Source organism: Chryseobacterium sp. R2A-55, from assembly GCF_021401085.1.
GTDB lineage: Bacteria > Bacteroidota > Bacteroidia > Flavobacteriales > Weeksellaceae > Kaistella.
In genome coordinates this window covers 1-115,343 of the sequence record NZ_JACBFP010000005.1, presented here as the reverse complement: position 1 = coordinate 115,343, position 115,343 = coordinate 1, and the positions used below count along the sequence as shown (strand labels likewise).

The 115,343-nt window shown below is 39.3% G+C and carries 93 protein-coding genes, 2 tRNA genes, 1 pseudogene and 1 CRISPR repeat array (1 of these 97 running past the window's edge); of the genes and pseudogenes, 41 read left to right on the top strand and 55 right to left on the bottom strand.

Annotated elements, in window-relative coordinates; genetic code table 11:
* The 3 genes in view from L0951_RS07605 to gpmI are tightly spaced (at most 54 nt apart) and all read right to left on the bottom strand, a layout consistent with a single transcriptional unit that may run on beyond the window.
* On the bottom strand, positions 1-441 hold the 5' end (the start) of the coding sequence (locus tag L0951_RS07605) for an acyl-ACP desaturase (RefSeq protein ID WP_234110630.1). The gene continues 537 nt to the left of window position 1, outside the view; only the first 441 of its 978 coding nucleotides appear in the window; its start codon is at positions 439-441; its stop codon lies beyond the left edge, outside the window.
* A gap of 54 nt (positions 442-495) precedes the next feature.
* Entirely contained in the window at positions 496-663 is a 168-nt protein-coding gene (locus tag L0951_RS07600) for a hypothetical protein (protein ID WP_234110629.1), read from the bottom strand.
* A gap of 4 nt (positions 664-667) precedes the next feature.
* Positions 668-2,203 (bottom strand): 2,3-bisphosphoglycerate-independent phosphoglycerate mutase, encoded by a 1,536-nt coding sequence (gpmI, locus tag L0951_RS07595; RefSeq protein WP_234110628.1) that lies wholly within the window; start codon positions 2,201-2,203, stop codon positions 668-670.
* 160 nt (positions 2,204-2,363) lie between these two features.
* Here gpmI and L0951_RS07590 point away from each other — a divergent pair, with 160 nt between their 5' ends.
* Positions 2,364-2,660 (top strand): hypothetical protein, encoded by a 297-nt coding sequence (locus L0951_RS07590; protein ID WP_234110627.1) that lies wholly within the window; start codon positions 2,364-2,366, stop codon positions 2,658-2,660.
* A gap of 26 nt (positions 2,661-2,686) precedes the next feature.
* The gene (locus L0951_RS07585) at positions 2,687-3,376 is read left to right on the top strand and encodes an SIR2 family NAD-dependent protein deacylase (RefSeq protein WP_234110626.1); all 690 of its coding nucleotides are present in this window, start codon (positions 2,687-2,689) and stop codon (positions 3,374-3,376) included.
* Between the two features lie 273 nt (positions 3,377-3,649).
* Here L0951_RS07585 and L0951_RS07580 read toward each other — a convergent pair whose 3' ends face one another.
* From L0951_RS07580 to L0951_RS07565, 4 genes are all read right to left on the bottom strand, one after another.
* Positions 3,650-4,288 (bottom strand): response regulator transcription factor, encoded by a 639-nt coding sequence (locus tag L0951_RS07580; RefSeq protein WP_234110625.1) that lies wholly within the window; start codon positions 4,286-4,288, stop codon positions 3,650-3,652.
* 9 nt (positions 4,289-4,297) lie between these two features.
* The gene (locus tag L0951_RS07575; protein ID WP_234110624.1) at positions 4,298-5,068 is read right to left on the bottom strand and encodes a sensor histidine kinase; all 771 of its coding nucleotides are present in this window, start codon (positions 5,066-5,068) and stop codon (positions 4,298-4,300) included.
* Positions 5,065-5,616: a hypothetical protein gene (locus L0951_RS07570; protein WP_234110623.1), complete on the bottom strand. Its 552-nt coding sequence runs from the start codon at positions 5,614-5,616 to the stop codon at positions 5,065-5,067. The genes L0951_RS07575 and L0951_RS07570 overlap by 4 nt, the downstream gene beginning before the upstream one ends.
* A gap of 130 nt (positions 5,617-5,746) precedes the next feature.
* The gene (locus tag L0951_RS07565) at positions 5,747-6,178 is read right to left on the bottom strand and encodes a hypothetical protein (protein ID WP_234110622.1); all 432 of its coding nucleotides are present in this window, start codon (positions 6,176-6,178) and stop codon (positions 5,747-5,749) included.
* A 182-nt stretch (positions 6,179-6,360) separates the two neighbouring features.
* Between L0951_RS07565 and L0951_RS07560 the strand changes: the two genes are divergently transcribed.
* The 3 genes from L0951_RS07560 (at position 6,361) to L0951_RS07550 (ending at position 9,737) form a co-directional block, all read left to right on the top strand.
* On the top strand, positions 6,361-7,032 hold the full coding sequence (locus L0951_RS07560) for a YggS family pyridoxal phosphate-dependent enzyme (protein WP_234110621.1): 672 nt from the start codon (positions 6,361-6,363) through the stop codon (positions 7,030-7,032).
* Between the two features lie 78 nt (positions 7,033-7,110).
* Positions 7,111-8,295 (top strand): sigma-54-dependent transcriptional regulator, encoded by a 1,185-nt coding sequence (locus L0951_RS07555; RefSeq protein WP_234110620.1) that lies wholly within the window; start codon positions 7,111-7,113, stop codon positions 8,293-8,295.
* A gap of 68 nt (positions 8,296-8,363) precedes the next feature.
* Positions 8,364-9,737 carry an MATE family efflux transporter gene (locus L0951_RS07550; RefSeq protein ID WP_234110619.1) on the top strand — a complete coding sequence of 458 codons (1,374 nt, stop codon included), beginning with the start codon at positions 8,364-8,366 and terminating at the stop codon, positions 9,735-9,737.
* 229 nt (positions 9,738-9,966) lie between these two features.
* On the opposite strand, the gene L0951_RS07545 is transcribed toward L0951_RS07550, so the two are convergent.
* From L0951_RS07545 to L0951_RS07525, 5 genes are all read right to left on the bottom strand, one after another.
* Positions 9,967-13,521, bottom strand: coding sequence for an efflux RND transporter permease subunit (locus tag L0951_RS07545; protein ID WP_234110618.1), 3,555 nt, complete (start codon positions 13,519-13,521; stop codon positions 9,967-9,969).
* Between the two features lie 33 nt (positions 13,522-13,554).
* Positions 13,555-14,808, bottom strand: a complete 1,254-nt coding sequence (locus L0951_RS07540) for an efflux RND transporter periplasmic adaptor subunit (protein WP_234110617.1) — start codon at positions 14,806-14,808, stop codon at positions 13,555-13,557.
* A 29-nt stretch (positions 14,809-14,837) separates the two neighbouring features.
* Positions 14,838-16,175, bottom strand: a complete 1,338-nt coding sequence (locus L0951_RS07535; protein ID WP_234110616.1) for a TolC family protein — start codon at positions 16,173-16,175, stop codon at positions 14,838-14,840.
* Between the two features lie 2 nt (positions 16,176-16,177).
* Entirely contained in the window at positions 16,178-16,774 is a 597-nt protein-coding gene (locus L0951_RS07530; RefSeq protein ID WP_234110615.1) for a TetR/AcrR family transcriptional regulator, read from the bottom strand.
* A gap of 157 nt (positions 16,775-16,931) precedes the next feature.
* Positions 16,932-18,038 carry a serine hydrolase domain-containing protein gene (locus tag L0951_RS07525; RefSeq protein ID WP_234110614.1) on the bottom strand — a complete coding sequence of 369 codons (1,107 nt, stop codon included), beginning with the start codon at positions 18,036-18,038 and terminating at the stop codon, positions 16,932-16,934.
* 231 nt (positions 18,039-18,269) lie between these two features.
* Here L0951_RS07525 and L0951_RS07520 point away from each other — a divergent pair, with 231 nt between their 5' ends.
* Positions 18,270-19,487, top strand: a complete 1,218-nt coding sequence (locus L0951_RS07520) for a serine hydrolase domain-containing protein (RefSeq protein ID WP_234110613.1) — start codon at positions 18,270-18,272, stop codon at positions 19,485-19,487.
* A 53-nt stretch (positions 19,488-19,540) separates the two neighbouring features.
* Here the strand turns inward: L0951_RS07520 and L0951_RS07515 are convergent, their stop codons facing one another.
* The 6 genes from L0951_RS07515 to cphA all read right to left on the bottom strand — a co-directional run bounded on the left by L0951_RS07515 (position 19,541) and on the right by cphA (position 26,722).
* On the bottom strand, positions 19,541-19,960 hold the full coding sequence (locus L0951_RS07515; protein WP_234110612.1) for a nucleoside-diphosphate kinase: 420 nt from the start codon (positions 19,958-19,960) through the stop codon (positions 19,541-19,543).
* A 174-nt stretch (positions 19,961-20,134) separates the two neighbouring features.
* Complete coding sequence (gene rsgA / locus L0951_RS07510) at positions 20,135-21,061, bottom strand: ribosome small subunit-dependent GTPase A (RefSeq protein WP_234110611.1); 927 nt, start codon at positions 21,059-21,061, stop codon at positions 20,135-20,137.
* A 49-nt stretch (positions 21,062-21,110) separates the two neighbouring features.
* Positions 21,111-22,178: a chorismate mutase gene (locus L0951_RS07505; RefSeq protein ID WP_234110610.1), complete on the bottom strand. Its 1,068-nt coding sequence runs from the start codon at positions 22,176-22,178 to the stop codon at positions 21,111-21,113.
* A 37-nt stretch (positions 22,179-22,215) separates the two neighbouring features.
* Positions 22,216-22,815: a hypothetical protein gene (locus tag L0951_RS07500; RefSeq protein WP_234110609.1), complete on the bottom strand. Its 600-nt coding sequence runs from the start codon at positions 22,813-22,815 to the stop codon at positions 22,216-22,218.
* Positions 22,812-23,897, bottom strand: coding sequence for a DNA polymerase III subunit gamma/tau (dnaX, locus tag L0951_RS07495; protein WP_234110608.1), 1,086 nt, complete (start codon positions 23,895-23,897; stop codon positions 22,812-22,814). The genes L0951_RS07500 and dnaX overlap by 4 nt, the downstream gene beginning before the upstream one ends.
* Before the next feature lie 197 nt (positions 23,898-24,094).
* Positions 24,095-26,722 carry a cyanophycin synthetase gene (cphA, locus tag L0951_RS07490; protein WP_234110607.1) on the bottom strand — a complete coding sequence of 876 codons (2,628 nt, stop codon included), beginning with the start codon at positions 26,720-26,722 and terminating at the stop codon, positions 24,095-24,097.
* 201 nt (positions 26,723-26,923) lie between these two features.
* Between cphA and L0951_RS07485 the strand changes: the two genes are divergently transcribed.
* Together L0951_RS07485 and L0951_RS07480 are read left to right on the top strand one after the other, a co-directional pair.
* Positions 26,924-27,802, top strand: a complete 879-nt coding sequence (locus L0951_RS07485; RefSeq protein ID WP_234110606.1) for a cyanophycinase — start codon at positions 26,924-26,926, stop codon at positions 27,800-27,802.
* Between the two features lie 132 nt (positions 27,803-27,934).
* Positions 27,935-28,780 carry an isoaspartyl peptidase/L-asparaginase gene (locus L0951_RS07480; RefSeq protein WP_234110605.1) on the top strand — a complete coding sequence of 282 codons (846 nt, stop codon included), beginning with the start codon at positions 27,935-27,937 and terminating at the stop codon, positions 28,778-28,780.
* 327 nt (positions 28,781-29,107) lie between these two features.
* Here the strand turns inward: L0951_RS07480 and ppdK are convergent, their stop codons facing one another.
* Positions 29,108-31,882 (bottom strand): pyruvate, phosphate dikinase, encoded by a 2,775-nt coding sequence (gene ppdK / locus L0951_RS07475; protein WP_234110698.1) that lies wholly within the window; start codon positions 31,880-31,882, stop codon positions 29,108-29,110.
* A gap of 685 nt (positions 31,883-32,567) precedes the next feature.
* Between ppdK and L0951_RS07470 the strand changes: the two genes are divergently transcribed.
* Both L0951_RS07470 and L0951_RS07465 read left to right on the top strand, forming a co-directional pair.
* Complete coding sequence (locus tag L0951_RS07470; protein ID WP_234110604.1) at positions 32,568-33,134, top strand: dihydrofolate reductase family protein; 567 nt, start codon at positions 32,568-32,570, stop codon at positions 33,132-33,134.
* A 233-nt stretch (positions 33,135-33,367) separates the two neighbouring features.
* The gene (locus tag L0951_RS07465; RefSeq protein ID WP_234110603.1) at positions 33,368-34,633 is read left to right on the top strand and encodes a M20 family metallopeptidase; all 1,266 of its coding nucleotides are present in this window, start codon (positions 33,368-33,370) and stop codon (positions 34,631-34,633) included.
* An 824-nt stretch (positions 34,634-35,457) separates the two neighbouring features.
* Here L0951_RS07465 and L0951_RS07460 read toward each other — a convergent pair.
* On the bottom strand, positions 35,458-36,480 hold the full coding sequence (locus L0951_RS07460; RefSeq protein WP_234110697.1) for a 3-oxoacyl-ACP synthase III family protein: 1,023 nt from the start codon (positions 36,478-36,480) through the stop codon (positions 35,458-35,460).
* 91 nt (positions 36,481-36,571) lie between these two features.
* Here L0951_RS07460 and L0951_RS07455 point away from each other — a divergent pair, with 91 nt between their 5' ends.
* Positions 36,572-37,474 carry a CorA family divalent cation transporter gene (locus L0951_RS07455; RefSeq protein WP_234110602.1) on the top strand — a complete coding sequence of 301 codons (903 nt, stop codon included), beginning with the start codon at positions 36,572-36,574 and terminating at the stop codon, positions 37,472-37,474.
* 67 nt (positions 37,475-37,541) lie between these two features.
* Here the strand turns inward: L0951_RS07455 and L0951_RS07450 are convergent, their stop codons facing one another.
* The 4 genes from L0951_RS07450 to L0951_RS07435 form a co-directional block, all read right to left on the bottom strand.
* Entirely contained in the window at positions 37,542-39,134 is a 1,593-nt protein-coding gene (locus tag L0951_RS07450) for a DHA2 family efflux MFS transporter permease subunit (RefSeq protein WP_234110601.1), read from the bottom strand.
* A 194-nt stretch (positions 39,135-39,328) separates the two neighbouring features.
* Positions 39,329-40,432 carry an HlyD family secretion protein gene (locus tag L0951_RS07445; protein ID WP_234110600.1) on the bottom strand — a complete coding sequence of 368 codons (1,104 nt, stop codon included), beginning with the start codon at positions 40,430-40,432 and terminating at the stop codon, positions 39,329-39,331.
* 82 nt (positions 40,433-40,514) lie between these two features.
* Positions 40,515-41,810 (bottom strand): TolC family protein, encoded by a 1,296-nt coding sequence (locus L0951_RS07440; protein WP_234110599.1) that lies wholly within the window; start codon positions 41,808-41,810, stop codon positions 40,515-40,517.
* Positions 41,797-42,420, bottom strand: a complete 624-nt coding sequence (locus L0951_RS07435; RefSeq protein WP_234110598.1) for a TetR/AcrR family transcriptional regulator — start codon at positions 42,418-42,420, stop codon at positions 41,797-41,799. Before L0951_RS07435 ends, L0951_RS07440 begins: the two co-directional genes overlap by 14 nt.
* 163 nt (positions 42,421-42,583) lie before the next feature.
* Between L0951_RS07435 and L0951_RS07430 the strand changes: the two genes are divergently transcribed.
* Complete coding sequence (locus L0951_RS07430; protein ID WP_234110597.1) at positions 42,584-42,820, top strand: hypothetical protein; 237 nt, start codon at positions 42,584-42,586, stop codon at positions 42,818-42,820.
* 293 nt (positions 42,821-43,113) lie between these two features.
* Here L0951_RS07430 and L0951_RS07425 read toward each other — a convergent pair whose 3' ends face one another.
* Complete coding sequence (locus tag L0951_RS07425; RefSeq protein WP_234110596.1) at positions 43,114-43,434, bottom strand: hypothetical protein; 321 nt, start codon at positions 43,432-43,434, stop codon at positions 43,114-43,116.
* Between the two features lie 154 nt (positions 43,435-43,588).
* Between L0951_RS07425 and L0951_RS07420 the strand changes: the two genes are divergently transcribed.
* On the top strand, positions 43,589-43,945 hold the full coding sequence (locus tag L0951_RS07420; protein WP_234110595.1) for a hypothetical protein: 357 nt from the start codon (positions 43,589-43,591) through the stop codon (positions 43,943-43,945).
* Positions 43,946-44,119: 174 nt separating this feature from the next.
* On the opposite strand, the gene L0951_RS07415 is transcribed toward L0951_RS07420, so the two are convergent.
* Positions 44,120-45,259, bottom strand: a complete 1,140-nt coding sequence (locus L0951_RS07415) for an ATP-binding protein (protein WP_234110594.1) — start codon at positions 45,257-45,259, stop codon at positions 44,120-44,122.
* 204 nt (positions 45,260-45,463) lie between these two features.
* Here L0951_RS07415 and L0951_RS07410 point away from each other — a divergent pair, with 204 nt between their 5' ends.
* The 4 genes from L0951_RS07410 (at position 45,464) to L0951_RS07395 (ending at position 50,132) form a co-directional block, all read left to right on the top strand.
* Positions 45,464-46,735 (top strand): hypothetical protein, encoded by a 1,272-nt coding sequence (locus tag L0951_RS07410; protein ID WP_234110593.1) that lies wholly within the window; start codon positions 45,464-45,466, stop codon positions 46,733-46,735.
* Positions 46,736-46,796: 61 nt separating this feature from the next.
* Positions 46,797-47,387, top strand: coding sequence for an LPS export ABC transporter periplasmic protein LptC (gene lptC, locus L0951_RS07405; RefSeq protein ID WP_234110592.1), 591 nt, complete (start codon positions 46,797-46,799; stop codon positions 47,385-47,387).
* 133 nt (positions 47,388-47,520) lie between these two features.
* Entirely contained in the window at positions 47,521-48,570 is a 1,050-nt protein-coding gene (locus L0951_RS07400) for an anhydro-N-acetylmuramic acid kinase (RefSeq protein ID WP_234110591.1), read from the top strand.
* Positions 48,571-48,617: 47 nt separating this feature from the next.
* Complete coding sequence (locus L0951_RS07395) at positions 48,618-50,132, top strand: carbon-nitrogen hydrolase family protein (RefSeq protein ID WP_234110590.1); 1,515 nt, start codon at positions 48,618-48,620, stop codon at positions 50,130-50,132.
* A 91-nt stretch (positions 50,133-50,223) separates the two neighbouring features.
* Here L0951_RS07395 and L0951_RS07390 read toward each other — a convergent pair whose 3' ends face one another.
* The 4 genes from L0951_RS07390 to L0951_RS07375 form a co-directional block, all read right to left on the bottom strand.
* Positions 50,224-52,386 carry a TonB-dependent receptor plug domain-containing protein gene (locus tag L0951_RS07390; protein WP_234110696.1) on the bottom strand — a complete coding sequence of 721 codons (2,163 nt, stop codon included), beginning with the start codon at positions 52,384-52,386 and terminating at the stop codon, positions 50,224-50,226.
* A gap of 301 nt (positions 52,387-52,687) precedes the next feature.
* Positions 52,688-53,497: a 3-deoxy-8-phosphooctulonate synthase gene (kdsA, locus tag L0951_RS07385; protein WP_234110589.1), complete on the bottom strand. Its 810-nt coding sequence runs from the start codon at positions 53,495-53,497 to the stop codon at positions 52,688-52,690.
* A gap of 50 nt (positions 53,498-53,547) precedes the next feature.
* Positions 53,548-54,078, bottom strand: a complete 531-nt coding sequence (locus tag L0951_RS07380; RefSeq protein WP_234110588.1) for a DUF1697 domain-containing protein — start codon at positions 54,076-54,078, stop codon at positions 53,548-53,550.
* Between the two features lie 46 nt (positions 54,079-54,124).
* Complete coding sequence (locus tag L0951_RS07375) at positions 54,125-57,610, bottom strand: DUF2723 domain-containing protein (protein WP_234110587.1); 3,486 nt, start codon at positions 57,608-57,610, stop codon at positions 54,125-54,127.
* Between the two features lie 220 nt (positions 57,611-57,830).
* Between L0951_RS07375 and L0951_RS07370 the strand changes: the two genes are divergently transcribed.
* From L0951_RS07370 to rnk, 3 genes are all read left to right on the top strand, one after another.
* Positions 57,831-58,868 (top strand): PLP-dependent cysteine synthase family protein, encoded by a 1,038-nt coding sequence (locus L0951_RS07370; protein WP_234110586.1) that lies wholly within the window; start codon positions 57,831-57,833, stop codon positions 58,866-58,868.
* Positions 58,869-58,982: 114 nt separating this feature from the next.
* On the top strand, positions 58,983-60,254 hold the full coding sequence (locus L0951_RS07365) for an aminotransferase class I/II-fold pyridoxal phosphate-dependent enzyme (protein ID WP_234110695.1): 1,272 nt from the start codon (positions 58,983-58,985) through the stop codon (positions 60,252-60,254).
* Positions 60,255-60,370: 116 nt separating this feature from the next.
* Positions 60,371-60,781 carry a nucleoside diphosphate kinase regulator gene (rnk, locus tag L0951_RS07360; RefSeq protein ID WP_234110585.1) on the top strand — a complete coding sequence of 137 codons (411 nt, stop codon included), beginning with the start codon at positions 60,371-60,373 and terminating at the stop codon, positions 60,779-60,781.
* A 30-nt stretch (positions 60,782-60,811) separates the two neighbouring features.
* On the opposite strand, the gene L0951_RS07355 is transcribed toward rnk, so the two are convergent.
* From L0951_RS07355 to atpD, 4 genes are all read right to left on the bottom strand, one after another.
* Positions 60,812-63,478: an MGH1-like glycoside hydrolase domain-containing protein gene (locus L0951_RS07355; RefSeq protein ID WP_234110584.1), complete on the bottom strand. Its 2,667-nt coding sequence runs from the start codon at positions 63,476-63,478 to the stop codon at positions 60,812-60,814.
* Positions 63,479-63,531: 53 nt separating this feature from the next.
* Positions 63,532-64,341 carry a glucose 1-dehydrogenase gene (locus L0951_RS07350; RefSeq protein ID WP_234110583.1) on the bottom strand — a complete coding sequence of 270 codons (810 nt, stop codon included), beginning with the start codon at positions 64,339-64,341 and terminating at the stop codon, positions 63,532-63,534.
* A gap of 205 nt (positions 64,342-64,546) precedes the next feature.
* Positions 64,547-64,828, bottom strand: a complete 282-nt coding sequence (locus tag L0951_RS07345) for a FoF1 ATP synthase subunit delta/epsilon (RefSeq protein ID WP_234110582.1) — start codon at positions 64,826-64,828, stop codon at positions 64,547-64,549.
* 76 nt (positions 64,829-64,904) lie between these two features.
* Positions 64,905-66,413 (bottom strand): F0F1 ATP synthase subunit beta, encoded by a 1,509-nt coding sequence (gene atpD / locus L0951_RS07340; RefSeq protein WP_234110581.1) that lies wholly within the window; start codon positions 66,411-66,413, stop codon positions 64,905-64,907.
* Positions 66,414-66,606: 193 nt separating this feature from the next.
* Between atpD and L0951_RS07335 the strand changes: the two genes are divergently transcribed.
* Together L0951_RS07335 and L0951_RS07330 are read left to right on the top strand one after the other, a co-directional pair.
* Entirely contained in the window at positions 66,607-66,966 is a 360-nt protein-coding gene (locus tag L0951_RS07335; RefSeq protein WP_234110580.1) for an ORF6N domain-containing protein, read from the top strand.
* A gap of 171 nt (positions 66,967-67,137) precedes the next feature.
* Positions 67,138-68,058 (top strand): bifunctional riboflavin kinase/FAD synthetase, encoded by a 921-nt coding sequence (locus L0951_RS07330; protein ID WP_234110579.1) that lies wholly within the window; start codon positions 67,138-67,140, stop codon positions 68,056-68,058.
* Here L0951_RS07330 and L0951_RS07325 read toward each other — a convergent pair.
* Positions 68,055-68,408, bottom strand: a complete 354-nt coding sequence (locus L0951_RS07325) for an MmcQ/YjbR family DNA-binding protein (RefSeq protein ID WP_234110578.1) — start codon at positions 68,406-68,408, stop codon at positions 68,055-68,057. The two genes, L0951_RS07330 and L0951_RS07325, sit on opposite strands and share 4 nt — an antisense overlap.
* A gap of 2 nt (positions 68,409-68,410) precedes the next feature.
* On the bottom strand, positions 68,411-72,166 hold the full coding sequence (locus L0951_RS07320) for a transglutaminase domain-containing protein (RefSeq protein ID WP_234110577.1): 3,756 nt from the start codon (positions 72,164-72,166) through the stop codon (positions 68,411-68,413).
* Between the two features lie 173 nt (positions 72,167-72,339).
* On the opposite strand from L0951_RS07320, the gene L0951_RS07315 reads away from it, so the two are divergent.
* A complete protein-coding gene (locus L0951_RS07315) occupies positions 72,340-72,996 on the top strand; it encodes an NAD(P)H-binding protein (RefSeq protein WP_234110576.1) in 657 nt (218 codons plus the stop codon).
* A gap of 247 nt (positions 72,997-73,243) precedes the next feature.
* A complete protein-coding gene (locus tag L0951_RS07310; RefSeq protein WP_234110575.1) occupies positions 73,244-73,987 on the top strand; it encodes a T9SS type A sorting domain-containing protein in 744 nt (247 codons plus the stop codon).
* A gap of 174 nt (positions 73,988-74,161) precedes the next feature.
* Here L0951_RS07310 and L0951_RS07305 read toward each other — a convergent pair whose 3' ends face one another.
* On the bottom strand, positions 74,162-74,941 hold the full coding sequence (locus L0951_RS07305) for a zinc ribbon domain-containing protein (protein ID WP_234110574.1): 780 nt from the start codon (positions 74,939-74,941) through the stop codon (positions 74,162-74,164).
* 2 nt (positions 74,942-74,943) lie between these two features.
* Positions 74,944-76,041: a Nif3-like dinuclear metal center hexameric protein gene (locus L0951_RS07300; protein ID WP_234110573.1), complete on the bottom strand. Its 1,098-nt coding sequence runs from the start codon at positions 76,039-76,041 to the stop codon at positions 74,944-74,946.
* A gap of 74 nt (positions 76,042-76,115) precedes the next feature.
* Between L0951_RS07300 and L0951_RS07295 the strand changes: the two genes are divergently transcribed.
* On the top strand, positions 76,116-76,976 hold the full coding sequence (locus L0951_RS07295; RefSeq protein ID WP_234110572.1) for an ion transporter: 861 nt from the start codon (positions 76,116-76,118) through the stop codon (positions 76,974-76,976).
* Here L0951_RS07295 and rpe read toward each other — a convergent pair.
* The gene (gene rpe / locus L0951_RS07290; protein WP_234110571.1) at positions 76,973-77,623 is read right to left on the bottom strand and encodes a ribulose-phosphate 3-epimerase; all 651 of its coding nucleotides are present in this window, start codon (positions 77,621-77,623) and stop codon (positions 76,973-76,975) included. The genes L0951_RS07295 and rpe overlap by 4 nt on opposite strands.
* A 106-nt stretch (positions 77,624-77,729) precedes the next feature.
* Positions 77,730-78,806, bottom strand: a complete 1,077-nt coding sequence (locus L0951_RS07285) for a M42 family metallopeptidase (protein WP_234110570.1) — start codon at positions 78,804-78,806, stop codon at positions 77,730-77,732.
* A 54-nt stretch (positions 78,807-78,860) separates the two neighbouring features.
* Between L0951_RS07285 and L0951_RS07280 the strand changes: the two genes are divergently transcribed.
* Together L0951_RS07280 and L0951_RS07275 are read left to right on the top strand one after the other, a co-directional pair.
* Complete coding sequence (locus tag L0951_RS07280) at positions 78,861-79,562, top strand: DUF4294 domain-containing protein (protein WP_234110569.1); 702 nt, start codon at positions 78,861-78,863, stop codon at positions 79,560-79,562.
* A 4-nt stretch (positions 79,563-79,566) separates the two neighbouring features.
* Positions 79,567-80,358: a S1/P1 nuclease gene (locus L0951_RS07275; RefSeq protein WP_234110568.1), complete on the top strand. Its 792-nt coding sequence runs from the start codon at positions 79,567-79,569 to the stop codon at positions 80,356-80,358.
* Here L0951_RS07275 and L0951_RS07270 read toward each other — a convergent pair.
* Entirely contained in the window at positions 80,353-80,769 is a 417-nt protein-coding gene (locus L0951_RS07270; RefSeq protein ID WP_234110567.1) for an NUDIX domain-containing protein, read from the bottom strand. The genes L0951_RS07275 and L0951_RS07270 overlap by 6 nt on opposite strands.
* Positions 80,770-80,859: 90 nt before the next feature.
* Positions 80,860-81,537 (bottom strand): tRNA (5-methylaminomethyl-2-thiouridine)(34)-methyltransferase MnmD, encoded by a 678-nt coding sequence (gene mnmD, locus L0951_RS07265; protein WP_234110566.1) that lies wholly within the window; start codon positions 81,535-81,537, stop codon positions 80,860-80,862.
* An 84-nt stretch (positions 81,538-81,621) separates the two neighbouring features.
* Here mnmD and L0951_RS07260 point away from each other — a divergent pair, with 84 nt between their 5' ends.
* The 6 genes and pseudogenes from L0951_RS07260 to L0951_RS07235 form a co-directional block, all read left to right on the top strand.
* Entirely contained in the window at positions 81,622-82,695 is a 1,074-nt protein-coding gene (locus tag L0951_RS07260; protein ID WP_234110565.1) for a branched-chain amino acid aminotransferase, read from the top strand.
* Positions 82,696-82,789: 94 nt separating this feature from the next.
* Positions 82,790-83,299, top strand: a complete 510-nt coding sequence (locus L0951_RS07255) for an FKBP-type peptidyl-prolyl cis-trans isomerase (protein ID WP_234110564.1) — start codon at positions 82,790-82,792, stop codon at positions 83,297-83,299.
* An 83-nt stretch (positions 83,300-83,382) separates the two neighbouring features.
* The gene (locus L0951_RS07250) at positions 83,383-84,435 is read left to right on the top strand and encodes a peptidylprolyl isomerase (protein ID WP_234110563.1); all 1,053 of its coding nucleotides are present in this window, start codon (positions 83,383-83,385) and stop codon (positions 84,433-84,435) included.
* Between the two features lie 158 nt (positions 84,436-84,593).
* Positions 84,594-84,675: transfer RNA gene (locus L0951_RS07245), tRNA-Leu, on the top strand.
* Between the two features lie 384 nt (positions 84,676-85,059).
* Positions 85,060-85,623 carry a hypothetical protein gene (locus L0951_RS07240; protein WP_234110562.1) on the top strand — a complete coding sequence of 188 codons (564 nt, stop codon included), beginning with the start codon at positions 85,060-85,062 and terminating at the stop codon, positions 85,621-85,623.
* A 639-nt stretch (positions 85,624-86,262) separates the two neighbouring features.
* Positions 86,263-86,307 (top strand): annotated as a pseudogene (locus L0951_RS07235) (hypothetical protein); the annotation flags it as partial.
* 44 nt (positions 86,308-86,351) lie between these two features.
* A CRISPR array of direct repeats spans positions 86,352-88,633; the repeat unit is 47 nt; unit sequence GTTGTGAATTGCTTTCAAAATTTATTAACTTCGTGACACGACACAAC.
* Positions 88,634-88,791: 158 nt separating this feature from the next.
* Here the strand turns inward: L0951_RS07235 and cas2 are convergent.
* The 7 genes from cas2 to dinB all read right to left on the bottom strand — a co-directional run bounded on the left by cas2 (position 88,792) and on the right by dinB (position 99,480).
* Positions 88,792-89,130, bottom strand: a complete 339-nt coding sequence (gene cas2 / locus L0951_RS07230) for a CRISPR-associated endonuclease Cas2 (RefSeq protein WP_234110561.1) — start codon at positions 89,128-89,130, stop codon at positions 88,792-88,794.
* 35 nt (positions 89,131-89,165) lie between these two features.
* Positions 89,166-90,059: a type II CRISPR-associated endonuclease Cas1 gene (cas1, locus tag L0951_RS07225; protein ID WP_234110560.1), complete on the bottom strand. Its 894-nt coding sequence runs from the start codon at positions 90,057-90,059 to the stop codon at positions 89,166-89,168.
* Entirely contained in the window at positions 90,059-94,480 is a 4,422-nt protein-coding gene (gene cas9 / locus L0951_RS07220) for a type II CRISPR RNA-guided endonuclease Cas9 (RefSeq protein ID WP_234110559.1), read from the bottom strand. The genes cas1 and cas9 overlap by 1 nt, the downstream gene beginning before the upstream one ends.
* A gap of 182 nt (positions 94,481-94,662) precedes the next feature.
* A tRNA-Ile gene (locus L0951_RS07215) sits at positions 94,663-94,734 on the bottom strand.
* Positions 94,735-94,942: 208 nt separating this feature from the next.
* Positions 94,943-97,993 (bottom strand): DNA polymerase III subunit alpha, encoded by a 3,051-nt coding sequence (locus L0951_RS07210; RefSeq protein WP_234110558.1) that lies wholly within the window; start codon positions 97,991-97,993, stop codon positions 94,943-94,945.
* Between the two features lie 100 nt (positions 97,994-98,093).
* The gene (locus tag L0951_RS07205; protein WP_234110557.1) at positions 98,094-98,372 is read right to left on the bottom strand and encodes a hypothetical protein; all 279 of its coding nucleotides are present in this window, start codon (positions 98,370-98,372) and stop codon (positions 98,094-98,096) included.
* On the bottom strand, positions 98,344-99,480 hold the full coding sequence (gene dinB / locus L0951_RS07200) for a DNA polymerase IV (protein ID WP_234110694.1): 1,137 nt from the start codon (positions 99,478-99,480) through the stop codon (positions 98,344-98,346). Before dinB ends, L0951_RS07205 begins: the two co-directional genes overlap by 29 nt.
* Positions 99,481-99,750: 270 nt before the next feature.
* Between dinB and L0951_RS07195 the strand changes: the two genes are divergently transcribed.
* The 7 genes from L0951_RS07195 to L0951_RS07165 all read left to right on the top strand — a co-directional run bounded on the left by L0951_RS07195 (position 99,751) and on the right by L0951_RS07165 (position 106,275).
* Positions 99,751-100,512, top strand: a complete 762-nt coding sequence (locus tag L0951_RS07195; RefSeq protein WP_234110556.1) for an XRE family transcriptional regulator — start codon at positions 99,751-99,753, stop codon at positions 100,510-100,512.
* Between the two features lie 432 nt (positions 100,513-100,944).
* Positions 100,945-101,145, top strand: a complete 201-nt coding sequence (locus L0951_RS07190) for a hypothetical protein (protein WP_234110555.1) — start codon at positions 100,945-100,947, stop codon at positions 101,143-101,145.
* 117 nt (positions 101,146-101,262) lie between these two features.
* Positions 101,263-102,915, top strand: coding sequence for an ATP-binding protein (locus tag L0951_RS07185; protein WP_234110554.1), 1,653 nt, complete (start codon positions 101,263-101,265; stop codon positions 102,913-102,915).
* A 10-nt stretch (positions 102,916-102,925) separates the two neighbouring features.
* A complete protein-coding gene (locus L0951_RS07180; RefSeq protein WP_234110553.1) occupies positions 102,926-103,459 on the top strand; it encodes a hypothetical protein in 534 nt (177 codons plus the stop codon).
* Positions 103,459-103,986: a hypothetical protein gene (locus tag L0951_RS07175; RefSeq protein ID WP_234110552.1), complete on the top strand. Its 528-nt coding sequence runs from the start codon at positions 103,459-103,461 to the stop codon at positions 103,984-103,986. Before L0951_RS07180 ends, L0951_RS07175 begins: the two co-directional genes overlap by 1 nt.
* Positions 103,987-104,381: 395 nt before the next feature.
* On the top strand, positions 104,382-105,299 hold the full coding sequence (locus L0951_RS07170; RefSeq protein ID WP_234110551.1) for a helix-turn-helix transcriptional regulator: 918 nt from the start codon (positions 104,382-104,384) through the stop codon (positions 105,297-105,299).
* A 97-nt stretch (positions 105,300-105,396) separates the two neighbouring features.
* The gene (locus tag L0951_RS07165; protein WP_234110550.1) at positions 105,397-106,275 is read left to right on the top strand and encodes an IS982 family transposase; all 879 of its coding nucleotides are present in this window, start codon (positions 105,397-105,399) and stop codon (positions 106,273-106,275) included.
* A 48-nt stretch (positions 106,276-106,323) separates the two neighbouring features.
* Here L0951_RS07165 and L0951_RS07160 read toward each other — a convergent pair whose 3' ends face one another.
* The 4 genes from L0951_RS07160 to L0951_RS07145 all read right to left on the bottom strand — a co-directional run bounded on the left by L0951_RS07160 (position 106,324) and on the right by L0951_RS07145 (position 112,158).
* Positions 106,324-107,586 (bottom strand): type II toxin-antitoxin system HipA family toxin, encoded by a 1,263-nt coding sequence (locus L0951_RS07160; RefSeq protein ID WP_234110549.1) that lies wholly within the window; start codon positions 107,584-107,586, stop codon positions 106,324-106,326.
* A 2-nt stretch (positions 107,587-107,588) separates the two neighbouring features.
* Entirely contained in the window at positions 107,589-107,855 is a 267-nt protein-coding gene (locus L0951_RS07155) for a helix-turn-helix domain-containing protein (RefSeq protein ID WP_234110548.1), read from the bottom strand.
* A 1,352-nt stretch (positions 107,856-109,207) separates the two neighbouring features.
* Positions 109,208-110,881, bottom strand: coding sequence for an ATP-binding protein (locus L0951_RS07150; RefSeq protein WP_234110547.1), 1,674 nt, complete (start codon positions 110,879-110,881; stop codon positions 109,208-109,210).
* Positions 110,881-112,158: a DUF4297 family anti-phage-associated protein gene (locus L0951_RS07145; RefSeq protein ID WP_234110546.1), complete on the bottom strand. Its 1,278-nt coding sequence runs from the start codon at positions 112,156-112,158 to the stop codon at positions 110,881-110,883. The genes L0951_RS07150 and L0951_RS07145 overlap by 1 nt, the downstream gene beginning before the upstream one ends.
* 229 nt (positions 112,159-112,387) lie before the next feature.
* Here L0951_RS07145 and L0951_RS07140 point away from each other — a divergent pair, with 229 nt between their 5' ends.
* Entirely contained in the window at positions 112,388-114,691 is a 2,304-nt protein-coding gene (locus L0951_RS07140) for a restriction endonuclease (protein WP_234110545.1), read from the top strand.
* Between the two features lie 31 nt (positions 114,692-114,722).
* Here the strand turns inward: L0951_RS07140 and L0951_RS07135 are convergent, their stop codons facing one another.
* Together L0951_RS07135 and L0951_RS07130 are read right to left on the bottom strand one after the other, a co-directional pair.
* Complete coding sequence (locus tag L0951_RS07135) at positions 114,723-114,968, bottom strand: hypothetical protein (RefSeq protein ID WP_234110544.1); 246 nt, start codon at positions 114,966-114,968, stop codon at positions 114,723-114,725.
* Between the two features lie 187 nt (positions 114,969-115,155).
* Positions 115,156-115,343, bottom strand: a 188-nt coding sequence (locus tag L0951_RS07130; protein WP_234110543.1) for a hypothetical protein, incomplete at its 5' end; no start/stop codon positions are given.

Genomic DNA, 115,343 nt, shown 5'->3' with positions numbered 1-115,343 from the left:
CAAATCAAATCCATCTTGAATCAGATATTGAGTGGTAATCTCGATTTCACGCATATTCACTCTTCCACAAAGGTAGAGGTATTTGTTAAGCAGATCTCCGTGTCTGTTTTCTTCGGCGGTCCAACTTCTCACCCATTGTGACCAACCGCTTCTGTTTTCCTGGTCTATGCCGTCGATTCCCATGATCCAGGATTCGTAACTTGGCAATGCCTCTTCAGTGATACAGTCCCCAATTAAGGTAACAAATAAGTCATACCCCATTTCCTGAGCATAGCTTTGGAGTTCCTCCACTTCATATTTAAAATTTTCGCCAGATGGATCCGGCAGGAAATCTGTAGGTTGCCATATTTTTTCCACTGGGGTCAAGTATGAGGAAATGAATTTGCCCACTTCTTTACCCAGATTCCGCATGACCTCAGTCCTCACTAATTTGTTGTACATTCTGCTTTTACGTTTTCGGCAAAGATAATTTAAAAAATATTATTTGTACCATAATTAAATTAAAATAATAAATAACCAATGCTTACCGCTGGATTTCGATCTTTGGGGGACAATTTGGTCATTTTCGATTTCGATTCGCCGATCTGTTTTAGACTCGCCTGTTTTTTTTGACCGTTTAGTAGTGCTGCGAATTTCTTTGCCTTCAATTTTATTTATTCCCATTCTTTTAACTCACCAAAACCTCTCCAGTCATTAATTCCGGAATATCAATACCCATTACTTTTAAAATAGAAGGTGCGACATCTCCCAATTTTCCCGGTTTCAGATTCCATGTTCGGTCTTTATCCATCACAATCAGTGGAACAAGATTGGTAGAGTGTTGCGTGTTTGGACTTCCGTCCGGATTGATCATTACATCAGAGTTTCCGTGGTCTGCAAGTATGAAGACGGCATATCCGTGTTCATAAGCAGCAGTGGCGACTTTTTGGATGCATTCATCAACGGTTTCAGCGGCTTTTACCGCTGCGGAAAAAACTCCGGTATGACCTACCATGTCGGTGTTTGCAAAGTTTAAACAAATAAAATCTGCGGTTTCATTTTTGATTTCGGGAAGAATTTTTTCAGTGATGTCGTAAGCAGACATTTCCGGTTTAAAATCGTAGGTCGGAACATCTTTCGGACTTGGACAAAGGATTCTTTTCTCGCCATGATAAGGTTGTTCTCTCCCACCTGAAAAGAAAAAGGTGACGTGTGGATATTTTTCGGTTTCGGCAACACGGATTTGGGTTTTTCCGTTTTTCTCTAAAATTTCGCCCATGGTTTCCCGCAAAACTTCCTCGTCAAAAACTACTTTTACATTTTTGAAATCCTTGTCATAATTGGTCAATGTAACATAATAAAGATTTAAATGTTTCATTCCATAATCCTGAAAATCCTGCTGAGAGAGAACCTGCGTGATTTCCCGGCCTCTGTCTGTCCTGAAATTAAAGCAAAAAACAACGTCGCCCTCTGCAATCTGGGCCACAGGAAGTTTGTTGGTGTTGGTGCCGGTGCAGACAATCGGTTTTAAGAATTCATCGGTAATTCCTTCATCATAAGATTTTTGGATGGCGTGAACAGGCTCCATCGTTTCCTGGCCGATTCCGTGCACCATCGCATCATAAGCCAATTTCACCCTTTCCCATCTTTTGTCCCGATCCATCGCATAATATCTTCCGACAACAGTGGCCAATTTTCCGGTGCTGGATTTCATGTGATGCATTATATCTTCTATAAACCCTTTACCCGAATGGGGATCACAATCGCGCCCATCTGTAAATGCATGCACAAAAACGTTTTTGTTTAAACCATATTCATGCGCTGCAGTCAAAAGTCCTTTCAAATGGTTAATATGGGAATGAACACCACCATCTGAAACCAAACCAATGAAGTGAACTTTCTTTTTGTTTTCCTGGGCATACTGGAATGCTTCCGTGATGACATTTTCCTTCCCTAAAGTTGCGTTTTCAACGGCCATGTTGAGTTTCACCAAATTTTGGTAAACCACTCTTCCAGCCCCCAAATTCATGTGCCCCACTTCGGAATTTCCCATTTGTCCAGCCGGCAATCCAACCGCAATTCCACTCGCTTCGAGGGTGGTGTGTGGAAATTTCTGATAACACGAATCGATAAATGGTGTATTAGCTTGTGCGATGGCTGAAACTTTTGGGTCTTTTCCCAATCCCCATCCGTCGAGTATGGCTAAAATGGCTTTTTTTGACATTTTTGATTTTTTTAGTAAACAACAAATTTAGTGATTTACGCTGATTTTCTACGCTAAATTTGGGTTAATGATTTTTTAAGGACTGCTAAAGTTTTTTAAATTTCTATCCAGTAGATGATTTCAGCGTTATTTTTGACTCGAAAAAAAATATATCCGAAAAATGGAAAAGAAATCACCACATGTGCTGAATGCTTCCTCTAATTTGCTGGGGTTTTGTTTACTGATCATCACCTCTTTGAAAATATCAAAAATCAGTGGCGCCACATATGTGGATGACATTGCGGCCATTGCGAGCCTCTCGCTAGTTGTAAGTTGCATCCTCTCCTTCCTGGCCATCAGGACAGAAAGTGACGTTTTAGAAAAAAGGTATGAAAAATTTGGTGATTACCTGTTTTTGTTTGCGCTAATCTGCATTTCTTGTACAGTCATTTTCGTAAGTTTGAATATGATCAAATAGATTCGTATTTTTAGGAAAAAATTAAGATGAAGAAAAAGCTGGTGGTTTTATCCGGAGCCGGAATTTCGGCGGAAAGCGGTGTAAAAACTTTTCGTGATGCCGATGGACTATGGGAAAATCACAGGATCGAAGATGTAGCGAGTCCGGAAGGTTTTGAGCGCAATCCACAATTGGTTTTCGATTTTTATAATGAAAGACGAAGACAACTCAAAAGTGTTTTCCCCAACAAGGCACATGAAATCTTGGCGGAATTGGAACGGTATTTTGATGTGGAAATCATTACCCAAAATGTGGATGATCTGCATGAGAGAGCCGGCTCCACAAAAGTGACGCATTTACATGGTGAACTGAAAAAAGCTCGCCCCGTTAACTCAGGCAAAAATGAAATTCCCTGGGAAGGGGACTTGAATTTGGGTGATCTGAATCATGAAGGGATCCAGCTTCGACCTCATATTGTTTGGTTTGGCGAGATGGTTCCGAACATGAATAAGGCCGCATCCATTGCTGAAAAGGCGGATCTTCTTTTGGTAATAGGTACTTCGCTGCAGGTTTATCCAGCGGCAAGTTTGATTCATTACATCCCAAATGGCTGTGAAGTTTTCGCGATTGATCCCCATCTGGAAAATAGTTTCGTGAAGAACGAAAACTTCCTCAAAACTTCTGCCACTCAAGGAATGACTAGATTAAAGGAAATTCTTATGGATAGATACCGCTGAATGAATTTTTCGAAGAACAGCGAGAATTTGGACTTAAAAATTCAGTTTTCGAATAATAAAAAAAGAAGCCGTCTCTCCAATAGTGAAAGACGGCTTTTTTGTGATGTTCCTCGATCCCTAATTAGGGTGAGTGTTTTGCTTAGAAGACTCTCCACCTAAATCATAATGTTTTGAGTCTTCTTCCTAAAATCTTCATCATTTGTGTTTTTCTTTTTTCATGCTACAAAGGTAGAAAACATAAGAACATAATAAAAGGGTGAAATCACCCATTTTTCAAAGCAAATTGTGCTTGATGGCATACAGCACAATTCCCACCCTACTTTTGACGTGTAACTTCGCAAACACTGAATCGCGATATCCATCTATGGTTCTGGGACTTACACACATTTGATCCGCAATTTCTTTATAAGTAAGTTCTGAGCATGCGAGCTTAATAAATTCCAATTCCTTGTCCCTTACTTCTTTTAAAAGATCTGTGATTTCTTGGTCTTCAATTCTGATTTTCAGTAAGGATTCTGAGATGATATCAGTATAGAACACCCCTTTTTCGTGCACGATATCGATTGCATTGAACAGGATTTCCGGTGACATGTCTTTTAGAAGATATCCTTTTGCTCCAGCCTTCAGCATTTTGATGATGGTGCTTTCATTGTCCTCCATGGTAAGTGCGATGACCTTGATGTGTGGGAATTCTTCCGAGAGAATTTCGGTGGTCTCAATACCGTTCTTAATCGGCATATTTACGTCCATCAATGCTACATCAGGCAGATCATTACTTGACCTTAAATACTGTAGGAACTCTTCGCCATTAAAACTTGTATTAATTACTGTAAAATTGGAATTAAAGGAAATCATGTTTTCCAGTGCTTTGGATACCAACTTATGATCATCTACAATAGCGAGTTTTATCATATTCATCAATTATTTATTATAGACCAAGGTCACTTTTGTCCCCACATTTTCCAAAGAATTTATTTTCAACCCTGCACCAATTAATTTGGCTCGATTCTCCATATTAATTAAACCTGTTCCACGCTTAATTTCCTTCATAATCATTCCTATGCCTTTATCCTCCACAATAATCCTGATAAGATCAGGCTCATTTTCAAGGGTGATTCTCAGCACATTTGATTTCGAGTGCTTGATTACATTGGTGATGCATTCCTGCACAATCCTAAACAGAATTAATGAATGATCAGAATCCAATTCAAAGTTACCATTATTTATTTGATAATCAACTTCTAGGAGGTCCAATCTTTTTATTCGTCGAACTTCCCTTTCTATAGAATCAACCAGGCCAAATTGTTCAATCTGGCCGGTAATAAAAACCTTTGAAAGATTCCTGATATCCTGTATACATTCACCAACAAGCATATTGAGTTCCTTGGCAATTTGCACGTTTTCTGCACAACCTGTCAAAGTGATCTTGTTGGTCATCAATCTTGCCACGGATAATTTTTGGCCCAAATCGTCATGGAGCTCCTGCCCAATATAATTTAAAGTTTGTTCCTTAATTTCGATTTGAGAAATGGCCAGCTCCTGTTCGAACAGTGCGTCTTTTTTCTGATGTTCCATGAGTAATTTGGACTTCTTTTTGATAAAGATTCCATAAATCATCACCATCATTAAAACGACAACCAGAATAATAAAGGTAGTTGCAACAATCAAAAAATCGTTTGCAGAAAGATTCATTTTTTATGCCCAAGTTTAGCGTCAGCGAACAGGATTCCTGTAATCAGTATGGAATAGCCAATAACATTCACCAAAAAAAGGATGCCAAAAAACACATTCATATTAAACAATTTTTGTGAGGTATTGCTCATGATCAGTAAAGGCATGATTCCTAAATAAATCACCATCAATCCCGAGCAAATCCAAATTGGATAATATCCACGCAAATTCAGAATAATATCCGAGTTAAAGGCCTGTGAAATCACCAGATAAATACTTCCGCTGAGCAAGACCACTTGTATGAAGTAGCTAAAAAATGGAAAGTGAGTGAAAAAATTCTCTATAAAAATCGCAGACAAACCATATTCCAAAAGAAATAACCCGATAATAACCGAACTTATGGCCTTGAGCGTTCTCACTTCCAGGAGATTGTGGAAATATATAAAAAACAACAGGAAGACGAAAAGATTGGTTCCGACTACATACAATTTAATCGAATTCTCAATATGAAAAACCCACCTTGAGATACTGATGAAAATTTCGATAAAAGTACCGATCCCTATTGCCATTATGAAATAAATGATTTTTTTGCCTAATTTCCTCCGGAAAATCACTAACAAAATGAATGTCAAGAGCATTAAGGATGTAATCACTAAAGATGTAATATCTCGATTCCAACTCATACTAAATATCTTTAAATTAACAGAATGGCGGACAAATCTGACCATAGTCCATATTGGGAATATCACCGAGAACGCCAGAAACAGATGAATCCACCCCACTCTCCTCTGAAATCGCACGCTCTGAAGAAACGCTATCCAAATCTACGGCCGAAAAAAAGACCGTTTGGTAACCACGGTATTTAGGGTCAAAGTTTGGCGAAGCATAATCATCCGGATATTTTCCCATGGAGACTCTGATCCCCTTATTTTTCACTCCCCGCTTTTCCATTTCCCCTTCGATCATCATGATGTATTCCTTGAGGACCTCTAATTGGTAAGTATATTCCTTTGAGTCTGGCTTTCCAGCAGGTCGGCTGCCATTAATTTCAGCGTAGTTGCTATTTTCATACTGTTTCGCCAAAACTTTGCATGATTCGGCACTGATCAGATGCTTTTCTAAATTGCCCATAATTTGATTTTTTTTCTTAAACAAATATAATTTTTATAATAATACCAACATCAGGGTGAAAACACCCAAAAGTGATATCTTTGCAGAAATAAGCAATTTGCTGAACGATTTCTTTTAATTTTGTTTCTGCAAGAACATCAAGTTTTCGTTCGACCTTAGAAAAAACCACATCAATCCTTAAGATGGAAGACCCGAAAAAAATAGAGCAAAATTATCGTCAGATTATTGAATTATTACCAGAAAATGTAGAACTGGTGGCGGTTTCCAAAACACATCCTGTGGAAGTCATCCGCACGGTTTACGATTTGGGACAAAAAGTTTTTGGCGAAAACAAGGTGCAGGAACTTGCCGAAAAATATCCGCTACTTCCAAAGGACATCAGCTGGCATCTCATCGGCCACCTCCAAAGAAACAAGGTAAAATACATCATTGAATTTATTGACACCATCCAAAGTGTGGATTCCGAAAAACTTCTGCTGGAAATAGACAGGCAGGCAAAAAATTGCAACAGACAGGTGAAAGTACTGCTTCAGGTTAAAATTGCGGAGGAAGAATCCAAATTCGGACTCGAACTTCATGAGGCAAAAGAAATTTTCACAGACTGGCTCAATGGAAAATACCCAAATATAGAGATTACCGGATTGATGGGAATGGCAACATTTACAGAAAACGAAAACCAGATTAAAAAAGAATTCAACTTCCTCAAGCAGCTCTATGACCAGCTTTCACTAAAGAAAAACCTCAAAACTTTATCCATGGGAATGAGCGGCGATTATCAACTGGCAATCGCATGTGGCGCAAATTCCGTAAGGATTGGGTCGGCAATTTTTGGCAACAGAGATTATATATTATAATTGGCTTTAGGTATGATTATTGCTACATGCTTTGCGATATTAGATGCAACCATTTACTAATTCTTTAAATTTGATTTAATGCAAAAAATTTTGATTGTCGAGGACGAAAAAGCCATTTCAGGTGTTTTAGTCAGTATTCTTTCCGACGAACTTTCAGACTACGAATTCATTGTCGCCGAAGACGGTTTGGAAGCATACAAACGCTTAGAAAAAGAAGATTTCGCATTGGTCATTTCAGATATCAAAATGCCAAAACTTTCTGGTTCTGATCTCTTGAAACAAGCACTGCAGCTAAAACCAGATACCACTTTCGTCATGATTTCCGGACACGCAGACATCGATACTGCGGTAGATTGCCTTAAGAATGGTGCCTACGACTTTATCTCGAAACCAATCGACATCAACCGGCTGATTACCAGTGTAAAAAACGCTTTGGACAAAGGAAATCTTCAGAAAACCAATCAGAATCTGAAAAGCGAGAATACGACTTTAAAAAAGAAAGTCAACAAAAAATACCAAATGATCGGCGCATCGGCAGCTTTGAAAAAAATTCAGAATATGATCGAAAAGGTAGCGCCATCTGATGCCCGAGTCTTGATTACCGGTCCAAACGGCGCCGGGAAAGAATTGGTGGCACACGCCATTCACGCACAAAGCGACCGCAGCAAAGGTCCTATGATTGAAGTAAATTGTGCCGCTATTCCATCGGAACTCATTGAATCCGAATTATTTGGACACGTAAAAGGAAGTTTTACCGGTGCCATCAAAGACAAACAGGGAAAATTTGAGCTCGCCAATAACGGTACCATTTTCCTGGATGAAATCGGAGACATGTCACTCATTGCACAAGCAAAAGTTCTACGCGCACTTCAGGAAAACAAGGTTTCGCCTGTTGGAAGCGACAAGGAAATCAAAGTCGATGTAAGGGTTTTGGCCGCGACAAATAAGAATATGGCGAAAGAAATCGAGGCAGGAAAATTCCGAGAAGACCTTTACCACAGGCTTTCTGTTATTGAAATTTACGTTCCACCATTGGATGAGCGAAAAGAAGACATTAAAATGCTCATCGAACATTTCGCGAAAACCATTGCCGATGAACATGGAACGGCACCAAAGCAGTTTGATGACAAAGCGGTTAAGGCACTTGAAGATTTTTCCTGGACAGGAAATATCCGCGAACTGAGAAACGTGGTCGAAAGATTGATCATCTTAGGAGCAAATCCAGTGACCGCGGAAGATGTTGCAAGTTTCGTGAGAAAATAATTAACATTAAAATCAATAAACTAGGAAAAGTTTGCAGTATTTTTGCTGCAAATTTTTTTTCTGAATTCATGGCATTTCTCAATCCTCAATACACCAGATCCTGTCTAAAATTAGCGCTTCCCGTAATGCTGACTCAGGTCGGGCAAGTCTCCGTGAATCTGTTCGATAACATCATCGTGGGAAAATTGCTTGGTGCGCAGGCTTTAGCTTCCGTTTCATTGGGAAACGCTGTTTTTTTTTCGATTTTCGTTTTTGCACTGGGTTTTTCATTTGCCATTCCACCTTTGGTTTCGGAGGCACATTCCCAGCAAAAACATGAAACCATCAATTCCGTATTCCGCCACGGTTTTGTCATCAATATTGGAATTGGGCTCTTGCTCATGGTGATTCTTTATCTCGCTCTGCCCCTGCTTTATCACATGGATCAGCCAAAAGAAATCATACCCGATACGATTGGCTTTTTGGGAATCATGACTTTGAGTATGCTTCCTTTTATGGTGTTCCAGACTTTTCGTGAAGTATCAGAAGGGCTTTCATATACCATCGGTGTCACAAAGGCCACCATCATCGCTAATGTAATCAATATTGCTTTAAATTACGTGTTCATTAAAGGAATGTTTGGCCTTGATCCCATGGGAGTCCGCGGCTCCGCTTTGGCAAGTTTAATCGCCAGAATTTTCATGGCCGTTTTCCTGTATTTCGTCTTGCTGAAGGAGGAAAAGACGAGGAGATACATTAAAGATTTTTCGCTGAAAATTTCTGAATTCTCCAAATCAATGTTTGACAAAATGTTAAAAATCGGTTTTCCCACGGCACTGCAGATGTTTTTTGAAGTCACTGCTTTTGCTGGAGCTGCATTTATTTGCGGACTGGTTTCAGCGAGAGACATCGCCTCTCATCAGATTGCACTTTCCATGGCGTCTTTCACTTTTAACCTCTGTATCGGTTTCAGCGTGGCATCCACCGTGATGATTGGCCGAAAACTCGGTGAGCAAAACTACACAGAATTAAAGCAAGTGGGAATCAACAATCTAAAAATCGTGCTGATTTTCATGTTGTTATGTGGTGCTCTGTTCATTTTCGGGCGACACATTTTACCCACTTTCTTCACCAAAAAAGAAGATGTAGATGTGATTGTCTTGGCATCGAAATTACTGATTATCGCGGCGCTTTTTCAACTTTCGGATGGAATCCAGGTCGTTGCTTTAGGGAGCCTACGAGGAATCCAGGACGTGAAAATCCCGTCGATGATTACCTTTGTCGCATATTGGTTGATATCTATCCCTTTAGGTTACTTCTTGACTGTGCCTTTAAAAATGGGGGCATTCGGTATGTGGATAGCGCTTGGACTGGGATTGACAATTTCTGCAGTATTACTCGTTTACCGTTTCCTAAAGCTCTCTCAAAGGAAAATTGATCAAGCAAATCGGCTGTATTTTTGAAAATTTCGCGGAGCATCTTTTTTTGAATAAATTATTTAAGCCTGGCTAAAAGAAAAAAGCCGTAATTCTTTCTTTTTGCTGAAATCTGTTTAGACTAAAGCCCCTGAAAAATCCAGTTCTTGAAAATGATTGAATTAAAAGGAAAATGAGTACTTGACTCATGCTGCCAGTCAAAATAAAATCCCCGAAAGAAATCTTTCAGGGATTTTTTAGATAAAATATTTCGGGTTTAAGCTTCCGGTGTCGGATGATCCAAATGAAACTGCTCTGGATATAGCGTTTTCAATCTTTCAATCTCTGCTGCTTCATCTTCGGCATCATGCTCATGTCGTTTCATATATTTTCTTCTCGCGTTGATTTTTCGTTTCGAAACAATGTAGAACATCACCGGAACGATAATCAAAGTGAGGAAAGTAGCGAATGAAAGACCGAAAATAATGGTCCATGCCAATGGTCCCCAAAACGCAACATTATCACCACCCAACGAGAAATGCGGATTAAGCTCGGTCAAGAACGAAGCCACATCGAAATTCAGTCCGATTGCCAGTGGAATCAGCCCCAAGATCGCAGTGGTTGCAGTGAGCAGAACGGGTCTCAAACGTTCTTTTCCGGATTGTACAATGATTGCCTTCACTTCTTCAAGTTCCAGGTCATCATGGGTTTCCACCCCTTTTTCGTGAACCTTTTCATCGAGTTTCAAGACAAAAAAGTCCATCAGTACTATACCGTTTTTTACTACAACTCCCGCAAGCGAGATAATTCCCATCATGGTCATCAAGATTACGAAATCCATTCCGAAAATCGACAATCCCAGGAAAACTCCCGCAAAACTCAGCAATATGGTGGTCATGATGATCAGCGTTTTTGAAAGTGAGTTGAACTGGAATACGATAATTGAAGTCACCATTGCCATTGCCAAGAAAAGGGCAAACAACAGGAAGTTCATGTTTTTTCCCTGCTCTTCCTGCTCCCCACCAAAACGGTAGGTAATTCCCTCTGGAGCCTGGTAATTCTTTAGCGCAGCCTGAATTTTCTGTACAATCTCATTAGCATTATAGCCTTTCAGAACACCGGAATAAATCATGATGGTTCTGGTGTTGTCTTTTCTTTTAATCTTATTAAAGGTACTTTCTTCTTTGGTTTTTGCAAAAGTAGAAATTGGTACCTGCACCACTCCTTGCGGACCCTGCAACACGATCGGCTGACTGAACAGCAGATTGAGATTTCTTCTCTGGTCCTGCTGCATCCTCACTGCAATGTCGTAATCTTCCTTCAGGTCTTTAAAGGTGGAGATATTTTGTCCGAACAGGGCTCTCCTGATTGAAATTCCAGTGTAGGCAGTGGAAATACCGAGGTTTCCAGCAGTTTCCCGATCAATATCGATAATCAGTTCAGGACTTTCTTTATTGATATCAGATTGCAGCTTTTCAATTCCGGAAATCCCCTGCTCATTGATGAACTTGATCATTTTTTTGGATTCACCGAGAAGCTGGTCGTAATCGTCACCTTTCAATTCAATAGAAATCGGAAATCCAACAGGTGGACCGTTCGCATCTTTTTCCACCGTGTAGATAAATCCCGGAATATTTGGAATTGCTTTTCGAATTTGTTCCATGACCTCTGCCGTATTTACTCCTCTTCTTTTTGCAAATTCTACATAAGTCACCACAATTTTAGATTTAAATGGCGTGTCTGCTTGGGAACCGGCATCCACTTGCGGATTGATCGCTCCTTTTCCCACCGTGGTCACCATAGATTCCACCAGGTAATTTTTGCCGGTATTCTCGTCTTTATACTGATTTAAGACATTCAGAATCTTTCCTTCCACTTGTTTGGTCGCATGATTGGTTTTCCCGATATCTGTTCCCTGCGGATATTCCATATACACTATAGTTTGTCTGGGGATATTTTCCGGAAAGAAAAGTACTTTAGACCGTCCGATTCCCATCATTGCGCCATACAAAATAAATGAAAATACTAAAATCCCAACAACCAGGAAAAATGCATTACGGGGTTTTTTGCCCACCAAAAGTTTCTCAATGAATTTCTGATATCTTTCTGCCAATCTTGGGAAAAAAGTGAACTGGAAGTGTTCGATTTTATCATGGAAAAATCCTTTGTAGAGCCAAATTGCGAGAATCCCCAACACCGAAACAGTCACCACTCCTAAGAAGTATTTTACGCCGGTCACAATTCTGAGTATTCCAAAAACAACGATCAGAATTCCAAAGATCATCGTATATTTTTTCGCTTGTTTACTGGTAATATTCCTGTTTTCCAAACTCATGGATCCAGCCGTCATGGAAGCGTTGATGACCAATGCCACGAAAAGTGAAGCCATCAAAGTCACTGAAATGGTAATCGGGAAATATTTCATAAACTGGCCCATAATTCCCGGCCATAAAAGCATTGGAAGGAATGCAAAAACCGTTGTCAAAGTGGAAGTAATAACCGGGAAAGCAATCTCGCCAATCCCGAATTTGGAAGCCAATCGCCTCGGAAGTCCTTTCTCCATATTGGCGTAAACATTGTCCACCACTACGATTCCGTCATCCACCAACATTCCGAGTCCCATTACCATTGCGAAAAGCACCATGGTATTTAAAGTAATTCCCGCATTTTGAAGAATGGCAAACGCAATCAACATCGACAATGGAATTGCGGTTCCTACAAAAAGGGCATTTTTCATTCCCATTGAAAAGCTCAAAACTCCCATTACCAAAAGAATCCCGATCAAAATATGGTTTGCCAGTTCATTCACCTGGTGTTCCACGGCCGAAGACTGATCGGAGGTAAGCGAGATTTCTACATCTTTTGGAATGTAGGTCTCTTTTGCTTTTTCAATTTTCTCTTTCGCCTGGTCAATCGCAGAAATCATGTTGGTTCCTGCCCGTTTTTTAAGGTTGATCATCACCACGTCTTTTCCGGATTCCCGTGCATAGGTGGTTTTTTCTTTTTCCTGGAAACTTACGTTGGCAATATCCCGGATCCTCACTCCAGGTTTCACCATAAACGACTCAATATCCGATGGTTTTGAAATCTGTCCTTTGATACGGACATTCTCCCGGTTTCCAATGGTAATCAGATTTCCTCCCGAAATGGTGATGTTTTCATTTTTGATGGCGTTAATGACCTGGTCAAAACTCACTCCTGCTGCATTCATCTTGAAGATATCTATCGCCACTTCCACTTCGTTATTATCAACACCCAAAATAGTGGCTTCTTTCACTTCGGGAATATTCTCCAGATCATCCTTAATCAATCTTGCGTATTGCCTTAAATTGAATTTCGGGTAATCACCTTTCACATTGATGTTCAGAATCGGGAACTCCTCGGAAATATTCAGGTCGAAGACGTTGGGTTCCACTTTGGATCCGGTATCCAGATTCGGCCATTCCTGATCGCCTTTCGCTTCGTCGGTCTTATCCTTGATTCTTTGTTTAGCTTCTGCAATCTTTACTTTTGGATCAAATTCCACGGTGATCAAACTGTAATCCTGAAAAGAGTTGGAAGTCACTTTCGTAATCCCGGAAACGTTTTTGTATTTGTCTTCCAGTTTCTTGGTGATCATTTTCTCCACATCTTCTGCCGAGTTTCCTGGATAGATGGAGGAAATATAGATATTATTCTGAACCACCTCCGGAAAACTTTCACGCGGCATGGAAAAAAATGAATAGATTCCAAGGATTACGATGATAAAAGTCAACACGTAAACCGTGGTTCTGTTATCTACCGCCCAACTCGAAATAAACGATTCCTTATGATGGTGTGTATTTTCGCTCATAATTTTGCTTTAATTCAAATTAATGTTCAATGATTATTGGGCAAGTTTTACTTTTTGTCCGTTAGTCAGGTTTTTGGAACCGTCTGTGATGAGCTGGTCTCCCACACTTAATCCGCTGGTTACTTCCACCATGTTTGAGGATTTTTCGCCCAAATTCACATAGACTTTTTTCGCCACTGCCTCATTTCCGTTCATCTTGGTCGCCACGAAAACATAACTTTTGTAGGCAGCATCATCATAAACATAATTTTGAGGAATCTGAATCGCGCTGGGATTAACATAAGATTCGATACTTACTTGTGCCAAAAGATTTGGCTTCACAATTCCACCATAACTTGAAACCGGAATCTCGATCTTAAAAGTTCTGTTTGCCGGATCGATATAGTTTCCAACCAATCTGATGCGGGAACTGATATTTTGATTAATGGCAGGCAGGAAGACCTTCACCGGAGTTCCTACTCTGATTTTTGCCAGATAATTTTCCGGAACATTTGCCTGAATCCTCATCAGATCCAGTGAAATCAATTTCACGATGTTTGATCCCGGCGAAACAACCTGCCCGTTTTGGGTCACCACTTCGTCAATCACTCCGCTGAAAGGTGCTACAATGGCAGTTTTTGCCAGATTTGCCTTAATAGCATCCGCTGCTTTTTGGGTAGCAGAAACCTGATTCTGTGCGGCTGTAATTTGGCTCTGAATAGCTTCATAATTGGTCTTTGCCTGCAAATACTGGAACTCAGAACCAATTTTCTGCTTCCAGAGTGCAGCTTGTTTTTCGTAGGCAATTTTTGCCAAATTTGCATTGGCCTTGATTTGTTGCAGCTGTGCATTGGCAGCCGAAACTTGGATTAAAGCCTGCTTGTGCTGATCATTCAAACCTCCGTCTGCTACTCTACCAATCACTTGACCTTTACTTACATTTTGACCTTTTTTTACGTAAAGACTTAGCAATCCCGAAAAATTTGGTTGCACCATCACATCCTGATCAGTGGTCACATTTCCTTGGATATCGAAATGCTGTACGAAATTCGTCAGTTCCAATTTCTGAATGGACACCACTCCGCTCGCGGTTGGCGTTGCACCGAGAGAAGTAAGTTTGGTGTCTATGCTTGTCATCACCTGGTTGATGCTGTCTAGCTTGAATTTTTGTCTTTCCTTGTATTTCTGAAGTCCTGCCACATCTTTGTTTTTGATCAAAGTTTCGAGTTGTGCGTCTTTTGTGATGGTTTCCTTTTTACAGGCGGTAGAAGCCGAAAGGACTATGATAGGGATCAAGAATTTTTTCATAATGTTTATTTTTTCGTATCAGTTTTTGATTATAATTTTCCGAGGGCTTCGTCAAGTTTTGTTTTGGCCTGAATTAGATTTAAGGCAGATTGGTAATATTGTGCCTGCGAATTATACAGTTGCGTTTCTGCCTGTTGCAGATCGAAACTCGAACCCATTCCTTCCTTGAATTTAATTTGCTGCTTATTGTAGATACTTGAAGAAAGCTTAATTAACTCCAGTGCATTTTTGTAAGAATTATAAGCATTGTCATAATCTACCGACGCAGAATAGGCATTGTTTTTCAAAGTCTTTTCCATATCTTGCAAATCAAGTTGTGATTTTTTCAAGTCTAGTTTGGCTTGCTCAGTTTGCCAATGGCGCTGAAATCCACTAAAAATAGGGACATCCAGCTGCAGTCCCAAAATAGTGGAATTGAACCATCTGTTGTTGGTGTCAAAAATCTTGAATTGGTTATTCCCGGTATTATAGGCAGTATTCGCAAAACCGGAAAGACTAGGCAAAGCGTAGGATTTCTGTAATCTGAGTTTCAGTTCATTGAGCTTCAGCTGGTTCTGTTTTAAGCGATAGTCAATATGATTATTCAAATCCAATTGATTTTCAAGATCAACCAATCCTTCATTTTTCTGAATTAATTCATCCAAGGACGAGCTCAGCGAAATAGGCTGATCAAGCGGATATCCCATCAGATATTTCAGGGTCATCATCAGTTTCTTTCGGTCTCTCGTCAAATTTTGCTGATTGGCTAAAAGACTTTTGTAGCTATACTCCTGTTGTTCCACATTTTGAAACTCGATAAGGCCTAATTGGTAGGTTTCCCGGGTATCATTCAGTGCTTTTTCCGCTACTTTTCTGTTTTCTTCAAGTGTCTTGATGTTTTCATCCACGACCAAAACAGCGGTATAAGACATCAAAATTCCTTCTTTTATTGAAATCTGCGTCTTTTCCTCCGCCAAAGCCATCGTTTCTTTAAAAGCCTTTGAAGATTGCAATCCCACCAAATAGGAACCATTGAAAATCAATTGTGTCAAAGTCAAACCCGCATTGGCATTGTGTTTCAATCCCATGGGAAACTCTGTTACCGTTCCGGGAGGAGCGTCACTACCCGGAAACTGACTCGCATCGATAAGTGTCACCGGAATTTTGAGGTAATAATTGTATTTCGCCTGACCGCTGATTTGTGGCAAACCAATTCCAATAGTTTCCTTTACCTTTTGGTCCGCAATCGTTCGGTCAATTTTTGCCTTTTGCACCGCTACATTATGGTCAATTGCATATTGCCAGGATTCGTCGATGGTAAAAGACTGCTGCCCGAAAGCCAGCGACGAAATTGCCGTGACTGCGAAGAATTGAATAACTTTCTTCATTGTTAACTGTTTATTTTTTTTAATATTTCTTTTCCTTTTTCGGTGGTGATGGCATGCATATACATCATCAAAGCTTCATCATGAAATTCTTCATAATCTACCTCCTCTTCAGCAAAAAAAGGAGTGCTGTCATAGGACAGCATGATTTGAAAAATAAATTTGGCATAGAGTTCTGCATTGAAACCATCTCGATAATATCCCTGTTTTCTTCCTTTTTCGATGTTTCCTATCAAAACGTCGGAAAACTTGGATGAAAAATTCACCATATGTTTATTGAAAATCGCAGGATAATATTTACGCAATTGCCTGATGAATACTGAGTTATTGGAATTGATTGCGCTTTCAACCTCTGTATCCTTGCAAAACATACGCTCTACCGCATTGTCGAATTCCTGGTCCAGCTCCTTCATTCTTTTGATAATATCCTGAAGTTTATAAGCCAGTACATCTTCAATCAATTCCTCTTTATTTCTGTACATTTGGTACAAAGTCTTCTTGGAAATACCGAATTCTTTCGCAACATCATCCATGGTAAGGGTTTTCGCACCATTTTTCAAAAACAATTTGGTAGCCTTCTGTAAAAAAACTTGATCTGCCATGACAAAAATTTCGGTTGCAAAGATACGAAGGGAAACTAAAAAACCAAAAAAGTTTCCAAGTTTTTTAGTTAAGTTTTGTTCAACTTAAAATTAAATAACGTGCAAATGCAGCTTTTACTTTAAATAAATACTTTAAATGATCGCTGAATCTATTGCTCTATTTCAAAATCCTGACAATTTTTCGGTAAAAATCATCCGGAAGATTTTGCGGATTTTGATAGTTGTAAGCAATGACGATGGTTGCACCCGTTTCCCGATGGTGCATCATTATTGTGCTGTAACCAAAGAGCTCCCCGGTATGTCCCCAATAACCGTCGCCGAATGTCAACAATCCTAAACCATAAGTGGCGGCATGTTTGTCCGGAATCGGCAAACCCATGAATATCTGGCTGTGCAATTCTGCGCTGATCATTTTGCCTTCCACCAAACTTTCAACCCATGTTTTTAAGTTTCCTGCATTGGAAATCATCGCGCCTGCTGCGCCCGCATAAGACGGATCAAAATATTCCGAAACCTCGAAATCATAAACTCCCGGCGTGAGATCTGTTTCATACCCTTTCATATAATTAAAAGGCATAAAATTATTATTTGGAAAGACGGTTCGGGTCAGTTTTAAGGGATTCAGAATTCGGGAATTGTAATTTTCAGCCAAGGTTTTTCCAGTGATCTTGGTGATGATCATTCCAAGCAAAACCGTGTTGCTGTTGCTGTAATTTCCCTTTGTTCCGGGGTTAAACAGCAACGGCCTGTCTTTCACCAGACCAATCAATTCTTCCGGATGCCACTGATGAAGTGGATCGCTGGTCAGAATACTGCCAAACTCCGGCGTAGCGGTATATTCGGGAATTCCACTCGTCATATTGGCGAGATTTCTGACCGATATCATTGCACCATTAGGAAAATCCGGGAAAAATTTCGAAATTTTATCTTCCAGCAATAATTTTTTTTCATCAACCAGCTGTAAAAGAAGGGAAACGGTAAAAGTTTTCGTCAAACTTCCGGCACGAAAGTTAAAATCTGATTGCACAGGATTTTGGGCAATAATATCGGCAACCCCTTTTCCTTCTATATATTCAAATTTTTTCTGAGGCGCCCAAACTCCTATCACCATTCCCGGTAATCCGGTTTTTTGCAGGATAGAATCCGCTATAAAATCAAGTTTTTGACGAATTTGAGAATTCTCATCCACAGAATCAGTCCTTGAACAAGACAAAAAAAATACGGATGCCGCCGCTGCAGTCATTGCACAAAAAAGCATTTTCATATACTGGTCATTTTTCTAATCATGAACAATTTGATCGTCCTTCCTACTTAATTTTCCTCGTTAAAGATGCGAATTTTTTTTTAACTAAAATTGATTTTCAGCCGAATCGCTCATTATTCTTAAATAAAATTCAAAAAGACCATTCAAAAAATGAGAATTTAAAATAAAAATTAAAGATTAAATATGTTTTCTCGAAAAACATTAACTTTGACGAAACCAATTTTCCCCCGCATGAAATCGTTAAAACCGTTAATCCTGTCTGTAATTTTCGCATGTACTGCAACTTCCTGTGCCACCCAAAAATCCGTGACCGACCAAAAAAATTTCGAGAATGCGGTAACCCAAATGCACTCCAGGTTGGAAGATTTGGTAAAAAAAGACGTTCCTTCCTTTAATGTGCTGATGAAAACGCCAAAAGGAGAATTTTTCTACAGTGCAGTAGGGAAAAACGGGAAACCCGTCACTAAAAATGACTGGTTCAGAATTGCGAGTAACACCAAAAACCTCACCGCCACCGCGATTCTAAAAATGATGCAGGATGGCTGGCTCAACATCGACGATAAAATTACGCAGAATATACCGGGAACGAATATTTCTTACACTTCTGATGAACCTGAACTGCAGTTCCCGCACCGTGATCTGATTACCATCAAGGAGCTGCTGCAACATAATGCGGGTGTTTATGACCTTTCAAATGACACCTCGCAATTGAATATAGGCGGCAAAACTTATACCGACTTTATTCTGGAAAAAGATCCGCTTCACAAGATTACTACCGAGGAATGTCTTAGAATTTTGAAGGAAAAAAATCTAACTTATGGTGTTCCAAACACGGTTTACCATTATTCTAATGTAGGTTACTATATTCTGGGAGACATCATTTCAAAAGTCTATTCCGCGAAGTCCGCTGCCAAGAAATCCTACGCAGACTATCTTCATGATTATGTGACGGGTCCTGCTGCGAAAGTCCCATTGCAGGTGAGATTCGTGGATTCGCCATATGACCAAGAACTTCCCAGTCCACTCGTCATCGGAAGCATCTATTTCGATGGTGAATTATATGCGGTAGAGAAAGAAAATATTGCAGGAAATGTAGCGGGAGGAAACGGAATTGGCACCATGGAAGATCTTTCCAAATATATCAGCACCCTATTTTCTGGAAAAAATGTGCTGAACCGAAAATCCATCGAACTGATGACCAAAAGTTACGGCGTGAAGCAGGACAGAGAAAAATACGCGTTAGGGACGGTGACTTTTCCCGGACTCGGTTATGGTCATCATGGAACACTTGCCGGCTGTATGTCTGAAATGATGTATGATCCAGAAACCGGTGTTTCCGTGGTGATTTTAATCCCATTTTATGATTTCAGCAATATGGATATTTTGATTCAAAGTCACGACATGATGAAAACGGCGGCTATGGAGGCAAGAAGATCAGTGGGATACTAAAAAAAATAAAGTCTGGAAAAAATCCAGACTTCAAATACTGTAAAGAAAATTTCTTAGAAAATTTCTCTTCCCGAAAAATGAAACTGTGCTTCAATCAACGCGTTTTCATCAGAATCTGATCCGTGAACCGCATTTTCTCCTACGCTTCTTGCAAACATCTTTCTGATGGTTCCTTCCGCAGCATCAGCTGGATTGGTAGCCCCGATCAAAGTTCTGAAATCTTCCACCGCATTATCTTTTTCAAGAACCGCAGCAACAATTGGTCCTGAACTCATGAACTCCACCAATTCCCCATAAAAAGGTCTTGCTGCGTGAACTTTGTAGAATTTTTTCGCATCCGCTTCAGTAAGTTGAGTAAGCTTTAATGCTTTGAATTTGAAACCTGCCTCTGCAATTTTCCCCAAAATAGCACCAATATGACCATCTGCAACCGCATCCGGTTTGATCATGGTGAACGTAATTTTACCTGACATATATCTTGTTTTATTTGCTTGCAAAATTAAGAAAAAGATTCCTATATTTGCAGAGGAAATTCTATTCAAGAGAGCCATTTTTTTTGGCACGGAAATTGTAATTTAATTTTCGATTCTCATGTTTAATTTGAGTTTTCATGGTTATTAGTTTTTACCCAGCTTCGGCTGGGTTTTTTATTTGCCGGAATTTTCTTCCGCCTCTTCCATGAGCTTTAGATAGGTAAAGTAACGCGAATCCTCTATTTCACCGGATTCCACGCTTTGCAAAACCGCACATTTCGGCTCGTTGATGTGCAGACAATTATGGAATTTACAGTTTCTGCCGATCTCGAAAATTTCTGGAAAATAATGTTGGATCTCCTCTTTTTCCACATCAATCATTGCAAATTCACGAACACCGGGTGTATCGATGACACTTCCCCCGAAATGCCAAAAATGCATCTGGGCAAAAGTGGTCGTATGTTTTCCTTTAAGGTGGGTTTCCGAAATTTCAGAAGTCTTCAGATTCAGTTCCGGTTCTAAAGCATTGACCAAAGTAGATTTGCCACTTCCGGAATGTCCGAAAAATACCGACACCTTGTCTTTCAATGTATTTTGCACTACATCCAGATTCAGCTTTGAATAAGACGAAATCTCCAAAGTTTCATAGCCAATTTCCCGGTAAAGAGATTCTATATTTTCAACTTTTTCGTTTTCATCGGAATTGAGAACATCCATCTTATTGAACAAAATGAGAGGTTTGATGCTGTAAGCTTCGCAGCAAGCCAGAAAGCGGTCCAAAAACCCAAGCGAGGTTTCCGGATGTTTCAGGGTGAACAGAAAACAGGCAACATCAATATTGGAGGCAATGATGTGCGATTCCTTGGAAAGATTCACGGATTTGCGAATCAGGTAATTTTTCCGGGGTTCGATCTTGGTAATCCACGCCACATCGTCCTGTTCTAAAGAAAACTCCACCCAATCGCCCACCGCGAGCGGATTAGTGAGCCGGGTTTTAATCAGTTTGAATTTCCCGCGGATTCTGGCCTCGAAAAACCTTCCTGTTTCGGTTTCCAAAACCTGGTACCAACTGCCGGTGGATTTTGTGATAAGACCTTTCAAATATTTCCGGTATTAATTAATGATGAAAATGGATTACTTCTAATACGTTTTAAACCTTGTTCTGAATCTCGACGGATTCTTCATGAATCGCCTTGAAAACTTTCTCGATAAATTCTGCCGACATTCCGATCTCTCCGGCTTTCTGCACCGCGTACTCCGTGATGATTTTCCATCTTTCCGGTTGAAAAATCGCGATGTTGTTGGCTTTTTTCAAGGTGCCAATCTTTTCGGAAATCTTCATTCGTTGCGCCAAAATCTCAATCAGCTGCGAATCCAGTTCCGAAATCAGGGTTCGGTGTCTTCCCATTTCTTCATCAAAACCGGAAATATCAAGGTTTCTAAGCTTCAGATTTTTGATCAGTTCTGCCAGAACTTCTGGCGTGATTTGTTGCGATGCGTCACTCCAAGCTTCATTCGGATTGCAGTGGGTTTCAATCATCGCGCCATCATATCCCAAATTCAGCGCTTCCTGAGCGATATCAGCTAATCCCGTTCTGTTTCCACAAATATGAGATGGATCCACAATCATCGGGATATTTGGAAATTGGTTTCTAAAATCCAGCGCAATCTGCCAGTTCGGAACATTCCGGTATTTTGTTTTTTGATACGTCGAAAAACCGCGGTGAATTACCCCGATATTCTTCACATTTTGTACCAATAATCTTTCCAAAGCACCGATCCATAAAGCCAGATCGGGATTCACCGGATTCTTCACCAGGACTGTTTTCTCAGTTCCTTTTAGCGCTTCGGCAATTTCCTGAACGGTAAATGGATTTACGGTCGACCGTGCACCAATCCACAAAATATCAACATCGGCTTCCAAGGCGGCTTCCACGTGATGCGCATTCGCAATTTCGGTAGTAATTTTAAACCCATATTCTTCTCTGACCTTCTTCAGCCAGTTCAAACCAATGATTCCAACACCTTCAAAACCGTTGGGCTTGGTTCTGGGCTTCCAGATTCCTGCACGGAAAATCGGCACATCGGCTCCGCTTTTTTTTATTCTTTCAGCCGTTTCCAACATCTGTATTTCACTTTCTGCACTGCATGGTCCGGCTATGATCAGAGGTTTCTGAAATTCTTTGATCCAGTTATTTTCTAATTCTTGTAAGGTCATTTATCTTCAAGTCAAAAAATTCGCTTTTGACTGCATTTTAATTAAGGTCAAATTTTAAAAGGTCATCCAACTCGCGTAATACGGGATTGATCGCAGCAAATTTATCAAAAATCATTCTCTTGGTTACAATTTCCCTTTTCATCGAAACATCTTTTCTGTACTCCAGCTGAATATTGAAATGATTCACCTTCCGCATAAATCTGCCAAAAAACTCCTCTCTGATTTTTTCGAATTCACTTTTTGCCGATGATGATGGATAAATGATTTCCACAGTATTTTCATCCTGTTTTTTCAATTGAAAAGAATGGATCGCATTGTAGATAATCACGTCTTTTTCCTTCAGTTCTTCCAGATAATTTTGCCAGGAATCATGCAAATCAGTTTCCGTAAAATGGTTGCTTGGCAATTCCACTTTTTCGGTAGTTTCTTCGTTTTCGTCTTTAGAATCTGAACGCTGCAAAGTAGCCTCAATGCTGAATCTTGAACGAGATTTTTCTTTCGCGATAGGTTGGGAAACAGTTTGCGGCTTGGTTGGATCAGGCTGCTTTGCAGAAGCAATTTCCGGACGGGCATCTTCTGAAACAACTGTTTTTTGAACAGTTGCGGAAGCGGTGCTAAGAAGCGGTGCTATAATCATGAATTTTTTTTTTTAGAATCTGCCCCATTCGCCTTCAGTGAAGAAAGTTGCATCAATCCAATTTCCACCGTCAATCGAGGATTTTTGGAGTTTTTATAGTTAATGTCTGCGTGATTGCAAATCTCAATTGCGTCGATCAATTGCTGCGGATTCCACTTCTTTGCTTGCTCTGCGTATTTTGCCTTAGTCTTTTCACCTACTTCTATTAAACTCAAAGTGTTTGAATTTTGCGCCATCATCAAATCGCGGAAGTGGCTTCCCAAACCGGCGATAAACTGGTGCGGATCGAAACCTTTTTTCACGATTTCATTAAAAGCGAAAAGTGTGTCTGAAATTTTGTTATCATGAGCCAAGTCCACGATATTCAGATATTGGTCATAATCCAAAATATTCAGCACTTCAGCAGCTTTTGCAAGTGTAATATTTTTCTGGGTAAATGTTGAAAGCCGGTCAAAAATCGATAGTGCATCACGAAGCGCACCATCAGCTTTTTGGGCGATCAGGTACAGTGCGTCGTCTTCATATTTAACGCCTTCTTTCTCGGCAATTTTTTTCAGATGCTCCTGAATGTCTTCAATGGTGATCCTTTTGAAATCATAAATCTGACAACGCGACAAAATCGTCGGGATAATCTTGTGTTTTTCAGTGGTCGCCAAAATAAAAATGGCGTGGGAAGGCGGCTCCTCCAAAGTTTTCAAAAACGCGTTAAACGCCGCTGAAGAGAGCATGTGAACCTCATCAATAATATAGATTTTGAACTTTCCGACTTGTGGAGCGAAACGAACCTGGTCGGTCAGTTCGCGGATGTCTTCCACCGAATTGTTGGAAGCGGCATCGAGTTCAAAAATATTATAGGCGAACCCATCTTCGGAAGTGGATCCGTCTCTCTCATTGATTTTTCTGGCGAGAATTCTGGCACAGGTGGTTTTCCCGACTCCTCTCGGACCGCAGAAAAGCAGTGCCTGAGCGAGCTGGTTTTCCTCAATGGCGTGTTCCAGCGTGTCTGTAATGTGCGACTGACCGACAACAGTCTCAAACTCTTGCGGGCGGTATTTTCTTGCTGAAACCACAAAATTTTCCATCGGTCAAAAATAGGGAAATATTTGGGAAAATGAAAGGGGCAGTATATTGGATTTTTGTTTATTCTGCAACAAGCTGCACCTTCAGTACGTTACAATTTCTGTTTAGATTATTTTTTTGAGAAATCACAACCATTTTCTACCCTCAAAAACTTGAGGCAGGGGTGAAATCTATTTTTCGGCAGATGGGCACTCCAACATCAAAACTTCCCCTCCTCCAAAATCTCCTTATTCTGGTATTCCTGCACCAAATCAATTGCATTGGAAACCACGTCTGAAAGTGCGGTGATAAAAGTGCCTTCTTCCGCCATACTGATGGCGTGTTTCAGCGCCTCAATTTCTTTAGGTATGATTTCGTAATTCACCGGACTGCCCGATTCCTGAAGCCCTGAAATAAGGAGACTGTTGATCTCCTCTTCGGTTCTGCCGCGAAGATGTTTTTCGTTTCTGATGATAATATGGTCAAACATTCTTCCGGCGATTTTTCCACATTCGAAAATATCCTCGTCGCGTCGGTCACCAACTCCTGCGATGATACCGATTTTCTTGGTGGCATCCACGTTTTTCAGAAAATCTTCAATTGCCTCATAACCTGCAGGATTGTGCGCGAAATCAATCAGGACCTTGTAATTCTTAAACTTAAATATATTCAGCCTTCCCGGAGTCAGCTGCGCACTGGGAATGAAGGTTCGAAGAGAGTTTGCGATGTCCTCAATTTCAAAACCGTGGAGATAAGTCGCCAAGCTTGCCGCCAAAACATTGGCAATCATAAACTTTGCTTTTCCGTCCATGGTAATCGGAATACTCGTTGCTTTCGCGATTCGGATCTTCCAGTCGCCTTTCTTGATGGTGATAAATCCTTCTTCGTAAACGCAGGAGATTTTTCCTTCCTTCGCAAATTTCCGGATGTACGGATTGTTTTCGTCTAAACTAAAGAGAGCCACTTTTGAATCGATATCCGGCATTAGCCGCATTGAATATTCATCATCTGCATTCATCACGCTCCACCCGTCTTTTTTCACCGAATCCAGCACAACCCTTTTTACCCGGGTCAAATCTTTCAGATTATGGATATCGCTCAATCCCAAATGATCTTCCTTAATATTGGTCAAAACACCGATGTCGCAATAGGAAAAACCTAATCCTGATCTGAGTATTCCGCCCCGCGCCGTTTCCAGAACTGCAAATTCCACTGTAGGATCTTTTAGGATAAATTCCGCGGAAATGGGTCCGGTGGTGTCACCTTTCGTCAACATGGTATTTTGGATATAGATCCCATCAGAAGTCGTGAAGCCAACTCTATAACCGTTATTTTTCACGATATGCGCGATCAATCTGGTCGTGGTGGTCTTTCCATTTGTTCCTGTGACTGCAATTATTGGAATTCTCACCGGTTTTCCCGGCGGATAAAGCATGTCCACAACTGGAGCCGCAACATTTCGCGGCAATCCTTCACTTGGGGCAAGATGCATCCGAAATCCCGGAGCGGCATTTACTTCCAAAATAGCACCTCCACTTTCTTTTAATGGCTGGGTGAGGTTTTCTGCCATGATATCGACTCCGCAAACATCCAAACCGATAATTTTTGAAATCCTCTCACACATCGTCACTATTTCTGGGTGAACCATATCCGTGACATCAATTGAAGTTCCGCCTGTAGAAAGGTTTGCTGTAGATTTTAGGTAGATAATTTCTCCTTTTTGCGGAATGGTTTCCAGCGAATAGCCTAATTTTTCTAAAAGTTCGTTCGTGTCTTTATCGACCAGGATTTCCGTCAATACATTTTCGTGGCCATATCCCCTCCTCGGATCAAGATTTTCCTGGTCAATGAGTTGCCGGATGTTTTTTTCGCCATCGCCCACCACGTTGGCCGGAACTCTCCTTGCTGCTGCTACCATTTTGTGGTTAATGACAAGAACCCGGAAATCGTAACCGGTGATATATCTTTCCACAATCACTTTCCTGGAAACGGTTTGCGCATGTTGAAGACCGATTCTTGCCGTATCCCAATCATTCACATTGATGGTTTGTCCACGACCGTGATTTCCGTCCAAAGGTTTCAGAACAATTGGATAGCCTATTCTACGGATCACTCGTTCCAAATCTTCCTCGTCCACCACCAAGTCTCCGATGGGGACAGGAATTGCGGCATCGTCCAGCATTTTTTTGGTGAGTTCTTTGTTACAGGCAATGTCCACTGCTATTGAACTCGTATTTCCGGTAATAGTAGCTTGAAATCGCTGTTGATTCTTGCCATAACCTAATTGAACCAATGAGTTTTTCCCCAAACGAATCCACGGAATATTTCTAGCCACCGCTTCCTCCACAATACTTCCGGTGGATGGACCCAATCTGACCTGTTCTCTGATTTCCCTTAATTTCTGAATACAGCTTTCCAGGTCATATTTCTTATTTTCAACCAGACAAAGGGCTATTTCTACCGATTGCTCTGCGGTGTAAATTCCGCAATTTTCTTCGATATAGGAAAACACAACATTGTAAATCCCAGGTGATTTCGTTTCACGAGTTCTTCCAAAACCGGTGTCCATTCCGGCCAAAGTCTGAATTTCGAGCGCGATGTGCTCGATCACATGTCCCATCCAGGTCCCCATTTCCACCCGGTGAAAGAAGCCGCCCTCCACTCCTTCCGAACAACGATGGCTGTATAAAGACGGAATCAACGCTTCCAGTCTTTCCCTAAAACCCGGGATCTTATTGGTTGGTAATTCTTCCAGTTCTTCTAAATCCAGACGCATTTGGATTAATTTTTTTCTTCTGATGCTCCAGATATTTGGACCTCTCAACACTTGTATTTTTTCGATTTTCATAGGGAAAAAGTCTTTGTTTAAGGGTTTGATTTTTCAAACATAATTTCAAAGATAATGGAAAAGCTTAAAAATTAGAAATAAATAATCAAAAAAAATCATCATTAATGCAATCGAATAGAAAATCAGATGAATTTTTACTAAACTCAACATATTCATGAATCCGGTGATGCTGAGTGGATAATTTTTTTAAATTTGCAAGATATGACACCTTCAGGAAAATTAGTAATCATCGGTGGTGCCGTGAACAAAGGCAGCTTCACGGAAACTGATTACGATAAAAACGTAGAAAAGAACCTTAATTTTTTTGAGAAGGGAATCCTCAGAAAAATCATCAACGAGTCCAGGCACCAAGAGGATTCCGTTTTCGAAATTATCACCACAGCGTCTCAGATTCCGCAAATCGTAGGTCCGGAATACAAAAAGGCGTTCGAGTTTCTGGGGGCAAAAAATGTGAACATCCTAGATATTCAAAACCGTGAACAGGCGAATTCCGACCCCATCGTGGCCAGAGCAATTGCTGCTGATGTGGTACTTCTAACGGGAGGTGACCAACTTCGGCTCACTTCCATTTTAGGCGGAACCCGTTTCCATGACGCCATATTGCTGAAATATCAAGAGCAGGATTTTATCTATGCAGGAACTTCAGCAGGAGCTGCAGCCGCTTCAGAAAACATGATCTATCAAGGTTCAAGCAGCGAAGCACTTTTAAAGGGAGAAATCAAAACCACTCAAGGTTTGGGTTTCATTGAAAACGTGATTGTGGATACGCATTTCGTTCAACGAGGAAGAATTGGAAGGTTGTTTCAAGCAGTGGTCAATAATCCCAGAACTCTGGGAATCGGTTTGGGAGAAGACACCGGACTTTTCATTAAGGATCATAGCATGACCGCAATTGGTTCAGGATTGGTCATTTTGGTGGACGGAAGATTTATTAAAGACACCAATCTCACCAATATTGAATTAGGACAACCCATTTCAATCGATAATTTAATTGTTCATGTAATGTCCCAAAATGATGAATTTAACCTTAGGACTAAGGAACTGAAAATCATGAATTCCCAGTATCAACCGACGACTTAATGAAGTCAATTTTTTAGGGTGAATTCGATTCGCAAATCAATTTATGAGAAAATGACTTGACATCCAAAAATCTCGAACCTGTCTGCAGACAGGCCTCAAACAAATTCAAATAACACCAAACCTTAAAATAAAATGAGCTGTCTCCTCATCCACGGCGGATTTTTCTCTGAAAGCGACCAAAGTCACGAAACGAAAATGGCCAAACAAGAATCACTGAAAGAAATCACCAAAAAGTCTTTTGAATTTTTGAAAAGCCATTCTGCCGAAGAAACCGTGGTATTCGCCGTTTCCCTTTTGGAAGACGACGAACTTTTCAATGCAGGAACCGGTTCACAAATCCAGAGCGACGGAAAAATCAGGATGAGCGCCTCTTTGATGAATGGCGAAACCCAGAAATTTTCGGGCGTCATCAATATTGAAAATGTGCAACACCCGATTGAAGTCGCAAAAATTTTAATGAAAGAAGATGACCGGGTTTTAGGCGGAAACGGCGCCAAGAAATATGCCTCAGAAAACGGTGTTGAGGATTTTTCCACGGAAATCCCACAACGAAGAAAGGAATACGAAGAAAAACTGAAAAATGGAGGAAAAGGAACGGTAGGTTGTGTTGCGTTGGACCATGAAGGAAAATTGGCGGCAGCCACTTCCACCGGCGGTAAAGGTTTTGAACTGGTGGGAAGGATTTCGGATTCCGCAACCGTTGCCGGGAACTATGCCAATTCTTTCTGTGCGGTAAGTTGCACCGGAGTTGGCGAAGATATCGTAAGTAACGCCACTGCCGCAAAAATCGTCACGCGAGTTACGGACGGAATGAGCATCGCAAATGCATTTGAAAAAACTTTTTCTGAACTAAAAGAAATCGACGGATTTGCTGGAGCGATCGGAGTTGACAGAGAGGGAAACATGTTTCATCAGAATTCTTACCCGAAAATGGTTTTTGCGAGTTTCGATGGGGAAAGGATGACCGTGTTTGATTAAAATTTTCAATTCTTCTGAAAGTGAGGTCATCAATATGTTCAGAAACTATTTTGGCGTGTTGAATCGTTATACTGAATTGTCTTGGGAAGGAATTTTTCTATTTTGATCTTGAAGACTTGATCATTTCAATTTGATGCGGTATTTTTCCATGATCTTTTAAAAACCTTTCATAATGAAGGAGAAAAAGGAAATAAGTGATTGGCGACCCTGCCTCTAGGCAAAAAGGAGCGAGCCAAATTTCTTGTGGTCTAGAAGGATTTTGCAGATTTCGACTCCAAAAAACAGCCGCTCCAAAGGAAGCGGCCGTTTCATAATGACTGCGAAAACTTATTTTTCTTCAATTGCGGCCTGTGCTGCAGCTAATCTGGCAATCGGAACCCGGAATGGAGAGCAGCTCACGTAATTCAGTCCGAGTTTGTGACAGAATTTTACGGATTCAGGGTCGCCGCCGTGTTCACCACAGATTCCCACTTTCAGTTTTGGTTTTACGGAACGTCCTTTTTCCACGCCGATTCTCACGAGTTCTCCAACTCCGGTTTGGTCGATGGACACGAATGGATCTTCAGGCAACAGTTTCAAATCCAAATATTTTGGAAGGAAACCGCCGATATCGTCTCTTGAGAAACCAAACGACATCTGAGTCAGGTCATTGGTTCCGAAGCTGAAGAAATCCGCAACCTGTGCCATGGAATCGCCTTTCAGCGCGGCTCTTGGAGTTTCGATCATTGTTCCATAGAGGTAAGGAATATTTTTCACACCCAGTTTTTCAATGACTTCGCCATAAACTCGGTCCACGATATCTTTCTGGTGAGTCAACTCGTGGCGTCCCATGACCACTGGAATCATGATTTCCGGATAGGCTTTTTTGCCTTCTTTTTGAAGTTCACCTGCCGCTTCCAGAATGGCCCGAACCTGCATTTCGGTAATCTCCGGATAGGAAACTCCCAGACGAACACCACGGTGTCCCAACATTGGGTTGTTTTCGTGCAGCGCAAGAATTCTTCGGTTCAGGACGCTCATTCTTACACCCAATTCTTTCGCCAACTCCTGCAATTTTTCTTTGTCATGAGGTACAAATTCGTGTAAAGGCGGATCAAGCAAACGGATAGTGACCGGATTTCCGTCCATCACTTCCAATGTGGCTTTAATGTCTTTTTTCACAAATTTGAACAACTCATTCAATGCTTCTTTTCTCTCCTTCACCGTGGTACTCATGATCATCTTTCTGAGCAGGAATAATGGTTTTTCGCTTCCTTCACCATAGAACATGTGTTCCGTTCTGAATAATCCTATTCCTTCTGCACCGAAATAAGTTGCCTGTTTTGCATCTTTTGGAGTGTCAGCGTTGGTTCTTACGCCTAATTTTTTTGCTTTATCAACGAGTTTCATTAAAGTCTTGTAGGACTCGTTCTTATTCAAATCAGAATTGGTGAGTTGCAAAACGCCTTCGTAAACCACACCCTTCGTTCCGTTCATGGTCAGCCATTCTCCTTCATGGATTTTTTGGCCGGAATTGGTCACGAAAAATTTTTCTTTTTCGTGGATTTCAATATCGGAGCAACCTACGATACAGCATTTTCCCCAACCTCTCGCTACGAGCGCTGCGTGAGAAGTCATTCCGCCTTTCGTGGTGAGGATTGCCTGAGATTTATGCATTCCGTCCACATCTTCCGGCGAAGTTTCTTCACGCACCAAAATCACTTTTTCGCCTTTTAATCCCCATTCCACGGCATCTTCAGAAGTGAAAACCACTCTGCCAACTGCTCCGCCGGGACCAGCAGGAAGACCTTTGGCAACCGGTTTGTATTTCTTTTCTTCTTCAGGATCAATCATTGGCAATAGCAGTTCCACCAATTGGTTGGGCGCAACCCTCATCACTGCAGTATCGGCATCGATGAGTTTTTCTCTGAACATGTCGGTTGCCATTTTCACAGCGGCAACACCATTTCGTTTTCCTACTCTGCATTGCAGCATAAAGAGTTTTCCTTTCTCAATAGTGAACTCGATGTCCTGCATATCTTTATAGTGCGCTTCCAAGCGTTTTTGGTATTCATCCAATTCTTTGAATTGTTTCGGCATGAATTTTTCCAGAGTCAGCAAATCTTTTGAATGGTCGTTTTTGGAAGTTTCGTTAATTGGAGCCGGAGTTCTGATCCCCGCTACCACGTCTTCTCCCTGTGCATTGATCAGATACTCGCCATAGAAATGGTGGTCTCCGTTTCCGGGGTTTCTGGTGAAAGCAACTCCGGTGCAGGAATCTTCACCCATATTTCCAAAAACCATTGCCTGAACGTTTACTGCAGTTCCCCACTCGTCTGGGATTCTTTCAATTCTTCGGTATTCGATCGCGCGTTTTCCGTTCCATGAAGCGAACACGGCACCAATTCCGCCCATCAGCTGATCCCAAGGATTTTCAGGAAATTCAACTTTCAAATGCTTTTTGGTTAAAGTCTTAAATTCTTTTACCAATTTTTTCAGATCGTCTGCAGAAAGTTCGGTATCCAGATGGACTCCTTTCGCTTTTTTCACTTCTTCTAGGCGTTCATCCATAATTTTACGGATTCCTTTTCCTTTTGCCGGTTCCATACCTCCTGCTTTTTCAATCACCACATCGGCATACATCATCACCAATCTTCGGTAGGCATCGTAAGCAAATCTTTCGTCTCCGGAGATTTCGATGAGCCCTTTCACTGTTTCATCGTTCAGTCCAATGTTCAAAACCGTATCCATCATTCCCGGCATGGATCTTCTCGCGCCGGAACGCACAGACATCAGCAGCGGATCTTTTACATCGCCAAATTTCTTGCCCATCAGTTTTTCCACTTCGGCAAGAGCGGATTTTATTTGTTTTTCTAAATCTTTCGGATAAGTTTTCTGGTGACCGTAGAAATAGGTACAGACCTCTGTGGTTACTGTGAATCCCGGAGGAACAGGAAGTTTCAGGTCTTTATGTCCCGCCATTTCGGCTAGGTTTGCTCCTTTTCCTCCGAGCAGGTTCTTCATCGATTCATTACCATCCGCTTTACCTCCTCCGAAGGAATAGACATACTTTTCTGATTTTTTTGCCGCCGCTCTTGCTGCAGCAGGTTTCGCTTTTAACATGGTAGTCATTATAGATAATTTTAATTATTTCGTATCAAATCACATGTAAAATTACGGTGATTTGAATGAAATACCGCTTTCTTTGAAAATGACAATTGTCAATATTGAGAAAAGTCAGTTTTGTGAATCGATACGCTGGATTCGGAAAATCAGATTTGGATATTCATCCACACCACGTCTTTTCCCTGGCGAAAAAAGAAATTTAAGTAATTGCTGCATCAAAAAATGGGTAATCGCTGCAAAATATTGGTTGTCCGGTAATCGTTCTTAAATGTCTATAAAACCTTAATTCTTCGGTTTCGATTAGAAAGTAGATTTAAAGAGGTTTTTGATTTTACAGGTAAAAGTTGCTCCGGTTTTCGGACGGCTGAATGGAAGCTGTTGGCGGCGCGTGAATGCAGCCATTAAAACTAATTTATTCACCGGATCGATTCAATAATATTTTGCCTTTTATCAAGATTGAAAACAATTGCCTATATTTGGTTGTGCAACAGACACTTTGTATTTCTGTCAGGGGGTTCAAGTTTATGTCATCAAGACTTTTTCCAATTGTTCTTTTTGTCATATTGACCATGATCTGTTCTCAAAAGCTGCCGCCAATTGTAATCCCAAACCTTTTATTAGTGGTCATTGCAACGGAAGACCCAATCTGACTTTTGACCACCAGAAATCCAGAACTAAAATGATGAGAAAAACTATTGCAGCAATTAATATGACGCTTGACGGAATTTGCGACCATCATGTTGGAATTGTTGATCAGGCACTCCATCAACATTATTCCGAACTATTAAACAATGCGGGACTTATCCTCTATGGTCGGAAAACCTTCCAACTCATGCAATTTTGGCAAACATTACTGACAAATCCTTCAGACGAAAAAACCATGAATGACTTTGCCAATTCAATAAACAAAATTGAAAAGATTGTTTTTTCAAACACGTTAAAAAATACGGGATGGGACACCGCAAAAATTGCAGACAAACCTCCTGAAAACATTATCCTGGACCTAAAAAAACAATCAGGACAGGATATTTTAATAGGCAGCCGTAGTTTGATTATTCAACTTTTAAACAGCAACCTCATTGACGAATTTCAAATTTGTATTCATCCTATGGTTGAAGGAAAAGGGTTGCGACTGTTTGACCAAATCAAAGACAGAATTTCCTTCAAACTCAACAGGACAAAATCCTTTGATTCAGGGGTGATTATATTATATTACGAACCGACAAAAGTGAAATTGGCAAACCGCTAAAAATCGGCAACTGCTGCACAAACCCGGTTTCCCGGTAATCGTTCTGAGACTTGGATATAACTTTTCCTCCTTTATTTTTCGTTTTGGCTTTGAAAACCAGTTGTAAAATAGGATTTTATTTTCTGCAATTGACCTTAAAATCCGGGTCAATTAACTCACCTTATTTCAAGAAAAGCCGTAACTTAGTTTAGTGAAAATGACCTAAGGAATGTTAATCAATTAATTAAAAAATTATGGATACCAATCAAATCAAGTCGTTTAACAGAAACGCAGAAACCTATATAGATGCCATGCTGCCCGAGTTGGAGACCATTTACAAAGACATCCATCAAAATCCCGAACTCTCCATGCAGGAAGTTCGCACCGCCAAAATAGCCGCAGATTATCTGGAAAAATATCACTTTGAAGTAACCGCCAATGTCGGAGCACACGGTGTGGTTGGTCTCATGAAAAATGGCGAGGGTCCCGTGGTAATGTGTCGCGCTGATATGGATGCGCTTCCCGTGACCGAAAATACGGGACTGCCCTATGCAAGCACCAAAGTGGGAAGAGACCAAGACGGTGTGGAAGTGGGCATCTCGCATGTTTGTGGACACGATATGCATGTCACCTGGCTCATGGGTCTTTCCAGGCTGTTTTCAGAATTCAGGGATCAATGGAAAGGAACTTTGATGGTGGTTTTCCAGCCGGGAGAAGAAGTCGGAAAAGGTGCGCAGAGCATGATTGATGGTGGAATGATGGAGAAATTTCCGAAACCCGAAATTATTCTTGGACAACATGTGATGGTGGGTGAAGCAGGTACCGTGGGCTACAGAAGCGGCGCAATCCTTTCTGCGGGGAACAGCATTAAGGTAAAACTCTTCGGCAAAGGTGCTCACGGATCTTCTCCGCAAACCTCCATTGATCCGGTAATTATGGCCGCTTCAACAGCGATTCGGCTTCAAACTATTGTTTCCAGGGAAATTGCGCCAAGCGAAAATGCGGTTTTAACGATAGGCGCATTGCAAGCCGGAACAAAGGAAAACATTATCCCGGATGATGCCACCCTCAAACTGAACATCCGCACATTCAATGACGGCGTAAAAGACCATATTCTTTCTGCAGTGAAACGGATCTGCTGCGCAGAATGCAGCGCTTCAAACGCTTCACAAGAACCGGAGTTCACTGAACTGGACAGCTATCCTTTAACCGAAAATGATGCCGCCGCCACGGAAAGAATTGCGGAAGCGTTCCATGCGCAATTCGGAGATCATGCCTATGAAACAATGCCGGCATCGGCAAGCGAGGATTTTAGCGTATTTGGCAGAAACTGGAAGGTACCCTATGTATTCTGGTTTGTGGGCGGCACCGATCCGGAAACCTACCGCGCTGCCGTGGAAAAAAATCAGCTGAATTCCATTCCGAGTAATCACTCCCCGAAATTTGCCCCTGGTATTCATCCCACGCTAAAAACAGGATTACAGGCAATGGCGACGGCAGCTTTGGCATGGCTTGACTGAATGAATGTCGAGAAATCGAAAAACTTCCTGTAAATCAGATATCTTCGGTGAAATGCCGGAATTTCCGAACGCCGGAATCGAGTATCCCGAACTTTTTAGCAGCAAAAAATTTATAAAAACTTTGTCTGTCCCCGCAGTTTTTTCCACGCAGGGACAGACAAAGTCATTTCTTAAACTCATCCTTCCAATTCTTAAGATCTACCAAATCGCTTTCGCTAATCACCGATATACAGAGATTAATAAGTTTAAGCGATAGGAATGTTCTCTAAATGCACAACAGTTAAACTATTTCTTAAAAGTTCGGCAGACCGACATTCAGCTGAATACTGGCAATGATTTATCCGTAACAAAAGATATAAAAGCCTGTGAATCCACAGACCCGGATCTGAACAGCAGTTCAGGACCTATTGATTTCAGTCTTAGGCTATATTTTATATGTTTAAAGCTGTAATTTATATGGCTAAAGCAAAAAAAAATATAGTTAAAGTATAAAAAAATATAGTTAAAGCATAAAAAATGACATTTAAACCATCAAAAAATGACGTTTAAACCATAAAAAATGACATTTAAACCATAAAAAATTACGTTTAAAGCATAAAAAAATAGTGTTAAAGTATAAAAACATATAGCTAAAGTATAAAAAATGATGATTTAAACATAAATGATTCAGGATAAGACAAATATGCAGTAACTTCAGGCATAATCAATTATTGAATATGTTTTCAAATCCCCGCTGTCACATGAATCTTTAATGTGGGTTTAAAAAACATTCTTAACTGAAAAATGCACCCAAAAGGTGCATTTTCAATATCCGTCAATCCGAATCAGTATTCAAACAAAACACTTCCCCAAGTAAATCCACTGCCAAAAGCAGAAAGCAAGACCAAATCTCCGCGTTTTACTCTATTCTGCTGAATCGCCTCACTCAAAGCAATTGGGATCGATGCAGCGGTTGTATTTCCGTATTTTTGGATGTTGTTGAACACCTTCTCATCCGGAAGTCCGAAACGTTGCTGCACGAATTGCGCAATCCTTAAATTCGCCTGATGCGGAATAAAGAGGTCTAAATCTTCGGCGGTTTTTCCGGCAGATTTTAAGGCTTCCATCATGGTTTCCGGGAATCTGGTGACTGCGTGTTTGAAAACGAAATTTCCGTTCATGATGGGGTACACTTCAGCATCGGTGACGTTTTCCGGTTCCAGGCGCATTCTGTCACTCCATCCGAATTTAGAACCCGGGAATTTCGTGCAGAGTTCCTCGGCATACTTGCCTTCCGAGTGCATATTTACAGCGAGGATATCACCTGCTTTTTCATCTTCAGTCGCAGAAAGAACAACCGCTCCAGCTCCATCACCGAAAATGACGGAAACTCCTCTTCCAGCATCAGAAAAATCTAAACCGAAAGAATGAACTTCCGCACCGATCACCAGAATATTTTTGTACGTTTTAGATTTAATGAAAGCATTTGCCACACTCATCGCATAAACGAATCCCGAACATTGGTTTCTCACATCCAGTGCACCGATCGTGTCACAACCGAGCATTTCCTGAACCAATACGCCGCATCCCGGAAAGAAATAATCCGGAGAAAGGGTGGCAAATACGATATAGTCAATATCTTTGGCAGTCATTCCCGCATTTTTGAGGGCGATTTCTGCCGCCTTAAAGCCAAGGTAAGCCGTGGTTTCCTCAGAATCGTTTCTGTTTTTCCGGTGGTGACGTTCCTTAATTCCTGTCCGTTCGGTAATCCATTCGTCACTGGTGGTCATCAGCTTTGATAAATCGTCATTAGTCACCACGTTTTCAGGCACATAATGTCCGATCCCCTTTATAATGCTTTTAGTCATCATGCTTTAAAAATTTACGCAAAGATACTTCATATTTGAAACATGGAAAAAATAGCGGATTTCGGAGGAAAATATTATTTAAATTTGCTGTATGGCGATAGAAATTATTTTCCGGAATTCACACTGCGAATGGATAGACGTGGAAGCTCCAACTGAAGAGGATCTGAATTTCCTCCATGAAAGATATGAAATCAACCAATTGATTTTGGAAGACACCATCGATCCAAACCACCTCCCGAAATTTGAAGAAGACGGAAACGTGAAGTTTTTCCTGATGCGCGAAAACACTGAGCTGGAAAGGCAAAATCTGAATACGATCAGCGATATCAGTACGAAACTGGGCATTTTCCTGGTCAACGGACTGATCATCACCACGCACCGGATGAAGAACCGCAGTATTTATGAAATGAAAAAGGAAATTCTTCTTCCCGAAAACAAGGATTCCACTCCGCATCAAATCGCCCTGAAATTGGCATTAAAGGTGATGAAATCTTTTGACGACGAGTCCCAAAATCTTCTGGAAACCATGGATCATATGGAAAATGAAATCTTCCTGAAAAACACCAACGATTCCGTGCAGATCCGCAGACTTTACAAATTAAAACGAAAATCCGGACTCAATACCCGAATTCTGAATATTTCTTCAGTTTGGGTGGATAAATTCCGGGTCCTTAATCTGAAGGAAGCTGAAATAACGGACCTGATCGACAAGCACAAAGACGTGATCGCCGATTTCGAACACCTCAATGCACAGATTACCAACTTGATTTCCATGTTTCTCGCCATGAGTGACCAACGTGCAAACCAAGTGATGAAGGTACTTTCCATTTATGCAATGTATTTTTTCCCATTAACTTTCATTGCGGGAATCTATGGGATGAATTTTGACAATATGCCCGAACTCCATCATCCACTCGCCTATTTCATGATTCTGGGAGTCATGGCGCTGATCGCCATTCTGACTTTCTTTTATGTAAGGCGGAAAAAATGGTGATCTTAAAATAAAAGCGGCTTCAAGAATTTTCCTGAAACCGCTTTTTAAAACTAACCTTAAAATTTCGTTAATGAACTGCGTCACCTATGTCGATGACTTCTCGTCCCTTTTTTTCCTTCACGAACAAAACAAAAGGAATACAGATGAGAAACAATATCCCCAAATAAAGGAAAACATCCATATAGGAAAGCACAGTGGCCTGTTTGAGTACAGACAAGTCCATGATCTTGTAGGCAGATTGCAAAGCGGCATCCGGAGTCAGTCCTTTGGCCTGGAAACTTGCTTTCAACCCTGCAATTCTTTGCTGAACATTAAAATCGTTCATATCGAGGTGAGCGTCCAAATTCGCACGATGCAGCACCGTTTGATTCGCAATGAAAGTGGTGATTGCCGCAATTCCGAACGAACCTCCCAATTGTCTCATCATTCCGGTAAACGCAGCACCTTGTCCGATTTCTTGACCTTTCAATGTTGATAATGCCAATGAGGTAATGGGGATAAAAAGCAGTCCCAATCCGGCTCCACGAACGATCAGCATCCAAAAGAAATCAGATTTCCCGGTATCAGGCGTGAGAATTTTGTATCCCCAAAAACTGTAGATAAAGAAAATCAAAAGTCCGAGCGAAACCAGAATCTGCTGTTTTGCCCCGCGCGTGAGTAATCTTCCGATAATAGGCATCATAAATGCAGTGGTTAAAGCCGCCGGAATCATCAATGCACCTGATTGCAAGGCGGTCCAACCCATGATACTTTGCGTATAAAGCGGGATGATGAAAGTGGAACCATACAGTCCGAATCCAAGAATGAAGGACATCACCGTTCCGATTCGGAGGTTTCCGTTTTTTAAAACCCTTAATTCCACTATCGGATACCTGAACGTGAGCTCTCGCCAAAGGAAAAGAATGAATCCGATGACTGCAGTGGCGGTAAGGAAAATAATCACCTTGCTGTCAAACCAGTCTTCTTCATGGCCTTTTTCAAGGATATATTGCAATGAGCCCACAAAAATCGCCAGTAAACCGATTCCGAGCCAATCCACGTCTTTCACTTTCCGTTTTTCGGAAAATTTTGGACTTCTTACAAATTGCAGTGTCATCAAAGTCGCCGCAATTCCGATCGGAATATTGATGTAGAAAATATAAGGCCAGGAATAATTATCCACAATATAACCTCCTAAAGGCGGACCTAAAGTGGGACCAATGATCACGCCGAGTCCGTAAATCGCTTGCGCCATACTTCGCTTCTCAATGGGATAAGATTCGGTGATAATGGTTTGCGAAGTCACCAAAAGTGCTCCACCGCCAATTCCCTGCATCAGTCTGAAGAAAACCAGCTCCCAGATATTGGTCGCGTTCCCGCAGAGAAAAGAGAAAATCGTAAAAATAATAATCGACGCGGCGAAATAATTCCTTCTTCCAAACTGCTGGGAAAGCCAGCTCGTCATCGGAACGATGATCACGTTTCCAATGGCATAAGCGGTGATTACCCAACCCACTTCTGAAAGGGTGGCACCTAGATTACCCTTCATTTCATTGAGCGCCACATTGACAATCGTGGAATCCACAATTTCCAACAACGCGCAAAGAATAGCGGTAATGGTGATGATGACGCGCCTTGCGCCGTATTCAACTAAAGAATCCTGCATGAATTGTTTGAGCATTAATAATGAATAAATAAAGGTGAATTGCTTCCTTGTGAAATTGCAGATTCTACCTTGTCAAATTGCTGTCAAGTCCATTTCTTAAAGTGAATTCCTCCTACTGAATTTTCGAAAGAAAACCAAAAACTGAAAGTTGTTCGAGCTGATCCCGGCTGTCTCCCGAAATCTTTCATCGCTCTTCTTTCAACTTCCCTCTACTTCAAATCCACTGTAGTCTGCACATTCATTCCCGCCCGGAGTCTTTTTGAAATTTCCGGATTCAGCTTCACGAAGTCAATTCTTACCGGAAGTCTTTGAACTACTTTCACAAAGTTTCCACTTGCATTGTCTGGCGGCAAAATGGAAAAGGTAGAACCTGTAGCCGGTGAAAAGGAAGTCACCACGCCTTCGAAAGTCTGATCTGGAAAAGCGTCAATTTTGATTTCTACTTTTTGTCCTTCCACCATTTTTGAAAGTTGGGTTTCCTTGAAATTGGCGATGATCCATTTGTCGTTATCGCGAACCAGGCTGAACAATTGTGAACCGGCCTGCAAAAACTGTCCTTTCTGGATCGGAACTTTTGAAACAAAACCATCTTGCGGAGCGAGAATCACCGTATAAGATAAGTTCAGTTTTGCGTTTTCCACATCCACTTCTCTTTGTTTCACCACAGAATTTGCCACGCCGATTTGTTCGGAACTTGCCGCGGTTTGAGACTGCACGATACCCGTTTGCTGGGAAACTTGATTTCTTTGGTCAATCAAAACCTGCAATTGTCGGTCTGCAGATTGTTTCGCAGCCAAAGCCGTTTCGTATTGCTGTTGGGTAATCGTGTGGTCTTTCACCAAGTTGGCATACCTGTTCAAATCCTGGGTCGTTCTCCAAACGTTTACTTTTGCGGCTTCAATTTGTGCGTTGGCTGTCGCAATCGCCGCATTGGTGGTGTTGATATTTTGCGCGGCCGCATTTGTTGATGCAGTTGCAGTTCTCACGTTGCTTCTTGCGGTTCCTAAGGCGGCAATTGCGGATTCCAAAGACATTTTCTGGTCGCGATTGTCCAGTACGATTAAGGTGTCGCCTTTCTTCACGAATTGGTTGTCTTTCACTTTCACTTCACTCACATACCCTGAAATCTTGGAAATTACGGGAGACATGTTGGACGCAATTTGCGCATCATCGGTTTCCTCATGAGTTAACCCGTAGGAATAAGTTCGGTACCCAAAAAATCCACCAATCAGCAAAACTGCTGCAAGCACAATGGGAAAAACCGGTGATTTTTTCTTTTTAATTTCTGGAAAAAGTTCTGGTTCAGTATTCATTTTCTGTTTGTTTATATATTAATTCTGTTTCAGGACAGGCTTTCGGAAGACAGGTTTCAAAAGCGCTCCCTCGCTCCATCTCCTAAATTCCCGCCGTTTGCAATAATTTTCTATAAGCTAACGCAGCATCAGCTTTTGCATTGATCACATTCACGTTGGCCGAAATCTGTGCGGTATCTGCATCCAAAAGTTCGGTGATGGTCGCCAAACCGTTCTCAAATTTATTTTTGGTTACCCTGTAATTTTCGTTGGCTTGAGCCGCAGCTTTTTCATATACTGCAATTTTCTTTTTTGCAAAATCCGAATTTTGGTAATCGCGGTTGATGTCGAGCTTAATCTGGTCGTTCAACAAATCGTTCATTGCTTCCAATTGTTTTTCCCTGGATTGAGCCTGCATCAAAGCAGAATTTTTTTTCCAAAGATTGTCGATGTTGTATTGAACTCCCAAACCGATATTTGCCGCATTGGTTATTGTCAAAATTTTAGGAACTTCAGCCGCGATATAGCCTCCAGTTAGAGCGATCGTAGGCAAACTTTCTGCCTTCGCCGCCTTCGTTCCCAATGCTGCAGCTTTTCTTTGGTAAACCAAAGCCTGCAAATCTTTTCTGTTGGAAATCGCCTGATTCATGTAATAGGAAACGGACTGATTTTCTGTGAGTTCCGAAATGTAATTGGAGTCGATTTCAATTTCAGTGGTTTCGGGAAGTCCCAAAAGCAAATCCATGTTAATGTTCGCAATGTTGTAATTATTATGCGCCTCAAGCAATTGCAATTCGATATTGGAGGTTTGAAGATTGGCTTTCAACCTGTCGTTTCTTGCAATAATCCCGTTGTTTTCCAGTTTCTGGAAAGATTCGTCCCGTTTTTGGGAGGCAGTTAGATTTTCTTCCAAAACTTTAATCGCCTGGTCCGCTTTGAACAGGTTGTTGTAAGCCTGTGCAACATTATATGCAATCGCGACTTTATCATTTTCAGTGCTAAGTTTTGATGCTTCCACCAAATATTCGGCAGACTGGATTCCATATTTAATCCTTCCGCCAGCATAAAGAGGCAGAGAAGCAGAAATCTGACCCAGAAAGGCCGAGTTCGCTTTTGGTCCGTTTCCACCGTTTTGCGATGGAGGCAAAATCTTCAAATCAACATTGGCATTGGCCAATGCCAAAGCACTTGCCGATGCTTTTAACGAAGGAAGTCTGTTATTCTTTGCTTCCAGATAATTGGCGGTGGCTTCCTGGATTTTAGCCTGGTCGATTTTCAGGTTTTTGGAGTTCTGGATTCCCAGGGAAACCGCTTCTTCCAAAGTAAGCAGTCTTTTTTCCTGCGCATGAAACAATGCAGCTGCCCCCAGAAACATAGCTGTGATTTTACTTTTCGTCATAACCTAAAAGGTCTTTTAATAATTGTTTAATGTGTTTTCTTAAATTTTCGTAATAGGTTTTCTTGTATACTTCTGGCTGTACATCCTTTCCATTGAATTCTCGGTAAAGATCCATTCCATTGAAAGCATAAAAAACCGTTCCGATAAGGGTTGCGTGCAGAAATTCGACTTCCGGTTTCTTACCAAAAATCCCGTTGGAAATCCCGCTCTGCAAGAGTTCCTCGTAAACCTTTAGAAATCCAAGCTTTGAAACCCTCATAAAATCGTTGATTTGAGGATTCTTGTTGGTGATCTGCTCGGTTTGCATCACCCTATAGAAATCTTTCAACCGCTCAACTCTTCCGATGTAGGAATTCACCACCATCATAAGTTTCTCCCATTCATTGAGGTCTTGGCGGCTCATAATGACGGTGGTAAAATCAGTACTTTCCTTCATTCTGTACTCGAAAAGCTTCTCGAGCATCTGTTCTTTCGAACCAAAATAATAGGAAATCATGGAGACATTGACTTGGGCTGCAGCAGAGATTTCACGGGTTGAAGTAGCATCAAAACCCTTTTCTCCAAAGAGTTTCTCAGCTGCCATTAAAATATTTTCTTCTTTTGAGATCATGATTTCCTGATTTTTCCGGGTGCAAATTTAAACATGTATTTGAAATAATCAAACGATTGATTGATATTTTTTTATTAAAAAAAAATTAAAGTAAAAAACGGCGAGTTCATTTCAAAAATAATATTATCTTCGCAGTAATCAACCCAATAATTATCAATTGAATATGAAAAATATCTTTTCAGTTTTAGCGATCGTGGCGTTTACCGTTGCTTCCGCTCAAGAAGGTCCAAAAAAAGACTGCTGCGCAGGAAAAGACAAAAAAGAATGTAAAATGGATTCCAAAAAAAATGCAAAAGCCTGCGACATGAAGGACCATAAAAACTGTGACATGAAAGATCACAAGGATTGCAAAATGAATGCAGCCAAAGAGAAAAAAGAAGATGCCAAGAAAGCAGCCTAAAAAACGAAACCACTGAACAAGTGGTTTTTTTGATCTTCCGCAGATGATCTCTTGCACACTCTCCTCGATGACGGTTCATCGCTTAAAAAAGACGATTGATTCCTGCGACTTTTAAGCTGGCCTTTAATAAATGATTTCATTTTATTAATTCTATTCTTCAGATTTTGGGAAGAATTATTGTTTTTTACTGCAAAAAATCACCCTTTTGGGTGATTCCACGATTGATTTTTATTTTGCATTTTCGCAACATAAAATCCTGACCCATAAAACTACAATGTTGATAATAAGAAACCCTATTGATCATTTACGCCACCCAAATCTTTGGATTCTTTAAAAACAATTCGTCCGGCAGGAAATTTTATTGATTTTTGATGGTCAATCCAGCAAATACGCAGTGTATAAATAGAAAAAATAAATAAGATGAAAACAAAGAACATTTTTTTGAAGACCATGCCGTTTGTATTATTATTGGTCCTTGTATTTTTCACAAGTTGTGAAAGAGATGAAACAGAAACCAAGGAATCACCTACCACAGGCAATGCCCTATTTTGGGTAGCCTCTGATTTAGGATGTGGTACGATCAATGTTTCCTTGAATGGAGAAAGTGGTAACATTACAAAATTTTTCAGCTCTGGCTCACCAGATTGTGGCACAATCGGCAATGCAAATTTCACGCTCCCAGGAGGAACCTATAATTTTACCGCTAATAGCACCGGAGGTTGTAATTGGAGTGGAAGCATCAAAATCAATAATGGAGGGTGTTCCAAAATGGAGCTAACTAATAACGGAGGAGGCGGAAATGGAGGTGGAAACGGAGGTGGAAATGGAGGCGGAAGCTGCAATTCCATGAATGCGAGCATTTCAACAACCTATTCCTGGCCAAAAAATTGTGGAAACCCAGACGATCTTTCGGTTACTGCCAAGAATAATTCGGGCGAAACTTTGGTAATTCGGATTGCAATAAAGAAAAAGAACGGGACTTGGGATTGCGGCTTAAAATACGGCGTTGGTCCAAACTCAACAATGACCTATTGGTCTTGCAGCGCAACCGGTGAATATCGAATTTATTCGATGAAGCAGTCGGATAATGATGCAGGTTGCAAATTTCCAGCTTGCGGTTCATGACATGGTCAATTACCACAACATGCATAGAAACACATTCTCTGTAGACTGGCAGTGCAAAGTTTATTTTGGAGTTTAGAGAAAAACAAAAAGCATAAAGGGAACGTTGTGGATCCCTGCAGAGATTTGATAGAAATTCATCAAAATGGAAAGCCCCGATAAGAATTTCGCATCAACTCAATTGGTGTATTCCGCCGATTTATGAATATACCTGGAAAGTTTGATCCCCAAATCCGTCCACACTATTTTGGCGTTTGCGTTTCTTTCCAGATGATAATCCGCATCTGAAATCTCCACTAAAATAGCTTCGATATTGGCGCCGTGGATAAATTTGGAGAAACTCTCCCACTTGAATCCGCCAGAATCGATCTTTTTATAGACTAAATTTTCGCTGCCATAATTCTGAAGTAGAGCAAGCCGGAACATCTCACCACAATAATTCAGGAAATTCTTTTGTTTTTCCCGATTCCAACCGGCGATATTCCTTCCCCAAAAAACGATATTTTTCAAAAATTCCGGCTTCTTTTTCACCTGAAAAGCTTCGCGGACCCAGGTAATGAAAAGCTCTTCAAATTCTGAACCGGATTCATCGATCTGCATAAGTTTTTGGGCAACATTTAGATTTCCCTGCGACTGGAAAACGATTTCATGGAGTTTTTCTTCAGACCAACGGAAATTTTCCGTCAAATAGGATTTCACGTCTTCGTCGGCAACCCTGGGAATTTCCACGAGTTGGGTCCTGGATAATATCGTCGGAAGGATATGATCTGCGTTTTCAGCAGTCAAGATGATTAATGTTCCTTCCGGTGGTTCCTCCAGGAATTTCAAAAACTTGTTCGCTGCAGAAATATTCATTTTGTCCGCCTGCCAAACGATAAGGATTTTGCTACCGCCCTCAAAACTTTTTAATGCGAATTTCCGGTTCAGGTCATCCACCTCGTCTGCATAAATAGTCAGCTGCTTATTCTCGGATTCCAGAATTCCACTCCAGTCTTCATTATTGGCATAAGGATTTTCAAGAATCATTTCCCGGAACTGCTCATAAAACTCTGACGATTTGCCCTCAATTTTTTCGGACTTATTCTTGTAAACGGGAAAACTGAAATGTAGATCGAGATGGTTTAAGGTCTCAATCTTAGATGCCGAATGTGGATTTTCTTTCTGGAAAACTTCTTTGGCGAAAGCCAGCGCAAGCGGTAAGGTTCCATAACCACTTTTGCCCACGAAAAGCTGGGCGTGACTCACGCGCTTATCCCGAATACTTTCTTTTAAAAGGTTTTTGAGTTTTTCCTGACCAGCGATATGTTCCCAATTCATGCGGTAAAAATAGTGAAAAAATATGGTTGAGACTGATGATGAAAAATAGAATGACTGCAATTTTTAGGGGCAGAAAAGTCTGTTGAGACCAAAGTCTAATCTTTTAGTTCATTCTTACAACCCACTTAACAAATTTTAACCCGCTGAAATTTTCTCAATTCAGTAATATTTAAGATATTTGCGCATTATTTTTAAAAATAAAGAATGAAAAAATTTCTTGTCTTACCAATTGTCGCTGTTGGTTTTTTTGCACAGGCTCAATCGATTGGTAATTCGCCATATGCCGCTTTTGGAATCGGTGATGTAAAATTCGATAACACCGTGGATGTGAATGCGATGGGCGGTATTTCCACAGCGTATATTTGGGATTTCAACAATAATTTCAATTTCGGCAATCCCGCCGCGAATAAAAATATGGAACTTTCCACGCTGAAATTCGAGGTATCAAACGAGAATAATTTCTTTAAATCGAATTTTGACAATTCCAGTGTGACCAAACATTCGACTTATCTTTCCAACATTACGATTGCATTTCCCATTTCCAGCAAAGTAAAATTTGGAATGGGTTATCAGCCGTTTAGCTCTAAGAGATACAATATCTTGACCAATACTACGCTTGAAAATGGTAGTGTGGAAGCAAAGAGTTTCCATGGCGAAGGAACTTTGAGCACTGTTCAGGCGGCACTTTCCTATCAGGTTTTACCTGAACTTGGATTGGGTTTAAGAACCAATTTCTATTTTGGTAACCTTTATGACATCGACGAACTCACTTTCTCCGATGCACCACTCATCAACGGATATTCCACTAAAAATAAAGTGAAGTCGTTCAACTTCACCTTGGGCGGAGCTTACCAGAAGAAACTTGAAAAAGACCGCAAACTTACCTTGGGTGCCACTTACACGTTCGGAAACACCGGACAGATGGAAACCTACTACAAAAACAGCACTTACTATTATATCGGCGACGAAAAAGTGAATGAGTCTATCATAGAGGAAAAATGGAGCAAAGACAAGCAGCTCATTCCTATGGAATTCTCTCTGGGAGCTGGTTTAGGCAAAGACGCAAAATGGTTTGTGGGATCCCAGCTGAACTTCAAAAAAGGAGAAACGATCCAGTTCTTGGGACAGCCTTTCGAATATCAAAATTCATACAGAGTTGCAGTTGGAGGTTGGTATTTGCCCAACTACAACAACTTTAGAAATTATTTTTCCCGCGTAACATACCGTTATGGCGCATATTATGAAAAAGGAAACCTTCAATTTGGGGGAACCAACATCAATCAGTTTGCCATTACGGGTGGAATGAGTTTGCCATTTGAAAACCGAAGTGCGAACCGAATGAGTGGAATAGATCTAGGCATTGAGCTTGGACAAAGAGGGACTTTGGACAACAACATGATCCGTCAGAATTTCATCAACCTGAGAATCGGTATTAATTTTGCCGATAAGTGGTTCCAAAAACGTCTTTACGATTAAGATGCAGCGGTGAGAGCATCGGAAAAAGAAAAAATCCTCTCTCAAAAGACTTACCGGAGCAATGAAATTCATCCAAAAAATATTAAAAATCAATATAGCCGCCGTTTTCGGTTGTGCTATATTTTTTGTGCTGAATTCCTGTGAGGAAGATCTCACCCAGATCAATAAGAACAAGAACACCAATTTCGCGTCGCAGATTATCAACAACGCGAATATCGTGCAGCGGGATTCCGGAATGGTGAAACTGCGTGCTACCGCGCCTTTGATTGAAAAATTCGAGTTCATTGACTCCCCTTATATTGTAGCCAGAAAAGGAATCAACATTCTTTTTTACGACAAAAAGAAACCTGGTGTCCCCGGGAAAATCAACGCAAAATATGCGAAATTCAACGAGAAGAAAAGATTTTACGAGGCAAAAGGAAACGTTAAAATCATCACCAGTGAAAACCAGATGTTCGCTATGCAGTCCGTTTACTGGGATCAGGTAAAGAAAATCATCTACACTACAGACACCGTTTATGTGACGGATAAAGATGGTTCCACCTTAGTGGGTGCAAATGGAATGCGGGCAAAAGACGATTTTTCTGAATATACTTTCTACAACAATTCCGGGAATATCAATGCCAAGAAAATTCCGGAAAAAGGACGGTGATTGCAGGAGTTTGGTAATTGGGTGGTTTATGGGATTGGTATTGGAACGGTCGTTTATTCATGGTTTGTAATCCGTATTTCGCAATTCGTATTTCCGAATTCTTTTCCTTAAATTTAGGGTAAATTTTATCCGAATGATTTTTCACGCAATAGGTTTGATGTCTGGAACGAGTGTTGACGGACTGGACATCGCATACGCTTCCCTGGAAAAAAACGCCAATGGAAGCTGGAATTACCAGATTTTAAATGCGGAAACACTTCCCTACTCAGAACTCTGGGAAGATAAACTCAGGAATTCGATTCTGCTAAGTCCTGAAGATCTTTTGGCACTCCATTCAGAATATGGATTTTATTTGGGAGAAAAAGTGAAGCGCTTCATCGAAAAACATTCCTTAGAAAAAGTAGATTTAATCGCTTCTCATGGTCATACGGTGTTTCATCAGCCGCAAAGAAAGTTCACTTTGCAGATTGGCGACGGAAGAGCAATCAGGATTCCCAATCAAATTCCGGTGGTGTATGATTTTCGGAGCCAGGACGTATTGATGGGCGGAAACGGAGCGCCCTTAGTTCCAATCGGGGACGAACTGCTATTCCCGGAATTCGACGCGTGTTTGAATCTCGGCGGTTTTTCTAATATTTCCTTTAAAAAAGATGGAAAGAGAATCGCATTCGATATTTGTCCGGTGAATATCGTCTTGAATAAATTCGCCCGGGAATTGGGAGAAAATTTCGATCGAAACGGAGATTTTGCTAGGAATGGAAAAGTGAATTCAAAAATATGGTCTTCCTTAAATTCACTGAAATTCTATGCAGAGAATCCGCCGAAATCCTTAGGAATTGAATGGGTCAATCAAAATGTCTTGCCCCTGTTAATCGCTGAAAAACCAGAAAACATTTTGGCGACATTCACCGAACATGCTGCGTTTCAAATTGCGGAAACCTTTAATAAAAATCATATCAAAAGGATTTTATTTACCGGTGGTGGAACTTACAATTCGCTCTTAATGGAAAAAATAAAATCCAGAACCACAGCAGAAATCATCATCCCAGATCAAAAACTGATCAATTACAAAGAAGCACTGATTTTTGCATTGATGGGAGTGTTAAAGTTCAATCACGAAATCAACGTGCTTTCTTCTGCCACAGGAAGCCCAGAAAATCATTCAGCAGGAATTGTGGTTTGAGTTTTGCCGGATTGCAGTCATTCCCCAAATTGTTAAAAATTAAAATTATGGAAATAGAAATAAGAGCATTGAAAATCGAAGATTACGATGGTTTAAAAGAAACAATGCAGAAAGCGTATCCTGCAATGTCGGAAAGTATATGGTCGAAAAAAAGCATTCAAAAGCTCATCAAGATTTTTCCGGAGGGACAAATCTGCATCACCGTGGACGAAAAAATCGCAGCGGTCTGTCTTTCATTAATCGTACAGTATGAACTGTTTGGAGACGACCATACTTACCGGGAAATCACTGGTAATTACACCTTCGACACCCATTCTGAAACCGGAAACGTGCTTTATGGAATCGAGATTTTCGTGGATCCCAAATATCGGGAGCTCCGTCTGGCGAGAAGGCTTTATGATGCGAGAAAAGATCTTTGCGAGAAACTTAACCTAAAGTCCATCATCGTTGGTGGAAGGATTCCCAATTACCACTTGCACAGTCATGAGCTTTCGCCAAGACAATACATCAGTCAGGTTCGGAAAAAGGAAATTTATGACCCGGTGCTGAGTTTCCAGCTGGCGAATAATTTCCTTCCCCTGAAAATACTTAAACATTACCTTCCTGAAGACTCCCACTCCGAGGAAAATGCCGTTTTACTTCAATGGAACAACATTTATTACAGTAAAAAACCAAATACGATGCAGGTTTCGGTAATCCGGTTGGGCTTGGTTCAGTGGCAGATGCGGCATTTCAAGGATATTGATGCGTTTTATGAGCAAGTGGAATTTTTTGTGAATGCAATGGCGGATTACAAATCAGACTTCATCATGTTCCCCGAATTTTTCAACACCCCGCTTCTTGCTCCCTTCAACCATTTGACAGAGCGCGAATCCATGTTGAAGTTAGCGGAATTGACTGAGCAGATCCGAAAGAAACTTTCGGAATTTGCGATTGGTTACAACATCAACATCATCGCCGGAAGTATGCCCATTGAAGAAAACGGCGAACTCTATAATGCAAGTTACCTGCTCCACAGAAACGGAAAAATGGATGAATACCGGAAAGTCCACATCACCCCGAATGAAAAAAAACTTTACGGAATGAAAGGGGGAAATGAGATAAAAGTGATTAACACTGATTGCGGTAAGGTGGGTTTGGTAATATGCTACGATGTGGAATTTCCAGAATTACCGAGGATTTTGGCGGAACAGGGAATGAAAATCCTTTTCGTCCCATTCCTTACAGATACCCAAAACGCCTACACCAGAGTCCGCCACTGTGCAGCAGCGAGAGCAATTGAAAATGAATGTTATGTAGCCATTGCAGGGTGTGTAGGAAATTTGCCGGGAGTAAACAATATGGACATCCAGTACGGACAAGCTGCAGTTTTCACGCCTTCAGATTTTTCTTTCCCTTCCAATGCGATCAAGGGCGAAGCAACACCAAATACTGAAACCACGCTGATTGTGGATGTGGATCTGAATTTATTGAAAGAGATACATCATTTTGGTGCAGTGCGGACTTTAAGTGACCGGAGAACAGACCTTTATGACGTGGTTTCGTTTAGGGATATAGAATAAAAACTCAAGAATCAAAAAAACACGCGTGTCTTTAGCGAAGCCGTGTTTCCAAAAAAAATCCCGAAACCAATAATTTCGGGATTTTTTCCTTTTAAAGTTTAAAATCAAGTTTCACATTGAAGAATCTTCCGGTCAGACGAACGGGAACCGGATAGCTGTATCCGCTCTGAACATCGGTAACCCATTGATTTGCCACCGTGTTTAGGATGTTGAAGGCATTGAAAATCTGCACACCCAAAGTCAGCTCTTTGAAATTACTCCAGAAACCACTCGCCACCTTGTTGTCCTTTTGGTCTATGAAGACTTTAGACAAACCAATATCAACTCTTTTGTAAGAGGGCAAAGTGCTTTGGAATTGATAAGGCGCGGCGAAATCAGGCTTTCCTTCGGCATCTACGGCAATCGGTGTTCCTGTGGGAAGTCCGCTTGCATAAACTAAAGTCAGATTTACCCGCATTGATGGGAATTTCGGCATATAATCCTGGTAAAACATTGAAAATCTGAAACGCGGATCAGTAGGTCTCGGTATATAACCCCGTCCTTCGATGTTTTCATAAACTCTGGCGTAACTTGCAGAAATCCAGGAATCCACTCCCGGAACGAACTCGCCAAATAATCTGGTATCGATTCCGTAAGCATATCCATCGGCATTATTTTGCCCGGAATACCGGATTCTCACATTGTCCATATAATAAGGAATCAGGTGATCCAGTTTCTTATAATAGATTTCAGAAGTAAGTTTAAAAGGCCGATCCACCATTTTAAATTCAAAATCATTTGACAGTATTGCCTGGATGGAACGCTGAGATTTTATGTTCTGATTAAAGTTTCCATCCAAATCCTTGATTTCCTTGTAAAACGGTGATTGATAATAAATACCACCGGAAAGTTTGAAAAGCATATCCAAATCCCAGTTCGGTTTGATGGCCAACTGTGCCCGTGGTGAAATAATCGTTTCATTATTGAATTCCCAATGAGATGCACGGACACCGGCATTGACAAAAACCCGGTTATCCCCCCAGAAAAATTTCTTCGAATATTGAGCGTAACCGGACATTCTGCTCGGTTGAATATGGTTTGTGCCCGCAATGTGGAAGCGCAGTTTCAATTGTGACGGATCCAGCGTTCCCGGATTGGTCCAGTCTCTCGGAGTACTGTAACCCAGGGAATCAACCAATTGCCATTCATTGGTGAAATCCTTCAGGTTTTCTTTTTCGAATTTGAATCCGATCTCATAATTGGTATTGACGTCTGGTGAAAAACGGGTCTTGAACTGGGTTCCATAAGTCTTCACCAATAAATCGTTTCGCGCATGGTCAATTTGTCCGCCAATATCATAGGAAACCGTCGGTTCCTGGGTAATCGGATCGAAAGACTGCAACATATAACCGGAAGCGACCGAGTAATATTCTCTTTCGCGATTTTGGTAGGCAAAATTATCAAGGGTAAAATGCCACTTTTTATTCGGCTTGAAATTCACAGAAGCGGTTCCCATCATGTTTTTGTACTGATCGTCCTCTTGACCGCTGTAATACACGTTCAGTTTCATCGGCATTAAAATCGACCCAAATTCCACTTCCTTCACTTTTGGGACCATTTGGTAGTCGTTTTTGCTAAAGTATCCGATGAAAGAAACATCCCATTTTTCACTGATTTTATAATTCAGGTAAGACTGAAAATCAACATATTGCGGATTAAAATCGCTATCTTCATTCAGAGTCTTTAGCACAAGATTGGTGTTTCTGTATCGCCCTGAAAACAGTGCAGTAAGTTTTTTGTCTTTGGATGCAAAACCAGTGGAAAGTCTTCCGCCGATCAAACTCGCCTCACCCGACAATTCAAATTTGGTGGGCTGTCTGTAATAAATATTTAAAGACGAAGACATTTTGTCGCCATATTTCGCTTCAAAACCTCCGGCAGAAAAACTGATGGCTTGCACCATATCCGGATTGATGATGCTCATTCCTTCCTGCAAAGAATTCCTAATCAGGAACGGGCGATAAATTTCAATGTCGTTTATGTAAATCAGGTTTTCATCGTAGTTTCCGCCTCTTACCATGTATTGCGATGAAAGCTCCGTATTGGAATTCACCGAAGGCAAAGTCTTCAAAAGTCCTTCCACACCACCGGAAAGCGATGCGACCTGCTGCGCTTCTTTGGTCGAAATCTCAATGGAGGTCAAATCCGTCACTTTGGGTTTTCCCTTCTTTTGAAAAACCACTTCTTCAATGACAGATTCTCTTTCTGATTTCACAAACAAAACATTGATGGTTTGGTATTTCGGGTTGGGTTTGATCGTCTTGGAAAACCCCCTGAAAGACTCTTTTTCTACCGTTAACTGCTGTTCAGTAGCGGCAATTGGTATTTTCAGAAAACCATTGCTGTCGGTGGTGAAATTTTGGTTATTGTAGGAAACCTGTGCTTCGGATACCGGAACTCCGTTTTCATCCAGAACTTTCAGGTTGATTTGCGCAACGGCAAAAAAAGGAAGCAACACAAATAATAAAGCGTAGTTTTTCAATGCGGAAAATTTAGGATTTAAAGATAACAAAAAATTACAGAATCGCTTCTCTGACCCTGCATAATTTTTGCAGCAAATCTTCCAGTCTGTCCAGCTTCAGCATGTTCGCACCATCAGATAAAGCCACACTTGGATCGGGATGCGTCTCGATGAAAAGTCCGTCTGCACCCACTGCGATTCCTGCTTTGGCAATGGTTTCAATGAGTTCCGGTCTTCCTCCTGTAACTCCCGAATTTTGGTTCGGCTGCTGCAAAGAGTGCGTCACATCCAAAATAACGGGCGCAAACTGCTGCATGGTGGGAATCCCACGGAAATCCACCACCAAATCCGTGTAACCGAAAGAGTTCCCCCTCTCGATGATGGCGGTCTTTTCATTCCCCGAATCTTTCACCTTTTCTACGGCGAACTTCATGGATTCAGGTGACAGAAACTGACCTTTTTTCAAGGTAACGCATTTTCCGGTTTTGGCAGCGGCAACCAACAAATCGGTTTGTCTTACCAGAAATGCCGGAATCTGCAACACATCCACATATTGTGCGGCGAGTGCGGCATGTTCGTTTTCGTGGATATCTGTGGTGGTTGGAATATTAAAGGTTTCTCCAACTTTTTTCAGGATCTCCAATGATTTTTCCTCGCCAATCGTGGTGAAGGAATCCACCCGGCTTCTGTTCGCTTTCTTGAAACTTCCTTTGAAGATATAGGGGATTTCATATTTATTGGTGATTTCAACCACTTTCTCGGCAATTTTCAATGCCATATCTTCGCCTTCGATGATGCATGGACCGGCAATCAGAAAAAAGTTTTTAGAATTTTTGTGGTGGATGTTTTCGAGGTATTGGATCATAAGATTTCTGAATTACAGGTTTCGGGATTGATATGCAAAAATAATGATTTTCAAATCTTTTTCAAGATCTTTTCAAAAGTATTGATATTGCGCGAAGTCATTTGGCTCTTCAATGATTTCTTGCCCAGAATTTTTCCAAAATTGGAATCGAGTGTATTTCCTTTTGCGACTTTCCAATAGAAAGTGTTGCCCACGATTTTTCCTTGCTCGTTTTGGGAGGAATCCGATTTCTGGAATTCTGCCAATAAAACGTTTTCAATATTTTCAAGGCCCAGAAAAACATAAATGTGATGTTCCGGCGAGGATTCGAAAGGATTTTGGCTAAAGATTTCTTCTATTTCCCTTTTGGTTTTAATGAAAAGAAAAGCGTCATATCCAAATTGCTCCGACATCACTTTTTCAAGAATTCCTTTCAGCTCCTCTGAATTCCTGTGCGAAGAAAAAAGAAGGTTTCCACTCGCTAATACAGAAGTCACCTTTTCCATTCCTGCATCTGAAAAAACTTTGCAGACTTCCGCCATTTTCATAGAAGTGCCGTTCACATTGACTCCGCGAAGAAAGGCACAAAAACGATTTGTCATATTTGCTTAGAATAGGCGGTGAAAAATCAATTATAGTACATAAAAACTACTGCGTGGCCTTCATCATCGCATCCGTCATCTGAGCTTGTTTTTCTTTGGCATAAGTGGAATCATAAGGCTCCATCACATCAAAAAGATAGGTGTAGAACGGACTGATCAGCTGAACCTTATCTGCATTTTTATAGGCTTTTTCTTTACCCATGGTTTGCAGATCCTTTATGAAATGATCAAAACGTTTGTCGATCACTGCGAGTGATTTAACCAGATAATCATATCCTTTTTCCTTTTGACCGATTTTCTGGTAAGCATCGGTCACCGCAGCGACTACCAAAGAATATTCAACAGGTTTTGTGCGCATCGCACGACCAACGAAATTCTGCTGCTTATTGGTGAGACCAGTGTAATAATCATATTCGGCGAAGATGTCCTTTTTCAGCTGTTCCGCAAGTTGCAAACCTTTTTGCTCCTGTCCGGATACGATGTAGCCATAAACAATTGAACTCAAAGATCGAGGATCATTGTATTTTGAAACCGGGATCTCTTTGGAAACCAAATCCAAAAGCTCAGTTGCTTTAGCTTTTTGTCCGGAAAGTGCGAGCGCTTCTGCGGCTCTGCTTGCTGAGCTTCGGTAACTTACAATATTCTGGGTACAGGTTTCGTCGAAATGCACCTTCAAGTCTTTGAAATTTCCCCAACGGTAATTCTTCACGGTTTGATAGAGCGAATTAGCGTCAACTCTTCCCATCTCACCATCTTCCCTTTCCGGAGTATGAATGGGAACCAGGCGATAACTGAATCCGTCAAATTGCAGATACTCGCCCAAAAAGAAAATATTTTCCGGGTCATAAATTCCTCCACTTGAAAAGTTGATCGGTCTCTTCCAATCGAAATTGGCCAAAATATCCATCAGCAGCAAATTATTCTTGAACATACTTCGGGCTTTATAGGAAATGGTAATGTGATCAACTGTTTTTGAAAGGTCTTTCGCTTCAATGGTTCCCGATTTCAGAGCATTTTGTTTATTAACCGGCAATATGAATTTCGAAACCGGCAAAAAGTTGAATTTCTCAAATTTGTCTTCGCCATAAAGCATTTTTAGAATCGCATCTTTTCCCGGGGATTTATGCTTGATAAAGTGCACGGCTTCTTTCAAAGTCATTGAATCTTGGGTTAAATATTTCTTGAATTCCGCAAATTCCGCGTCGGGTTGAGCGGCATCTTTCAGGTTGGCAAAAACATTTTCCCAGTCCTTCTGATCCATAATGTACAACTGGTCATTAGTACCATCACGATAATCCGCGTGTTCAAAAACGGAAGGAACCGGCATGGAATTATAAGTTCTTCTTTTCACCTGATCGATATTCCAGGGCGTGGAAAGCAAGGTAAAATTAACTACTTTCACATCGTCTCTCAATCCGGAAGTTTCCTGTATTCCCCAGATTGGATAGGTGTCATTATCACCATAAACAAATAGAATGTCGTTTTTCGGTAGTGATTTCAAAGTGGAATAGGCATAATCATAAGCTGCATACCGGTTGCTTCGATCGTGAACATTATAATTTTGGAAACCCATCATCAGAGGAATTCCGCAAAGTGCGATTCCTGCAAGCAAATTCACCGGTTTGGATTTCACCTTTTCCTGGATAAACCAAAGAATCGCAGCTGCTCCAAGTCCGATCCAGATTGCAAAAGCATAGAAAGAACCAACCATGGCGTAATCTCTTTCCCTCACTTCAAATGGTTTCACCCCGGTGTAAAAAATGATTCCAACACTGGTAATGACAAAAAGTGATAGAATAGCGTAGAATCGCCCAAAATCTCTGTTGAGCTGGAAGAAAAACCCAATCAATCCCAAAATTAACGGTAAAAGGAAAAAGGCTACCGTGGATTCGTTCTTATATTTCGCCGGCATTTTGCTTTGGTCACCATACATTGCATTGTCGATGAAAGGAAATCCTGAAATCCAGTTTCCTTTGGTGTTTTCCATATTCCCTTCAAGATCGTTTTGCCTTCCGGCAAAATTCCACAGCAGGTAGCGGACGAAATAATAGCCATTCTGAAAGGTAAAGAAATAGTCTAAGTTCTGTGAGAGCGATGGTTTTTGCACGTTGATCAAATTGTATGGCCGCACCTTTAAATAATCCGATGCTTTGATGGTGCCGTCTTCATATTTCCCCCGCAGTTCCTCAAACAACTGTTTTGCTTCGGGATTGTCGGCGATGTCCTCATTGGAATAATTAAAAGAAAAATCCGGAGCGCCGTACATGGAAATATAGTTTTGCATCACATCTTTGTCTTCGCTGAACATTCTGGGGAATAAACTCACATGATCTTTGCTGAACACATAATTGAAACGCTCCCCTACTTTCCGGTAAGTTCCCGTGCTTTCATCTTTTTCGTAAACGTCACCTGTTTTTTGAGTTTTGAAACTTCCGTCTTCATTTTTCTGAATTCCGTTGGCATCAAGATAAGCGGTATAATTTTGTCCGTAAGAAGTTGGCCAGTCACCGTACTGTTCGCGGTTGTAATAATCCAACATTCCGATGGCATTATCCGGATTATTAAGGTTCATCGGCGGATTTGCAGTAGCTCTGATGGGAATCACCATCCAGCATGAAAAGCCGATAATCATATAAACTGCCGATAAAACTGCAGTTTGATAGATTCCTTTACCTGACTTTCTGGCGAAATTAATGGCGAAATAGCAAACTGCAATCAGAATGATAAACGCGATTACTGTTCCGGAGTGGAACGGAAGTCCTATTCCGTTTACCGCAAAAATTTCCACTTTTCCGAAAAGAGTCATGATCAAAGGGAAAATCCCTTTAAATACAATACTCAGGATCACCAAGGTAATCAGGTTGGCCCACAGAAAACTCTTCCAGGTGAACGTATAATTTCGGGCATAATACATTAAACAAACCGCCGGAATCGCAAGCATACACATCATGTGGACTCCTACTGATAAACCGGTGATGAAAAAAATCAAGATCAGCCATCTTTCATTGTCAGAATCATGATATTCATTTTCCCATTTGGTAATGAGCCAAACCAAAAGTGCGATAAACATGGAAGCCATCGCATAAACTTCACCTTCCACCGCAGAAAACCAAAAGGTATCAGAAAATGTGAAACAAAGTGCACCAACAGTTCCTGCAAATAAAACTGCAATCTCCTGACTCCTGGAAATCTCTTCAAAATCCTTATTGAAAAGCCTTCTCACCAAATGGGTGATGGTCCAAAATAAAAACAATATGGTAAATGCACTGAAAAGAGCAGACATTGCGTTAATCACTACCGAATAATGTGCTCCGTTTCCGAATGCAAACATTGCAGCAACAGCGCCTACCAATTGAAAAAGTGCTGCTCCGGGAGCATGGGTCACCTCAAGTTTTACCGCAGAGGAAATATATTCGCCGCAATCCCAAAAACTGAAATTGGGTTCAATGGTTGAAAGATAGGTGAAAAAGGCAATCACAAACATTACCCATCCCAAGACGGTGTTCCACTTTTTAAAGGTCCAGTTCTTCATAAATAGTTTTCAATCTTGCGAAAATAAGGTTTTTCGTTTATTCTATTCAGATTTTAACAAAAAATTAAGTTGTGGCGTGATTTTTGCCTTACCAATCCGAATGTTGCTGCCCAATATGGTCTCATTACTATGTTTAGGATAGCAAATGCTATATTCTATTGTTGAGTTACTATTTTTTTAGTATTTTTGCAAATGGATTTATTGAGAAAAATGACGAAAAATGACTAATGTTTACGAAAACATTCTAGGCTTAATCGGCAATACTCCAATGGTCAAACTGAATACGGTGACCAAGGATATTCCGGCAACTGTTTATGCCAAATTAGAATCCTATAATCCAGGACATTCCACCAAAGACAGAATCGCAATACACATCATCGAAGCTGCCGAAGAAAAGGGCTTATTAAAACCCGGATCCACGGTGGTTGAAACCACTTCAGGAAACACCGGTTTCTCACTTGCGATGGTCTGTATCATCAAAGGATACCAATGTATTTTGGCGGTAAGCGACAAAACAAAAGCGGAAAAAATTGCCTATTTAAAAGCACTTGGAGCTACCGTTTACATTTGTCCCGCAAATGTCCCTGCAGATGATCCCCGATCTTACTACGAGGTTGCAAAGAGAATTCACGAGGAAACTCCGGGATCGATCTATATCAATCAATATTTCAACGAACTGAATGTGGATGCACATTACAGAACTACAGGTCCGGAAATCTGGGAACAGACCGAGGGAAAAATCACCCACCTGATTGCCTGCACGGGAACTGGAGGGACGCTTTCTGGCTCTGCAAAATATTTAAAGGAAAAAAATCCCAATATCAAGATTATCGGAGTGGATGCCTCTGGATCTATTCTCAAAGGGTTTCACGATACCGGAGAAATCAACAAAGATGAAATCCACCCGTATCAAATCGAGGGAATGGGAAAAAACCTGATTCCTTCAGCACTCCATTTTGACCTCGTGGATGAATTCGTAAGAGTTAATGACGAAATGTCCGCATACCGAACTAGGGAAATCGCTCTGAAAGAGGCAATAATGGGAGGTTATACCACCGGAGCTGTAGTTCAGGGATTGGTTCAATATGCCAATGCACACGAACTTTCCAATGAAGACGTGGTGGTTGCCATTTTCCCGGACCACGGTTCCAGGTACATCACCAAAGTTTATAGTGATAAATGGATGGCAGAACAAGGTTTCCTAAACAATTGTGTACACAATTACGAAGAAGTTTTCAAAACAGAATTCGTGAAATAACAAAATAAGATCCTAACTTGAAACCTTTTGTTTAAACGCAAAAGGTTTTTATTTGATTTCAGATTTCGTTAACTTTGTTGATTACTTTTAAAACTAAAATTACTTATTATAATGATAGATATTTTTGACCGGCTCAAAGAAAACCCCGGTCCATTGGGACAGTTTGCAGATTATGGTGAAGGTTATTTTGTTTTTCCAAAACTGGAAGGTAAGATTGGACCCAGAATGAAGTTCCATGGAAAAGAGGTGATTTTTTGGAGTGCCAATGATTATCTTGGACTCTGTAACCACCCCGAAGTTTTAAAGGCCGACGCAGACGCTGCCGCAGAATATGGAATGTTTTATCCAATGGGAGCAAGAGCCATGTCGGGCGAAACTGAGCAACATCAACAATTAGAAAAAGAACTTGCGGAATTCGTGGGAAAAGAGGCTGCTTATCTGCTGAACTTTGGTTATCAGGGAATGGTTTCCACCATAGATGCGCTGGTTTCCAGACATGATGTAATTGTGTACGATTCAGATGCCCATGCTTGTATTGTGGACGGAGTTCGGCTCCATATGGGGAAAAGCTTCATGTTCAGACATAATGATGTAGAAAGTCTGGAAAAAAACCTGGAAAGAGCGACCAAGGTTGCAGAGGAACAAGGCGGCGGAATTCTGGTGGTTACTGAAGGAGTTTTCGGGATGCGCGGTGAACAGGGAAAACTGAAAGAAATCTGTGCATTAAAAGATAAATTCCGTTTCAGACTCTTGGTTGATGATGCCCATGGATTCGGAACCTTAGGAAAAACAGGAGCAGGAGCAGGTGAAGAACAAGGGTGTCAAGACCAAATCGATATTTACTTTTCCACTTTTGCGAAATCGATGGCAGGATTTGGAGCTTTCATCGCAGGTGACAAAAATATCATTAGAATTTTAAAATATAATTTACGTTCGCAGGTTTTTGCAAAATCATTGACGATGCCTATGGTAATCGGTGGTCTGAAGAGATTGGAACTCCTCCGTTCAAGACCGGAAATCAAGGAAAAACTTTGGTACAACGTCCATAAACTGCAGAACGGTTTGCGGGAAAGAGGATTCAATCTGGGAAATACCAACACCTGTGTCACCCCAGTCTTCATGGAAGGAACACCGGTGGAAGCAACCCTGCTTTCCAGAGATTTGAGAGAGAATTACGGAATATTCACCTCAGTGGTGGTCTATCCGGTGATTCCCAAAGGCATGATTTTATTGCGTTTGATCCCTACGGCTTCCCACACCGATTCAGAAATAGACGAAACCCTGGCCGCCTTTGAAAGCATCCACGAAAAATTGGTTTCCGGCGCTTACAGAGAGCAGGCGGAGAAACTTTTAGCGGAACAGAATTTATCCTTTAAGGAAATTTAGAATTTTTCAAAAACATCAATAAGAACCGTTTGAAAAATTCAAGCGGTTTTTTTATCACATCAAATGAAGGAAAAATTTCATTTTCAACACTTAATCTTAAACATTAACCAAACATCATGAAACAGATATTAATCACCAAAAACGATTACACCAGAATTCATCAGGCAATTACCAATGCGAAACAGAGCAACTCCATCAAGAAAGAGGAAGCGGAGAAACTGCTCACCGAACTCCATTCCGCAAAAGTGGTGAAATCTGAAGAAATCCCGGGAGATGTGGTGACCATGAACTCTATCGTGAAATTTCATTTTGAAAACAACAATAAAGAAATGCAGTTTCAAATCGTATATCCCAACCAGGCGGATTTCAAAAACGGTAAAGTTTCTATTTTTTCCCCGGTAGCAGCGGCCTTAATCGGTTACAGAGTCCATGACGAAATCGACTGGTTGGTTCCTTCTGGGGCAACAAAAATCATTATCGACGAAATTATTTATCAGCCGGAATCGGCAGGAGATCTGGATCTGTAGTCATTGGTGGAAAAGACCGTTTCAGCCTTTTTAGATGGATTTTTTTTGGGTTTCCGGTGATTCAGTTTGCGCCTCTGCAATTTCCAGCTTAGAGAGGCGTGGCTGCAACAGTTTTGCGATGATTCCGGTCCACCCGGTTTGATGAGAAGCTCCCACTCCTCTTCCGCTGTCTCCGTGAAAATATTCGTAAAACAGAATATAATCCTTAAAATTCTCGTCCTCTTGAAATTTCGGATATTGACCATTAAAAGGTCTTTTTCCGTTTTTGTCCTTTAAAAATATACCCGCAAGGCGTTTGCTCAGAAAATCGGCAATCTCGTCCAGATTCAGGTATTTTCCGCTTCCTGTGGGACATTCCACTTTAAAGTCGGGACTGTAATAAAAGAAAAACCGTTGCAGACTTTCGATGATCAGCGAATTGACCGGAAACCAAATGGGTCCGCGCCAGTTGCTGTTTCCGCCGAATATTCCAGAATCGCTTTCTGCAGGTAGATACCTCACTGAATAGTTGATGTCATTGAGCCTTAAAGTAAATGGATTTTCTTCATATTCCTTGGACAAAGCCCGAATTCCGAAATCGCTCAAAAAAGCTTTTTCATCAAGCATCCGTTGTAATAATTTTTTCAAACGGTGTCCCCGCAGCAGCGAAAGCAAATGCTTGGATTCGTTTCCTTTGACCTGCCAGTGAGAAACAAGTGCGGCAAGTTCAGGCTTATTTTCCAGAACCCAATCCATTCTTTCTTTAAATCTTGGTAACTGTTCCACGATTTCATCCTCAATCACCTCTACCGCAAACATGGGAATTAGCCCCACAATAGTTCTGATTCTCAAAAACATACTTGTTCCGTCATCCGCCGAAAGTGCATCATAGAAAAATTCATCTTCATCATCCCAGAGCGAAAATTTGCTTTCACCCATATTGTCTAAAGCATCGGCAATACTCAGAAAATGTTCAAAGAATTTGGTAGCGAGGTCTTCATATACTTTGTTATAAAGTGCTAATTCCAATGCAATCCTCATCATATTGAGTGCAAACATCGCCATCCAACTCGTTCCATCGGCTTGCTCCAATCGCTCTCCGGTAGGTAATGACTGATTTCTGTCGAAAACACCTATATTGTCGAGTCCCAAAAATCCACCCTCGAAAATATTGTTTCCATTGCTGTCTTTTTTGTTTACCCACCATGTAAAGTTCATCAACAGTTTTTGATAGACCCCTTCCAGAAATTCCAGATCTGGTTTTCCATTTAATTTTTCATCGATTTTAAAAACCCGGAATGCTGCCCATGCGTGAACAGGCGGATTTACATCAGAGAAATTCCATTCGTAGGCAGGAAGCTGACCATTGGGATGCATGAACCATTCTAAAGTCAGAAGTTTCAGCTGCTGTTTTGCAAAATCCGGGTCTATCAAAGAAAAACTAATCGTGTGAAAGGCTAGATCCCAGGTCGCAAACCACGGATATTCCCATTTGTCGGGCATTGAAATAATATCGAAAGCATTGAAATTTTTCCATTGAAAATTACGGATTTTTTCACGGGTTTTGGGCGGCGCTATTTCTGCGGGGTCGCCTTTCAGCCATTTTTCTACATTGTAATGATAGAATTGTTTGCTCCACAACATCCCTGCAAACGCCTGTCTTTGCACGAGTTTTTCATCTTCAGAACCAATTCCTTTTTGAATATCTGTATAAAAATCGTCTGCTTCTTTCTTCCTTAAACCAAAAATTTCATCGAAATCCCGGAATGGTTCATCCAATTCTTTATCGCTTAATCTGAATTGAAAAACCTGAGTGGAATGGGCAGCAATTATTTGATCAATAATAATACTCGCCTTTGTTCCGAACAGTTTGGGATTAATGCTTTCCTGATTTCCATTGATGACAAATTCATTGATCCCGTCTTTACAAAACTTCCCGGAGTTGGGTTGCCGATATAGTTCTTTGTCGTTTGTTTCATTTTCGCAAAACGCAGTGGTTCCTGAACTTTTCGAATAAAAATTTTTTATTCCAACCTCCTTATGTTCTATAGAAACGGTATTTTCACCTCTCGCTGAAAGTTGCGGTTTGTAGTGGTCGTATCCCCAACTCCAGGTATTTCTGAACCAAATGGTCGGCAACAAAACCAGCGGCGAATCATTTTCAGATTTGTTCACTACACTGATTTTCACCAGAATATCCTCCTGCGATTCTTTGGCGTATTCAATGAAAATATCGAAATATTCATCATGGTCAAAAATTCCGGTATCAATCAATTCAAACTCCGGATTTTCCTTTCCGGCCTGCGCATTTTTTTGAATCAGTTCATCGTAGGGAAATGCGCTCTGGGGATATTTGTACAGCATTTTCATGTAGGAATGGGTGGGAACATTATCCAGATAATAATAATATTCCTTCACATCTTCACCGTGATTTCCCTGGCCGTTCGTCAGACCAAAGAGCCGTTCCTTCACCATTTTGTCCTTTTTATTCCATAGTCCGAGTGAAAAAACCAGAAACTGCTTGTCATCACAAATTCCGCAGATCCCTTCTTCGCCCCATCTGTAGGTTTTGGCTTCTGCAGAATCATGATCGGTGTAGTTCCAGGCGTCGCCATTTGCACTGTAATCTTCGCGAACGAGCCCCCATTCGCGGTTGCTTACATAGGGACCCCATTTTTTCCAGGAAATATCGGGAAGGCGGATTTTTTCGGAATTCATGATTGTAATTGTTGATGTTTTTCTTAGGAACGCGCTAAAAGTGCGTTCCTACGTTAACCGCCGGTAGAGAACGATTCAAAAGTCGTCATCGCGCCATCAATAAAAATGGAGGTTCCGGTGATGTAGTCGGATTGGTCGCTTGCCAGGAAAACAGCGAGATTTCCTATGTCTTCAGGTTGTCCGATTCTGTCGTAGGGAATGAGTTTTAATAATGATTCTAATGCTTCAGGAGTATTCCACGCATTCGCATTGATAGGCGTCTGAATTGCTCCCGGACAAATGGAGTTCACGCGGATTTTCTTACCACCATATTCTTGTGCCAAAGTCTGCATCAACATCCTGATTGCACCTTTGCTTGAAGCGTAATTCGCATGTCCCGACCAAGGAATGATTTCATGAACGGATGAAATATGGATGATTTTTCCACAGGCGATGGAACGTGAAAGATCGATTCCTCTTCTTAAAAATTCTTTAATGGCTTCTCTCGCGCATAAAAAATTTCCGGTCAGGTTCACTCCGATGACGGCATTCCATTGGTCAATCGTCATTTCCGTGAATTTTGCATCCTTCTGGATTCCGGCGTTGTTGACCAAAATATCCACTGTTCCGAATTGTGAAACCACATCCTGAAACATTTTCACTACTTGGTCTTCTTTGGAAACATCGCACATGCAGATGATTCCGTTTCCGCCACGATCTGTGATTTCCTTTAAAACCGAATCGGCTTGCTGAGCAGCACCTTCAAAAGGATAATTGACGATAACGGTTGCACCCGATTCTGCCATGGACTTTGCGATTCCTGCACCGATTCCGCTTGAAGCACCGGTGATGATGGCGACCTGATTTTTAAGGGAAACTTCCATTATGATTGGGGATTAGCGGTTCAAAATAGTCTTTATTAAACTCAAAGTTAGCAGAAAGTATCGAGCCAAACCAGAAATAAAGAATTAAAGTTTTGTTAAAAATTATTTAAAGTCACAGATTTTTTATTTGATTTCCGCAAAAAAAGAATAAAAAAAATTCCCGAAAAACCAATTTCGGGAATCTTAATATTGCGCTCAAGGAAAATTACTCTGCCAGAATAATCCCTTTGTTATGATTAAATTCAATCACTCCACTTTTAACAGGGAAAGAATAGACACTGTCTTTTTCGTTTTCCTTAGTGAAATGTTTGGCGAAGTTTTCATCAATCGTATTGGTGTACACTTTCACTTTTCCACCAACCAATGAAGCCACAATCGCCGCGTGATCTCTCTTGATATGGAAATCGCCATTTTTTCCGGGAAGAAGAACTGAATCCACCTCACCTTCAAAAACCACAAATTCCGGAGTTAATATCTTAATATTCATTTTTCTTAGACTTTAAGAATATAGAGAAAAGAAAAAAGGCAATTACAGGCACTTTATTCTTAATTCAATTTTCTGATTATGCGTTTTCCGCCAACATTTTCTCTCCGTGTTCGATCGCTTCCTCAATGGTTCCTTTCAAGTTGAAAGCCGCTTCCGGAAGGTGATCCAACTCACCGTCGATAATCATGTTGAATCCTTTGATGGTGTCTTTGATGTCCACCAACGCTCCTTTCAAACCGGTAAACTGCTCTGCAACGTGGAACGGCTGAGAAAGGAATCTCTGCACTTTTCTAGCACGGTAAACTGCCAGTTTATCTTCTTCTGAAAGTTCTTCCATCCCAAGAATCGCGATGATATCCTGCAATGCTTTGTATTTCTGAAGGATTTCTTTCACTCTCTGAGCACAGTCGTAGTGTTCGTCACCCAAAATTTCAGGAGTCAGGATTCTTGAAGTTGAAGCCAATGGATCCACCGCCGGATAAATACCCAATGAAGCAATTTTTCTATCCAATACAGTAGTTGCATCCAAGTGGGCAAAAGTGGTTGCCGGAGCCGGGTCAGTCAAGTCATCCGCAGGAACGTAGATTGCCTGAACGGAAGTAATGGAACCGTTTTTGGTGGAAGTAATTCTTTCCTGCATCGCACCCATTTCAGAAGCCAAAGTCGGTTGATAACCTACCGCAGATGGCATCCTTCCCAAAAGTGCAGACACCTCAGAACCTGCCTGTGTAAAACGGAAGATGTTGTCAACAAAGAACAAAACGTCTCTTCCCTGTCCTTGTCCGTCACCGTCACGGAAATATTCTGCGATCGTCAAACCCGAAAGTGCAACTCTTGCTCTTGCTCCAGGTGGCTCGTTCATCTGTCCGAAAACGAAAGTACACTTGGAGTCTTTCATTTCTTCAAGATTTACTTTAGACAAATCCCATCCTCCTTCTTCCATGGAGTGCATGAACTCGTCACCATATTTAATAATGCCTGATTCCAGCATTTCTCTCAAAAGGTCGTTTCCTTCTCTGGTTCTTTCACCAACACCTGCGAAAACGGAAAGTCCACCGTGTCCTTTGGCGATATTGTTGATCAATTCTTGGATCAGTACCGTTTTACCAACACCTGCTCCACCGAACAAACCGATTTTACCACCTTTTGCATAAGGCTCAACAAGGTCGATTACTTTAATTCCGGTGAAAAGAACTTCCGCAGAAGTGGAAAGCTGGTCAAATTTTGGCGCTTCTCTGTGGATCGGCAAACCTGCATCCTTTGAAACAGGCTGGATTCCGTCTATCGCATCTCCCACTACGTTAAACAATCTTCCATATACTCCGTCGCCTGTCGGCATGACGATTTGTTGCCCGGAACCGATCACTTCCTGACCTCTCTGAAGTCCATCTGTAGCGTCCATCGCGATACATCTCACGGAATCTTCACCGATATGTTGTTCAACTTCAAGTACAAGTTTTGTCCCATCGTGCTTCGTGATTTCCAAAGCGTCATAAATCTTTGGAAGTGCTTCTGCATCTGCAAAAACCACGTCGATAACCGGACCGATAATTTGAGAAATTTTTCCTTTAATCTGGTTTGCCATTACTAAATTTTTTCGTGTGTGCAAATATAGTGATATTTGGCAAATCTGCAATTGGGATTTTAAAAGATTTTTGTCATGGATTTGGGCGGGAAAATGGGAGAAGATTTTAGAACTTTTGAAAATGAATGAGGGAATTTGGGGAAGACCGCTCACAATTAATTGCAATTGCGAGAAAAAAAGAATTTTGTGATATTTGCAGGAAGAAATTCCCATGGAGTTCGAGAATATTGAAAATACTTTTTTTCAGCTCCGAGGTCTAAGTGAAGTGCCGGATTTTGATCCTGCTATGCTTTATGATGTTGAAACACGGGTTTTGAATCACATAGTCAAAAGAAATCTCTTTATTTTCCCTGATGATTGTATGTTCAGACTCCCTGAAAAAGAATGGAATAATAGGTCATCACCTTTTATGATGAATCCCTTCGGACGCCGACCTGGAAACGCTTTTCCATATCCTTTTGCAGAACATGCAGTCACCATGCTCGCAAATGTTCTGAAAACTGAAAGAGCGGGACAAACGGGTATTTCAATATTGAGCGCATTTATTAGGTAAAATAAGTGGTAAAAAATTATTCAGAATCGTCTGAAAACATAAAAATCTTGAAAGCAAATATGATCAACATTTTAAAGATGCCTACAAAGCAGTCAACTGTCTACTAAATAAAGGAAAAAAGAAAATGAACAGCGGGAAAGAACAAAAATCGGCTTCAAGAAATAACAAGTTTTGAAAATCATCAGCAATTTAGACGAATACCAATCAGAAACTCCTTTGGCTTTATCCATCGGAATGTTTGACGGTGTGCACAAAGGGCATCAAAGCATCATCACAAAACTCAACCAAATCGCGGCAGAGAAAAATCTGGAAACGGCGGTGTTTACCTTTTGGCCACATCCGCGAACTATTTTCAATCCAAATGATGATCTGAAACTTCTGAACACCATCGAAGAAAAAACCTATCTGCTCGAAAAAAATGGAGTGCAGAACTTGGTGCTGAAGGAATTCGACGAAGCTTTCAGGAATTTGACCGGAGAAGAATTCGTGAAGCAGATTTTGGTGGAAAAACTTCACGTGAAACACCTCATCGTAGGCTATGACCACACCTTCGGCAAAAATAAGAGCGGCGACTATCAACTGTTAGAAAAAATGGCGCCCAAATTTGGTTTTGAAGTGGAACAGGTGAACGCTGTGGATTTCAAGGACAAACACATCAGTTCCACGCAGATAAGAAATGCTTTAAACGAAGGAAACGTGAAGGAGGCTGCGGAAATGTTGGGTTACGTTTATTCTGTTTCAGGCAAAGTTGTTGACGGCAAAAAAATCGGCAGGACGATCGGTTATCCCACGGCAAACATCTCAGTTCATCCCATGAAACTTTTACCGAAAAAAGGCGCCTACATTGTGGATGTTTTCGCGAAGAAGAAGCAACTTCAGGGAATGTTGAGCATAGGGACCAATCCCACTGTTGACGGGAATTCACTTTCCACAGAGGTTTATATTCTGGATTTTGATGACGATATTTATGGTGAAGAAATCTCAGTCAATTTCAGGGAATTCCTTCATGATGAAATCAAGTTTGAAAGCTTGGAAAAACTCATCGAAAGGTTGGACGAGGATAAAAAACTGACTGAAGCGTTTTTCTGTTAGGAGTTCATCACTTCTTCCCTTTTCGCCTTTGTCAATGAGGAAAAAACAAGATCATAGGAAGAATCCACCAGTTTCAAAATCAGATTCCTTTTCAGACCTTCGCAAACCACTGTATTCCAATGCGTTTTACTCATGTGATACGCACCGGTAATCTGCGGATGTCGCTCGCGAAGTTCCTCGCTCCATTCGGGATCGGTTTTCACGGAGATGGTCAGTGGCTGTTTTTCCAGAGGAATCAGCATAAACATTTTTCCGCCCACTTTCAGAACCAGGGTTTCTTCATTGAACGGAAAGGTTTCCTCCACTCCTTTTTTGGCGTTGCAATATTCTAGTAATTCATGAATTTCCATTATTACTGCTGTTTATAGGCTAAAACCTGATTTTCGACTTTCAGGATTTTTTCCACAAATGATTTAAAGTGTGGATAGTCTTTATGTGAAATATCGTCCCAAGGTGTGGTTGCAGTTCTGCGAATCACTAATTTGTTTGGTGCTTCCAATTTATAGTCTATTCTGTATTCAAATCCATTAAAACTAAATTGTTCGGGTTTTGGAACTTCTATAAAATAGGCATTTTCCGGCAATAACATTGTGATCTGCTCATCATATTGATCCTGAGTTTCATACATTACATACTTCAAATTGTTAGTCCGGTTTTCAGTGGCTACAATTTCTTTGGTCAAGGGACTGGTCACCAAAGGAACTTTTACAATTTTCATATTTCCTACCGATTGCGGAATCTCATTTAGGGTATAATTTACTTCATAAGATATTGGTTTTGGGCCCAAGTCTTTTCCTGAAAGCAAATACACGGAGTTTACTTTTGCTACGCTGTTTAGAACTCCACCATAAGTTTCCTCAAAATATTTTTTCTTTTCCTGTTCGGTTTTGTCGCCAGCAAAGAACTCGTTGAAAAAAGCCTTGCCTTCTCCATTTAAAAATTGTCTGGTCTTATAGCTAGGTTCATCTTTCCGGAAATCGACTTCAGTTTCAGTTTTATAGATATTTGGAATATTGTTGGATGAAGGAATTTCGAAAATTTTTGACTCAGTATTCAAGGACTTATCCCCGTTTACAACTAAGGCTTTCGCATTATAAAGTGTTTTTACTTTAGAATTAAAAGGCAAGTGTTTGTCCGTCATCTCAATATAGTAAGTCTTACCGTCTAGAAAAGTTTGCACGACGCAGTGGTTAAAACTCATATTGGGAAGCAACATATTGCTGTCTGCATAATTTTTAGTTTGCACAAGGACCATATTTGATTTGATTCCAGCCTGCTTACCGAGAACCACGAATAATGCGGAAAGATCTTTGCAGTCACCAAGTTTTGTAACTAAAGTTTTTGATGGTTTTTGTGGAATATAGCCACTCTGCCGGAAATCCACAGAGCTGTAATTGATATTTTTCTGAATGTATTCATAAATCTTTTCTGCCTTTTCATAATCGGTCATACCTGAGAAAACAGTCGGAAAAATTTCATTAAACGATTTGTTGGTCGTGTTGTCGGTCACCATGTTCTTTTTGATGAGATCGGCATACCAGTCTGCAATCACTGTCCAAGAACCGATTGAATTCACAGTCATCGAAGTTGCCAGGTCATTGTAACTCGGGCTGTAGTTTTCATTTAAAGTCAGCTCGTTCATCATTTCCTTTTTCCAGGTTTGAAAAACTTTGCCGTTTATTCTTTTCGTGGTCGAAGGAATATCGCCGTTGTAACTGGCCATCTGCATCTTAGTATCTTGCGGGGTGATTACCGTGAAAACCGATTCTACGACAGGATAATGGGAATTAAAATAGGACGAAAGATGGAAATCCTTATAAAAACGTCCTGCACCACGATCCATCCATTCCGTCTGAATCAACGCTACATCTCCCACGTCAATATTGGTAAAGACGATTTGACCATTTGACTTCTCAGCAGGTACGATGGTTCCGTTGGCTTTATACATTTCTGCCTTCAAAATACTTCTACCGTCACCCACGTAATATTCCTTTAGTTCATCGATTCCAGTTTTCGAGGTCACTTCATACAGATAGGAACTTCTTGATTTGTAGCCACCTTCTGGGAAAACATTTACAATATATTCGTCCAAAAGTGTTGTGATCCCTTTCTCTCCTCTCAATTTGCTGTTCCGTCTTTCTTTGATCATTTTAGTGAAGTCTGTAATTGCTGCAATACTGATTTCGTCCTCTTTTGCGCCCAAATGCTTTTGGAGCTCAAGCAGTTCAGTATTTCCCGAATAATGAGAAAGTGAATTTGCGGCAAATTTAAGGGCATCATCTTTTTTGTTTTGTTTTGCAAAAACATCCGCTTTTGCTGCCATTACCGTGAAAGAATATGGGAAATTAGCAAGCGCTTCATCCAGTTCCTGCATCACTTCCGGATTTTGGAGCTGATCGAGCATCAATGCTGCTTTACCTTTCCTAAAGCTGTTCACAGAAGGGTAAACTCCGATATATTCTTGGAAAAGTTTTCGATTGTCTTCAGTTCGGTTTGCTCCTTTATAAAGATCCGATAAATAAAACATCGCCGAGATGTTGATCCTTTTACTTAAGAAATCCTCGAAACTGGTAATCAATTTGGTGTTATCAACTTGGTCCAGGTTTTCCATGGGTGCCACAATGGTAAAGAAAGTCTCATTATTATGCATGTTCGCCCTAAAATTCTTAACCAGACTGATCATGGTAGGAATGTCTCTTTTTTTGGCAGCTGCGACAGCTAGAAACAGGTCAGCGAAATGGTGCGCTTTTGTTTTCTTTAAAATTTGTGCTTTTTCTTCAATTTCCGCAATCGATGCTTCATTGACCCAATGATCCTCCTGCATACTCATCAGCGGTACCAGGTAATGTGTGGGATCGTGAACCTGTACACTTTTCAAAACCTCGTCGCTTTTCGCACCGTCTCCAGTACTTACATAATATTTACTCAGCATCATTTTTAGCAGGGTGGAATTGGGATATTTTTTCAGTAGATCCTCCACTACTTCCCTGGATTGTTCGTACTGCTCATTGACAAGGTACCCGTTTGCGAGCAGCAATTTGAAATAGGTTTTATTCGGACTATCTGCAATTTTACCTTTCAGCATATTTTCAAATCGTAGTGGTTGCTCAATGGGATTAAGTTGAGCAAGTGAGCTTCTCTTATACTCTTGAAAAGTGTCAAAATAAGTGAGGTCAGCAATCTTATGATAATCTTTATCATAAAAGACCGCCATATAAGACGTGAAATCATTCTTCAATTCCAGCTTCAGCAAAAGTCTGTTCATTCCCTTCGGCAACAGGACTTCTATCAGATGAGATCCGGGATTGGTGTAGCCTTCCTTGGTGGTAGATAGTATCTCCGCATCATTCAAAAAGACTTTATATTCAGTGTTGATATTGGTTTCTAGCAAAACTCTTCGTTCAGCAGGATTCTGAATAAAACTTTGAGCATAAACAATCCCTTCTCCGTATTCTTTTTCGTTCATCAGATATTCGAAACCATCTACCAATTTCCATTTCGGGTTGTACCAATTTACTATTCCCAAACTATTGGCATTAAAAGCTTTATCGTTCTTTGCATATTGTTCAGGTTCATATTCTATATCCAAACCGCTGCCATTCAGATTCTCAAAAACGCCTGCTCTTTGCCATTTATTGACATGTCCCATCTTGGCGACTTCCCTTTCTACGGCAGAATAATTTTTCCGGTTTCGGTCCAAAGCGGATTTATAGGATAAGACAAAATTCTCATTCTGAAATTTTGGGCTGTCTGCCAAAAGGTCAATCTTTCGGTAAGAGAGATCATCAAAACCATAGTCACTCGCATCACCAAAGATGAAGCGGTGTTTGGACATGGAAAAAAGATAATTAGCATCTTCGTTTAGAGCCAGGTAATTCTTAATAAAGGTTTCATCAAAATTGAATTCTCCCATTTCTTCGTCAATCATGGCATCCAGCAATAAAAACTCAAAATTGGTAGTTTTCTTGGAAGCCAGATTTTTGTCAAAAAGTGATCTCGCTTCAGTTCGTTTATTGTTCAGCAACAGGTCCCAAATTTTGTCCTCCATCTTCTGCGAAAACCCAGCACCATAAACAAACACGAAAATTGCCAATAGTAGATTTTTCATATCAATTTTAAATAAGTTTTATTCCTGAATAAATTTTGTTAAATTTAAGTTAATTATTTATTTGTGGCAATAGTTGCGAAAAAAGAGCATCTTTGTTTTTGGACATTCATTTTTTTGCAAAGATTTTGTAATTTTAAATCATTAATGTCATTGCAACTTAAAGTGTCAGCAAAATGAAAGCACTCGTCATCGGCGCAACTGGCGCTACCGGAAAAGATTTGGTGAACAATCTCCTGCAGGACCAAGATTTCCAGGAGGTGGATATCTTCGTGAGGAAACCTCTGGCAATGGAGCATCCAAAGCTGAAGATCCATGTGGTGAATTTTGAAAAACCTGAAGAATGGAAAGATTGGGTGAAAGGTGATGTGGCGTTCTCCTGTTTGGGAACCACCCTGAAAAAGGCGGGAAGCAAGGAAGCACAAAGAAAAGTGGATTTCGGGTATCAGTATGATTTTGCCAAAACTGCCAAAGAAAATGAAGTGGAAGATTATATTTTGGTTTCTTCATACGGAGCAAATCCAAAATCCAAAATTTTCTACTCCCGCATTAAGGGCGAACTGGAGCAGGCTGTAAAAAACCTTCACTTCAGCAAAATCACCATCTTCCAACCGGGAATGCTCGAAAGAAAAAACACGGATCGCACTGGCGAAGTCCTGGGAGAAAAAATCATCAAGTTTGCGAACAGACTTGGCATCTTCAAAAGCCAGAAACCGCTACCTACTGCAGTATTGGCACAAGCGATGGTGAACGCTGCGAAAATCAAAACCTATGGATACTCCAAAATTAAACTCGGATGCATTTTCAGTTTTGCCGGAAAAAAAAACGAATAAGAATTCCGTTTAAAGGTTAATAAAGCCTTAACATTATTCCACTATTTTCCCAATCATTTCAACGGATATTTGGATGATTTTTTTCGCCGTTGAATTCCACTGCATTTTCCTTCCGGATTGATATCGAAAGTGAAGATCCGGTTTTTCAACCTGCATAGCCGTCTAAACCGGAATATAATGGATGAAAAAGAATTGACCCCCTTAAAAGTTAAAAAGTATCGTTTATCTTTGCGCCTAAAATTAAAAAATGAAAAAGATATTTACAGCATTTGCACTGGTTTTTTTACTCTCATTAAACGCTCAGAATTTATTAATCAATGGTAGTTTTGAAAATTGGACTTCCGGAAATTCCGACGGCTGGATTGGCTCAGCAACCAATTTGGGAATTGCAGGCATCAGCGAATCCACAGATGCACAAGACGGCTTAAAATCGATCAGACTGGAAAACTCATCAACGACTCACAAAAGATTTACTTCCCAGTCAGTCCATTTAACCGCAGATACCAACTATATTTTAACCTTTTATGTAAAAGGAAGTGGGGAGGTAAGAAATGCATGGTTTGGGACCGATTACTCGGCGTATTCTGCCTATTCTGCGGCTGGTCCGGATTGGCAAAAAATCACCTACAAGTTTACAACCGGAACCGCTGCAACTGGATCCGAAATCATCTTTTCTGTTAGGAATACCGGAGCTGACGGACTTTTAATCGACAATGCGGTATTACTCATTGACACCGGTGGACAATTGGGTGTAAATGATTTTGAAAAAGACTCAGTCTCAGTGAGCACAAATTGGACACACCTCGCCAACTTTAACACAAAAGGAAATGCCCAGGTAGAAATCTACAACTTAAATGGCCAGTTGATGAAAACTGCCACCGGTAGCAATAATTTTGCTGTGGATGTGAGTTTTCTGCCAAAAGGAGTTTATGCTGTGAAAATCACTGTGGATGGAAAAACAACCATCAGAAAAGCCATCAAAAAACAGTAAGCGACACCCTTAAAAAGGCTCATTCAAATTAGCATTTACCTGCTGTTCACGATTTTGTCTGTTCGTTTTCCAACCGGTCATTGAAATCGTTTTAATATCATTTTCGATGGTTCAGCATTAAAAGAACCGCTCCAAAATCAATTGGAGCGGTTCTTTTATCTGATATGTTCAAGTCTAAAACTTGATCACCTCTTTCATTTTTTCGTTTTCTTCGTTCACCAAATCATCGTCAACCAGGATTTTTCCTGAATGTTCATCAATGATGATCTTCTTTCTCTGCGCAATTTCCATTTGTTTTTGTGGAGGAATTGTGAAGAAGGATCCTTTTGGCGCACCCCTTTCCAAACCTACCACCGCAAGTCCGTTTCTGGAACTGTTTCGGATTCTCTGGTATGATGCCAATAACCTTTCGTTAATATTTTTAGCGAATTCTTTGGATTTTTCCAATAGATATTCTTCTTCTTTCTGGGTTTCGGCAACCAAATTGTCAAGTTCTTCTTTCTTGAATTTCAAGTGCGTTTTCAGCTCGCCAATTTTAGTGTGGAGTTCATCCAGGGTTTCTTTCTTATGTGAAATTTTTGCACTGAATTCTTTGATTCTTTTTTCAGCCAGCTGAATTTCCAGTTCCTGGAATTCAATTTCTTTTCCAAGTGCCTCGAATTCTTTGTTATTCCGCACATTGTCCTGCTGACTCTTGTACTTTTCGATCAAAGATTTGGCATGGTTGATGACTTCGTTTTTATTCTTGATTTCATCTTCCTGTTCTTTGATTTCCGACTGAAATTTCTCAGCTCTTTTTTCAAGCCCTTCAATTTCAATTTCCAGATCTTCCACCTCAATCGGCAGTTCGCCTCTGGTGTTTCGGATTTCATCTAATCTGGAATCAATGATTTGCAGGTCATATAGAGCTCTTAGCTTGTCTTCAACAGAGATTTCTACAGTTTTCTTAGCCATATTTATAGAAAATAATTTACGGGGTTGGTTTTCTCGGTAGATTTTGAGACTGCAAATTTAGGAAAAATTTCCGACAAAATCTCAACTAATTGTTGGGTTACAAATTGTTCCGACTCAAAATGCCCGATGTCGCAGAGCAGCATTTTACCTGCCGACTGGAAGAAATCATGGTATTTCAGGTCGCCCGTCAAATAGGCATCGCATTGATTAGCCAAGGCTGCCGGAATTCCGCTCGCTCCACTTCCGCCCAAAACTCCTACCCTCTTGATTTTCTTTGAATTAAATCCAGAATGGCGGATTACTTTTAGCTCAAAAGTTTCTTTTACCCACTGCAGAAAATCCGGCTCCTCCATTTCGTATTCCAAATCGCCGAATCTTCCCAATCCCGAAAAATGGTTCTCATTTTCCAAACTGATGATTTGATAGGCAACCTCCTCGTAAGGATGTGCCGCTTTCATCGCAGTAGTAATTTGGTGCTGCTTAAAATTTTCAAAAATCACGGAAACCATTTCTTCATCGGCATTTTCGCGAATTCCAACTGAACCAGAAAAAGGGTTTGAACCTTCAATGGGTCTGAAACTTCCTTTTCCGGGAACCGAAAAACTGCACTCATCATAAAATCCGATATTTCCGGCACCCGCTCTGAATAAAGCGGTTTTTACTTGCTCCACAAAACCGTTCGGAACATACACTTCCAGTTTCTTCAGATTTTGCGCTTTCGGCATCAGAATTTTTTGGTCCTTTAAGCCCAAAGCTTCACAAATCCCAAAATTTACCCCGTAAAAATCATTGTCAAAAGCAGTGTGAACCGCATAAATTGCAATTTTGTTCTCGATGGCCTTCATCACCGATCGCTCTACATAATTCCTTCCTGTCAAGGATTTTAAGCCGGAAAAAACGATGGGGTGAAAAGCCACAATCAAATTATGATTTTTGCTGATGGCTTCATCCACCACATTTTCCAAAGCATCATGGCAGACCAGAATCCCGCTGAGTTGCCGATCCGGATTACCGCAAAGAAGTCCCACGTTATCAAATCCTTCTGCCTGTTTCAGGGGGAGTTTCTGCTCAAATTCATCTATGAATTCCTTAATGTTCATGTCCTCAAATTATTTGAACGAAGATAATCATTTGTCTTCATTTCACTAAGTTTGCACTGAACAATCTGAATGCTATGCAAAAAGAACATACGTATTTGCCCGAAAAAGTGCGTTGGAAAAGGAAGGTTTACAGGATTATCTTCAAGTCGGACACCAAAATGGGCCGGCTTTTTGACATTATCTTACTGCTGCTCATTGTAATCAGCACCTTTATTGTAATGATGGAAAGCGTCAAAGTATATGATGCCAAACTCCATAAAATCTTCATCGTGTTGGAAATCTTCATCAGCATTGTCTTCACGGTGGAATATTTACTTAGGATTATCACCATCAGAAATAAGCGGGAGTATATTTTCAGTTTTTTTGGCATCATTGATTTATTGGCGATTGTTCCATTTTATCTGAGTTTGTTTTTCCCGATCACCAAATATTTCCTCATTCTCCGGATGCTCCAGATGCTGAGGATTTTCCGGATTCTAAACCTTATGGATTTCATGAACGACGGATACCTGATTGTGAATGCGATGCGCAAAAGCTCCAGGAAGATCTACATATTTCTTTTGTTTCTCATGATTTTTTCGGTGATTTCCGGCTCCATTGTCTTTATGATCGAAGGAGGAAGACCGGGATTTGAAAGTATTCCCCAAAGTATATATTGGGCAGTAGTGACCGTCACCACGGTAGGTTATGGAGATGTGGCTCCTCATACTCCTTTGGGAAAACTGTTTTCAATCATCATGATGATTTCCGGATACGCAATCATCGCGACCGGGATTGTGACCAATGAAATGAGGAATAAATCAGGAATCAGGATGGCTTCCTGCAACCGATGTGGAAACAGTCACAATGATTCTGACGCAAGGTTTTGCAAAACTTGTGGCGAAAAACTTCCCATGGATGATTTACCGGAAACAGCATCCGGATCTAAACCCTAAATCTTTAGCAATTCGATGGTGCGTTCAGGGTTTTCTGAAGAAAAGACCGCATTTCCGGCCACCAAAACATCTGCTCCGGCGTCGAAAAGTTTCGCTGCATTTTCTATATGTACGCCGCCATCTACCTGTATCAAAGCCGTGGAATTATTAGTCAGGATCAAATCTTTGGTTTCTGCGATTTTCTTGTAGGTGTTTTCAATGAATTTTTGTCCGCCAAACCCTGGATTCACGCTCATCAACAAAACCAAATCCACATCCGCAATGATGTCTTCCAACATCAGAACCGGTGTTGCCGGATTGAGCACCACACCTGCTTTTGCTCCATTTTTCTGAATCAGGTCAATGGTTCGGTGCAAATGTACGCTTGCCTCGTAATGAACGGAAACCAGATCCGCACCCATTTCTATGAACTGTTCCGCATATTTTTCCGGTTCCACGATCATCAGATGCACATCCACGAATTTTTTAGAGAATTTTTGGATCGTCTTCATCACGGGGAAACCAAATGAAATATTGGGAACAAATCTTCCATCCATCACGTCCACATGAAGCCAATCTGCCTGTGAACGGTTCAGCATTTCTATATCTCTTTCCAAATTTCCGAAATCCGCCGAAAGCAGTGATGGCGCGATGAGTTTTGTTTTCATTGTTACTATTGTTTGTGAACTAAATTTATTTTTTGGTTAATTCCGCGACTTGTCCTTACAAATCACGCTGTCTTCCAGTTTTGCCAAAAGGCAGGCCTCTTCCGGATTAATGATATTTCAACTTCATTGTCGGTTTGATTTTCAGCAAAGTTTCATAGATCAACTGAATGACATTGGCTACATCTTCTTTCGCAACCATTTCTACCGTGGTATGCATATATCTTAAAGGCAAAGAAATCAGCGCGCTTGGTACTCCTCCGTTGGAATGGGCAAATGCGTCGGTATCGGTTCCGGTGGATCGGCTTGCGGCTGCTCTTTGAAAAGGAATTTTATTGGACTTTGCGGTTTCCACAACGAGTTCACGGATATTGTGGTGCACACTTGGCGCAAAGAAAATCACCGGTCCGTCACCGCATTTCTGGTCTCCTTCTTTTTTCTTTTCGATCATCGGGGTTGAAGTGTCGTGCGTGACGTCTGTAACAATTGCAATATTAGGTTTAATGGTGTCCGCAATCATATCTGCACCATAAAGTCCTACCTCCTCCTGCACCGAATTGGTGATATATAATCCGAAAGGGAGCTGTTTTTTATTCTGTTTTAAAAGTCTTGCCACTTCTGCGATCATAAATCCACCAATTCTGTTGTCCAGGGCTCTGCCCACAAAATAGCGGTCATTCAACTCAAAAAACTCGTCGGGATAAGTAATCATACTTCCCACAAAAACGCCTAAATCTTCTACCTCTTTTTTATTCTTCGCACCACAATCGATGAAGATATTTTCAATTTTAGGGACGGTTTCCTTTTCTGCACCGATTCTGGTATGAATGGCGGGCCAGCCGAAAACGCCTTTCACCACTCCTTTTTCACCATGGATGTGCACCACTTTTGAAGGTGCGATCATTTGGTCGGAGCCTCCGTTTCGGATGACGTAGATCAACCCATCATCGGTGATATAATTCACATACCATGAGATTTCATCGGCGTGAGCTTCAATGACAACTTTGAATTCCGCATCAGGATTCACGATTCCATAGCAGGTTCCGTAATGGTCAAATTCTACTTTATCGACAAAGGGCTTGATAAAGTCCATCCAAACCTTTTGACCACCATGTTCGTAACCGGTTGGTGAAGCGGTATTCAGATATTCTTCTAAGAATTTTAATGATTTATTTTCGAATTTCATAAAAAGGAATGAATTTTGCAGCGGTAAGCTTCGATTTAATTGGAAGTAAAAATAATGAAATTTAATAAATATGCTGTCTTTTTTCTTTTGTTTTCGGCTTTTTCGCTGAATGCTCAAGTGATTCAACAGCTGAAACCCATCAGTGAGTACCCCCCTGAACTTCTTCGCACTGACGAATTGGGGAACAAATACTATTATGATGAAATCCAAAAAGCGCGTGTCTATGAAATCAATGGTGAAAATGTGGTGGTCATGGACGAACTCGTGCTGCTCAATAAACCGAGGTTCAACAATAGCCTGGATCAAAATTACTACTACTTTCTAAACAAAAAACTCTACCGGGTTTACCCGCTTTTCCTCACCGCTTTGGAACAATACAGAGATATCCAAAAAGATATGCAGGATCTGGACAAACCCTCTAAAAGAAAATTCGTCAACGAAAAACAAAAAGAATTGGCCAGCCAGTATGAGCTTCAGCTTCGGGATCTGACCACCACTGAAGGCCGGGTTTTCGCGAAACTGATGTACCGTGCGACCGGAAAAAACGTGTATGAAATCATCAAAGAACTTCGCGGAGGATGGAGCGCTTTCTGGTGGAATGTGAAAGGAAATATTGCAGATGTGAGCATCAAGGATCCTTATGACCCGCATGCAGACCGAAGTGACCAATTTATTGAATCGCTGCTCCAGAGTAACTGGAACGCAGGATATTTGACACCCTATCCTGGATACCGCGATTTTAAAGTCAAAAAATAATTTCATGAATAAACTGATATCCAACCTCATTTTGATCACTGCGTTCCTCACCTTCAATTTTGGTTATTCCTGGGGAACCACGGGACACAGAATCGTTGCAGAGATTGCAGAAAATCACCTTTCAGGCCATGCGAAAAGGCAGCTCAAAAAAATTATTGGCGGGCAAAAACTGGCTTATTGGGCAAACTGGCCGGATTACATTAAAGCGGATACCACCGGAGTTTGGAAACCCACCGAGAAATGGCATTATGTGAACATCAATCCGCAACCCAACCGGAAAACGTTCACCGACTCTCTGATTGCTCAATCGGGACCGAATCTCTATACCCAGATTAAAACGCTTTCAGCGCAAATCAAAGACAAAAACACCTCCAAAAAAGATAAAGAAATTGCTCTGCGGTTCTTGATCCATCTGGTAGGAGACTTGGCGCAACCGCTTCATGTGGGGAGAGCAGAAGATTTAGGGGGAAATACCATCAAATTAAAATTTTTTGGGGACAACACCAACCTTCATTCGCTTTGGGACAGCAAATTGGTCGATTCTCAGAAATATAGTTTTTCGGAATATGCCAGGGTTTTGGATGTGAAATCAAAAGAAGAAAACCGCCAGATCCAATCGGGATCACTGGAAGACTGGTTCTTTGACAGCCACCAGATGGCCAACAGGATTTATTCGCAAACTGCGGCCGGCACCTCCTATTCTTATGATTACAACTACAAATTTCAGCCCTTATTGGAGCGGCAACTGCTTTACGGTGGACTGAGGCTCGCTAAAATCCTGAACGAAGTTTTATAAAAACCTTTCCTTCAGTTTCTCAAAAACAATCTTATCTATGGGAAGCGGAAACGGATTTTCGTCTTGCTGAATGGGCACCCATTCAATTCTTTCAATACAGGGATCCATCAGCAGAAATTCATCTTTATCGATGATTTCCACCAGATAATAAATGGTAAGCAGCTGCTCGTTATCCCGAAAACGCGAAACCAGAAAATCTTCCTGGGTATAGAGATGGTCAATGACCCGGATTTTGCAGTTCAATTCTTCGGCAAACTCGCGGTGAAGACAGTCAAGCGCGCCTTCGCCCAATTCCAGACCACCTCCCGGAAGCTTCATCAGATGTTCGCCGGCATATTCCTCATGCAGTGCCAGAACTCTTTGGTCCTTTACTGCTGCAGCATAAACCCTCACGTTTATTTTATCTATCATTTCAGATTTTTTTCTTCAAATTTATAAAATGTTTCGGGATACCGGATTCACGATCTGTGTTCAACTCAAAATCATCATCACACCAACACATCACCGCATCAGAACCGCATTGATCATTTCTCTTTTTCCAGGCGGTCCGTCCTTTTTCTCCACTTTAAAATCAAGTTCCTGCAAAATCCTGCGAACGCTTCCTTTCGACGCATAAGTGGTCAAAAGTCCGCCCTGTTCCATTTTGTCTGCCACCATTTCAAAAAGCGGCTTTTCCCACAGATCCGGCTGAACCCGTGCACCGAAACAATCATAGTAAACAAGGTCAATTGGCGGCAGATCCAGGTTCTTCAGCTCAAAAAAATCACATTGGTATTTGGTGAAAAAGAAGTTCGGCAAGATTTCATGCTTCACATTCCATGCACACTGGTGGAGTTTCTGATAATATTCGTTCATCTTCGGTTCATCAAAAAATGAATCATATCCCAATTCCTTAACTTCCGATTCATTTACGGGATATTTTTCGATCGTGAAATATTGAACAACATGATTTTTGTCATTTTTCAAAAACTCATCAATTGTCACCAAAACATTAAGACCTGTTCCAAAACCAAGTTCTAAAATATTAATTTCGGAATCATATTTTAATTTTAATCCATTTTTTATAAATACATGTTGCGCTTCCTGCATTGCACCATGATGAGAATGATAATTTTCATTCAAATCATTGATATATAACGTTTTACTACCATCCGAGGTTACTTTAACTTCTCTTTTCATGACAAATTTTTTCAAATTTAGCTTAAAATTTTTATATTTAAAAAATTATATTAAATTTGTAGAATACCAACAAAAATTTTAGAAATGATAATTCAAAAATCTACAAATCCGAGAATTTCAAGCTTTGATCCCAATAACTTCTCTTTCGGAAATACCTTTACCGACCACATGGTGATCTGCGAGTACGAAAACGGAAAATGGGGTGAAGTAAAAATTGTTCCCTACGGACCGCTGCCGTTCACTCCTGCAATGATGGGGGTTAATTATGGGCAGGCTTGTTTCGAAGGCATGAAGGCCTATAAAGATAAAGACGGACAGGTTTTTTTATTCAGACCTGAAAAGAACTTCTCCAGAATCAATAAATCTGCAACCAGACTCGCAATGCCTGAAGTGACCGAAGAAATGTTCTTGGACGGGCTGAAAGCTTTGGTGGACCTGGACAGAGCATGGATTCCTGAAGGGGAAGGAATGTCCTTATACATTCGTCCGCTGATTTTCGCCACCGAAGAAGCTTTGAAGGCTAGAATCTCCAACAAATACCTGTTCGCAATCGTGGCAACGCCCGCGAAAAGTTACTATACTGCACCGGTCTCTGTGAAAATCTCTGATCATTACTCCAGATCTGCAAATGGCGGTGTAGGTTTTGCAAAAGCTGCCGGAAATTATGCCGCTTCCTTCTATCCTACCCAATTGGCAAACGAAGAAGGTTATGAGCAAATCATCTGGACAGACGATTCCACCCACGAATATTTCGAAGAAAGTGGAACCATGAACGTTTTCGTGAGAATCAATGATACGATTTACACGCCGCCAACTTCAGAAAAAATCCTGGACGGCGTTACCAGAGACAGCTTCCTTCAATTGGCCAAGAGAAGAGGAATCGAGGTAAAGGTAGAACCCATTGCAGTGAAATCCGTGATTGAGGCCCAGAGAAACGGAACACTAAAAGAAGTATGGGGAGTGGGAACAGCAGTGGTAACCAGTCTTTTCCAGGCAATTGGATACAATGGCGAAAAACTGGAATTGCCGAAACTTTCAGATGAAGAAAGTTTCGCACTGACTTTGCAGAAAGACTTGGTCGATATTCAAACCAACAAGGCAGAAGATCCTTTTGGATGGAGGGTTTTGGTGGAAAAAAATGTGATGGAAACCGTTTAAGAACTTACATTCAATGCAAAATCCGGTAAACTGTTTTGCCGGATTTTTCGTTTTCTGATGTAATCTGAATTGTGTATTTTCGCAGAAGTTTTTTATGAAAAAATTAATTGCATTTTCGGTTCTCGCTTTTTTGGGCTGTACACAGCCAAATCCTCCGCATCCACCTGTTGGAGGTTTCTTGAGTGAGACGGATTTGAACACCTCGAAAAACAGGTCGAAGAATTTAAACCAAACTGAAAGACTGCAGATCCAGGACTGGATCAGGGGACAGAACGAAAAATTCTATCCAATGGGCATGAATTACTGGGTCAATATTGAAAATCTGGGCTCCAGAACAAAAAAATCAGATGGTGAAAGCATTTCCTACGAATATTACATCTATGATTTTGACCAGGTGAAACTTTATGACCTGCCGAAAAAAAAACTTAACGTGCAGTTCGGGAAATTTGAAGAATTGAAAGCGGTTGAAGATGTTTTGAGGTATCTGGAAAAAAATCAACAGGCCACCATTCTGGTCCCGTCCGTACTGGCGTATGGAACTTATGGCGACAATGACAAAATCGCAAACGACATCCCCTTAATCATTAAAGTAAAAGTACTATAAGATAGAAATATATGATAAAGAAGAGTTTTTTAATTGCTTTAGCGGCAATCACTTTAACCAATTGTACACCAATTTATAAAAAAATGAACGTAGACAAAGAAACTTACGAAGGCCTGAAAGACGGACTTTATGCCAACTTCCAAACTTCAAAAGGAAGTATGATCGTGAAATTTGAAGACCGGAAAGCTCCGGTCACCGTGGCTAATTTCATCGGTTTGGCAGAGGGAAAAATAGACAACACCGCAAAAGCAAAGGGAGTTCCCTATTATGACGGAACTATTTTCCACCGCGTGATCAAAGATTTCATGATCCAGGGAGGTGATCCACAGGGAACCGGAATGGGTGATCCGGGTTATAAATTTGACGACGAAAGAAACGACCTGCAACACACGGGAAAAGGAATCCTTTCCATGGCCAACTCCGGTCCCAACACAAACGGTTCGCAATTCTTCATCACTGAAGTGGCAACTCCCTGGCTGGACGGAAAGCACACCATTTTCGGAGAAGTGGTCAAAGGACAAAACGTGATTGACGAAATCGCCAACGTGGAAAAAGGACCGCAGGACAAACCCAAAACAGACGTGGTTTTAGAAAAAGTTTCCGTGTTCAGTAAAGGGGACGCCTATAAAAATTATGATGCGGCAAAAACCTTTAACGAAGGAAAAGCAAAAATTCAGGAAAACAACAGGGTGATTCTGGAAAAAATAGAAGCGGAACAAAAAAGAAAGGAAGACGAATTTGCCGCCAACCAGCAAAAATTCGTGGATCAGATGAAAGAAGGAATGCAGAGCACCCCATCCGGATTGTACTACAAAATCACCAAAACCACTGATGGTGTGAAACCAAATCCGGGAGAAAAAGTTTCGGTTCATTATGCAGGAAGATTGGTTGATGGAACCGAGTTCGATTCTTCCTTCAAAAGAAATCAGCCGATCGAAATCCCAATCGGCGTTGGTCAGGTCATCAAAGGCTGGGACGAAGGCATCATGCTTTTAAAGGAAGGGGAAACAGCTACCTTATTGATCCCTTCAGAACTTGGCTATGGTTCCAGAGGTGCAGGTGGAGTCATTCCGCCAAACGCTTGGCTCGTTTTCGATGTGGAACTGGTTCACGTGAAAAGCAACGCTACAAAATAATGGGCATTTCATTTCTGAAATTAAAACACCTCCATTGCGGGGTGTTTTTTTTTGGCCGATACCCGGGAAGAGCCAAATTTTCCGGCCAGATACCGACTATTTTTTTTTTGAAAAATATCCATATTATTTTTCAAAATTGTTAACTTTGCCGCAATCAAGCCCGAATGGTGAAATTGGTAGACACGCTCGTTTCAGGTGCGGGTGCTTCACGGCTTGCAGGTTCGAGTCCTGTTTCGGGCACAAAAGTAAAATGCAACACGCTTATAAATAAGGTGTTGCGTTTTTGTTTTTAGCCTTCGTGTATTGGTTTTGTATTGCTAGGCAAATACGGTTGTTGTTGATTGAAAATTTACCAATACTCGTTCCGGCTAATACAAATATATTAAATTTTAAGGAATTAAGTTTCTTCAACATCCTAAATGTGAACTTTCTTTACCCTCTAACTTTGAGGTATTTCATAATTCTATGAGTAAGCCATCAGAATGGACTCTTTCACAAAATCGTGAAATCGATGGCTCTCAACAAATTTGGCGATATTTACGATTTTCACCATTCGTTCTTTGAAATGAAAATAATCATTTTAAAATTTAAGTAAAAGGGTTTATCTTTATAAAAAATTACACAATGAGAAAACTATTTTCAATATTACTTTTCCTAAGTAGTATTGTTTTATCCGCCCAAATTACGGAGACTAGCGTTGAGAAAATATTAGAGGAACGCCGACTAAAAGTAGATTCACTTGCTACAGAAGTTGATAAACTTCAAATAATCGACACTCAATTGAATTTCCTGACGGAGGCTCTGGAAGCAATATCACCGATCGTTAAAGATGTTTTGAGTTTGGATAATTTTAGTAATCCGGCCATACAAAAAACTCTCATCAAGCCCTTAGCTGAAAAATATTACAGTGCATTTAACTATGAATCTGAAGGTAAAAAAGGTAATTCATTGAAATACGGCTTTGTTAATAAAGAGGATTTCAGTGCACATTACAAAATAGTTGAAGCACTACTGTTAAGTAAAATTGTAATGCAGCAATATTCTGTACTTCTGGATTATCACAAAAAATCACTGCAAAGAACGGAGGACTACATTAACCGAAATTTAAAAGCATTAGGCATATCCCGTGCGGATTATGATAATTTAAGTGAAAATGATGCTATAATTTTACAAAAACAATTCAAGTAAAATTTCACTACAAAAAACCTCCACTGCTTCGGGACAATGGAGGTTTAACCAAGATACGGAAGGCTTAAAGCCACTTCCGGTGTGAATTTAATTAATAATTTTTGACTGTCGAAATATTACAGGGATTTGCGGATATACTCGGAAAGTTGTATCGAATTTAAAAGCGGGAATTTGTTGATATAGTCAGAAAGTAGGCACCCATTTTTATCAGGGGATTTGCGGATATAATCACCAAGTAGCCATCCTAATTCCTTCTGGATTTAAGGGCAGATTAGCCTTTTGGAAAAAGACCAGTGAGAAACATGGAGGCTGCGTGAGAAAAAGTTAACGGACGGAAATTTCCGTTGGTTAGTTACATTGAAACTGTGGAAGGAATTCTAAATGTGGGAAAATCCCACATTATAAAATCGAAACAGGGAAAAGGAGCCAAAGCGAACCTGTACAAAGATTTATCGCCACAGCTTCCAAAATTTTAAATATCGGAATTTCCGACATTATAAAATCAAAGAGAGGTAACTACGAGAAATTAGGCATGGACGAGATTTCGGCCATGGACTATAGGGCAGATAACGGTCAGATTTATAGAGAAATGCTTCTCACCAAAATGCAAACAATGGATTTAATGACTGGATTCAACGAATGTTTGAATATGGATTCTCGGAAAATGTTGATTATCAAGTTTTACTCAAAAATGAGTATAACCCAAATGGAGGAAGACCGAAGACTGATTTTGCACTAGCTTTCAAAATTTATTAACTTCGTGACACGACACAACTGATGATCATGATTAACGAATTGCTTTCAGGTTGTGAATTGCTTTCAAAATTTATTAACTTCGTGACACGACACAACTTTAGCTTTCAACTCCTCGTAATCTGCTTCGTTGTGAATTGCTTTCAAAATTTATTAACTTCGTGACACGACACAACGAAACTTGATTTTTTGATTTTTTCAATTCAGTTGTGAATTGCTTTCAAAATTTATTAACTTCGTGACACGACACAACCTTGTTCGGCGCATAAACCTGCATTTTATGGTTGTGAATTGCTTTCAAAATTTATTAACTTCGTGACACGACACAACCTTAGTTTTGTCTATTTCTAATCCGTCGGCGTTGTGAATTGCTTTCAAAATTTATTAACTTCGTGACACGACACAACATCCAGGGAGATGTTACCTCCCAAGCTTCCGTTGTGAATTGCTTTCAAAATTTATTAACTTCGTGACACGACACAACTCGAAGGATTTTCATCTGAAGCAAATTGAAGTTGTGAATTGCTTTCAAAATTTATTAACTTCGTGACACGACACAACCACAACCAGTAACCGCCCGATTTTAGCAGGGTTGTGAATTGCTTTCAAAATTTATTAACTTCGTGACACGACACAACTTCTGTTAACTGTTGTTTATTGAATCAATAGTTGTGAATTGCTTTCAAAATTTATTAACTTCGTGACACGACACAACGAAGATGAATTGACAAAGCAGAAAGGAGGAGTTGTGAATTGCTTTCAAAATTTATTAACTTCGTGACACGACACAACAATTTGATTTGATATTAAATTCTAACTGCTGTTGTGAATTGCTTTCAAAATTTATTAACTTCGTGACACGACACAACTCTCTTTTTTCAGCTTCTGTGTGTGCCGCAGTTGTGAATTGCTTTCAAAATTTATTAACTTCGTGACACGACACAACTGCATGTCATCGGACAGCACAGGCGATCTTGTTGTGAATTGCTTTCAAAATTTATTAACTTCGTGACACGACACAACAGAATATTCCAAGTTTCCTTCCTCGATCTAGTTGTGAATTGCTTTCAAAATTTATTAACTTCGTGACACGACACAACTTAAATTTAGACTTGGAATCAATTGACAGTGTTGTGAATTGCTTTCAAAATTTATTAACTTCGTGACACGACACAACAATTAGGCAGTTCTGCACCTTCAGCAATAAGTTGTGAATTGCTTTCAAAATTTATTAACTTCGTGACACGACACAACACAAACGCAAATTTGTGGGGTTAAAGTAAAGTTGTGAATTGCTTTCAAAATTTATTAACTTCGTGACACGACACAACCCAAATTTGAATGGTTACGACCGTCCCTTGGTTGTGAATTGCTTTCAAAATTTATTAACTTCGTGACACGACACAACTTTGACGGGTCGATTTCAGAACAAAAACTTGTTGTGAATTGCTTTCAAAATTTATTAACTTCGTGACACGACACAACGAATTTGCTCCATTTGGTGTGTAAGGATAAGTTGTGAATTGCTTTCAAAATTTATTAACTTCGTGACACGACACAACCGGACAAGTTTCGTGGACATACGGCAGACAGTTGTGAATTGCTTTCAAAATTTATTAACTTCGTGACACGACACAACTCGAACTAAAATGGAAACAACAATCAATCTGTTGTGAATTGCTTTCAAAATTTATTAACTTCGTGACACGACACAACTCCTGCAATATGTCAAAGCTGTGCATAGCTGTTGTGAATTGCTTTCAAAATTTATTAACTTCGTGACACGACACAACAAAATAGACTTTTTTGTCTTTTTTGTCATAGTTGTGAATTGCTTTCAAAATTTATTAACTTCGTGACACGACACAACAATCTCTACCCACTCAGGCTAGAGAGAGTGGTTGTGAATTGCTTTCAAAATTTATTAACTTCGTGACACGACACAACAAATGATAGAGGATCACATAGCTGTCCTCTGTTGTGAATTGCTTTCAAAATTTATTAACTTCGTGACACGACACAACGCTAGGCTAGATCCCTGCACTCCCCCTGCCAGTTGTGAATTGCTTTCAAAATTTATTAACTTCGTGACACGACACAACCTGTGTGACATTTCAGGGGATGCTTTTGCTGTTGTGAATTGCTTTCAAAATTTATTAACTTCGTGACACGACACAACAACAAACAGAGCAGGATGTATAGTGATTTAAGTTGTGAATTGCTTTCAAAATTTATTAACTTCGTGACACGACACAACCTCAATCTAAAAAACCTCCTGAAAATGGAGGTTTTAAGAGGTTTTTCAGGAATAAATTTTAACCATTTTTTCTTTGCGCATTATTTGCCATGTATGCTTTTTCTGGATTCTAATCTTAAATTAAGCAATGAATTCGGAATGTATTTCACCAATGTTCATCAAAAAAGTTCAAGCTGTTGGTACAAAGGTGGAGGATCTTCTTTGCTTCTTGCATAAAAAAGCTCTATCTCGCCAAATTGTTTGTCGGTGATTTTCATGATGGCCACCTTGCCATATTTTGGGAGCCAGCCTTTCACCCGCTTGATATGCACATCCGCATTTTCCCGGCTGGGACAATGGCGTGTATAAATTGAAAACTGGAAGAGCGCAAATCCATCGTCCTCCAGTCTTTTCCGGAACAAATTGGCAGCACGCTGCATCGCTTTCGTTTCCGTCGGCAAATCGTATAAAACCATGACCCACATAATCCGGTAAGCATTAAATCTTTCGGAATCCATCGTTTATAATTGATAGATGTTGAACGACACTGATATTATATAAATTCGGGATAAGAGAGCAGTCTCTTTTCGCCGGTATAACATTTATAAAGTGAACTGGCCGTGGCTTTCACCGCCACCATCAAGGGTCTTGTCAATCCATCTATTTTCAGATCCTTTGTGGCAATCTGTAAAACATAGGCCTTAAATTCCCTGGTCAATTCTTCAGATTCCGGATAAACTTTCAGCCATTCCATCACCATAAAATCAACAAATGGACGGTAGGGTTCCATGAGGTCATCCGCCAAACAATAGGGATTGTATTTATTCTTGTGGAAAATCCCCAAAACAGGAAGCAATCCAGTCTCCACCAAAGATCTGGCGACAATGCTCCGCAAAACTGAATATCCGAAATTGAAAAACTGGTTGGGCGATTCCCCAAAACGTTCACGCAGGAAATCCAATGAAATCAGGTACTTCCAGTAATGTTGCGCTGCGATTCCCTCCATATTGGTACTGTCGCCGCTTTTCACATTTCGCAGATATTCGTTCATCGGTTCATAATAATTTCCGAGCCGGATCAGTACTTCTTTCTGATTTTCAATCTTACACTCCACCGTCTGTTTCCAAAGCTGCTTCTTCAAAGGTTCACTTGCTTCCAGCTGGTCCTTCAAACGCTGCGAATGCTCAGTGTGTCCAAACATGGGAAGCATGATTCCGTGTGGAAGATGGAAAGCATCGCAACTGATGACCACCACATTATTCCCCATCATTTTTTGGATCAGCTGATGCGAAATCGTTATTTGAAAATGATCGAGCATCAGTAAGCCCAAATCTTCTACCGGAACCTTTCCCTTCACTTCATTGGTCTCCGGCTCCAAAATATACATTTGGTTGTCTTTCAGTTTCAGATAGGCGGGATTGCCGATGTAGATGGAACGGAAGAGCATTACCTTATAACTTTAATGATTCTTCCTAGACGAGTAGTTTCTAATTTCCAACATATGGATTTCACTTGCTTACCATCAATAGTATTTTCCATCTTATTTAAAGAAGTAAATTCAAACTTATTAGCAATAGAGCTTGCCACTTCTGATTTCACAAAAAAGCATTGAGTTCCCGAAGAACTCACCATTTTGTAAATCCTGCTAATTTGCTCTTTAGTCAAATCTTCAAAGTTCACTAATGCAGTATTAACTCTTTCCTCTTCAGTTGGAACATACACCAAGTCTTGTGGTGATAATGAATATAGAAGATCATTGCCTTTCTCGTTTGTTTCAGGAACTGCACTCAATCCTTGTTTTAAGCGTTCCACAACAATGTTAAAAGCAATCGTATCGAAAACTCTTTTGCCCTCCTCATCTATATAAATTCCAAAAAATAAGTTCGTTCCTTTTGCGGCTTCTACATATTTTTCGGTCTTATTCCCCGTTTCACCCAAGGGAAATTTACTGCCTGTTTCAAAAATTCTTACTTTGAAAATTGGTTTATGTGCTACTCCATCATTATATTTCTCAATATTTTGGTTCATTTCTTCAATACCTTCCGGTGAGAATGCTAACTCAGAATTGTATTCTTTATATTCTAAATAATTTTTGAGAATCTTCTGAATGCCGGTATCGGTTATACTCTCAATTGTTTTTAAAGTAAATGATATATCTATCAATTTCCGTGTTGCTGTAAGAATTTTGCCTCTTGGAACTTTAATTCTTGGTAAATCAACTTTTGCAGATACGGTTTCTTTGTGTAACGATTTTCGTATAGCCCAATTATCACCCTTTGTTTGCTTTACAAAGACCTTTTTACCTTCATCATTATACTTTTGATAATAATTTACAGTCTTGTTGATAATTCTTTGGTTTTGCTTGAAACTGATAATTGTTGTTTCTAACCTGTCTTTTGCATCTTTGGTGAAATTTTGCCAAGGTTTCTTGAATGTCCATTTATAATTTTTAGGATTATCAGAATTGAAATTTTTATCACATAAATCCCTCCTTAAGTCTTCCCTTGCTTTCTGAAATTTTTCCCTGTACTCTTCTTGCGTATAAAATTTCTTTTTGTAACTATCGTCTAGAGCACTTTGATTATTGAGATAATTGATATGATTTCTGGTGGTGCAGGCAATAACCAAAGCATCCAGAGAATGGTGGCGGTGATCTATTCTTTTTTTCTGAAAACCTTTTTCCAAATGCAGTGGTACTGTTGGCAAAACTTTCTGATACTTTTCGTTATAAGTTGTAAAATCATTTGAGTTCGTCATTTCGTTTAACCTGATAAACCGCGGTAAAATCAAATCATTCCAAATATCATTTAAACCCCAGTCATTTTTTAGTTCAGAGGTTATTTTTCCAGTTACCGGTAATACATTTTTGGAATTTACACCATCATCTTTTCCATCTTCACTTCTTACAATATTGGATAACAGTTGCATCACCAATTTGCTGATATAGCGGGTATCATTTAATTGCCTTTCAATCATTTTTTCAGGAACTTCTTCCAAAAGTAATTTGGCTTTCTTTGCTCTGTTTTTTGAATAATGGAGGTCGATGAAATCCCGATAATCATTTTCATTAAGAATCGGCACTTTTTTACCAAAATCTAATTCTACTATTTCACCACCACAATTCTTGATAAACTCTAAACCCAACTGATTATCTTTCCGCTTATTTACAGCACTTTCACAGATAACTTTGTTTGAAAAACCATCGTCAAAAAATCTACTTTGCGGAATGATATGTTCAATTTCATATTCTGTTGTGAAGAGTTTACTTAAAGGAATCATTTGCCCTGTATATGGCGATTTATATTTCTGTTCCAGCCACAGTTTATATCGTTGGAGCTGCGAAGTCGTAGGTTGTGCGGTAACAGATATTTTCAGAATTTCATCGGGAATTTCAGTTTCAGAACTTAAAGCGCCTTCTTCATAAATCTTCAGAATTTCCTGTTGCATCGGTGAAAACGGGCGAACATTTTCTACGCCTTCATTCAACAATTCCGTGAGCAAAAGTTTGATTCTTAAATTGGTATTTTCATTCTTGGTATGATTTGCCGAAATTCTCTTGCGTTCATCTGCAGAATTTCTCAAATCCCTTCCCAGTTCAATATGAATTTCATTAAAGAAATCTTTGTCACCATTACCATAATCCTTCCAAATATCACGTACTACACGCAGTGTTTCGGTGACCAGCTGTTCAACAATTGGATTCCGCAAAGAATGTTGTTTAAATTCATCCAAATATTTTTCTAAATCTTCAACCGAATTCCATTTCGTTGCATCACCTTCGGAGTGTTTATTATAAACCGCATAACTTGCCTGATAAGTGTTCAATCCCTGGTTGAATGAACGATTTTTAAATTTCATAAAACTTTTTAAAACTGGCTTCAAAATGTCATCGTCCGAAATTTCTTGCAGTTTCTTTTCTTCGTAATTAATACTTTCAATACGCTCTTTTATAGATGTCAACCTTCTTTGGGTTTCGGCATCAATATTTTCTTCTTTCCAATATTTTCCCATTCTCATCAGAGGCAGAAGTTTTTTGATTGCTTTTAAAGAATACGAAGAATAATCACTTTTGAAGGGTGGGAATTTTTTGAAGTTCTCTACAAATTGTTCGGCATCAATATCATTTTTTTTTGCAAACGTGTTGAGTGCTTTTTCATATTCAATTTTATCAGTTACCGAATAGATGATGTGCCACAGTTTTTCCAAAATTTCCGAAGTCAAAAATTCACCGGGCAATTGCTCAATTTTCTCCAAACGGTTCTTAATCATCGCATTCGTTTCACCCATTGGATAAAATTTAGATTCATCCTTCTCGCTGTCGTAAACATAATTCCACCGGTACTCTTTGGCTTTTGTAGAAATTTGCTTCGGCTTTAAATCTTCATATTTCCTTTTTATCAAATATTCTAAAAGTGCTTTATGATCTACTTCTTTTCTGTTCCACAAGAAATCAAAAAGTTGGTCATAATCATCTATAGATGATAAAAAGTTAAAGGTAACCTCCTCATCAGAAAGTTTATCATAAATTTTCAAATTCTGGATCCACTGCCATATCCTGAACTCCTGAAATAGTGGGTGAGAACGGGAAATTGTTTTTAAATGATCTTTTATTTTCACCCCATTTTTCGCGTATTCCCTGTATTCTAATTTACAATCGCCAATATTATGTTTTTGACTTTTGAGTGGTCTTTGATAAAAAAGAATATCCTCTATGAATAGGTAAACGAAATCTTTAGTTTTCAGCAACTTTTGCCGTTCTTCATTCCTTGGGTACAGTTCGTCGACACAGGAATTTAAAAGATTCCTTTCTTTCAGTTCAGCATGAAACTCGGTTTGCTTTTTTAAAATCTTTGTAATTTCTTCTTTATAGAATTTTCGCTCTATGGTTCTTACCAATTTACCTTTAATTTTCTGTGAAGGATTATCCAATAATGCATCATAAATATATTCCCCAACTGTTTTTTGAGAATTATCAATTTCGTTTTCTGTTTTTTTCTTCAACAATGTCCAATCATCTTCATTTGGTGCCCGGAAACTTCTTTTCTCTTTGCCTTCTTTGTCAGTTTTTATACTACCATCTTCATTCAAATCAGTAGTTACAATAAAGTCACGCACTTTGTTTTTCCAGTCGAATAATGGGTATTTACTTTCTCTTCTGTAAATCCACCCATTTTCTAAAATAATACTATACCATATCTTATCAGTACCCTTTCTTTGTTCATCAGCAATTACATCAACAATTTCTAAGGAGAAAAACTCAACAAGTTTATTTGGATTTTCTTCTTCCTCTTCACCGCGGAGTTGGTAATAGCCGCGCTTCTGATTAAAATTAAGAATAATCCATGCGAGTTCTTCTTTTTGAATTTTTTGCGAAAGTGCTTTTTTTCTTAAATAATAAATGGTCCAGTCATAAGGAATTTTCTTGCTGCTAGAAAGCAATTCTGGATGCTCTCTCTGAAATTCTTTGAGCATCTCTTCGAAAGAATTTTTAAAAATAAATTGATGATTATCATCATAAACTAATTTAGGTTCGGTTCCAGGTAGGAATTTGCCTAATCTATTTTCGAAATCAATTTTATTTGAGTAATGATCGGGAAGAAAATCTAAAATATTTAATAGTCTATGCAAACGCTCTCTTCTCAGAAGATTTCTTTCTCGTAATCTTCGCACACTTCGATAATCCGTTCTTGCAGAAGTTTGTGTTTTGGACGGAGTTCCTGAGCCAAAATTATCCATCACATCCTGTGTCATGGGAATTATCCTACTTCCGATTCCAAGAATTCTGCCTTGTTTCGTTTCAAAATTTTGTTTGATTAATGCCCAGCCAATCGAATTTGTTCCAAGGTCTAAACCGAGTATTGTTTTCATAATAAATTTTGAATTAAAATTAAATTAATTATAAGAAATAAGATTACGGAAAGCCGTAATTTGTTAATAATTTTAACAGAGAGATATTACTACCTCTCTGTTTCATTAAAAAGAAAGCAATTCACAACTAACCTTTAAGTCATATATCTTTGGTTAGTTATAAAAAAAGATTATCTTTGTAGTGGAGGAGACGGGAATTGAACCCGCACCGCGAGGGAATAAGTCACGTGTGCTACCTATTACACCACTCCCCCAATAAAATCGCTTAGGCGATTTTATTTAACCTAACAAATGTATGATATAATATTAAAGGTTATAAAATAAATTTTGGTTTTAACTAAATTTAACACTATATCTGAGATTTATATAAAGAATTAATCCTATATTTACTTTTTGAAAGCAATTCACAATAAGGATTATTCCGTTGTGAAAACATTTAAGGCGGGGCAACTCGCCTTTTTTTCACTCCATCCTCCTCCTGGGCAAACCAATCTCATGCTCCTGCGGATAAGGTTTCCGCCACGTCATGCTCACATCCTCGTTGATCTTACGATGGATCTCAAACTTTTTCTCCCGGTCTTCAGAATAACGCGGATCCGGAATGAATGGTATTTTAGCCATTTTCACAATGGTGAGGGTCGGAAAATGAAAATCAACCTCCACCGTTCCCAAAAGCAAATAACAGCCGCCCCCCTGAAACGGATACTGCTTCAGATTGTCCGGGAAATGAGCCGTGTCGAAATACTCGCCTTCCGCATCAATCCAGGTCCCGAAATACATGGTGCCCTTTTTGGTCGGCACATGCTTTCGCGAAATCAGATACGCCAACATTTTTACCTGCTTTTTATGGTATTTCGTTAAATCTTTCGCCATCACTGATCCCCGGTATGGGGTCTGCAGCAAATCAAACGGACTGCAGCTCACCGGAAATCCCAGAATTTCAATCTCGTCGAAAGCGTCTTCGAAAGGGCTTCTCTTAAGTTGCGGAAGCGCATATTTTTTCGGCGGTTCCTCAAAAAACGAAGGATTCCGGTATTCCGGCTTAAAATGGATCAGCAACATTCTCGCCTCGATCAGCAACTCGTTTTTCTGTTTTCCCGTAAAACGGAATGCACCCACGAAAATCAGCGTCTGCAACATTTCAACCCCAATCGGAACCCGCCTGACAAAATCTTCCAGCGAAGTGAAGTCGCCGTTTTTTTCCCTTTCCTCGGGAATAAACTGCGCAAGACGGCTTTCCAGTTTTTCGAGGTGCATCAAACCCAAAAACACATCATCCTCATAAACGGTGGTTTCAAACAGACTTCGGTTCACACACGGATTATGGATCGTTCCCCCACCCATCCTGCATTCGTGGACATAAACTTCTGTGCGGTAAAATCCGCCACCGTTGTTAATGGCCGAAACCATAAACTCAACCGGATAATACACTTTCAGGTACAGACTCTGGTAACTTTCCACAGCATAACTCGCAGAATGGGCTTTGCAGAAAGAATATCCCGCAAAACTCTCGATCTGCCGGTACACTTCCGCTGAGAGCTTTTCCGGGTGACCCTGCTTCGCACAGGATTCGAAAAAATGATCCTTCACCTCCTGAAGTTTCCGGATGGAACGGCTTTTCCCGCTCATCGCCCTTCGCAAAATATCCCCGTCATCGGCAGAAACACCGCCGTAATGCAGCGCGATCTTTATTACATCTTCCTGATAGACCATGATGCCATAAGTTTCACCGAGTTGCTCCTCAAAGACTTGGTGGAAATACTCGAATTGGTCCGGATGGTTGTGCCGGAAAATATATTCGCGCATCATTCCGCTTTGCGCCACTCCGGGACGGATAATCGACGAAGCCGCCACCAAAGTCCTGTAATTGTCACACTTCAAACGGCGGAGCAAACCCCGCATCGCCGGACTTTCAATGTAGAAACAGCCCAGTGTTTTTCCTTTTGCCAAATACCGGTTGCAGTTTTCTTCGTCCTTAGAAATCGACGTATCCCGGATATCAACGGTGATTCCCCGGTTTTTCTCCACGAGCTTTACCGTGTCGTTGATCGTTCCCAAACCGCGCTGAGAGAGGATGTCGAATTTCTCAAAGCCGATATCTTCCGCCACATTCATATCAAACTGGATGATCGGGAAACCTTTCGGCGGCATTTCCAGAGCGGTGTAATTAGTAAGGGGTTCCTCGGAAATCAGGATTCCGCAGGAGTGCATGCTGCGCTGGTTAGGGAATTTTTCAAGCAACATTCCGTATTTCTGCACGAGTTTCACCACCGAATTATCATCGTGAACTGCCATCGGATTCTTCGCCAGATCGTCCAGTTCCTCTTTCGGAAGACCAAACGCTTTCCCCACTTCCCGGAAAATCGAGCGGTACTTGAATTCCACATTCGTTCCGCAAAACGCCACGTGGTCTTTTCCGTATTGATCGAAGATATAGCGCAAAATATCGTCACGGTTCTGCCAACTCCAGTCGATGTCGAAATCCGGTGGTGATTTTCGGTTTAAGTTTAAAAACCGCTCGAAATAAAGATCGAGCTCCAGCGGACAAATATCCGTGATTCCCAAACAGTAACTCACGATGGAATTAGCGCCGCTTCCCCTTCCCACATGCATGAAACCACGGCTGTTGCTGTATTGCACAATATCCCAGGTAATGAGAAAATAGCCGCAGAAATCCAGTTCATAGATAACCTTCAGTTCTTTTTCCACCCGTTTTCTGGCCGCTTCGTTTTCGTCGGGATACCTTTTCTTTAAGCCTTCATACGCAAGTTGGCGCAGCAGTTCTTCGTCCTCTTCCTTCGTTCCGGTGAAATGCTTTTTGTTTTTCGGGGTAGAAAAATCGAACTCGAAATGGCAACCGGCAATGATTCTCTCGGTATTTTCAATGATTTGCGGATAATTTTTAAACGGCTTTAAAAGTTCAAAAACCGGCTTCATCACCTCAGATTTTTGGCAGACGTCTTTTTCTTCCAGTTTTGAAATCAGCGTGTTGTTATCGATCGCCCGCAAAATCCGGTGCAGATTGTATTCTTTTTTGGTCCTAAAAGTGACGGGCTGAAAAACCACCATTTTATGCAGAAGCAGTTTCCATTTTTTTTGGATTAAGACCGTCGTTTCTTCCGGCCGGATTCCGAGGAATTCGTTTTCTGCCAAAACTTCCGGAGCATTACCCAAAGGATAAATCACGAAAACATTTTCAAAATCCGGATGCTGTTTCGGAAGCGGAATATCCTCGCAGTTAAACCTCGTAAGCAAACGGTTGATTTCCGCAATTCCCTCAGGATTTTTGGCCAAAGCAATATAGTACGGCTCATTTTCCACCCGGATGTCCACGCCGACCACCGGTTTTATTTGATGGATTTTGCAGAGCTTGTAGAAATCGTAAATTCCGGTAACCGTGTTGATGTCGGTCAAAGCCAAAACATTCAGCCCTAAATCCGCAGCTTGCAGCACCAAATCATCAATGGAGATGGTTCCGTAGCGGAGACTGTGAAAAGAGTGTGAGAAGTTCATTTTGTGTATTTTAAAGGGTGCAATGGATACAGGTGGCTGCAAAAGTTTTAATTGTTTAAAGTTGTTTTTTATGGTTTAAGGCTGTTTAACGGTTTAAAGTTTAGGTTTTCACCACCCCGTCTTCTACCGGCATCGAAACCGGCCCTCCAATCCCGCCTGCCGACAGACAGCAGAGGAAAGTCCCTTCTGTTGAAAATGCACAGCGAAGCGATTTACTGAGAGAAACTGACATTTCAGCGGTTAAACCATTTAAAATCAATCTATTGAACAGGTCGCGACCGGTCCCTACAAACCACTCCAACACTCCCACTCCCCCCTCCGCTCCACCACTCCTCCGATAGCTGCCGGAATCAAAACCCACTCGCTCTTCCCACCGCATTTTTCCCAAACCGCACCTTCATCCTGTCCATCGCCTGGTAAAGATTGATGAGTTCCTCGGTGTCCTCGAAAAGGTTCATCTGGTGGTTTCCGTGGACGAGGCCCGAAAAACGGATCCCGATGAGCCGAAGCCGCATTCTTCGGGTATAGAGCTTTTTGAAAAGTTCCAGAACGTATCGTGAAATCGTGTGATCTACCGCAGTGTAGGGAATTTTCACCTGTTTGGTTTCGGTATCGAAATTCGCATAGCGGATTTTCACCGTCACCACAGAAGTCAGCCACTGCTCCTTCCGAAGCTGAAAGCAGAGTTCCTCCACCATTTTAGATAAAATACTTTTCATGTGGCCCACATCGATGCTGTCCTGCGAAAACGTGGTCTCGGTGGAGATCGATTTTCTTTCAGAATATTGCACCACGGGAGTTTCATCAATCCCATTGGCTTTTTTCCAGAGTTCGGTTCCGCTTTTCCCGATGAGCTGCTGCAGAAGATCCACCGGCATTTCAGATAAAGTCTGGATTTTGCGGATTCCAATTCTGGAAAGCAGCTGAAAGGTCACATTTCCCACCATCGGAATTTTCCTTATCGAAAGCGGATTGAGAAACGGTTTCACCAAATTTTCGCGGATTTCAAGTCTTCCCACAGGTTTGGACTCGCCGGTTCCGATTTTGGAAACAGTCTTGTTGGTGGACAATGCGAAGGAAATCGGCAGTCCCGTATTCTTCGTCACCGATTCGGCAATTTCCGTCGCCCACTGATAACACCCGAAAAACCGGTCCATTCCGGAAAGGTCCAGGTAGAATTCATCCACACTCGCTTTCTCCACAACCGGAACTTTTTCACTGATGATTTCGGTAACTTCCTGAGACATTTTGGAATACAGCTCCATATCGCCGCGGATCACTTTAGCATCGGGACAAAGCCTTAATGCCATCTTCATCGGCATTGCGGAACGCACCCCGAAAAACCGCGCCTCATAAGAACACGATGCCACCACACCGCGGTCCCCACCACCAATAATGATGGGTTTCCCGATGAGCTCAGAATGTTTCACCCTTTCGCAGGAAACGAAAAAGGTGTCCAGATCCATATGTGCGATGGCGCGTTTCATGAGGGGTTTATAGGGACCGGTCGCAACTGGTCCAACAGAATGATTTAATCGCTGCAGGGTTAATTTCTTCGGGTGCATCGCTTCGCTGTCCATTTTCTTTTAAAAGTGAATGGTGAATGACCAATTCTGTGATTCTTCATCAATCAGCATTGAAATTTCGTTGTCATTCCGAGAAACGGGGAATCCCGACGAAGTCGCTCTATTTTCTTGCTGCAAAGCTATTGCAGATTTGTAACAATTTACCTAAATTTGTTGTCCCAATTTATAACAATGTCAGTTTTTTCAGATAACATCAGGGTTTTAAGAACCAGAAGAAATTTATCCCAACAAAAGCTTGCGGACGACTTAATTATTACCAGAAGCCGGTACGTGAAATACGAAGACGGAACCTCGGAACCACCCATTGAGTTGCTCATGCGGATTTCAAAATATTTTAACCTCAGCATCGATCTGTTGGTGAGCGTGGATATCAGAAAATACCCCGTTGACGATATGCTCCAAATTGCTGAAAACAGAATCCTGCTTCCGGTGGTGGTGGATTCCAAAGGCGAAAACAAAATTGAAATCATCCCCGAAAAAGCATCAATGGGCTATTTGAACGGCTACAATGACCCCGAATATATAGAAAGCCTGCAGACGGTTTCGCTGCCATTTTTGCGCAACGGAAAGTTTCGCGCATTTCCGGCAGGTGGCGATTCCATGCCGCCTTACAAAGACGGAACCTTCATCGTGGGCGAATATGTGGAAAATATTGCCGATCTGAAAACCGATAAAACCTATATCTTCATCACCATCAATGATGGAATTGTTTACAAGAGGTTTCAGTTTCACGAGGGAAATTTCATCTGCGTCAAATCCGACAACAGCTTCTATGAACCCCTGAAAATTCCTTTAACCGAAATCAGGGAAATATGGGAGTTTGCCTGCAGCATCAGCACCAAAGAATATGAGCCCGACGAGTTTGAACAGAAAAACCTTCGGGAACTGTTTTTGGAATTGAAGAGCGAGATTGCGGGTTTGAAGAAAAAATAGCCGAAAACATGGTCAAGCAATGCCATGGTGGAGGAATGGCGCGCCGAAGCCGGAGGTTTTGGGGAATGGACTTCTTAGCGCTCCACTTAAACAATTGCCAAATTCTTAAACAACCAAAGATATTTTTACCAATTCCTCACCCGTAGATGCTTCATAGCCCATTCATGGATACCTCATATCAAACCCATATATAATTCATGGCAAGAAGCATTGTGAAAAAATCAACAAAACACGAAGTTTCATCCGAAAGTCATAATCGAAAGACCTCTGGAAAAATCCCGGGAAATCTGATCTCCGGAACCGGAATAAAACTCCCCCCTACATAGAGGGATCATCGTTGTTCAAAATCATCAGAATCCATCACTTAACAACAATTCCAGATGATTAACTGTGGTAAAGTTACGCCTATTTTTTTGAAATGCAACTAAAAAAATGGGTGAAAAACCCAAGAAATTTCGCACAAATATGGGAATACCAAATCCAAAATGCTCTTTGGCGCGAGGTAATTATTTCTTCCCTGATGAAGTAGTGAATGGTGGGTATTGCTTTCTTAAAACCTTTGCCACCACTATAGCTCCCCCCAAAAACCGGACAGGAAGTTTAGTTGAAAAAATACAACTTTCAGCCAACTAACTAAGACTGGAAGAATTTCTCGGCTTGCGAAAGAAATCTTAAATAAAAAACTCCCAGGCAAACGGACCTATTTCGGCTATTTGAAAACTCATCTTTGTACCATAAAATTTCAACATTATGGAAACAAAAGTAAATTTCAATGTTTTGGATTGTATCGAAAGAATCTACAAACACTCTGAAGATTCGCATTTGCGTGACCCACTTTTCGAGTTACTGAAAACAGATCTGGAAAATCTTTCAAATTATTTGGGACTGACCGAATTGCAAAGTTTGATATTTGCCAATTGTTTTATTTTGGGTTACGACGATGCTCAAGTTATTCGGGTGTTCAGACATTTTGGAATGGCGGAATATTCGATTATTCGCTACAGGAAAGATGTCAATGTGTTGTTCGAAAGAAAACTCTTGAAAAAGGAGCGACGTTTCGATGAAAATCGGATGGATTTTAAGATTGAAAATTCCGTGATCAGTGCGATTTCCGGGAATATCAAAATTGCTGAAGAAAAAAAAGATTCAGTTTTATTAACCGATATCCTGGAGGAATTTGACGCGCTCAGTGATCGCTTCGATGACGACAAGATTGCCAAACACGAATTTATACATCGCACCGGCGAGTTGCTGAATGATAACGAAAATTTGCCCATGGTTAAGCAAATCAAGAATTGGAAACTGAATGATTTTGAGACTTATTTTTTTCTTGACACCTTGTGGGATGCCATTCGCAGAGGAGATAATAACTTCAACACATCTGTTCACAGAACCGTGGAAGATTTTGACAAACGCAGGTCAGAATCAATTCGACTGTTTAAATTTCTACTGGATGGACACACGAAATTAACAACTTTAAATCTGGTTGAGTTCTCCAAAGAAAAATTCAGAAATCAAACCGAAGCAAAGCTGTCCAAACACGTGATAGAATTTCTGAAAGAGCATGAAAAAGTGGAACTTGAATATTTTGATGATGAAAACAACAGACTTCTCCTGCAAAAGAATATTCAGAAAAAAGACCTTTTTTATAATGACAGCGAAATTCCGCAAATTCAAATTATTAAGAATGCTGTGGAAGAAAATAAATTCAAAGAACTTCAGTCCGTACTAAAAGAAAAAGCAATGCCATTGGGAATTACAGTACTTCTCCACGGAGATCCGGGAACTGGAAAAACCGAAAGCGTTTATCAAATTGCAAAAGAAAGTGGAAGAAATATTTTCAAAGTCGATATTTCAGAGACGAAAAGCATGTGGTTTGGCGAAAGTCAGAAGTTGGTAAAAAGAATTTTCACCAATTACGAGGAATTTAAAAAAACCGAAAAGAAGTGTCCGATTCTCTTATTCAACGAAGCGGATGCGGTGATTGGAAAAAGAAAATCTGCAGGAAGCTCAAGAGTTGCTGACACTGAAAATGCAATTCAGAATATTTTACTTGAAGAATTGGAGATGTTTGACGGAATCCTTTTCGCCACAACAAATTTGGTTGAAAACATGGATTCTGCTTTCGAAAGAAGATTCCTGTTTAAAGTGAGACTGGAAAAACCAAACATGGACAATTCCGCAAAAATTTGGAAAAGTAAGCTGCCGTTTTTATCTAAAAATGAATGTTTGAAGCTTGCCGAAAGTTTTGAGTTTACAGGCGGAGAAATGGAAAATATTGCGAGAAAATCTTTGATGAATGAGATCATAAATGGTGAGAAACCGACTTTTGATTCAGTAGATGGAATGTGCCGAAGTGAGAAATGGACGGAAAAAACTGAAGCAAAGAAAATTGGGTTTTAAAATAATTGATATGACAACTAATCTTGAACAGCTGTTTGACCTAATTACAAGAATTGAACTCAAAATTTTGAGAAAAGACAGGGAATTTTTCTTTGCGATTGAAGATTATGAGGAATATTGGGATAGCCGAATTGATTCATTAAATAAACTTGAAAACATCTTGGATGAAGAGCTTCAATGGTTATCGAAATATTTTTCAATTTCAAAGAGGGCGGGATTCGTTCTTTATTCGCTTCTGAGAATCTATTTGCAAAGTGGTGTAATCAAATCAAATTACATCAGTATTTCAGATATTAAAAAAAATATTTTTGTCGATATTTATGATGCCACGGTTCTGGATTTGCGGGAAGCAATTTTCGAGCTGGAAGAAAAGAACATCATCGTAATTACTGAAGTTGAGCATTATTTAGTTCCGGTGATTAATGCATCAGATACTTTTGAGCACAAATATTATTTGGTAAAAGTGAAACCCTCTTTCGTTCCTTTTGCAAATAAGAAGTTTGAATTCACTGAGTCATTTATTCATAAACTAAATCACTTTTGATGATGACCGAAAACTACCGACAATTTTATGAAATGCTGCTGAAAGCAGATCAAAAACTGAAGGAATTTGGAAGATTCAAACTTCAGCCTGGAACGGAGGAAATTACAATGAAAATAGAGAAAAACGGTAAGACAGAATTGAAAAAGCATCTTTCAACTGAGATAAGATACCTTTCGAAATTATTGGGAATTTCCGAGGATTCCGCGCTTGTCTCATACGGAGTCTTAATGGAATACTATGAGTACAGTGATATTAACACCTATTTTATATCTCCTGAAAGAGTTTTGGCAAATCTATATTTGGATGATTTTGATTTATTGCAAATGACTGAAGAAATTAGGTCACTCGAACAAAGAAATATTCTGAAAATCTTTCCACGGCATTTTGGCTTCATAGAATCGATTAAGAAATTGGATCTTCGTGCAATGCAATATTTTGATTTAGAAGAACATTGCGCACAAATTTTCTTAAATAATTTTCGATTTGAATTGACTGAAGAATTCATAGAAAAAATCAGAAACTTGTAAAAATTAAAATGAGTAAGGTAAAACGACTTCTATTGTCCGTTGGGGTTAATTTCTCCGTCGTCAATTCTTTCCAAAAATACCAATGGTCAGGGAAAAAAGGCGTCTGTGAAAATTTAGTAAACTCTTTTCTTAATGACCAGTATTTGACTATTTTTAAAATGAATTTTTTAGAAATATTTAAAAAATGAATTTTGTACAAAAACATCCGAAGCAAATTTATAGATGATATCCAGAAAAGAACGTGATCAAAATAGGCTTGATCAATTGAATTGTGGGAATCCATCCATCATCAAAACAAAGAATAAAAATATTCTGTAGATTTTTATATTTCTTACATTTAATAGACTTTAATTGTCTGTTTACTTCCATATATTTGTACAATAAGATTCCGGGAAATGGCAAAAAGAGACCAGATGCTGCGTTTGATTCATATTTCAAATCTGCTTCAAACAAGAGGAAATGAAGGTGCAACTTATCATGAAATCCTTAGATATTTAGAAGAAAAACATCATATTGATGGTTATGACACTGACTTGGCTTTCAGCGAAAAAACCTTCAAGCGGGATCGGAATTTGCTTTTTGATCTTTTCGGAATTGAAACCAAATTTAAACGTTCAACCATGACTTACCAAATTGCAGATGATGAAAATCTGGAGCAATCCAAAGGCATTTTCGACAATTTATTGCTGGTTAATGCCTATAAAAAAACCGCGGATCAATCCAAAATCATGTTTTTTGAAAAACGTCAGGCATCGGGTTTGCATAATTTGGAAGGAATTATTCATGCCATAAAACATTCCAAGCTCATCAGTTTTAAGTACACCAAATATGATGAGGGAATTTCACAAAAAAGAATTGTGGAGCCTTATGCATTAAAGGAATTCCGAAATCGTTGGTATTTGTTAGCAAATGAAAGTAATCAAGAAGGTTTCTTCATCAAAACCTATGGTTTAGACCGTTTGACCGATCTGGAGATCCATAAGAAATCTTTCAAAAAAACAGAAGTTGATATAGAAAAGATGTTTGTCAATTCATTTGGAATTATTACTTCGGGAGAAAAACCAAAAAAAATGGTTCTTTCTTTTGATGCATGGCAAGGACAATTCGTCAAATCCCTACCTATACATCATTCACAAAAAACACTGGTTGACAACAAAAAAGAATATCGGATTGAAATTACTTTGATTCCTACCTACGATTTCTATCAGGAACTTTTTACTCATGCGGAAAGATTGCGTATTTTGGAACCGAAAAGTGTGAGAGAACAATATTTAAAATTTCTTTCTGCTGCCCAGGAGATGAACAAAGATTAGTCAGAACCTGTTGTGCATTTAGGAATTAAGAAAGAAAAAAGATTGTCCATTTGATTAAAAAATCGTATATTTAATTGATTACCAATTCATTAAATACATGAACAATCTCATTCAAAACTACAAAATTATTTTAAAAGAATTGGCAAAAACCTGTAAACATATTAGCACAAATAAACAAATCAGGCGTCCGAAAATTTCCGACCTGGAACTTGTTGCACTCAATATTACAGCAGAATACATGTCGATTAATTCTGAACACCAGCTATTTAGGTGCATTTCAGGAACTGATTTGGACGGAAAAATTGAAAGAAGTGTCTACAACAAAAGAAGGAGGAAACTTTTTCCGTACATTGAAAAAATCAGAGAAACTTTGAGCAGCAAGTTTTCGGATTTCACCGATGTCTTCATTGTGGATTCCACGCCTATTGAAATCTGTAAAATGAGTCGGGCAAATCGTTCCGCAATCTGTTCGACAGATGAAATAAAACCTGCGTTTGGATATTGCGCGGCAAAGAAGGCACGGTATTTCGGCTTCAAGCTTCACGCCGTTTGTGACAAAAATGGAATCTTTCACTCCTTTGATTTTTCGCCCGCAAATGTTCACGATGTGAACTACCTTCACGACATAAAAGAAAATTTTCAAAACTGTTTGCTAATCGGAGACAGAGGATATATTAGCAAAGAGCTCCAAGTGGATTTATTCAACTATTCCAAGATTAATCTATCAGTCCCGATGCGTAAAAATCAGCATAACTTTGTCGGGTTTTCAAGAACGAAATCAAAAATCAGAAAGAGGATTGAAACGAATATCTCGCAACTATGCGGACAGTTCACAATAAACATCAACTTTGCAAAGACTTTTCAGGGTTTGGCGACAAGAATAGTATCGAAAATAACTTCCTTTACGATGATTCAATATTTGAATTTTTTCGTATTCAAGAGAAGTTTGAACAAGTTAAAAGTTAATTTGTGCTAAATGCACAACATGTTAACTGAGTATTTTTTTTACTGAAAATTGAAAATTTTATACTCTTATAAATGCAGATTGAATCTTATCTACGACTTTAGTTGGTATATTTTGCACTTGACACAATGGCAGAAACAATTCAGTAGCCGATAGTACACTTTCAATAACAGAATTAGGATTCTTTATGGTGAATTGATCTGCTATTTTCAAAATATCATCACGGTTAATATCCGTTCTTTTTCCATTAATAGACATAGCCCTGGAGACTCTGGTGTAATTTTTTAAAGCATCTAACGGATACGTTAAATCATAAGCGGGTGCCAAATTCCAACGGTCTTTTTCTTTATTATAGATAAAAGAAAAATTCTTCAAATGATCATCAACATTAAAAAACACAATATTGAAAACCATTCTTTTAAACAACTGCTCGATATCTTTATGAGGCAACTTCAGGTCAACGGATAACTTAAATAGATTTTCATAGGAAGAATGTTCAGGCTTTTTGAAATCCCAGCCTGTCATTCCTGATGTCGTTAATATATGCTGCTTCTCCCCTTTTTGGCGATCGAATCGCACCGTAGCAAAATGTTTATCATCAATTAATTTTGATGGCATCATTACAATTCCCAGAGAGTGGGCAATTTCAAAATACACATATTCTACTTTTTCCTTGGAATATCCTTCTTCTGCATCCACTGATAGTTTTATCAAATAATGATTATATTTATCTGAATACTCCAAATCACCTGCTTTTAAAACTCCAGTTTCTTTATGTTCCGAAACCAAGATTTTAGGTCTAGCTCCACCCGCAGAAGTACCTATCTTAAAAATATTGAGTAAAGAAATATCGCTTAATCCTTTTTCTTCCACCGATGTTTTAACATCCAAAACTTTTTTTACTACATCAGTTATTTCTTCAACATCAATAGTTGTATTAGAACTAATATCTTTAGCTGGAGCAAATTCTAATGCACCCATTCCTCTTTTTCCTACATAGGTAAGCTGTTCCAAAGGTAAAATATTGACGAAATCCTTTTGGGACGCTTCCATCCATTCTTTAAATACAATGTTTCCAAAGTAATCGGGCAAAGAATCGGCGATCATCGGAGGTAAACCTCTAAAAGTTTCTCCTTCAAATTCCGAAAAAACCTGCACATTTGGGCTTCTACGAATCACATAAGGAAACAACCTTTTATACGAACCTAATTCCAAAAATTCAGGATTGTATTGAAATGAAGATTTTCTTTGATCTTCATCATAGCCGATTTTACCAATTTCCAATCCATTAAAGTTCACCGAAATAATTTGATTCTTAGCCATTATTAATACATAGAAGGGTTATCGGTAAATTCTTTGGTTTTTGTAACTACAAATTGATTCAATGATTTCATTTCATCAAAATATTGTAAAACCTTTAATAAAGTTTCCAAAGTGGGATTTTCTCCGTTTTCTAACTTAGCAACGGTAAATCTCGATAGATCAAGCTCCTCTGCTAGTTCCTGTTTGGTAAGATTTTGTGCTTTACGCATCTGTCGGCACCATTGTCCTATATTGGTTTTTACCTCTTTTATGGTAAGAAAATCAAGCATAAAATGTAGATTATAATGAACAAATATAGCAAAATTTAACCATAATGATTATTTTAATAAACAAAATATTTTAATGTGCAATAAAGCCGACGAATGAACATTGCAAAAAATATGACAGTATAAAATGGCGGCAGTACCATAGATTAGAACGGATAATTTGCCATAACGGAAACAATTAACTTGAATGCAGGACTTGGTCTTCCATCAACTAAACTATCAAGCCCTAAATTTTCTACTTTAAGGTTTGTTTGATAGTGATTTAAAGCCTCAATAGTCCTAGAATATCCACTAAATTTCTCCCAAGTCTATCTATAGATAGATATAGTTTTTAAATTTGGGAATATTGAAACAGAGCAAATTTACAGAGGTTCAGTTCGTGAAGATACAAATCTTCTCAATCCTAATGTTACTGCTGATCTGATACTTTTCGATTTTCTGTATCTTAATAATCTCTCCCAGTATTTAGCGGTATTTGCGTGTATCTACGATTATTTACCGTTTAAATTTCTCTTAGAGTATCCTAAAATTCGTTTTTTTAGAAATTAAAAACAACGGAGTATCACATTTAGTGGTATAAAATATGTCAACAAATGTCAGAAAATGTCACTTAACACTTTCTGATTTTCCATTATTAATACGGCTTGTATAGTTGTTTTATGGTACTTAGAAATCAGCAATTACTTCCCGATACACTTTATCCAGAACCCTTTGTTTATCTATGGTCTCAATTTCAAATACCTACATCGAACCTACAAACAATAAATTTTATGAAAATGTTATTAATTTTTCGTACCGGATTTTTTGTTTGACTTCAACAAAACTACTCTAACTTTTTAGAAAAATAATTTATTAAAAATCATTTATTTTTTTGTCTTGTGATGATAAATTCAAAAATTTATTTTAATCTAATGTGTAATTCTAATTTTTTGATTATTTTCCCCGTCAATTTCCTTATCTTTTCCATTCCCAATACCATTTATCCAAAATTAATTTTTCCCATTAAATTTCGAATCTATATTATTTAATTCCCCTTAACTAATATTTTGATTTTGTTATTTGTTTCTATATAATTAGATTTTCTATTATCCCATTATCAATATATTTTGGTTATATATTAGTAAATATGATAGATTATTTATCTTCTTATTATACTACTTTATATCTATATTACTAAGGACAAATAAATAATCAACTTTTACTCTATATTATAAAGGTCAAAGGTTGAGGTTTTTTGTAGTTAAAATTTATGAGCTTTTATTTATAAGAGTTTTGTTGGAAAGCTCAATGAATACTCAATGGGAGGTTAAAAAAAATAAGTTTTCAATTAATTTTCTTTAAGGGTAAGACTTCAATTATTTATACCACTCTTCTCTGATTTTTCCAATATCCATATTTTTCCATTCTTGCTTCCATAGCTCCCAATATGGTATATCATTCGAAGACGGTTCATTTTTACATCTATCAATCTGCACTATTGATGGCAAAATTACAGACTCTCCAATGAGAAGAGCCTCGCCTTGTTTCAATGATGGCATTTTTTCTATTAATGAACCAAGAGTGTCCGGTAATAATTTTTTTACATATCCTTGATCTATTGGATTTGTCAATCTCATTGCAATAAAATTGTTACATTGTGAAAATATGGTTTCGGATATTTCCGAAGGTCTTTGACTTGCTAAAAGCAATGTAACACCATACTTTCTTCCTTCTTTTGCAATACGCTCAATAGATTTCTTTGAAGACCTGTATTTTACCAAATCACTATTTGGGACATATTTATGGGCTTCTTCATAAACTAAAAGAACTGGAATATCATTATTGATTTTTTCATCAGGTTTAATAATATTTCTCATTCTTTTATAGATATAGCCATATTCAAAAATAATTCTTGAAATTAAAGACACTGTAATACTTAAAACTTCAAATGGAACTCCACTTAAATCAATTATTGTTACATTGGAATTATTTTCATCCTCATATCCCATCAATTGTTTAATAGTTTCCCCAAATGTTATTTTTTTCGATGCTTCTCCTAATAGAAAACCTAAGCGTTTATCGTTAATTTTATTTTCAAGTCTATTTACATAATTTGTCAATTTACCATATAAGCTTCCTTGTGTTGTTTTTTCTTGACCTTTTTTTGCCCCAGTAGAATATTCTTCGCCTGTTCCAATTACTTCAGAATTTTTTTCTTTTGCATATTTCAAAATTTCCTCAATATCGAAAAAAGTAGGATAATCGTAATGTATTTTACTTTTTTCCTCATCATTGCCTTTAAAATGTTTTATTCTATTTTCGATAATTGATTCTTTAAAAATATATCTTTGATTATGGTCATTGGCTTCTGTATCAATAAAAAACTCTTCAAGTTCCTCACTATTTAACATCCAATAAGGTAGAATTAGGTTTTTTACATCGATAAAATTAGCATCAGGAAATGCAGATTTATATTCAGAGTGAATATCAAAAATTATAATATGAGAATTATTAAGATTGAAATTATCATCCTTTCCATTTACAGCAGTTTGAATAATCGTTGAAAGCGTATGTGATTTTCCAGAACCTGTAGAGCCAACAATTGCAATATGTTTATTAAAAAACTTGTTTCCATTTACTGGAATCCGAATATTAGGGTTTGAAGATAGTGTGCAAAATGAAAATTGTTCTTTTTCTTCTACGGATTCAATATATATTTTCTTTATTTCCTCTTCCGTAGCTGGTTGAACTTCTTTTGGGGGTATTGTTAAATCATCTCCTCCTCTCGTAAATTTTCCATTTTTTATGATACCTAAAGGACTAGCTTCTATCAGATGGGTTCTAGTAGCAACTCCATCTTTTTCAGATACATCTATAGAAAAATTTTCAATAATTGCCATTAAAACAGCATTGTCATTGCCATATACTTTAAGGTATGAGCCCACTTTTAAGGATTCGCCAGCAATTTTAAAATCTTCTAGTTTATCTACTTTAATCTTAACTTTATTGGGAAATACAGCAATGACTTCCGCATTAATTTTATCTGACATTACAATATATTTTTTAAATCGTTAATTTCTTCTATTTGAATTTTTATATGTTTAACAGAATCGTTATTACAATCAAAATATGGAGCATCTAAATAAAACTGATAAATTTCTTTGGTTTTATTAGCTAGTTCGTTAATAACCATATCAATGTAATTTATATCATTTATTATTTTTATTTTATATTGATTATGATATGTAGCTTTTTCAATAATACTTCTCGGATTAAATGAAGACCCCGAAAAATTAAATCCGTCTACAAACTTAAAATTCTCGTTAGATAGTTCTTTCTTAATTTCGATTAATTCATCTTCTGCTATTCCACGGATAAACAAATAAGGACAAAAGGTATCAGGATTTTTTTTAGATTTAACATCTGACCATTTTTTTGAAATGAATAAAACAATATCTTTAAGTTCGTTTCTAACATAATTATTGGGATCAATCTCAATTAAAAAGAATCTTTCAAAAGGAGATATATTATATTGAGTAAAATACTTGCTTCTCAAATCTTTGAAAAAAATCTTTTTTCCTTTAATTTGAATAAACCATTTGTGAAAGAAAAATTGTTTAGAGTTTATTTGTGAAATAAATTCTTTTTTAGATATTTTACGATTTAAAATATCTTCCTGCCTTGCTAATGTGCTAATTACCTTTAAGGCATTGTTGTAATAAAAATGTTTTGCTTCAAAATCATCACAATTAGAAATTTGACTTTTTATTGCTTTATATATATCGTTCAGCATTTCTTCATAATCCTTTGCATTAATGTCAATTTCTAACAATGTTAAAAAATCAATTAATTGTATATCATCTATACATAAATCTTCATAGTGCTTATATTCAATTTTTTCTTTTGTATATGTAAGCAGGTTTGATTTTAAAAAATCTAAAGTAATTGGTGTTAAAAACTTTTCGTGCCCATTTTTAAAATGAGCAAAATACAAATAGTTTATTCTTTTTTGATTTCCATCTAAAACATCTCTAAAATGGTTCAACATCAACCTTATTGGTTTTGCTATTACAGAATGATTATATTCTGTCTGTGAATGATATTTACATTGAATAGCAATGCTTTCATCGACCGAATCCAAATCAATATCTTCAACCCCTTCAACAGTTATAAAATCATCACCGGCTTTTAGCTTTAATATTTCTAAAATAGTCAAATTAAATTGATATAAATATCCTTTTATCGCATCTACTGCACTTCTATTTGTCACTTTTATTGAAAATTTAGGTTGGTAATTTACATATTTTCTGGAAAAATGTAAAATCATTTTCATCAGCTTAATAAGCTAAATTTATATAAGATATAGTATGTTTTTCCAAAGATTAATAAATTTTTCAGATTAGATTTCTTATCCTACTTAAATAAACCTGTCGATGTGGGGTTTTAATAATAAATTATTTAAGCATTCTACTTTTATTTAAAAACATAGGGAACAGGCGTAAAGTTTTTCTTGTATCCTTATATTTGTTAATTAGAATTTCTTATAAATTATATTTATGCCCGATTACAATTTCCTTAATCTTTCTTCCGCTGAGTTTGAAGAAATTAGCAGAGATATTTTACAAAAACATCTTAATATTTATTTTGAATCCTTTACAAATGGAAGAGATTTAGGAATTGATTTCAGACATAGTACAAATAAAAACGAAAATATTATAGTTCAATGTAAAAGATATAGCACGTTTGAGAGTCTATTCAAAGCTTTAGTTAAAGAAAAGGAAAAAGTTGAAAAATTAAATCCATCAAGGTATATCTTGACTACTTCTGTAGGGCTTACTCCGTCTCAAAAACAAAAAATTTTAGATCTAATAGAGCCTTATATCAAAAATTCAGAAGATATTTATTCTAAAGATGATATGAATAATCTTTTAGGACTATATCCTGACATTGAGAAACAATATTTTAAACTCTGGCTTTCAAGCATTAACATTCTCGAAAGGATATTAAATAGCAAAATTTATAATCAAACTAATTTTGAAGAAGAAAAAATAAAAGATACTGTACAGCTTTATGTGGAAAATGATAGTTATTATGATGCTATTAAAGTTCTGAAAAATAAAAAATATGTAATCATTTCAGGAATTCCGGGAATTGGAAAAACAACATTAGCAAGAATTCTCGTCTATCACTTTCTTGCAAATGGCTTTGAAGAATTTATTTTCTTATCTGATTCAATAGACGAAGGATACAGTATTTATAAAGAAAACACAAAACAAATTTTCTTATTTGATGATTTTTTAGGCAGAAATTTTCTTGATAAAAATCTTTCAAATAATGAGGAGCAGAAGATAATTAGGTTTATTGAAAATGTCAATAAATCAGAGAATAAAATATTAATTCTTACAACCAGAGAATATGTATTGGCTCAAGCAAAGCTGAAATATGATATTTTTAATAACCCTTCTTTAGAGTTTGCTAAATGTGTAATTGACCTTTCTCAATACACGAAATTAGTACGGGCAAAAATTTTATATAATCATCTTTTCTTTGCAAATATTAATGAAAATTATATTAATCGCATTCTTAAAAATAAAGCCTACCTAAAAATAATCAATCATAAAAACTATAATCCCCGAATTATAGAAACTTTTACTCAATATGATATTTGGTCTAACATCCCCTTAAGTGATTTTACATCTAAAATAATTGAATTTTTAGATTATCCTGAAAGCATATGGAAGCACGTATATGAGAATCAAATATCTTCATTGTCTCAATGTATACTCGCAAATTTAATGTCGGCAGGAACTCCAATCCTTATTGAAGATTTACAAAAATTAATTCAAAATTTCGCGAAAAATTACAGCTCTAAATATAACATTACATATAGTAGTCTTGATTTTAAAAAATCCTTACGTGAATTAGAAAATACATTTATTATATCCAAAAAAGATTCTGTTAATAACATTGCTATTGAATATCAAAATCCTTCGGTTCAGGATTTTCTTGTCAATTATTTAAAAGAACATAGTGACTTTGTTAATGATATAATTTCTTCTGCAATATATTTCAACCAATTGTTTCAAATTTTCGCTTTTTACGAAATCAAAAACTCAAAGGGAGATGTATTAAATAAAAATAAAATTTTTCTGGATGAAGCACAAAAAAGCCTAATTGTAAATAAACTCCAATCTGACTTCGATTATTTGAATTCATCTACATTAACACTTTACAATTCTTATAGCATATATAGTTCAAGATGGGTAAAAAAGTACTTTTCTGACTATTCTAAATTGAAAGCTATTAATTCTTCTGTTTATATAGATGACCTCACTGATTTAAGGAAATTTATCCTAAAAAGATTTCAAGAAATCATTATCCCCTCTGACTTAGAAAATGATGATTTTAGTAATTATCTGGATTTATTTGAAGATTATCAAAATGAATTAATTTATGATACTAAAGAAGTTCTGAGTGTCTTTTTTAGTAAAATTAATTTTCTTGAAGAACTAAACGATTTTGAAAGATTTGAATACCTCTGTAATAAAGATTATGAAGAATTTACTCAAAATGATATTTTTTACGAAAATATTGAACATATAATGAGCCAAGAATCATCAAATGCTGATGATTCTAATTTAGGAGATGTATTGTATGATATAAAAAAGTTTGGAGAAAAATTCGATGTCGATTATTATGATCTACAAATAGATATTGAAAATAGAATAAAAAAATATGAAGCAGAAAACGAGGGCAATGATGATGATTATAAATGGAATAGAGAATCATCAGAAAATCCACACATAGGGAATGATGACGACTTAACGATAGACAATATGTTTGATAGTTTATTTCATTAATTTTTACATACCCGTATTCAAATAAATTATATTAACATCCAAATCCTCCATAAAAATTAGATGAATATTCTTCTCCTGTATTTTTATCTTTAATCACTATTTCGCCTGTTATAGAACTCGATTCATAACCAGTTTCTTTTTCATTTAAAATAGTAATTTGGCAAGAAAATTTACCATTTTCCAAATTGTAACTATTCTCTGATTTTGTTTTTAAAAACAACTCTTCATTTTTCCCATTAATTTTTAAATCTATTACATCTTCGTCTGAACCAAACAAAGAACCTAAAGCTAAAAATTTTCTCTTTTTATAGTCTTTTTCACTTTTGGAAAAAGCAAAGCTACAACCATCATACTTTTTCCAAATAGGAGAATTTACCTCGATTACCTGAATGTTCAGTGAAGTAGAATTTACCTCTTTAAATTTGTTTTTCTGTTTCGTTTCAGCTTTATTATTTAGTCGCTCCTTAACAAGCCCTCATTTTCAGTTTTTCTTTAAATCTATACCAATTTAAAACAAGGGTGAATAGGTTTGAAAAATAGAAAAAGATTTTCTCTTTCAGAATCTCCATCATTTTCTTCATATTCCAAGCCGTTGCTGAGAGTAAGGCGTTGATTTGTGGGCCGGTTTCTCCCAAGAAGTAGTTTTGAGCCA

Bases quoted from the DNA above. Each gene is read 5' to 3' on its own strand.
- L0951_RS07280 (WP_234110569.1), top strand. From the start codon at position 78,861: ATGAAATTTAATAAATATGCTGTCTTTTTTCTTTTGTTTTCGGCTTTT.
- L0951_RS07240 (WP_234110562.1), top strand. From the start codon at position 85,060: ATGAGAAAACTATTTTCAATATTACTTTTCCTAAGTAGTATTGTTTTA.
- L0951_RS07515 (WP_234110612.1), bottom strand. From the start codon at position 19,960: ATGTCAGGTAAAATTACGTTCACCATGATCAAACCGGATGCGGTTGCA.
- L0951_RS07395 (WP_234110590.1), top strand. From the start codon at position 48,618: ATGGAAATAGAAATAAGAGCATTGAAAATCGAAGATTACGATGGTTTA.
- L0951_RS07600 (WP_234110629.1), bottom strand. From the start codon at position 663: ATGGGAATAAATAAAATTGAAGGCAAAGAAATTCGCAGCACTACTAAA.
- L0951_RS07145 (WP_234110546.1), bottom strand. From the start codon at position 112,158: ATGATTTTACATTTTTCCAGAAAATATGTAAATTACCAACCTAAATTT.
- L0951_RS07420 (WP_234110595.1), top strand. From the start codon at position 43,589: ATGGAGCTAACTAATAACGGAGGAGGCGGAAATGGAGGTGGAAACGGA.
- L0951_RS07500 (WP_234110609.1), bottom strand. From the start codon at position 22,815: ATGATTATAGCACCGCTTCTTAGCACCGCTTCCGCAACTGTTCAAAAA.
- L0951_RS07525 (WP_234110614.1), bottom strand. From the start codon at position 18,038: ATGAAAATGCTTTTTTGTGCAATGACTGCAGCGGCGGCATCCGTATTT.
- L0951_RS07260 (WP_234110565.1), top strand. From the start codon at position 81,622: ATGATAATTCAAAAATCTACAAATCCGAGAATTTCAAGCTTTGATCCC.
- L0951_RS07445 (WP_234110600.1), bottom strand. From the start codon at position 40,432: ATGAATACTGAACCAGAACTTTTTCCAGAAATTAAAAAGAAAAAATCA.
- L0951_RS07455 (WP_234110602.1), top strand. From the start codon at position 36,572: ATGGCGATAGAAATTATTTTCCGGAATTCACACTGCGAATGGATAGAC.
- L0951_RS07450 (WP_234110601.1), bottom strand. From the start codon at position 39,134: ATGCTCAAACAATTCATGCAGGATTCTTTAGTTGAATACGGCGCAAGG.
- L0951_RS07170 (WP_234110551.1), top strand. From the start codon at position 104,382: ATGGCAAAAAGAGACCAGATGCTGCGTTTGATTCATATTTCAAATCTG.
- L0951_RS07300 (WP_234110573.1), bottom strand. From the start codon at position 76,041: ATGAACATTAAGGAATTCATAGATGAATTTGAGCAGAAACTCCCCCTG.
- L0951_RS07150 (WP_234110547.1), bottom strand. From the start codon at position 110,881: ATGTCAGATAAAATTAATGCGGAAGTCATTGCTGTATTTCCCAATAAA.
- L0951_RS07590 (WP_234110627.1), top strand. From the start codon at position 2,364: ATGGAAAAGAAATCACCACATGTGCTGAATGCTTCCTCTAATTTGCTG.
- L0951_RS07180 (WP_234110553.1), top strand. From the start codon at position 102,926: ATGACAACTAATCTTGAACAGCTGTTTGACCTAATTACAAGAATTGAA.
- L0951_RS07195 (WP_234110556.1), top strand. From the start codon at position 99,751: ATGTCAGTTTTTTCAGATAACATCAGGGTTTTAAGAACCAGAAGAAAT.
- L0951_RS07585 (WP_234110626.1), top strand. From the start codon at position 2,687: ATGAAGAAAAAGCTGGTGGTTTTATCCGGAGCCGGAATTTCGGCGGAA.
- L0951_RS07560 (WP_234110621.1), top strand. From the start codon at position 6,361: ATGGAAGACCCGAAAAAAATAGAGCAAAATTATCGTCAGATTATTGAA.
- L0951_RS07545 (WP_234110618.1), bottom strand. From the start codon at position 13,521: ATGAGCGAAAATACACACCATCATAAGGAATCGTTTATTTCGAGTTGG.
- L0951_RS07415 (WP_234110594.1), bottom strand. From the start codon at position 45,259: ATGAATTGGGAACATATCGCTGGTCAGGAAAAACTCAAAAACCTTTTA.
- L0951_RS07440 (WP_234110599.1), bottom strand. From the start codon at position 41,810: ATGACGAAAAGTAAAATCACAGCTATGTTTCTGGGGGCAGCTGCATTG.
- L0951_RS07210 (WP_234110558.1), bottom strand. From the start codon at position 97,993: ATGAACTTCTCACACTCTTTTCACAGTCTCCGCTACGGAACCATCTCC.
- L0951_RS07275 (WP_234110568.1), top strand. From the start codon at position 79,567: ATGAATAAACTGATATCCAACCTCATTTTGATCACTGCGTTCCTCACC.
- L0951_RS07165 (WP_234110550.1), top strand. From the start codon at position 105,397: ATGAACAATCTCATTCAAAACTACAAAATTATTTTAAAAGAATTGGCA.
- atpD (WP_234110581.1), bottom strand. From the start codon at position 66,413: ATGGCAAACCAGATTAAAGGAAAAATTTCTCAAATTATCGGTCCGGTT.
- L0951_RS07480 (WP_234110605.1), top strand. From the start codon at position 27,935: ATGAGCTGTCTCCTCATCCACGGCGGATTTTTCTCTGAAAGCGACCAA.
- L0951_RS07315 (WP_234110576.1), top strand. From the start codon at position 72,340: ATGAAAGCACTCGTCATCGGCGCAACTGGCGCTACCGGAAAAGATTTG.
- L0951_RS07325 (WP_234110578.1), bottom strand. From the start codon at position 68,408: ATGGAAATTCATGAATTACTAGAATATTGCAACGCCAAAAAAGGAGTG.
- L0951_RS07140 (WP_234110545.1), top strand. From the start codon at position 112,388: ATGCCCGATTACAATTTCCTTAATCTTTCTTCCGCTGAGTTTGAAGAA.
- mnmD (WP_234110566.1), bottom strand. From the start codon at position 81,537: ATGAAAAGAGAAGTTAAAGTAACCTCGGATGGTAGTAAAACGTTATAT.
- cas1 (WP_234110560.1), bottom strand. From the start codon at position 90,059: ATGCTCTTCCGTTCCATCTACATCGGCAATCCCGCCTATCTGAAACTG.
- dnaX (WP_234110608.1), bottom strand. From the start codon at position 23,897: ATGGAAAATTTTGTGGTTTCAGCAAGAAAATACCGCCCGCAAGAGTTT.
- L0951_RS07250 (WP_234110563.1), top strand. From the start codon at position 83,383: ATGAACGTAGACAAAGAAACTTACGAAGGCCTGAAAGACGGACTTTAT.
- L0951_RS07285 (WP_234110570.1), bottom strand. From the start codon at position 78,806: ATGAAATTCGAAAATAAATCATTAAAATTCTTAGAAGAATATCTGAAT.
- L0951_RS07465 (WP_234110603.1), top strand. From the start codon at position 33,368: ATGGATACCAATCAAATCAAGTCGTTTAACAGAAACGCAGAAACCTAT.
- lptC (WP_234110592.1), top strand. From the start codon at position 46,797: ATGAAATTCATCCAAAAAATATTAAAAATCAATATAGCCGCCGTTTTC.
- L0951_RS07550 (WP_234110619.1), top strand. From the start codon at position 8,364: ATGGCATTTCTCAATCCTCAATACACCAGATCCTGTCTAAAATTAGCG.
- L0951_RS07370 (WP_234110586.1), top strand. From the start codon at position 57,831: ATGACTAATGTTTACGAAAACATTCTAGGCTTAATCGGCAATACTCCA.
- L0951_RS07305 (WP_234110574.1), bottom strand. From the start codon at position 74,941: ATGGCTAAGAAAACTGTAGAAATCTCTGTTGAAGACAAGCTAAGAGCT.
- L0951_RS07155 (WP_234110548.1), bottom strand. From the start codon at position 107,855: ATGCTTGATTTTCTTACCATAAAAGAGGTAAAAACCAATATAGGACAA.
- L0951_RS07190 (WP_234110555.1), top strand. From the start codon at position 100,945: ATGGGTGAAAAACCCAAGAAATTTCGCACAAATATGGGAATACCAAAT.
- gpmI (WP_234110628.1), bottom strand. From the start codon at position 2,203: ATGTCAAAAAAAGCCATTTTAGCCATACTCGACGGATGGGGATTGGGA.
- L0951_RS07270 (WP_234110567.1), bottom strand. From the start codon at position 80,769: ATGATAGATAAAATAAACGTGAGGGTTTATGCTGCAGCAGTAAAGGAC.
- ppdK (WP_234110698.1), bottom strand. From the start codon at position 31,882: ATGTTAAAAGCGAAACCTGCTGCAGCAAGAGCGGCGGCAAAAAAATCA.
- L0951_RS07470 (WP_234110604.1), top strand. From the start codon at position 32,568: ATGAGAAAAACTATTGCAGCAATTAATATGACGCTTGACGGAATTTGC.
- L0951_RS07175 (WP_234110552.1), top strand. From the start codon at position 103,459: ATGATGACCGAAAACTACCGACAATTTTATGAAATGCTGCTGAAAGCA.
- L0951_RS07555 (WP_234110620.1), top strand. From the start codon at position 7,111: ATGCAAAAAATTTTGATTGTCGAGGACGAAAAAGCCATTTCAGGTGTT.
- L0951_RS07565 (WP_234110622.1), bottom strand. From the start codon at position 6,178: ATGGGCAATTTAGAAAAGCATCTGATCAGTGCCGAATCATGCAAAGTT.
- L0951_RS07430 (WP_234110597.1), top strand. From the start codon at position 42,584: ATGAAAAATATCTTTTCAGTTTTAGCGATCGTGGCGTTTACCGTTGCT.
- L0951_RS07435 (WP_234110598.1), bottom strand. From the start codon at position 42,420: ATGATCTCAAAAGAAGAAAATATTTTAATGGCAGCTGAGAAACTCTTT.
- L0951_RS07205 (WP_234110557.1), bottom strand. From the start codon at position 98,372: ATGCGGTGGGAAGAGCGAGTGGGTTTTGATTCCGGCAGCTATCGGAGG.
- L0951_RS07580 (WP_234110625.1), bottom strand. From the start codon at position 4,288: ATGATAAAACTCGCTATTGTAGATGATCATAAGTTGGTATCCAAAGCA.
- L0951_RS07160 (WP_234110549.1), bottom strand. From the start codon at position 107,586: ATGGCTAAGAATCAAATTATTTCGGTGAACTTTAATGGATTGGAAATT.
- L0951_RS07575 (WP_234110624.1), bottom strand. From the start codon at position 5,068: ATGAATCTTTCTGCAAACGATTTTTTGATTGTTGCAACTACCTTTATT.
- dinB (WP_234110694.1), bottom strand. From the start codon at position 99,480: ATGAAACGCGCCATCGCACATATGGATCTGGACACCTTTTTCGTTTCC.
- L0951_RS07350 (WP_234110583.1), bottom strand. From the start codon at position 64,341: ATGGAAGTTTCCCTTAAAAATCAGGTCGCCATCATCACCGGTGCTTCA.
- L0951_RS07295 (WP_234110572.1), top strand. From the start codon at position 76,116: ATGCAAAAAGAACATACGTATTTGCCCGAAAAAGTGCGTTGGAAAAGG.
- cas2 (WP_234110561.1), bottom strand. From the start codon at position 89,130: ATGGATTCCGAAAGATTTAATGCTTACCGGATTATGTGGGTCATGGTT.
- L0951_RS07535 (WP_234110616.1), bottom strand. From the start codon at position 16,175: ATGAAGAAAGTTATTCAATTCTTCGCAGTCACGGCAATTTCGTCGCTG.
- L0951_RS07540 (WP_234110617.1), bottom strand. From the start codon at position 14,808: ATGAAAAAATTCTTGATCCCTATCATAGTCCTTTCGGCTTCTACCGCC.
- kdsA (WP_234110589.1), bottom strand. From the start codon at position 53,497: ATGATCCAATACCTCGAAAACATCCACCACAAAAATTCTAAAAACTTT.
- L0951_RS07425 (WP_234110596.1), bottom strand. From the start codon at position 43,434: ATGTTACCACTTTCTCCATTCAAGGAAACATTGATCGTACCACATCCT.
- L0951_RS07570 (WP_234110623.1), bottom strand. From the start codon at position 5,616: ATGGCAATAGGGATCGGTACTTTTATCGAAATTTTCATCAGTATCTCA.
- L0951_RS07410 (WP_234110593.1), top strand. From the start codon at position 45,464: ATGAAAAAATTTCTTGTCTTACCAATTGTCGCTGTTGGTTTTTTTGCA.
- L0951_RS07530 (WP_234110615.1), bottom strand. From the start codon at position 16,774: ATGGCAGATCAAGTTTTTTTACAGAAGGCTACCAAATTGTTTTTGAAA.
- L0951_RS07255 (WP_234110564.1), top strand. From the start codon at position 82,790: ATGAAAAAATTAATTGCATTTTCGGTTCTCGCTTTTTTGGGCTGTACA.
- L0951_RS07310 (WP_234110575.1), top strand. From the start codon at position 73,244: ATGAAAAAGATATTTACAGCATTTGCACTGGTTTTTTTACTCTCATTA.
- L0951_RS07520 (WP_234110613.1), top strand. From the start codon at position 18,270: ATGAAATCGTTAAAACCGTTAATCCTGTCTGTAATTTTCGCATGTACT.
- L0951_RS07485 (WP_234110606.1), top strand. From the start codon at position 26,924: ATGACACCTTCAGGAAAATTAGTAATCATCGGTGGTGCCGTGAACAAA.
- L0951_RS07505 (WP_234110610.1), bottom strand. From the start codon at position 22,178: ATGACCTTACAAGAATTAGAAAATAACTGGATCAAAGAATTTCAGAAA.
- L0951_RS07355 (WP_234110584.1), bottom strand. From the start codon at position 63,478: ATGAATTCCGAAAAAATCCGCCTTCCCGATATTTCCTGGAAAAAATGG.
- L0951_RS07460 (WP_234110697.1), bottom strand. From the start codon at position 36,480: ATGACTAAAAGCATTATAAAGGGGATCGGACATTATGTGCCTGAAAAC.
- L0951_RS07345 (WP_234110582.1), bottom strand. From the start codon at position 64,828: ATGAATATTAAGATATTAACTCCGGAATTTGTGGTTTTTGAAGGTGAG.
- L0951_RS07380 (WP_234110588.1), bottom strand. From the start codon at position 54,078: ATGACAAATCGTTTTTGTGCCTTTCTTCGCGGAGTCAATGTGAACGGC.
- L0951_RS07320 (WP_234110577.1), bottom strand. From the start codon at position 72,166: ATGAAAAATCTACTATTGGCAATTTTCGTGTTTGTTTATGGTGCTGGG.
- cas9 (WP_234110559.1), bottom strand. From the start codon at position 94,480: ATGAAAACAATACTCGGTTTAGACCTTGGAACAAATTCGATTGGCTGG.
- L0951_RS07185 (WP_234110554.1), top strand. From the start codon at position 101,263: ATGGAAACAAAAGTAAATTTCAATGTTTTGGATTGTATCGAAAGAATC.
- L0951_RS07375 (WP_234110587.1), bottom strand. From the start codon at position 57,610: ATGAAGAACTGGACCTTTAAAAAGTGGAACACCGTCTTGGGATGGGTA.
- cphA (WP_234110607.1), bottom strand. From the start codon at position 26,722: ATGAAAATCGAAAAAATACAAGTGTTGAGAGGTCCAAATATCTGGAGC.
- L0951_RS07400 (WP_234110591.1), top strand. From the start codon at position 47,521: ATGATTTTTCACGCAATAGGTTTGATGTCTGGAACGAGTGTTGACGGA.
- rnk (WP_234110585.1), top strand. From the start codon at position 60,371: ATGAAACAGATATTAATCACCAAAAACGATTACACCAGAATTCATCAG.
- rpe (WP_234110571.1), bottom strand. From the start codon at position 77,623: ATGAAAACAAAACTCATCGCGCCATCACTGCTTTCGGCGGATTTCGGA.